The following is an 84,388-nucleotide window of genomic DNA, read 5'->3' on the forward strand; positions in this document are numbered from 1 at the left end:
GCATTGTGCGTTGCAACGCCGTTCGCTCTGGCGCAGTCGCATCCGAGCCCGGAGACGGATATGCGCGCGCCCCACAACAACCCGAAGCTGATGCCGAACGCGCCGCTCGGCAGCGAATATCCGTCGCACGGCAACGTGCAAGCAGGCGAGTTGAACCTCAACCCGGCGGACCCCCGCGCACAGATGGTCAACGGCCTGCCCAACAATGCGAACGACGGCGGCTATGGCGCGCCGCTCGCCGGCAACAAGGCAAACGTCCCGCCGCGCGACTGAGCGTATTCGGTAGCGGTTCTACGCAAACGCTTCGACGGCCTCATTCCCGGACCTGCTCAGCGCCTGGCGCGCCTGCGGCGCAGGCATCGGGCGTCCGGTGAGGAAGCCCTGTACTTCGTCGCACTCGTTGTCGGCGAGGAAGGCAAATTGTTCGATGGTCTCGACACCCTCGGCGACGACACGCATCCTCAACGTATGGGCCATCGCCAGCACGGCCTTGACGATGACCTCATCGATCGTCGACTTACCGATGCCCTGAACGAACGACCGGTCGAGCTTGATGCAGTCGGGCTTGAACTCCCGAATGTAATTGAGGCTCGAGAAGCCTGTGCCGAAGTCGTCGATCGCGATCGATACGCCCATTCGTCTGATCGCGTTGAGCGCGACAAGGGCGGCCGGCGTCATCAACACGCTCTCGGTCACTTCGAGTTCGATGTTGCGCGGACTGACGCCGACCTTCGCAAGCGTCCTCTCCACCGTGCTTGCGAAGTCGGAATGCAGAAACTGCATGGCCGACACGTTGATCGAAACGACGATGTCCGAATAATCCCGCGCCCAGTCTTTTGCCTGAAGACATGCCTGTTCGAACACCCACTCGCCTATCGGCACGATCAGCCCATTCTCCTCGGCGAGCGGTATGAAGACAGCGGGGCTAACGAGTCCGCGCTCACCATCGAACCATCGCAACAGCGCTTCGAATGCGACCGGTTGGCCACTCTCCAACGCGACACGCGGTTGAAAAACCAGCCGCAACGCATCGGTCTGAGCGGCACGGCTGAGATGCTTCGCGAGCTCGACACGCTCGGCGTCGGCGGTCGCAATCGACTCGTCGTAGACCACGAGCGCGCTCTGCCGGGAACGCTTCGCGTGATACATCGCCGCATCGGCGTAGCGAATCAGCGTGCTGGCGTCAATCGCGTGATCGGGGAAAATGGCTACTCCAGCGCTCGCGTTCGAAGCGACGCACTCACCGCCCACGCGCAGATTCGCGTTCACCGACGCATGCAGCGCCTTCGCCCTGCCGATCAGTTCGTCGATACCCGAGCGCCCGACAAGCAACGCGACGAACTCGTCGCCGGCAAAGCGCGCCACGACGTCGTACTCGCCGACGCTGCGCGATAGTCGCCGCGCGACCTCCTTGATGACCTCGTCGCCGCACACATGGCCCAGCGAATCGTTGATCTCCTTGAAGTTATCGAGGTCGATGAAGAGGATCGCTATCTGACAGGCTGACGTCGAGGCCGTGCAGAGCAGGTCTGACAACCGTGCATATAACGCAGACCGATTGAGCAACCCGGTCAACGGATCGAGGCTTGCCTGCAACTGCAATTGCTCCTGATCCCTGATCCGGTCCGTGATGTCGCTGAACACGGCGACCGTGTGTGTCGTTCGCCCATGCTCGTCGAGCACGGGCGATATCTGACGCTGCGCCCAGAATCGCGATCCGTCTCGACGGCGTCCCTCGACGACCGTCGCGGCTTTGAGACGATCCGCAGTCGATGACGTGGCATCGAGCAAAGCCGCGTCATTCATGCTTCCGGGCAGGACGTCGGCCGCTTCTTTGCCGAGAACGTCCGCGACAGGCAGCCCCGTGAGCCGCTGAAACGCAGGGTTCGCGTAGATCACCTGCACAGCGTCTTCGGTGGTGGTTTGCAGAAGGACGACGGCATTGTCCGACGCGTCCAGCGCTCGACTGCGAATCCTCAACTCCTGTCTTGCCAGTTCGTGCGCGCTGACGTCGGCTGCCGTGACGAAACACGCTTCATGGCCGGCATAGTTCAGAAGATGGTACGAGACATCGACATGAATGATGTGACCGTCCAGACGCGTATGCCTGCGCACGCCGCCCGACCCTGCCGGCGCGCTTGCCGCGATATACATCTCCAGGTCTTGCCGGAATTGCTGTCTATCCTCCGGCGGACGCAGGTCGTCGGCGGTAATCTGCATCAGCTCGCTGAGACTGCCTCCGTACTGACGCTGCGCCGCTGCGTTGGCGGTGAGCACGCGTCCCGTATGAATGTCGAAGATGAGCATTGCCAGCGGATGCTGCGCGAAGTACTCGATAAAGCGGTCATGTGCTTCCCTCGCAACGATCCTGGCCGCGCTGCTCGCGAGCGACGCGCGGTGCGCGATCACGAGCGCGTAAGCCAGCAAGATCAAACCCGTGGCGAGCGCGACGGCGAACGTGACCTTCTGCCGAACCAGTTGCGCTTCCGCCGTGAGTTGCATCGTTGCGAGCTTCGACCTCTGCGCCAGTTGCAGTTCGGAGAGCCCATGCATGATCGACTGAAGCGTCTTGTTGGCCTTCTCCAGTTGCGTCGAATCGACGCCTCGGCTCGCGCCAGGGCCGCGCGCGCTCGTCGCGGCCAGGTCGAGTTGCGATGCCCACAGGCTGGTGTCTCTGCGCAGCGTCGATAGCTGATAGAACGATGCCTCGTCGTCGTTCAGGAAGCGCTGAAGCAGATCGTACGAGCGCATGGCTTCGACGGCACGCGACACCGGCCAGGCGAGCGATCGAAACCGCGCGCTGCCGACGCCGGTGAGGAAGTCCGCGTTCGCGTCGATATGCAGATTGGCGATCAGTTCCAGTTGCGAACTGACCGTGAGCGCTTGTCGCAGCGCGTCTTCCTGTTGCGATCGCGATCTCGCCGCGAAATAGCACGTCAGCGCAGCGAACGACGCAACTGCAAACAGAAAGATGACCGCTCCGAAAAGCCGGCCTCTTTTGGAGCCTCGAAGGCCCCGCACGAACCGCCGCACGTCTTTTTTCATTGCCACTTGCCGAACGCCAAATCTTTTGTAGTAGTGCGCGATGCGATGCCTTGAATGCGAATGCCGCTTCGAATCGCACCTGGCTCGTCCGACTGCCGTAGACCACTTAAGGAACGGCCTATCTCCGAACACTCTTATCGGCTGCTTATCCGTTTAGTTAAGTCAGGAGTCGTCCGTTTCGCGAGGCCGCGAAACGCGAACGAGTAAATCGTGCCGGTCATGTGCGCGATCATCGGTAAAACAGGGTTTTCATCAATGCGCGGCGTCGTTCCTTCCGACGATACTCAGGCACCACTTCTCGTCGGAGCACACCATGTCGCAAACGTTTCTCTCGCATCAGGAAATCTTTGAACGAAGCATCGACCACCTTCTCACGCAAGGATCGGCTTCGCTGCTGCCGCGAGGCGGTGGTGCTTACCGCGGACGATGCGGTGGCTGTCCCGTCGGCGCGCTGGTGCGGCCGGGCGACTATCGCACTGCCATGGAAGGCGTGCCGGTGCGCTTCATTCTCGCGGACCCGACGCGCGTTCCGGCTTATATGGATGTGGGCGTCGCCGCGCTCAGAAAGGCGCTCTTGCGGGCAAGGATCAACGTGTTCTCACCAGAAACGGTCGAACTGTTGAGCTGCTTGCAGAACGTACACGACGTTTTCGGCATCTGGGAGTGGGAGGACCGCCTGCGTTCCATCGCGCGCCAATTTGGCCTCTCGGCCGAGCGCTTGCAGCGCGCCGCCTAGTGAATCAAAGGCAACGCATCATGAAAGACCTGACGGAAATCTTCGCGAAAGTGCGGTCGCATCTGCTTGCGCAGCAGGCCTTATCCGTGGATGACGACGGAACCTGCCGCCTGCGCGGGCAAGACGGCCGCCGATGCGCGATCGGCATCCTGATCGATGACGCGCACTACGGTCATCCGCTGGAAGGCCTCGGAATCAGCTATTACAAGGCGGGGCAAGACGGTCCGCTACTGCGCGCGCTGGCGATGTCCGGTGTCGACGTCTATCGCGCGGAAACGTTAGCGCTACTTCACGACCTGGAAGATCTGCATGATGCAGGGGACGTCGCAGACTGGCCGCTTCAGCTTTCTGCTGTGGCCAAGCGTCACGCCATAGCGCTGACCGAGGACGCGATGGTTTGACGGCGCAAGGCGCGGCGACAAGGGCCGCGCCTTCATGCCCGTGCCTCGGCATCGTCCTAATCGGCGATAAGCAGTCAGATCAACCCCCAGTTCTGGGAATTCGGCGATCAACAAGAACCCTATAATCGCACGATACTACGCACCGCTCTCGATCTGACTGCGCGGCAAGCGTCCCGCTCTATCGCCCGGGCCAGGCAAAGAACATCAAAATCGCGTCGAACGCATGCAAATCAAAAACTCCAGACGGTGGGCGCCGCGCGGAGCAAAGAGGTGGCTCATCGCCGGAGCAGCACTTTTTGCCGCCGGCATCATCAGAACGATGCTGCACCCGTTGCTCGGTCCCGTCATGCCCGGCGCGGCTTTCCTGATCGCTGCGGCGCTCGTTCAGTACTATTGCGGCCTCGCGCCCGCCTCGTTCGTGATGTTGGCCGGACTCGTGATCGCCGACTATCTGTTCGTGGCGCCGTACGGGCGCATCGACGTCATCGACGCTTCCGACTTCCGGCTGCTCATCTCCTATCCGCTCATCACGATCGTCGTCATCACGCTCATGAGCGCTTGCGACGCGCGCAGTATCGCGCCGAGCTGCTCGCGGCGGTCGCGCAGTCGCGCTATGAAATGCTGCTGCGTCACGACAACGAGCGGCTCATCGCGCGTCGCGCCACGGACGAAATGCATCGCATGCTGCATCACATCGCGCAATACAATCGCTCGCTCGTCGTCATCAAGGCGCTCGACCTGGCGAACGGCGTGTCGCCCGGCAGTGTCGTGGCCGCGGCGACTGCCACGCGCAACGGCGTCTTCGACGACACATCGTTCGGCTCAGGCATCGCGTACGGGACGAAGCATGCCGAGGCGCACGAGGAGGATCTTGCCCGCGTAAGCGTTCGCCTGACGCCGGGGCATCACCGCATCCGTTTCCGGTCCGGCGGACGCGAGGACTGGCAACCCGTCGAGTGCGTGTGCGAGCGCTTCGTCACGCCGTCGGGCGACTTCCTGATTCTGCGAGCAGAAGACTGACTATGAACGCGCCCGAGTTTTCGTCGGCACACGGCCACGATCACGCCGTTTTACTTCTGCACGGCCTCTCCAGTTCGCCGCTCGAACTGCGTTTCCTCGCGCGATTTCTCGCCGACGAAGGTTTCGCGACGCATACGCCGGAATTGCGCGGATACAGCGCGGGCACCGGACACGAAGCGATGGAAGGATGGATCGATGCGGCCATCAACGAGTTCGACGCGCTCGCCGCCCGCTATCGCCACGTTTCCGTATGCGGGCTTTCGATGGGCGCGACGCTCGCAGCCGCCGTCGCGCAACGACGCCCGGACGCGCGCGCGTTGTTGCTGCTGTCGGTCACGCTCGACTATGACGGCTGGGCGATACCGTGGTACCGCTTTCTGCTCGACTATCTCTACTACACGCCGTTGCGCTCGCGCTACCGTTATCGCGAAGAGGAGCCGTACGGCCTGCGCAACGAGGCGTTGCGCTCGAAGATCGCGCGCGCAATGCAGAAGAATGAAATCAGTGAGGTCGGTCCCGCGTCCATCGCCATGCCGGCGCTGCACGAAGCGAGCCGCCTCGCTCACGCGGTGCGCAAGGAGCTCAAGGGCATCACGACGGACTGCCTCATCATTCACGCCATCGACGACGAGACGTCGAGCCCGCATAACGCCCGCTTCGTCGGCAAGAACGTCGGGGCGTCGTTCCTCCGCACGATCTGGCTCGACGATTCATATCACATGATCACATCGGATAACGAGCGCGAAGTCGTCGCGCGGGAATGCGCGCTCTTCTTGCGCGAAAGCGCGGCAGCGTCGGAATCGAACCATGCGCCGACGCCGGTCGTGTCGCGCGCCCTCGCGCGCCGGTTGCGGCAACTGGCGACCGTTGCGAGGAAAGCATGAATCGCACGTGCGCGGTCGCGGCGGCACTCGCCCTCCTGCTAACGGCCACTGCGCACGCGGCGAACGCTGATGAGCCGCCGCCCGCCAGTGACTGGAAGGTGTCGATCGGGCCCGGCCTGTATGTCTTTCCGAAGTATCCCGGCTCGTCGAAATTGCAGGTCCTGCCGTTCCCGGTTCAGGACATATCGTGGAAGGAACGCATCTTCTCGCAAGGCCCGGACGTGCTCGGCGTGAATGCGTTGAAGGGCGAGAACTATCACGTCGGTGCGTCGCTGAGCTTCGATTTCCAATCGCAATCCGCCTCCGACGACTCCCGTCTGAAGGGCTTGCCTGATGTCCACTACGGCCCCAAGCTGCGGCTTTTTGCAGACTACACGTGGTGGGCGTTCACGGGCGCGGCTGCCGTATATCAGGATATAGCCGGAACGGGGCAAGGTCTCACCGCGATGACGGATCTCTATATGTCGGCTCCGTTGGGCAAGCTCTTGCTCTCCGTCGGACCGGGTCTGACGTGGGCGAACGCGGCTTATACGAGGACGTTTTTCGGCGTCAGCGCGCAGGAAAGCGCCGCGTCGGGCTTGCCTCAGTACGCGACGCGTTCCGGCTTGCGCGATATCCACCTCGGCCTGAACGCTACCTACACGATGAACGCGCACTGGTCCGCCGATGTCACGGCGCAAATCGGACGCCTCGAAAAATATGCCGGCGGCAGTCCGATCACCGAGCGCCGTCTCGATCTCAACGGCGTGGCGTCTGTTGCATATCACTTCTGATGCCGCGAGGCGAGCGATAGTCGCGCGAGACTAGGCGTTGGCCTGCGTTTCCAGATGGCGCAGCAGCTTGCCCACCATCCATACGACGGTCATTCCGACCAGCACGAAGAACGCGGCGAGCGGCGTCAGCACCTGCACCGAGACGAAGCCCGCGAGTCCCATCATCGCCGACGAAACAAGCAGCAGCGCGCAACCTAGAATCGCGCTCGTCAGCCCCGCGATGTGCGGGAACAGCGAATTGCCTTTCGCCATGAGCGTCGGATACATCGCGCCGGCGCAAAAGCCCATCACGAGCACGGGCAGCGCGAGCGTCCATACGCGAAGGCCGACGGTCAACGCGAGCAGCAGCATGACGGCCGACGCAGCCGCCATTGTCCATGAGCCGATGCGCAGCCGCGCTTCGGCGCTCGGCAGACGCGGACCATGCACGCGGTTCGACAAGCCGCCGAAGAAGTACATCATGCCGATGCCGAGCGCGAGATAACCGAAGTACGTCGGCGGCTTGTGCAGCGTGTTCTGGACCATGAACGGTCCGACGATATTGAACACCAGCAGAATGCTGTAGCAGAGGCCCTGCGCGAGAAAGCAGCTCTGAAACACCGGACTTGCGAGCACCTTGCCCGCGTTCGCCATCAGCGTGCGAGGCTCGAGCCGCACCGGCCGCCGCAACGTCTCGCGATAACGCCATACGAGCGCCCACATCACGATCGAATAAATGAGCAGGAAGACGAGGCACGCCTTCCAGCCGAACGCGGTCTGCAGATGCGCGCCGATCACAGGCGCGACAATCGGGGCGAGCCCCCACGCGATCGAGATATACGTGAACGCGTGCATCAACGCGTGGCCCGAGAACGAATCGGTGATGATGGCCTTCGCGAGCAGATTCGTCGCCGCAATGCCGAAGCCTTGCAGGCAGCGCGCGATAAGAAACGTTTCGAGGTTCGTCGCGGCGAGCGACAGCAGGCAGCCGAGCGTGAAGACGACAAGGCCGAACGCGAGCACGCGCTTGCGGCCGTATGCGTCCGCCACCGGTCCGAGCGTCAGTTGGCCGAGCGCGTAGGCCGCCATGTAGCCCGAGACGCTCGACTGGATCGCTTGCGGCGAGGTCGCGAAATAGCGCGCCATCGCGGGCAGCGCGGGCACGTAGATGTCGATGGCAAGCTGCCCTGCCGATGCGAACAGACACACGAGGAACAGCAGAAAGCGCGGCGAGTTCGCCGGGCGCGCGGCGACGAACGTGCCGTCCAGATGAGCAGGGTTCATGAAAGCGACGAAAGCGACGAAGGAGCGGATGCCGTGACGAGGCATCCGCCGGTTCAGATGGAATGAGGCTTGGAAGCGGCGTCAGCGCGTATTCTGCCTGTCATCGCGCGATGCCGCCGAAGGCGCCACGTCCGCTATGCGCCGCTGCGGTTAGCGGCGACGCGTTGCGCGTCGGCATCGCGGGTCGATCCTTTCGCCGGACGCCCCGCCCAGTGGCCCGCGAGCATGGAGCCCGACAGGTTGTGCCACACGGAAAAGAGCGCGCCGGGCAGCGCGGCAATCGGTGTGAAGTAGAGCTTGCCGAGCGTCGCGGCGAGACCCGAGTTCTGCATGCCCACTTCGATCGCCAGCGTGCGGCAAACGGCTTCGTCGAAACCGAGCAGACGCCCGCCCCAGTAGCCGCCGAGCAATCCGATGCCGTTGTGCAGCACCACGCCGAGCGCCACGACGACGCCGACCGACGCGATGCTCTTCTGCGTTCCGCCGACCACCGCCGCGATGATCAGCAGGATCGACACCATCGACACGAGCGGCAGCACCGGCTCGATCTTGCGCACCAGCTTGCCGAAGAAATGATTCACGATCAGCCCGACGATGATCGGCAGGGCGACGATCTGCAGAATGCTCATGAGCATGCCGTGGACGTCCACGGCGATGGACGCGTCGACATAAAGGCGCGTGAGCAGCGGCGTCGCGAACACGCCGACGAGCGTGGAGAGCGCGCTGATCGTCACCGAGAGCGCGACATCGCCGCGCGCCAGATAGATCATCACGTTCGACGCCGTGCCGCTCGCGACGCTGCCGACGAGCACCATGCCCGCGGTGAGATCGGGCGGCATGCGCAGCGCCTTGGCGATAACCCAGGCGGCGAGCGGCATCACGAGATAGTGCAGCACGATGCCGGCGACGACCGGCGCCGGACGCGTGAAGACGCGCCGGAAATCGTCGATGGAAAGCGTCACGCCCATCGACAGCATGATGATGGTGAGCAGCGTCGTCACGTGCGGCGCGATGCCGGTGACCGATGACGGCGAGAAGTACGCGGCAACCGAAGCAAGTACGGCCCAAAGCGGGAAAAGACGGGTAATGCGGGCAAGCATGTGGTGCGGTCCTCGAATGTCGTGGCGTGTATGTTCTGGGCGAACGTCGAGCGCAGCAGCCGGCGCGTGATGCCCGGAAGGCGTCACGGCGACACGTTTCGCTGCGTCGGATGGCAAAGCGCGGCGTGGGTTGCGGGCCGCGTGTGGGACGAAATGCTTGCCTTCGTGGGGCGAATGCCCGTTGACGATGCCGCGCCGCGCGGGTCACGCGCGACGCGGCCATTTGGCGGGCAAGGCCCGTATTTTACCGGCGCCCGCCCGAAGTCCGCGCACCGCCCTGACAGGCGATGCCGATTCAGCGCGTCGACTCGATGGCTGCGGGGCTCAGATCGGTCGGAAAGCAGTGGGGATGTTCGAATCCCATCGGCGAGGCGCCCGTCGAATAGATGATGTTGTCAGTGTTGTTCGGCCCCTGCCCGCGCGGCACGTTGCCGAGTCCCGCGAGCTTGCGCATGCGGTATGCGATCGCATGATCCGCGCAGGCGCTGTCGCCGCTCACGCCCAGACCGCCGATCACCTTTCCGCCCGCATAGAGCGCCACGCCGCCGCCGAAGGTGATTACGCCGCCGAGCGTGCGCCCGATGCCGCTGCCGTGTTCCAGAAAGCGCGCATCGAACGGATTCGAGTTGTTCAGACCGTAGAGCGAGCCGCCCGGCTGCGTGGCCGCGTAGAGATTCGCCGTGGAGAGCGCGAGCGCATCGTTGGAGAAGCCGTTCGCCGTGTACGCCTTCGCAATGGCGATGGCGCGACTGCCGGGCCACGCGTCGCCCGTCTTGATGACGGAGCACAAGTGTCCTTCGCGATCCACGACCGCGGCCCACATCCGGTTCGGCTTGAAAATGCCGCCGTTGCCGTCGCCCGCATTGACGACTTTGGCCAGTTGATTCTCGACCAGCGAGACGGTTCCTTGGGGAAGCATGCAACGTCCCTGCGGATAGTCGTCGTAGCCGTACGCGTGAGCGAGCGGCGACACGAGTGCAACGGACATTGCGGCGGCCAACGAGTAAGACGCGATCATGCGCATGGCGATTCTCCCGACGTATTCACGATTTAACTACACGAGTGAAGCACTAAACCGATCGCTGCCTAACAAGATAGGATGCCTTAGTGAATAGAACGAACGTTGTTTCTTCGTCGTAAACCCTGAACGAAGAAGCGCGCGCTGCCTACGCAAGGCTCGTAGAAAGCGCGCTGTAATCGGAAGAAAGTCAGCCCGACACGGACGCTTCCACCACGGCGAGATAGGCCGCCAGCGCCCGCTTGACCTCGCGTAGATAGCGCTTCGCGAGTTGCACGTCGCCCATCGCGGGACGCAGCTTGATGGCGAGCGCGCCGCTCGCGAGCGCGCGCAACATGTCGACGTAAAGCGCGCGCTCGGCGGGCTTCACGCTCGCCATGCGCACGTCGATCACCTTCCGGAGCGTGCCGGACTCGCGCTTGGTCTTGTCGTCGTGCGGCATGACGGACATGAGGATGAGGCAATCCGGGTGCTGCTCCAGATACGTGATGTAAGGCGTCATGATGCGGTCGATCACCGCCTCCGACGACAACGTGCGCCACGTCTCGGTGTCGATCTTATCGAGCGCGTCGTCGATCTCGCCCATCGCCGCTTTGTGCCGGTCCCAGAGCGCGCTCAAGAGACTCTCGCGGTCCGGAAAGAAGTGATACATCGAGCCGATCGGCGTCTGCGCGCTGCGGGCTACGCCATGCATGGTCACGCCGGCGAGACCTTTTTCCACAATCAGATCGGCCGTCGCGTCGAGCACCGACTCGATGCGCGCGCGCCCGCGCGCCTGCAATGGCGAACGCGCGCTGTTCGCGCGTTCAGGCGCATGCGGGTCGTGATCCTGTGACTTCGTCATCGGGTCTCCAATCGTCGAACGAAACTAGACGCATCCGTCTACAATCATGCATACTAGACGATGCCGTCTAGTTTGGCGAGCGTGCCGCAAATGTCGCGGCCGCGCCATCGGATGCAGGTTCATTACGGCCGCCTTGCAGCGCGGTCATATCGAGGTTGGAGAAATCATGGCAGTTACAGCACCTGCACAGGGCGGCGAATCGAACGAGTCGACCCAACGCAAATCGTCGCGGCGACGCGTGCTGTTGCTCATCGTCGGCATCATCGCCATTGTCGCGGGCCTGATCTGGGGACTGCGCTGGTGGACGGTCGGCCGCTTCATCGAGAGCACGGACGACGCGTATCTTCAGGCAGACAGCGTGACCATCGCGCCGAAGGTAGCCGGTTACGTGACCGACGTGCTCGTCGCCGACAATCAGGCGGTGGCGGCGGGCGCACCGCTCGCGCGGCTCGATACCCGCCAGTATCAGGCGTCGCTCGATCAGGCCAAGGCCACGCTCGATGCGCGCGCCGCCGACATCCAGCGAGCCGAGGCGGAACTCAAGCAGCAGCACGCGAATGCCGACCAGGCCAAAGCGCAAGCCGAGGTATCGCGCGTGAGCCTCGCGCATGCCGAAGACGACGTGCGCCGTTATCGGCCGCTCGTCGCCACCGGGGCGGAAACCGAGGAGCGGCTCGCGAGCCTCGTGAGCACGCGCGATCAGGCTCGCGCGACGCTTGCCGCGAATCTGGCTGCGGCACGCTCGGCGGCCACGCAAATCGGCGCGACCGAGGCGCAGATCGTGCAGGCCCGCGCGCAGATGGAAGCCGCAGAGGCGCAGATGAACCAGTCGAAGCTCGATCTCAACGACACCACGCTGTATAGCCCGCTCGCCGGGCGCGTCGGCGACCGCACCGTGCGCGTCGGCCAGTACGTGCAGCCGGGCACGCGTCTGATGACGGTGGTGCCGGTGCAGAGCGTGTATCTCGAAGCGAACTTCAAGGAAACGCAAGTGGGCCGCATGCGCGTCGGCCAGCCGGCGACGCTGCACGTCGATGCGCTGAAGGGCACCGAGCTGCACGGCGTCGTCGAGAGCTTCTCGCCCGGCACCGGCGCGCAGTTCGCGCTGTTGCCGCCGGAAAACGCCACCGGCAACTTCACGAAGATCGTGCAGCGCGTGCCGGTGCGCATTCGCATCGACACGGGGCCGCAAACGCGTCAGGTCCTGCTGCCGGGCCTGTCCGTGACCGTCGACGTGGACACGAAGTCGGCCACCGATGACAGCAAGCGCATCGCAGCCGAGAACCATCATGACTGAGGCAAGCGCGAACGCGCCGGCACGCGCCACCGCGACAGACTGGATCGCCGTGACCGCCGGCGCGCTCGGCGCGCTGATGGCCACGCTCGACATCTCCATCACGAACTCGGCGCTGCCGCAGATCCAGGGCGAAATCGGCGCGACCGGCACCGAAGGCACGTGGATCTCCACCGGCTATCTGATGTCGGAAATCGTGATGATCCCGCTCGCCGCGTGGCTCACGCGCGTCTTCGGTCTGCGCAATTTCCTGCTCGGCAACGCGGTGCTCTTTACGATGTTCTCCGCCATGTGCGGCCTTTCGCATTCACTGCCGATGATGGTGGCCGGCCGCATCGGCCAGGGCTTCACCGGCGGCGCGATGATTCCCACGGCGCAGACCATCATCCGCACGCGGCTGCCGCGCGAGCAGATGCCGGTGGGCATGACCATCTTCGGCCTGATCGTGCTGCTCGGCCCGCTCATGGGGCCGGTGGTCGGCGGCTGGCTCGCCGAAAACATCTCGTGGTCGTGGTGCTTCTTTCTGAACTTGCCGGTGGGCGTCGCGCTGGTGGCGCTGCTGCTTTCCGGCTTGCCGTCCGAGAAGTCTCAGTGGGACGCGTTCTTCAAGGCCGACTGGATCGGCATTGCGGGTCTCGCTATCGGGCTCAGTTCGCTCACGGTCGTGCTCGAAGAAGGCCAGCGCAATCAGTGGTTCGAGTCGAGCGAAATCGTGTTGCTCTCGTGCGTCGCCGCGTTCGGCATGGTGCTGATCGCCGTGTCACAGGTCATTGCGAAGCGCCCGATCGTGCGGCTCTCGCTGTTGCGCAATCCGCGCTACGCGAGCGTCATTCTGATCGTCTTCGCCGTCGGCGCCGGACTCTATTGCGTGTCGTTTCTGCTGCCGCAGTTCCTGAGCATCGTGGCAGGCTACAACGCGCTGCAGTCGGGCTCCATCATGCTGATTTCCGGCGTGCCCGCGTTTCTCATCATGCCGGTGCTGCCGCGCCTGCTCGGCAAGGTGGACTCACGCGTGCTCGTGATCGCGGGCCTTCTCTGCTTCGCCGGAAGCTGCCTGCTGGACATTTCGCTGACCGCGCAGAGCGTCGGCCACGACTTCTTCTGGTCGCAGATTCTGCGCGGCATCGGCCAGATGCTCGCGATGATGCCGCTCAATCAGGCGTCGATGGCCGCGGTGTCGCGCGAAGAATCGGGCGATGCGGCCGGGCTCTACAACATGGCGCGCAATCTCGGCGGCTCGGTCGGGCTCGCGATCCTCGGCACGGTGATCGACCGGCGCAACGACTTTCATAACGCGGCCATCCGCGAATCCGTGACGGCGAATTCGGTCATCGGGCAGGAGCGCATCGCCGGAAGCGCCGCGAGTTTCTTCGCGCAGACCGGCGACATGGCGCACGCGAAGTTGCAGGCGCTCGGGCAACTCTCGATGCAGATCGGCCAGCAAGCCGTCGTCATGACGTACTCCGAAACGTTTTACGTGCTCGCCATCGCGCTGCTCGCCTGCCTGCCGCTCGCGATGTTGCTGAAAACGCCGTCGTTCAAACCCGGCGAAGCGCCGTCCGCCGGACATTGAAGCAATGAATCTCCACACGATGTCCCGTTATCACTTTCGCTTCACTCGTCTGCTGCCGCTCGCGGCGCTCGCGCTCGCGGCCTGCACCGTCGGACCCGACTATCACGGCGCGCCGGATGTCGCCGCGCAATCGGTGCAAAGCGGCGCGTTCGTGCGCGCGCCGTCGCAGGGCGTGCTCGCCACGCACGCGCCGGCCGCATGGTGGCGCTCGCTGAACGACCCGCAACTCGACGCGCTGATCGACGCCGCGCTCGCCGGCAATCTCGACGTGAAGATGGCGCAGGCGCGTCTGCGCCAGGCGCGCTCGCAATTGCGCGGGGAACGCGCGAACGCATTGCCGAAGGCTTCGGCGTCCGCGGCGGCGTTGCGCATGCGCTCGCCTGACACGGCCATTCTCGGCGGATCGGAAGGCTCGGGCGGCCGTGGCCCGCTGGACTTCTACACCGTCGGCTTCGATGCATCGTGGGAGATCGACCTCTTCGGCGGCACGCGCCGCGCCATAGAAGCGGCATCGGGCGAAGCGGAAGCCGTGCAGGCCGATCTCGCCGATACGCAAGTGTCGCTGGCCGCCGAAGTCGCGTCCGCCTATATCGACTTGCGCGACGAGCAAGAGCGGCTCGCGCTTGCGCAGCGCACCGCCGACTATCAGCAGCAGATGCTCACGTTGACCGAGCAGCGCCGCGCACGCGGCACGGCGGCCGAAGTGGATGTCGAGCGCCTCAACACGCAGGTCAACACGACGCGCGCGACGCTCGTGCCGCTGCAAGTGCAGATCACCGATTCGCTGGATCAACTCGCGGTGCTGACGGGCCGCGCGCCCGGCGCGCTCGACGTCGAACTCGCGCAGCCCGCGCCGCTGCCGACGCTGCCCGCGTCGGTTCCGATCGGCGATCCCGCGACGATGTTGCAGCAGCGCCCGGATATTCGCGCGGCGGAGCGGCGTCTCGCATCGAGCAACGCGCAGATCGGCGAGCATATCGCGGATTATTTTCCGAAGGTCTCGCTGCTCGGCGATATCGGTTTCTCGGCGTCGGAGCCGGGGCATCTGATTCGCAAGGAGAACTTCTCGTGGCTGGGCGTGCCGTATCTGCAATGGAACGTGCTCGATTTCGGCCGCACGGCGGCGAGCGTCGATGCAGCGAAGGCATCGCGTGACGAAGCGGAAGCGCGTTACGGCAAAACGGTGCTCGCCGCGCTGAAGGACGCGAATTCGGCGCTTTCACGCTATGGCAATCAGCGCGAGCATGTCGTGCGGCTTCAGGAAGTGCAGGCGTCGTCGGAGCGGTCGGCTACGCTCGTGCGTCAACGGTACACGGCGGGCGTATCGACGCTCATCGACTTGCTCGACGCTCAGCGCACCGAGTTCGCCGCGCAACAGGACGTGGTCGCGGCGCGCGCCGAGTTGCTGAGAGATTTCGTGTCGCTGCAAAAGAGTCTCGGCCTCGGCTGGCAGCAAGCGTCGGACTCGACTTCCTGACGAGAACATTCGATTGCTCTGCGGAATGCATCTTGCGACAGCGTTCAGTCTTGAACCTGTGCTTCCGGCATCACGCGGAGAATCGAATGCATCAAGCGAAACACCCTGCCACACGCTTCACCACTCTTACACGCGCATTGCTGATCGCGGCGAGCGCCGCGGCGTTCTCAACCGCCACGCAAGCACAAAGCGAAATACAAGCCGCGTCCGCAGCCGTGGCGGCGAGCGCGCCCGCCTCGTCGCCGCTGCCGCCGTCCGAGCTCTACGGCGAGCTATATCGCGAGGTGCAACTCGCGCACGTCTATCCCGATAGCAAGACGTTCGCCGACATGACGCCGAACGTGTCGCCGCAGCAAGTCATGATCGACTATGCGAACCGGACGCAGCCGTTCGATCTCGCGCGCTTCGTCGGCTCGCACTTCACGCTGCCCCAACGGGCAACCAAGGGCTATGCGTCCGACCCGAACGAAAGCGTGACGCAGCATATCGACACGCTCTGGACCGTCCTGCGCCGCAATCCGGATGCGAACGCGAGCCCGTGGTCATCGCTGTTGCCGCTGCCGTATGCGTATGTCGTGCCGGGCGACCGTTTCGATGAGATCTACTACTGGGATTCCTACTTCATCATGCTCGGACTGCGGCAAAGCGGGCAGCGCGAGTTGATGAAAAACGAACTGGATAACTTCGCGACGCTCATCGACCGATACGGGCATATTCCGAACGGCAACCGCAGCTACTATCTGAGCCGCTCGCAGCCACCCTTCTTCGCGCAGATGGTTCAGCTCGCGACGGAAACCGACGGCGACAGCGCGTATCTGCGCTATCTGCCGGAACTCGCGCGCGAATACGCGTACTGGATGGACGGCGAGAACAAGGTCGCGCCCGGCGAGGCGTATCGGCATGTCGTGCGTCTTTCGGACGGCACGCTCCTGAACCGCTATTGGGACGACCGTGCCACGCCGCGCGACGAGTCGTATCGCGAAGACGTGGAGACGGCGAAACAGATGCCGCAACGCAATGCCGAAGACCTCTGGCGCAATCTGCGCGCGGGCGGCGAAACCGGCTGGGACTTCAGTTCGCGCTGGTTCTCGGACGGCAAGTCGCTCGCGACGATCGAAGTCACGTCGCTCGCGCCGGTCGATCTGAACGCGCTGCTCTACGATCTCGAACGCACGCTGGCGCGGGCGTATCGCGTGAAAGGCGATGCCGCGCAAGCCGAAGACTTCGAACAACGCGCGCACGCGCGGGCGCAGGCAATCCGCAGCCATCTCTGGGACCCGCAACTGCACGCGTTCGGCGATTACGATTTCGTCGCGCATGCGCTCACGCATCGCCTGAGCGCCGCGACGGTGTATCCGCTGTACGCGGGCATCGCGACGAAAGCGCAGGCGAGCGCGGTGGCATCGACGATTCGCGGGAAGCTCCTGCGCGCGGGCGGCCTCGCGACCACGACGGTGCGCTCCGGCCAGCAATGGGACGAGCCCAACGGCTGGGCGCCGCTGCAATATCTCGCGATCATGGGCCTGCGTCGCTATGGCGAGTCCGCGCTCGCGCGCCAAATCGCGGAGCGCTGGATTCAGACGAACGTCGCGTATTACCAGCATACCGGCAAGCTCGTCGAGAAATACGATGTCGACGCGAAAGCCGGATCGACCGCAGCGGGCGGCGGCGAGTATCCGTTGCAGGACGGCTTCGGCTGGACCAACGGCGTGCTGCGCACGTTGATGGTCATGTATCCGTCGGCGGCGGGCGCGACCACGCGTCCGGTCGATGTCCCTTCCGGCGCGGCCGGCGTCGCGGACGCGGCGGCTTCGGCGGCGAAGGCGTCGAAGAATACGCATCGGCTGGCACCGACGCCGAGCGGCGAATGAGCGGCGTAGGATCGTCGGAAATCGGGACCGTGCGCGGCGCTATACTCACGCGCTTTTTCGCCACGCACGGCCTGAAGGACAACCGATGAACGCAATTCCCCCTTGCCCGCACTGCCATTCCGAATTCACGTATGAAGACGGCGGCGCGTACGTCTGCCGGGAGTGCGCGCACGAATGGAGCGCAAAGGCGGACACCGCTGCCGAAGCATCCGCGAAGGTCTATCGCGATTCGGCGGGCAACGTGCTCAACGACGGCGACACCGTCACCGTCATCAAGGACCTGAAGCTGAAAGGCTCGGGCGGCGTCATCAAGATGGGCACGAAGGTCAAGAACATTCGCCTCGTGGATAGCGACCACGATATCGACTGCGAGATCGACGGCTTCGGCGCGATGAGCCTTAAATCGGAGTTCGTGCGCAAGGCTTGAGCGGTCGAACGGTGGCAAGCGCATTGTAAAGATGCGTTACGATGCGTGTTTTCCACGCTGCCCCCCGCCGTTTCGTCTTGATTGCGTCCGAATTCAAAGTCATCGCCCGCGCGATGCTCGCCCGTCTCGCGGCCCGGCTGCGTCCGCACGGCCGGCCGCGCACGCTTCTGCTGCTGCCGGCGCTCTTCGTCCTGTATGTGCTCGCGCTGATTCCGTTCACGCCCGGCATCAGCGATATCCGCAAGGCCAAGGTCGATCAGCCCGCGCAGATTCTTTCCGCCGATGGCAAGCTACTCGCCGAATTCAAGCCGACGCATCGCGAATGGGTCAGCGTGAAGCAGGTCTCGCCGTACGTCATCGACGCGCTCATCTCGACCGAAGACCGGCGGTTCTACTCGCATCACGGCATCGACTGGCGGCGCACGGCGTCGGCGGCGCTGCACACGTTCTCGGGCGATCGCCAGGGCGGCTCGACGCTCACTCAACAACTCGCGCGCAATCTGTATCCCGATGAAATCGGCCGCTCGCAGACACTCACGCGCAAGCTCAAGGAAGCGATTACCGCGTTCAAGATCGAAGCCGTTTATTCGAAGGACGAGATTCTCGAAACGTATCTGAACACGGTGCCGTTTCTGTACAACGCCTACGGCATCGAAATGGCCGCGCGCACGTACTTCGGCAAGTCGGCGGGCCAGCTCGACGTGCTCGAAAGCGCGACGCTCATCGGCATGCTGAAGGGCAACAGCTACTACAACCCCGTGATCAATCCCGAGCGCGCGCTCGACCGCCGCAACATCGTGCTCGGGCAGATGGTCCGCTTCGGGCATCTTCCTCCCGCGAAACTCGACGCGCTCGCGAAGCGGCCGCTGCGCATCGACTTCGAGCGGCAGACCGAAGAGCCGGGACGCGCGCCGCATTTCGCGCAGCAGTTGCGCAAGTGGCTGATCGCGTGGGCCGACGACAACGACTTCAATGTCTATTCGGACGGGCTCGTCGTGCGCACGACGATCGACTCGCGCCTTCAGTCGATGGCCACGCAGGCGCTCACGTGGCAGGGCAATCAGTTGCAGTCGATCGCCAATGCCGCTTGGAACGGACACGGCGGCTGCGCGAACGCGGACGCCGATCTGGCGCGCGCGTTCGTGCGCGAGACGAGCGAATACCGCGCCGCCCGCGATGCCGGCGCGACCGACGCGGACGCCCTCAAGCATCTCATGGCGGATCGCGCGTTCATGCGCAACGTCTGCGAGAACAAGACGCGCGTGCAGGCCGCGTTCCTCGCGCTCGACCCGCGCAACGGGCAGATCAAGGCGTGGGTCGGCAGCCGCGACTTCACGCAGGACCCGTTCGACCACGTGCAACAGGCGCGGCGTCAGCCGGGCTCGACGTTCAAGCCCTTCGTCTATGGCGCGGCGTTCGAGCGCGGCGCGCTGCCGACGGATACGTTCATCGATCGGGACGTGACCATTCCGGTGAAGGGCAACGAGACCTGGCATCCCACCGACGAAGCGCCGCCGAGCGGACGTCCGGTCAGCCTGCGCGACGGCATCGCGTTCTCGAAGAACCGCATCACCGCGCAACTGATGCAGTCGGTCGGCCCGGCGCGCGTCGCACGTCTCGCGCGGGACATGGGCGTGCGCGAGAGTCATCTCGATGTGGTGCCGTCGCTTGCGCTCGGCACGAGTCCGGTGACGCTGAAAGAGATGGTCTCGGCGTACGGCACCATCGCCGACAACGGCAATTACATGGAGCCGCTACTCGTCACGCGCATCGAGAACCGCAAGGGCGACGTGCTCGCGCAATTCGAGAGCACGCCGGAGCGGGCGCTGTCGATCGACGCGACGCACAAGCTCGTCGACGTGATGCGCGATGTCGTGAATCGCGGCACGGCCACGGCCATTCGCACGCGCTTCGGGATTCGCGGCGATGTCGCGGGCAAGACGGGCACGACGCAGGACAACGCGGACGGCTGGTTCATCCTGATGCATCCGCAACTGGTGGCGGGCGCGTGGGTCGGCTTCAACGACAGCCGCGTGACGCTGCGCAGCGACTACTGGGGACAAGGCGCGCATAGCGCGTTGCCGATGGTCGGCGACTTCGTGCAGCGCGCGTTGCGCTCGCGCCTGATCGACTCGCGCGCGCGCTTCGACACGCAGGCGCCGCCGAGCGCGTGGCAGACTTTCGTCACGCGGCTGCGCGGATGGATCGACGAGACGTTCGCGAAGAAACCCGCGCAGACGGCGGTGCACAAGCCAGTGCGCGTCAAGCGTGCGCCTGCGCAACCGGCGGCAGAAGTGACGGAAGAGCCGCCTCAGCCGCCTATCCTCCCTGCAGTACCACCGCTGCTTCCTGCTTCGACCGCTTCGCCTGCCGTGACCGCGAGCGAGGCGCCCGCGGCGGCATCGGCCACGGAGCCGTAAGCTCAGGCTTCCGAAAAGAACCCGGCGACGATATCGTCTTTGAGACGCGCGAGTCGCGCATCGGTGCGCGCGCGCGGACGCGGCACGTCGACATCGACGATGTCGGCGATGCGTCCCGGCCGCGCCTGCATCACCACCACGCGATCCGCGAGCAGCACCGCTTCCTCGACATCGTGCGTGACCAGCACCATCGTGATCCGCTCGGCGGCCCAGATGCGTTGAAGTTCGTCCTGCATGCGGGCACGCGTGAGCGCATCGAGCGCGCCGAACGGTTCATCGAGCAGCAACAGGCGCGGCCGATTGACGAGACCGCGCGCAATCGCCACGCGCTGCGCCATGCCGCCCGACAGCTGATGCGGATAGTGCCGCTCATACCCGCGCAGGCCGACGAGCGCGATATGCTCGGCCACTGCCTTCGCCTTGTCGCGCTTCGACAAGCGCGCGTTGCGCAGCGCCACCGCCACGTTCTGTTCCACATCGAGCCATGGAAACAGGCGGTGATCCTGAAACACGATGCCGCGCGATAGATCCGTCGACACCACGCGCGCGCCGTCGAAGTCGATTTCGCCTTCGAAAGCGTCATCCAGGCCCGCGACGAGCCGCAAGAGCGTCGACTTCCCGCATCCGCTCGCGCCTACGATGCTCACGAACTCGCCGCTCTGCACGTTCAGATCGATGCGTTCCAGCACGGGCGCGCTGTCGTCGCCCGCGAAACGCTTGCTCACGTGCCGCAAGGCGAGGCTGCCGTCCTTCGCTGCTATCGCTTCCATTCGTTCTTCTCCTCAAACATAGCGCGATGCATCGAACCATCGCCGCTGGATCGCGCGGGCGAGCGCATTGAGCGCCCAACCCGTTATGCCGACGACGACCACGCCGAACAGAACGAGGTCCATCCGGAACTGCTCGCTGCCGTCCACGAGCGTATTGCCGATGCCGCTGCCCGCCACCAGCAAATACTCCGCGCCGAGCGTGGCGAGCCACGAATAGATGAGCGCGAGGTAGATACCGGTGAAGACGGACGGCAATGCCGCGGGCAAGACCACATGCGCGAGCATTTGCAGCTTGCCGTAGCCGAACGTGCGCGCGACCTCGGTCCATTGCGGCGGCACGGCGCGAATGCCGTCGCTCGTATGCACGACGACCGGCACCAGCGCGGCGAGCGAGAGGAAGACGACCTTCGCGACATCGCCGAGTCCGAACCACACGGAGATGAGCGGAATCCACGCGAACAGCGACACCTGCTTGAACGTGTCGAAGCTCGGCGCAATGGCGCGATGCGCGAGCCGCGAGATGCCGAGCAGCGCGCCCAAGGCGAGGCCGAGCGTGGTGCCGATCAGAAAGCCCGTCAATTCCCGCGCGAGCGATGCCGACAACGCACGCGCGAGCCCGCCGCTTTTCGCCTGTTCCAGCGCGACATGAAGCACTTGCGCGGGCGAGACCATCACGCCGTGGCCGGGCTGCGCATGACGAGAGACGAGCCACCACAGCGCGAGCGCCGCGAGCGGCAGCACGACGCCGCGCCAGCGCTGCGGACCGGCTGTACGCTGCTTATCGGGCGTTCCGGCTTCGAGTTCGAGTGTGGACATGTCGGCTCCTTAACCCGCGTTCGCGCGATTCAGCCTGCGTTCCACCGCGCCGAGCGAGCGGTCCGCGATGAACCCGATCGCGCCCACGATCAGCACCGACGCCAGAACGAGATCGAGCTGGAAAAGCTGGCGGCCGTAGACGATCAGATACCCGAGCCCTTCCGACGACGCGACGAGTTCCACGACGACGAGCGTCAGCCACGCCTTCGTGAACGCGAGGCGCACGCCGGTGCCGATCATCGGAATGGCGGCGGGCAGCGTGACGTGAAGAATGGTCTGCCAGCGCGAGTAGCGATACACGGACGCCACTTCGCGCAGCGCGGGCGGCGTATTGCGAAAGCCCTGGAGCGTGCTCAGCGTGACCGGCACGAGCGCGGCATGGCCGATCAGCAGATACTTCAACGGCTCGCCGATGCCGACGACGATCATCAGAAACGGAAGCCATCCGAGCACGGGCACCTGCACGATCGCATTGAAGCTCGGCAGGACATACGCTTCGAGCGAGCGCGACAGACCGAGCGCCGCACCCAGCGCGACGCCGAGCGCCACGCCGCCGATAAAGCCGACCGCCACGCGCGAGAGGCTCGCGGCCAGATGCGTCCATAGCTCGCCGCTTCTCGCGAGCGCGCCGAGCGTTTCGAAGACGAGCGCGGGCGCCGGCAAGACCTGCGCGGAAATCCATCCGAAGCGCGCGCCGAGCACCCACAACACCGCGCACACAACGGGCAAGAGCCAGGGAAGCGCCGTCCATCCGGCCGCGCGCAGCGTCTGCGCGCCGAACACGCGAGAGCGGGCGCGCTCGGCCGTGGGCAACGCGCGGGACAGTGTGTTCGCCATGAGCCTGTTCTCCGTGAAGGTTGAGCGCGTCACGCCTGCGGCTTGCCGGACGCATCGAAGCGCGGCCAGTAGCCATCGAGCTTCAGCGACTTGATGGCTTCGTCGAGATACTTCGGCTCGAACCAGCCGTTGACGCTGACGGGCTGACGGATCAGGTTGAGGCGCAGCGCGTCGTCGGCGACGGCCTGATAGCGCGCGACCAGAAACGGATCGATGAGCGGCGACATGCGTTCCTTCATCGGCTGGTTCGCATACTCGGCCTGCCATGATTCGACCGGCACGCCGCTTTTCGCCCACAGCGCGAAGAGCGCGTTGCGGTTCGCTTCATCCGACGACCATTGCGCCGCCTGCACCACCGCCGTCACCACTTTCTGCACCGTATCGGGATGCGCGTGCTCGAAGTCTTCCAGCACGAGCAGATGCGCCTGGCGCGTCAGCTGCAAGCCGTCATTGCGCGACGCGTAGACGATCTTCGCCAGCCCCTGACGCTGCAACTTGAACAGCGAATAGTCGAGGAACACCGCATCCACGCCCTTCGACGCGAGCGCCGCCTGCGCCGCCGCCGTATCGAGGTTGATGACGCGCAAGTCGCGCTCGCTCAGTCCGTTCTCCTTGAGCACGTTGTCCGTCACGAGCTGTAGATTCGTACCCCGAAATATTCCGACGCGCTTGCCCTTCAGGTCCTTCACGCCCTTGATGTCGGAGTCCGGCGGCACCGCGAGATACACGCCGGTGCGCACGTTCGACGCGAGTAGCAAATGCGTCTTGAGTCCGTTGGCGCGTCCGAGCACCGAGGGCAGATCGCCCTGATACGCGAAGTCGACTTGCTTGTTCGCGAGCGCCTCGTTCACGGCAGGTCCCGCGCCTTTGAAGAAGAGCCATTGCACATTGATGTGCTCGGGCTTCAACGCATCTTCCACGCGATGCTGCAATTGCGCGGTCGCGGCAGGCGATCCGCCGAACGTCGGGGGATCGCCCATGCCTTGTTGCGCGACGCCGATGCGCACCACGTCGGGCTGCGCTGCATGCGCGGCGCATAACAGTGCCGCGCCGAACCACGCGGCCACACTGCGTGTGATGAGGACAGAGAGTCTGCTCGATTTCATCGCTTGATCGCTAGAGTGAAGGGCGTCGGCAAAGATCAGTGCGTGCGCGTCTCGCGCTTGACGATGCGGCTCGTGCGTCCGTCGATGCCCACGGGCACATCGCCATGCACGGTCGCGCGCCGCACCACGCGATGCGCGTCGCCGTAATCGTTCACCGCGTAGTGCTGCGTCGCGCGGTTGTCCCAGATCGCGACGTCGCCCTGCGTCCAGCGCCAGCGCACGGTGTTCTCCAGACGCGTGATGTGATCGTGAAAGATCGCGAGCAGCCGGTCGGAATCCCGCTGCGACAAGCCGATGAAACGCTGCACGAAGTGGCCGAGGACGAGCGTGCGCTCGCCCGTCTCCGGATGCACACGCACCACCGGATGCTCGGTCTCGTACAGCGTGGAGGTGAACTGCTGGCGGTACTCGCGGTCCGCTTCGGTGTCCGGCGTATTGCGCGCGGCGGCGTAGTCGTAGGCGTTTGTATGCAGCGCCCACAAGCTGTCGGCGAGTTCGCGCAACGCTTGCGGCAAGTGCTCGTATGCTGCGGCCGTGTTGGCCCAGACCGTGTCGCCGCCCGCAGGCGGAATCACCACGCCGCGAAGAATCGAAATCTTGGGGTACGCGTCGACGAAGGTGACATCGGTATGCCACGAGTTTGCGCGCGCGCCGTGCTTCGAGTCGAGTTCGAGCAGGCGGCTGCCGCTTGCAAGCGAAGGCACCGTCGGATGTGCGACCGTCTCGCCGAAGCGGGCGGCGAAGGCTTCCTGCGCGGCGTCGTCGAGATGCGACTGGCCGCGGAAGAACAGCACCTTATGACGAAGCAGCGCCGCGTTGATGACGCCGATGGCGGCATCGTCGAGATCCGCCGAGAGCGTCACGCCCCGCACTTCGGCACCGATGCGCCCGCCTATCGGGCGGACCTGAAGCGGCTCGTGTGACGTGGCGGGCTGGCGTGCGGTATCGCTGGAAGATTCGTTGGCGAGCGAAACGGTATCGGACATCGTGGGCTCCGTTGATCTTGGTGTCGGTTGGGAGAAAACATTGAAGCATCTCGCCACCGCCTGACCAACGAAGCGTTTCGACTTAGCTTTACAGCGTCGATCTCATGCGCAAAGCATGTGCGTATTGCTGAAGCTCGCCGATGCTCGCCTCCAGTTCGGCACTCAATTGCGCCATCAGTTCCGCAGCCGGCATCTCGCGCGCGAGCGCCGCCGCTTGCCCCGCCCACTGCGCGCCGTAGCCGAACTCGCCCTTCGCCTTCGCCGCCGCGTGTAAGGCCTTGCCGGCGTCGTAGGTGATCGGATAATCCGGATGCGAAGGCGCGCCCGCGCTGCGGCCCAACTCCGTGAACTTGTTGACGAGGCCACGCGCGACGCGTCCCGAGATCGCCGCCGTGAACGTCGTGCGAGTCGCGGCATCGCTCAGGATGGCACGGCGAAAACCCGCGTCGATCGACGTCTCTGTGCAAGGCACGAAGGCCGTGCCCATTTGCGCCGCCTGCGCGCCGAGCGCGAGCGCCGCCGCGATGCCCGCGCCATCCATGATGCCGCCCGCCGCGATCACGGGCACGTCGAACTTGCGTGCGATCAGGCGCGTGAGCGCGAACGTCCCGATACGGTCGTCGTCGGCTTCGGTGTCGAAGACGCCGCGATGCCCGCCCGCTTCGACGCCCTGCGCGATGATCGCATCCATGCCCGCGGCGGCTAGCTGGTCCGCTTCCCGCAGGTTGGTGGCGGCGGCCATCAGCGTAATGCCGGCCTTGCGCAACGCGTCTATCGCGTCTTTAGATGGCAGTCCGAAGTGAAAGCTCACGATGGCAGGCTTCTCTTCGACGAACACCTTCAGCATGGCATCGTCGACGACGAAGCTCGTATAGATTTCAGCGAGCTTTTGCGGCGGTTTGGCGTCGTACTGCGCGAAAAGCGGCGCGAGCCAGTCGATCCATGCCTTCTCGACGGCCTCGTTCGCCTGCGCCGGACGATGGCAGAACACGTTGATGTTGAACGGCTTGTCTGTCAGCGCGCGCGTTTCGCGGATCACGTTGCGCGCGCCTTCCGCGTTCATCGCGCCGACGCCGAGCGAGCCGAGCCCGCCCGCATTCGATACCGCCGCCGCGAGCGCGGGCGTGCTGACGCCTGCCATCGGCGCCTGAATGATCGGCTTCGTGATACCGAGCAAGGGCATCAAGGTGTTGTGTCTCGTCTGCTGAGTCATTCGAATGTCCTCTCACGCGGTCAACCGGCACGCACAAAGTACAACGCCCGCTGAACTCCGAGAAGTCAGCGGGCGTCAAGTTCATGCACTCATATATTACTTCGCGGTCGGCATCACGAATTCCGCGCCCTTCTCGGTGCTTTCGGGCCAACGCTGCATGATCGACTTCTGCTTCGTATAGAAGCGCACGCCTTCTTCGCCGTAGGCATGCGTGTCGCCGAAGAGCGAACGCTTCCAGCCGCCGAAACCGTGCCATGCCATCGGCACCGGAATCGGCACGTTGATGCCGACCATGCCCACTTCTATGCGTCGGCCGAATTCGCGAGCGATATGTCCATCGCGCGTGTAGCATGCGACGCCGTTGCCGAACTCGTGCGCGTTGACGAGATCCACTGCTTCGCTGAAGTCCTTCGCGCGCACGCACGCGAGCACCGGCCCGAAGATCTCTTCCTTGTAGATGCGCATCTCCGGCTTCACGTGGTCGAACAGCGTGCCGCCCGTGAAAAAGCCGTCTTCGTGACCCGGCACTTTCAGGCCGCGCCCGTCGACGACGAGTTGCGCGCCCTCGTCCACGCCCATCGCGATATAGCCCTCGATGCGTTCGAGCGCGGCGCGGGTGACGATCGGGCCCATTTCGGCGTCCGGCTCCATGCCGTTCTTCACGACGAGCTGGCGGGCGCGTTCGGCGAGGCGCGGCACGATCTTGTCGGCGACATCGCCGACCAGCACGGCGACCGAGATCGCCATGCAGCGTTCGCCCGCCGAGCCGTACGCCGCGCCGATCAGCGCATCGACGGCCTGGTCGATATCCGCATCCGGCATCACGACCATGTGATTCTTCGCGCCGCCGAGCGCCTGCACGCGCTTGCCATGCTTCGCGCCCGTTTCGTAGATGTAGTTCGCGATAGGCGTCGAGCCGACGAAGCTGATCGCGCGAACGTCCGGATGTTCGAGCAGCGCATCCACGACGACCTTGTCGCCCTGAACGACGTTGAAGATACCGTCGGGCAAGCCGGCTTTCTTCAGCAGATTCGCCATGAAGAGCGACGCGGACGGATCGCGCTCGCTCGGCTTCAGAATGAATGCGTTGCCCGTTGCAATCGCGACCGGGAACATCCAGCACGGCACCATGCACGGGAAATTGAACGGCGTGATGCCCGCGACGATGCCGAGCGGCTGGCGCAGCGTCCAGTTGTCCATGCCCGTGGAGACTTGTTCCGTGAAGTCGCCTTTCAGCAGTTGCGGAATGCCGCACGCGAATTCGATCACCTCGATGCCGCGCGTCACTTCGCCCTGGGCGTCGGAAAACACTTTGCCGTGCTCGGCCGTGATGATCGCGGCGAGTTCGTCGCGGTGCTGATTCATCAGTTCGAGAAAGCGCTGCATGATGCGCGCGCGGCGGATGGGCGGCGTGTCGCGCCATGCGGGAAAGGCCGCCTTCGCGCTTTGCACCGCCGCTTCGACGTCCGCCGCTTCGCCCAGCACGAGCTTGCGCGGACGCTCGCCGGTCGCGGGGTTGAAGATGGGCTGCGAGCGCGCGCCCGATCCGCTCACTCGCTCGCCGTGAATGTAGTGGACGACATCGGCGGTATCGTTGAAGGCTTGCATTTCGTCTCCTGTCTCGAACGTTTCGGCAATACGACAAGTGTAGGAAGCGAATCGAGCCGTGCAAAGGCGCTATGATTGAACTCGTTGTTCACTATGGCAAACAATCCGCGCATGGACGAGCAAAAGATCGAAGCGCTCTGGACGCATCTGCACTGGCTGACGGTGCTCGCCGAACAAGGCAGCTATACGGCGGCGGCGGCGCGGCTCGGCGTGAGCAAGGCGGCGATGAGCCAGCGCATCGCGGAACTGGAGCGCGCGGCCGGCGTGCCGCTCGTCACGCGCACGACGCGCAGCGTGCGCTTCACGGAAGCGGGCCGCCGGCTCGTCGACGACACGCGCGCGCAGTACGCGCAGATCGCGACGAGCTTTTCGAGCGTGCGCGAGATGGCGGGCGTGGCGCGCGGCCTGATTCGTATGACGGCGCCGGTGGCTTTCGCGCGGCAGCAAATCGTGCCGAAGCTCGCGGGCTTTCTACACGCGCATCCGGAAGTGCGCGTGCAACTGGAGGCGTCGGACCGGCTGACGTCGATTGCGACCGAAGGCTTCGATCTCGCCATTCGTCATAGCGCGCAGGCGCCGGAAACGCATGTGGCGTGGAAGCTGTGCGATACGCATTCGGTGATCGTCGCGACGCGCGCCTATTTGCGGCGGCGCGGGACGCCCGCCACGCCCGCCGATCTCGCCGTGCACGACTGCCTGTACTATCCGCGCACGCAAGCCGCGAGCATCTGGTCGTTCGTGCGCAAGGGCGCGCGTAAGACGACGGCGGGACCGTTCACGCTCGCGATCAACGGCGCGTTCTCCGCGAACAACAGCGAATTGCTGCGCGATGCGGCGCTCGACGATCTCGGCATCGCGCTATTGCCCGACTTCACGGCGCAAGCGGCGGTGCAGGCCGGCAAGCTCGTCGTGCTGCTGCCGGACTGGCGGCCCGTGGGCGCGTTCGCAGATCAGCTTTACGTGGTGCGGCCCTATGCGACGCATGTGCCGCGCGCCGTCGCGCTATTCATTGGCTATCTGCGCGAGGCTTTCGCGGGCGGCTTTCCGCTTTGACGCGGTCGCTGCGTCCTTCGGTGGATCACGTCACATAGAGCAGGCATCCCACGGAGGTGAGGCACGCGCACGCGCTCGCGTAGAAGAACCATGTCGAGCGCAGAACGCGAAAGCGGGCGCGCTCTTCGTCGAGCCGGTCGTCAGGGAGTTGCCAGAGGTCGAGATAGGTCGCGATCGTGCAGGAAAGCAGCGCAACCGCCGATAATGAGGAGACCAAAAAGAACAGGCCCCAGGCGAGATCGTTCATAGTGAGGGCGTCGGCTATGGTTCGGCACGCGGTGCCGTGACGAATGACGACCGCAAGCTGACGAAACGCGTTGCGTCTCGCTGCTCGTGTCCCATATGTTGAAGTATAGGGACCGAGCATACGCGCCACAACGACGGCAAACCCCAGTTAATAATCGGATGGATTGCGCACGGCGCCTGCCATGAAAAACGCGCCCACGAAGGGGCGCGTTTTCCGTGAAAGCAGTCAGTCGATGCTTAGACCTTCTCGACCGACGCCTCGTAGATTTCGTCGATAGACTTGGCGAGCGTCGCGTTGAACTCGCTGTCGCTCATCGACTTTTGAAGCTCGTTGATCAGCGCGCGCGAGAAGCTCGCGATCATGCCGTGGTTCTCCGCGAGGCGCTTGCATGCGTCGGTGCGCGAATAGCCGCCCGACAGCGCGACCACGCGCACGACGCGCGGATGCTCGATCAGCGGCCGATAAAAGTCCGCTTCGTCCGGAATGGTGAGCTTGATCATCACGTTGCTCGATTCCGGCAGTGCGTCCAGGCCTTTGAGCAGTTCGTCGCGCAGAATCTTTTCCGCGCCCTTCTTGTCCGGGCTCTTGATCGACACTTCCGGTTCGAGAATCGGCACGAGACCCTGCGCGATGATCTGCGCGCCCACTTCGAACTGCTGCTGCGCGACCGCCGCGATGCCCTTCTCGTTCGCCTGATGGATGACCGAGCGCATCTTCGTGCCGAACACGCCAAGCTTCGCGGCGCGCTGGAGCAACGCGTCGAGGCCGGGGATCGGCTTCATCACCTGAACGCCGTCGGCCTCGGCTTCGAGACCCTTGTCGACCTTCAGGAACGGCACGACGCCGCGGTCTTCCCACAGGAACGTGGGCACCGGCTTGCCTTCGGCTTCACCGTCCATCGTGCGTTCGAACAGAATCGCGCCGATCACCTTGTCGCCCGTGAAGGCGGGCGCGGTCATGATGCGCACGCGCATGTCGTGCATCAGCTTGAACATTTCGGCGTCGCCGTTGTAGGCGTCGTCCGGAATTCCGTATTGACGCAGCGCGCCGGGCGTCGAACCACCGCTTTGATCCAGAGCGGCGATGAAACCCTGCTTTTCCGCCATCTGCGCCAGCATCTTCTCGTTAGCCACGAGCATTCCTCCTCAAAGTTCAAACACCGGAGCGCGCAAGCACGGTCCGGGCTTTTGGGTCAACTCCTTCAAGTTTAATGGTTTTGAGGCGTGGCTTTCTCGTGCAAATCCGCCAAATCCCCGGCGTTGCGGCCATTCGCGGGGCGTTTTCGCGCCGAAAAGATCAGGAAGCGGCGGAATTGAGGTCGCCGGGCGCGACAGGGTCGGCCGTGCTCGCGCCCGCTCGCCGGAGCGCGCTGGCGGCGCGGCGCAAGAATGACGGCGTGGCGGATTGCGCCGGAGGCGATTCCGGCTGTTCCGGCGCCTGCGGTAGTTCCGGCGCTTCGGGAAAGAGCGCCTCGCGGGCATCGGCGCATCGCGCGTTCAGTTGGCGGCGCATGTCCGGATGGTCGATGAGCGCCTGCGCGGAAGCCATTCCGTGCTCGAATTGCAGCGCGTAGGCGATGTCGGCGAAATTCTCGTAGCGGCCGCTATCGGCCAGTTCCAGCGCCAGCGTGACGGTGCGCTGGCGGTTCCATGCGGCGAGATCGTCGTGGCCCGTGCTCACACATGCCTCTCTCGGCAATCAGGTGCGGACGATGTTAGCCCGAGCGCCGCCGGTTTTCCGTTGTCATGTCACAACATTCGCACAAAAAGTACGACGAGAAGCAGTCGCGCCGCGCGCCGCACGACCGTTCGGCCGAACGCGTTACCAGGCCGCCGCGAACGTCCGCACCGCGCGGTTGAACGCGCCGGGACTCGCGACGTTCATTCCGTGCGATGCCCCGGCAATCGTCTCGCGCTCGGCGAATTCGATCCACTCGTCGAGCTTTTCGACGTTGCTGCGGAACATGCGCGGACTCTTCTGCCCGTCGATCAGGAGCGTGCGGCACTTGATGTCGCGCGCCGCCTCGCGCGTGTAGGCGGGCAGCGGATCGCGAAACTGCTTCGGCAGCGTGAGCGCGTTATCGAGCGCCATGCGCCGGAAGCTCTCCGTGCTCTTGCGCCAGAAGCCGGGCATGCTGACCGAATCGACGAACATTTCGAGGCCCGCGTCGAACTCGCCGGCTTCGATCAGTTCCGCGACGCGCGTGCGCAATGCGTTCGTCGCCGGCGGCAGCGCGGCGGGCGCGGCGGACGTGGACTGAGCGGACGTTTGCAGCGGACCGCCCGGGTCGGCGAGCGTCAGCGTCTTTACGAGCCGCGGATACTCACGCGCGAGATGAAACGCGATGCAGCCGCCGCGCGAATGCCCGACGAGATGCACGGGCGCGAGGTCCAGCGCGGCAATGAAGTCCGCCATTTCCGCGACGTGCGCTTCCCAGCCGAAGTCGCCCTGCACGTACGCGTCGACGGCCGGCCAGTAGTGGCTCAGGCTCGGCGCGATGCAGCGAAAGTCTTCGCCGAGCGGCGCCAGTTGCGCGCTCCACCAGCGGAAATCGCACAGCGAACCGTGAATGAACAGCAACGGCTCGCCTTCGCCGCATTCGACGTAAGGCACGGAGATGCCCGACGCCACCGTCGCAAACGACGGTTCGGGCAGGGTTTGCACTGCGGCCAGCACGGCGGGATCGGTACGCGCGTTCATCGGTTCGCTCCTTTCCTGCACTATGCCGCGCCCCGATGCAAAAGAAAATCGCATAATATTGATAGAACCGTTCAGCTTTTCTGATGGCGCGCCCTCTTGACCAAGAACGTAAAAGCCCTCGACCTCGACGTTCTCTCGATGATCGTCGCCGTCGCCGACACCGGAAACATCAGCCGCGCGGCGGAGCTGGTGCATCGCTCGCAATCGGCCGTGAGTATGCAGATCAAGACGCTCGAAACCGCGCTCGGCAAGGCGCTGTTCGTGCGCAAGCCGCGCAGCGTGGTGCCCACGCAAGACGGCGAAGTGCTGCTCGCCTACGCGCGCCGCATGATGGCGCTGCGCGACGAAGCGTGGGCGGCGGTCGTGCGGCCCGACGTGACCGGGCGCGTGGTGATCGGCGTGCCGGACGACTACGCGTCGTCGCTCTTTCCGCCGATTCTCAAGAAATTCTCCGCGACGTATCCGAAGGTCGAGATTCAGGTGGTCGGCCTGCCGAGCGCCGCGCTCGCGCCCATGCTGAAAGACGGCGCCGTGGATCTCGTCTGCGCGACGCGCATCAAGGGCATCACGGGCGAATTCCTGCGACACGAGCCGATGGTCTGGGCCGCCGCGCCGAGCGCCAACGAAATCTGGCGCGAGCGGCCGCTGCCGATCGCGGTGTTCTTGCCGGGCAGCGTCGCGCGCGAGAACGCCATTCGCAGTCTGGAGCGGGCGCGCATCGGCTATCGCACGTCTTACGAGAGTCCTAGCCTGCTCGGCGTCTTGACGATGGTGGAAGCCGGTCTCGCCGTCGCGCCGCTCGCGAAATGCGCGGTGCCGTCGCGGTTCACGCTGCTCGGGCAGGCGCACGGGCTGCCGGAAATCGCGGCGCTGGAAGTGGTGCTCGCGCGCAGCGCGGCCTCGAAGCGTCCGCCGTGCGATTTCCTGGCGGAGCGCATCATCGCGGAGTTGCGGCGTTGAGTTCCGCTTCGATCGCGCCCATGCGGCGCGACGCCCATGCGCCCACCAATCCGTTCGATGTCACCAGCGGCAGCGACGCGGCCATGATGCGATAGACGTCGTTGCGGCGAACCTTCGAGACGCGCGCGGGGTCGAGCCACGCGTCGTTGCGCGCGAGCAGCACCAGCGTCTCCAGGCCGATCATGATCGGCCACAGGCACGCAAGCCGCAGCCGCACGGCGCTCGCGGGAATGGCGAAGGTGTAGTCGAGCGCGTCGCGATACAGCCCAAGTGTCGTGCGCAGCAGGTCCGCGAGCACGGGCCGCGCGCGCGCCGACGCGCCTGCGTCGAGCAAATCGGTCGGCGTCAGGCCATGACGCGCGAGCATGTCGCCGGGCAGATAGCATCGGCCGATGCGCAAATCGCGCGCGCAATCGCGCAGCACGTTCGTCATCTGCAACGCTTGGCCGAAGCGCACGCCTCGCGTGAGCATCGCGTCGGGCGCGGCCTTCAGCTTGGCCGGGCTGTGCGCGTAGGTCATCTTCGTCCAGAACTCGCCGACGCATCCCGCGACGAGATACGTATAGCGGTCGAGTTCGTCGAAGCGTTGCAGCGCGACGACTTGCCCGGACGTCTCGTCGGGGAACGTGCGCAGATCGAATTCCATGCCGGTGGTCAGCGTCGTGACGATGTCGCGCACGGCGGCGCGGTCGGCGGCGTTCGTCTCGCGCAGGATCGCGAGCGCCGCGCCGAGCGATTCGAGCAGCGTGCGTTCGTCGGGCTGGGCTTGCTGTCCGGCCACTTCGCTTTCGATGCGCGAGAGCGCGCCGTCGTCCGGCTCGCCGTTGACCTGCGCGCGCAGCGACAGCAGCAATGCGAGACGCCGCTCGGGCGCAACGAGCGACGTATCCGCGATGGTATCGGCAGCCCGCGCGAGCAGATACGCGAGTCCGATGGGATCGCGCATGCCGGGCGGCAGAATGCGCAGCGTCAGATAGAAAGACCGGGAAACGCGCTTCAGCAACGGGCCCAGCAGAAACGCGCGGGGTGATGGGTTCATGTGTCGGATCGGAGACTCGGCGAGGCGCGCGGCCGTGCGCGCCGCCGCATTGTATCCGTCCGTGCGGTTTCGCCAGCGCATTCGCTGCGCTCGTGCGCTAGTGCTTGTGCGCGGACGCGCGATGCCGGACATGCGAGATATGCAGCATCACCGGCTTGACGGCCGCTCTCGTGTGGCGATGCTGCCGGGTGTGAGCGGCGTGAGCCGAAGCTGCGTGCGTCGGCGCGAGGTCCAGCGCGACCGGCGTCACCGGTTCCAGCACCACGCGCGCGCGTCCGGCCTGTTGCAGACCGAGCACGCTCGCGGCGGCGAAGGACAGATCGATCACGCGCGTCTTCACGAACGGCCCGCGATCGTTGATTCGCACGACGACCGACTTCGTTCTCGACAGATTGCTGACGCGCACATACGTCCCGAGCGGCAGCCTGCGATGCGCCGCCGTAAGCGCATGCATGTCGTACCGCTCGCCGCTCGCCGTGCGACGGCCCTGAAACTTGGCAGCGTAATACGACGCCTCGCCGACTTGCCGGAACGCAGGCGACGCGTCGTCGAAGGCCGCTTCGGGCGATGACGACGGCTCAGGCGCCGCCGCCGATGCCTCATCGGGCGCCGACGCCATCACCGCATCCACCGCCGATGCCGCCGCGGGCGCGCTTTCCTCTTGCGGTTTTTTCTGCGGCGGCGGCGTTGCGACCGCGGGCCGATGCGCCGCGCAGCCGCTCAGCAGCATCCATGCGCCGACCGATGCGACACCGGCCACGCGCGAACGGCGAATCCATGCCTTTGCGACCATGAGCGAGCTTCTCCATGTAACGCCGGTTCACCCGGAACCGGCTCGCCCATAACGCAATGTCGTCGCGGCAGTTGACCCACGTCGCGCAGATATGACTCAAGTTGACAGATACGCCGCAAGGAGCCTCAGACGTATTCGAGCTTCGGATACCAGTCGGTGCCGCGTCCTTCCGGCGTCATGTCGAGCACGGTCCAAAGCGGCATCGGGTCCGGCGCGCCGCGCGGATCTTCGCCCGGGTCGGCCGTCGCGAAATCCATTTCGCCGCTCCAGAAATGGCTGATCACGCCGTCGCGCCGCGTGAATACGTTGAGCGCCGGCTCGTCGCCGCCGTCTTTCGAAACGGCGTGGTAATCGCGGCTGAAATTGCCGTTCATGTCGGAGTACAGCTTGAGATCGCGCCAGCCTCGTCCCCGCTTGAAGGCAAGAAGCCGTGGCAGCGGCGAGCGCGCGATCACCGCCAGCGCGACGCGCTGTTCGATATCGCGCGCTTCGCCTTCCCACGCCGAGAGCAGCGACGTGCACATCGGACACGGGCGCTCGCGTTGCGGTCCGAACATGTAGCTGTATGTCACGAGCGTTTGCTTGTCGCCGAAAAGACCGGCCATATCGACGACACCGTGCTCGCCTTCGAAGCGGTAGTCGCCTGTCACCTCGCCGCCGGGCGGCAGCGCGCGCCGCATCTGCGCGACGCGTTCGATGTGCCGCCGCAATTCGATTTCCTCCGCGAGCAACGCGGTGCGCGCCCGGCGGTATTCGGCGCTTTCGTTCGGAAACCGCATGCTGGCGCGGTTCGCCAACTCGGCGGCCGGAACACGTGTCGTCGTCGGTGATGTCATGCTGGCTCTCCTGAGTTGAATTCGGCTCAATCGCGATCCGGCGCGCCGAGCGGAAAGAGCGGCCGATACGGCCGCGCCTCGTCGACCGCCCGCGCGAACGACGGCCGCGCGAGCAGCCGCTTGCGATACGCGATCACGTTCGGATAAGCGTCGCCGATCCGATGCGTCCAGTCCGCGTAGAACAGGAACGGCGCGGCGGCGCAGTCGGCGAGGCTGAAGGCATCGCCCGCAGCCCATTCGCGATTCGCCATCACGCGATCCAGATACGCGTAGGACGTGTCGAGCATCGCGCGGGCGTCCGCGACGCCTCGGGCATCGCGTTCATTCTCGGCCCGCATGCAGTCGAACACGATCTTTTGCTGCGGCGTGGACACGTAATTGTCGAAGAAGCGGTCCATCCAGCGCACTTCGAGCGCCGCGCGCGGATCGTCCGGAATCAGGCGCACGGGGCCGGGATAGAACACGTCCAGATATTCGATGATGATCGTCGCTTCGATCACCGGCTTGCCGCCGTCGACCAGCACGGGGAATTTCCTGATGGGCCAGATCTCGGCAAGTTCGCGCATGGACTGCGGCGCGTCGGGCGTGAGCGGCCGCCAGGCAAACGGCGTCTCGTTCTCGTAGAGCGCAATCAGCGCTTTCTGACAGTACGACGAAAAAGGATGGGCATAGAGGATCAGACTCATCGGCAGACTCCGCAGGGAACTTCGCATAAAAATGAACGGCGCGCTGCATGGCCGGCTACATGGACGACGAGCGACCTGGCGGCGAATCGACAACATCGCGCACCCGAACGAGAAAATTTTGTTGTGCGATGCAGCGCCGGCACGCGCCGCATTGTCGCCGGACCGGGCCTTTGCTACCGTGCGGGGTTCCGCCGCGAAGCTGTCACGAGAACGGCTCGTCCGGACATGACGAAACAATCAATGGGTCGAGGCAAGAAATGTTACGCAATGACAAGATAAGGGTCGTTGTCGCAGACGAGCAACCGGTCATCGTGCTGGGACTGCAGACGTGGTTCGAGACGCGCGAGCGTTATCGCGTGGTCGCGAGCGCAACGTCCGAAGAGCAGTTGCTCTCGAAGCTGCGCGGCGCGGACGGCGAACTCGTGATCGTCGGCTGCGCGCTCGGTGCGCATGCGCGCCCGGCGGCCGACCGCTTCGGCATCCTGCGCAAACTCCGCGAATGCGTGCCGCACACGCCGCTCGTCGCATTGACTACCGACAGCGATTCGCTCGCGATTCGCGCGATGCAGCGCGCGGGTGCCGACGGCATAGCGAGTACGCGCGACGACCTGAAGGACCTCGGGCGCGTCTGTGAGCGCGTGCTGTCGGGCGTGAAAGCGGTGATCTCGCCGCGCATCGCTGCGTGCCTCGAAAGCGAGCGCGGCAACGCGCAAGCGTTCCAGCCGGACACGATCTATCGCGAAGTGCGCCTCAGCGCGACGACGCTCGCCGCCCGCATGTGACCTCGCTCGCGTGACTGCCGGCTCACGCGGACCGCGAAGCGTCGTTCGAGACTTCGCGTGCCTTTTTGTCCGGGTAGCTGACGTTCTTGCCGTCGTCGAATCCTTTCTCGTACGCGCGTTGATCCAGCGCCCGGAAGAGCGGCGCAAGTTCTGCGACTTGCGTGCGGATCAATTCCATCAACGGTTTCACGAGCGCGGGCGCGCACTCGCTCGCGCCGTCAGTATGGCCTTGCGCGCTGCTTACGACGTCGACCATCGCGCGGAGCGTCTGGGCGCGCTTCACGCAATAGTCCACTAGCGGCATCGCGTGCGTGATGACCGCATGGCCGTTTTCGTTGACCGACACCGTCACGTTCGACTCCACGAGCGTCTCCTTTCCGATTTGGGGGACCGAAACTCTAGAAGCCGCGCATCGGCGCGCGCCAGCGGACGATTCCTAAACGGCGCGCGCTGTTCCATCGCACGTTTCTATCGTCGATGAAAGCCGCGTCGCCATGACCGCGCCTCCGTCAGCAAGGATGCGTCAACTTCGCTACGATGCTCGCTTGACGCTTCCCCGAACCCTTCCCCGGCGCGTGACGCCGACCTTCGAACACACCATGCCCACGCCGCCAGACGCCATCGGTTTCACGCAAGATCCGCTTGACCGCATGTCCGAGAAGCGCGACGACGAAGCGTTTCTCGCGAGCCTCAACGACGACGCCGCGACGCGCTTTCTCCTCTTCGTGAACAACGTGCCGCTGTTCAAGCGCACGGACGGCCACGATCCGCTCTTTCTCGCTCATGAAGCCGCGCAGTTCGGCACGCCGCTGCAGACCGTGCTGCTCGGGCGCGACGCCGACCAACGCGCGCTCTTCGCCTGCACGATCGATACAACCGCCGAGGCCGCCGCCGATGCGCTCCCGGGCGCGAGCGTCGAAGCTATCGAACTGCGCCCGGTCGCCATGCAAGGGCTCGTCGCGCCGCCGCTCGTGAGCGCGCTCGGCGAGGCGCGGTCGATGCTGGACTGGCATCGGCGGCATCGCTTCTGCGCGAACTGCGGAACCCCGACGGACAGCGCGGGCGCCGGCTGGCGGCGCATTTGCGGCCACTGCGGCGCGCAGCACTTCCCGCGCGTCGACCCGGTGGTCATCATGCTCGTCACCGATGGCGAGCGCTGCCTGCTCGGCCGTCAGCCGCAATTCGCGACAGGTATGTACTCCGCGCTCGCCGGCTTCATCGAGCCGGGCGAGACGTTCGAGCATGCGGTGTATCGGGAAGTGCTGGAGGAAGCCGGCATTCGCTGCGCCGACGTGCGGTACTTCGCGTCGCAGCCGTGGCCGTTTCCGTCGTCGCTGATGATCGGCTGCTTCGCCCGCGCGACGGGCACGGAGATCACCGTCGACGAAAAAGAACTCGAAGACGCCCGCTGGTTCAGCCGCGACGAAGTCCGCGCGATGCTCGACGGCACGCATCCGCAAGGACTCAACGCGCCGAAGGCTTTTGCGATCGCGCATCACTTGCTGAAGGCGTTCGTCGAAGGCGACTGAAGCCTCAGAGCGTCTCGCGCTCGATGATCTCGAAGCCGACATCGACCGGCGCAACCGGCGCGGCACCGCCGAGCCGGTCGATCAGACAGCGCGCAGCGGTCGCGCCGATGCGCTTGCCATCGACGCGCACCGTGGTGAGCGCGGGCGTCGTGTCGGCGGCGAAGTCGAGGTCGCCGAAGCCGCACACGGCGAGCCGCGCGGGCACGTCGAGGCCGAGCCGCCGCGCCTCGGAGACCACGCCGAGCGCGAGCAGATCCGAACTGCAGAATATCGCGTCGACCTCGGGCGTCGACTCCTGAATGCGCCGCAGCGCGTCTTTCCCGAGCGCCACCGACGAAGGCGGCGGCATCAGCACATCGGCGACGTCGCGCATGCCGTGCGAAGCGAGCGTGTCGATGAAACCGCGCCGCCGCGCGAGCGCGCGCTGATCCGTCGCGCAGACGAGCGCCGGATGCGCCGCGCCCCGCGCGACGAAGCGCTGGGCCACCGCCGCGCCGATCCGATAGTGCGAAAACCCGACGAGCATGTCGATCGGGTCGTCGGTCATGTCCCACGTCTCGACAATCGGAATGCCGATCTTGCGCAGCCGTTCACGCAGTGTCGGCGTATGCGCCACGCCCGTCAGCAACACGCCTTCCGGACGGCGGCTCAGCACGGCGTCGAGCAGTCGATCTTCGTTTTCGTCGCTGTAGCCCGACAGGCCGAGCAGCACCTGATAGCCGGCGCGCGACATGGTATCGCTGAACACCTGCACCGTTTCCGAGAAGAGCGAATGCGCGACGGTCGGCACGATGGCCGCGATCAGCCGCGATTTCGCCGACGACAAGCCGCCCGCCAGCCGGTTCGGCACGTAGCCGAGCTCGCTCACCGCGCGGCGCACGCGGGCGAGCGTCTCGGGCGCGACCGTATCCGGCGCGTTGAACACGCGGGAGACGGTAATCGGAGAGACGCCCGCGGACGCCGCCACGTCCGTGATGCGCACGCCTTTCGATGTGCCGCGCGTGCGGCGCGGCGCGGGGCCCGCCTTTGCGGCGTCGTCAGAGATGTCGGCGAGCTTGGTCATGCATGGATTGGCGCGTCAGGGGCGGATCGGAGAAAGCGCGCCATTTTAGGCCTTCGCGGGCGCATCGACGGCGGCGTCGCCGCGCGTGTTCCCGCGCCGCATCAGCAGCATCGTCACGACGGCGAAAATCAGCAGGCACGCAGCCGGAATCAGCATCGGCGCCTTCACGCTGCCGCTCGTCTGCCGCACCCACGGCACGAGATTCTGCGCGATGAACCCGCCGACATTGCCGAGCGAATTGATCGCCGCGATGCCCGCCGCCGCGCGCGCGCCGGTCAGGAACTTCGGCGGAATCGTCCAGAAGCATGGCAGCAGCAAGTACATGCACGGCGCGCCGAGGCACAGCGCGATAAAGCGTAGCGTGTTGGTCGGCAGGAACACGCTCGCGAGGAAGAACACGACGCCGAGCAGCGCGGCCGTCAGCATCGCCACGGTGGTGCGGCGGTCGGAGCCGTTCGCCGCGCGCAGCTTCGCGGGCAGCCACGCCAGCACGACGGTCGCGGCGAGCCACGGCACGATGTTGAGCAGGCCGTTGGTCGTGTTCGACACGCCGAAGCCCTTCACCAGCGTCGGCAGCCAGTAGCTGACGCCATAGACGGACATCGACAGCATCATGTAGTAGAGCGCCATGCCGATCACGCGCGGCTCGGTCAGCACACGCATGACGTTCGCGTGGCTCGTCTCGGCTTTTTTCGCCTGCTGGCGTTCGGTTTCGAGCGTGGCGTCGAGCCAGCTTTTTTCGTCGTCGGAGAGAAAACGCGCTTTCTTCGGCGATGCCGTTAGCCACAAGAGCACGACCGCCGTGAGCAGCACCGACGGCACGCCCGTCACGATGAACACGAGTTGCCAGCCTTGCAGGCCGAACCACGCCTTGTCGAGCAGATAGCCGCAGATCGGCGCGCCGACCATGTTGCCGATGCTGCTGCCGAGCGTGAAGTACCCAAGCATCCGCACGCGATGCCGCTGCGGAAACCACAGCGTCAGGTAATAGATGACGCCGGGATACAGCCCCGCCTCCGACGCGCCGAGCAAGAACCGCAGGATGTAGAACATCGTCGCGTTCGTGGTGAAGGCGAGCAGGATCGTGACGACGCCCCACGTCAGCATGATCCGCGCGATCCAGCGCGGCGCGCCGTACTTGTGCAGCAGCACGTTGCTCGGAATCTCGAAGATCAGATAGCCGATGAAAAACAGCGACGCGCCGAGCCCGTACGCCACTTCGGAAATGCCCAGGCTGCCGAGCATCTGCAGCTTGGCGAAGCCGATGTTCGAGCGGTCGATATACGCGACGAGATAGAGCAGGCCGACGAGCGGCATCAACCGCCACGCGAGGCGGTTGATGAGACGCGGCTCGTCGACGGTCAGCGGCGCGTTGCGGGAAAGCGGCGATCGGGTGTTCACGGTGTCTCCAATGCGAGGCGGTCGAGCTTATCCGCGCTGCTTGCGCCATTCGGCATACGCCGCGAGCGTTTCCTCATTCGGCGGATACGTGCCGCGCAAGAGCGCGCCCGCTTCCACGCGCGTCGTCACGAACTCTTCGAGCAGTTCCTGCTCGGCGGCATCCTTCGCGACCTGCTCGGCCATGTGACGCGGCACGATCACGACGCCATCGACATCGCCGACGACGATATCGCCCGGATACACGGCCACGCCGCCGCACGCGATCGGCACGTTCATGTCCACCGCGTGATGCTTCGCCAGATTGAGCGGCGCGCTCGCGCCCGCGCAGAAAAGCGGCAGCCCGATTTCGCCGATGGTGCCGCTGTCGCGCACGCAGCCGTCCGACACCATGCCCGCGACGCCGCGCACCTTCAGGCGCGTCGTGAGGATGGAACCGGTCGATGCCACCGTGCGATCGCCGCGGCAATCCTGCACGAGCACGCTGCCCGGCGGCGCGCTCTCGACCGCCTTGCGCTGCGGATGGTCCGGGTCCTGAAACACGCCGACGTGATCGATATCTTCGCGCGCCGGGATGTTGCGCAGCGTGAAGGCCGGACCGACGAGATTCGGCGCGCCCTTCGCGGGCTTCACGAGCGGCGCGACGCCTTGCAAGAACACGTTGCGCAGGCCGCGCTTGAAGAGTTGCGTCGTGAGCGTCGCGGTGCTGACGTGGCGCAGCAAGTCGAGCGTTTCGTCGGAAATGGCGATGTCTTGTGTCGTCATGGTGTGGGTATCGTTATTAGTGGATTTCCGGCTCGCCGCCGTGCGCGGCCGTCTTCTCTTCGAGGAAATCGAAGTCGCAGCCCTTGTTCGCCTGCGTCACGTGCAGCTGATGCATGACGCCGAAGCCGCGTTCGAACGGGCGCTTCGGCGGCGTCCAGGCGGCTTTGCGCGCGGCGAGTTCTTCGTCGCTGACTTCGAGATGCAGGCGGCGCGCGGGCACGTCCAGTTCGACGATGTCGCCGTCCTTCACCAGCGCGAGCGGCCCGCCAACGAACGATTCCGGCGCGACGTGCAGCACGCACGCGCCGTAGCTCGTGCCGCTCATGCGCGCGTCCGAGATGCGCACCATGTCGCGCACGCCCTGCTTCAACAGCTTCTGCGGAATCGGCAACTGGCCCCACTCCGGCATGCCCGGCGCGCCGACCGGTCCCGCGTGCTGAAGGACGATCACCGAATCGGCGGTGATATCGAGGGCTTCGTCGTCGATGCGCGCGGCCATGTCGCCGTAGTCCTTGAACACGACCGCCGGCCCGCGATGCCTGAGCAGATGCGCTTCCATCGCCGCCGGCTTGATGACGGCGCCATCGGGCGCGAGGTTGCCGGTGAGCACGGCGAGGCCGTCGTTCGGCACGAGCGGATTGCTGAGCCGACGAATCACGTCGTCATTGAAAATTTCGGCGCCCGCGATGTTTTCGCCGAGCGTCGCGCCATTGACCGTTAGTTGCGAACCGTCGATCAAATCGCCGAGTTCGGCGAGCAGCGCGCGCAGGCCTCCGGCGTAGAAGAAGTCTTCCATCAAATACTTCCCGGCCGGCCGCACATTGCCGATCACCGGCGTCACGCGAGACAGTTCGTCGAAGCGCCCGGTCGTGAGCGGCACGCCCGCGCGCCGCGCGACCGCCACCAGATGCACGATGGCGTTGGTCGAGCCGGACATCGCGAGCACGGTGGTCACGGCGTTGTCGAACGACTTCGGCGTGAGAATATCGGACGGCTTCAGATCGGTCCACACCATCTCGACAATGCGCTGCCCGGTGAGCGACGCATACTGCGCATGCCGCGAGTCAACGGCGGGAATCGACGCGAAGCCGGGCAACGTGAGGCCGAGCGCTTCGGTGGCGCTCGTCATCGTCGACGCGGTGCCCATGGTCATGCAATGACCCGGCGAGCGCGCGATGCCGCTCTCGACGCCCTTCCACTCGTCCTCGGTGATCTTGCCCGCGCGCAGTTCCGCCCAGTACTTCCACGTGTCCGACCCGCTGCCGAGCGTGCGGCCGTTCCAGTCGCCGCGCAGCATCGGGCCAGCGGGAAGATAGATGGCGGGCAGGTCCATGCTGATGGCGCCCATCAACAGGCCGGGCGTGGTCTTGTCGCAGCCGCCCATCAGAACGCAGCCGTCGAACGGATACGAGCGCAGCAGTTCTTCCACTTCCATCGCGAGAAAGTTGCGATAGAGCATGGTCGTCGGCTTTTGGAACGGCTCCGCGAGCGTCATCACGGGCATTTCCACCGGAAAGCCGCCCGCCTGCCAGATGCCGCGCTTCACTTCTTCGACGCGCTGCTTGAAGTGCGTATGGCACGAGTTGATCTCGCTCCAAGTATTGACCACGGCGATGACCGGCTTGCCCATGTAATCGGACGAGTGATAGCCCATCTGCGCAGTGCGCGAGCGGTGCCCGAACGAGCGCAGGTCGTTCACGCCGTACCAGCGATGGCTGCGCAGTTCCTCGGGCGTCTTGCGTTTCGTGGGATCGTAGGTCAAGCGAAGTCTCCTTGATGGTAGCGTTACCATATCGATGCCCGCGATGGTAGCGTTATCATCGGCAAGCGTCGCTTGGGGTTTCCACGAGCAAGAGACGCTTATTTGACGATGGGATGAACCGACCCGAGCAGTTCGGAAAGCCCGAGCCAGAGAATCTGCACGCCGATGCAGAAGATGACGAACGCGAACAGCCGCATGGCGACCTGCGTGCCGACGGTGCCGAGCAACCGTTCCAGATAGCCGGCGAAGCGCACGCAGACGTAGATGCTCGCGCACAGCAGCAGAAGCCCGACCGTCACGCCGACGATATGAACCGGCTGCAAGCCGTGGCGCGGCGAGCCGGTCCCGAGCGCGATGGCCACCGCGATCGAGCCCGGTCCGACGGTGATCGGCAACGTCAGCGGATAAAACGCCTTCGCGCGCAGCGACGCGCCGCTGCGTGGAGTGGGCGTGGGCTCGGCGGAGGCGTCTTCGTCGGGAGCCTTAAGGAGGCTCCAGCCGGCCATCGAGACCACGATGCCGCCCGCCACGCGCAGCACCGGGATGGAGATGCCGAAGAAGTTGAGCACGTACGCGCCCACCGACAGCGACACCAGCAGAATGACGAAGCTGTTCAACGAGATGCGCCGGGCGAGCTCCTGGCGCTCGGCATCGCTGATATGCGGCAGCATGCTCAGCACGACGAGCGCGACCGCGGGCGGATTGATAATCGGAAAAAGCCCGGCGACGATCACGAGCACGGTCTTGACGAATTCGTTGAACATGCTCGATAGGTCGTGGATGTCGATTCGGTTATCCGTCCTCAGCCGGACACGAGCGGCGCAGTCAGAATCAGCGCGCACTCGGTCAGAAACGAGCCGAGTCCCACGCCGATCAGCACGCGCGCCACGTACGTCCACATGCGCCGGTCGACGTTGCCCGAGCAGCGCCACGCCGCCGTGCACCACGCGAGATAGAGCGCGCCGCATGCGGCGAACAGGCCCAGCGTGCCGGGCCAGAACCAGATGGTAATCAGCAGAAACGCTTCGGGAGCAACGCCGCTGCCCCAGAGGTACAGGTACACCGCCCACCATGCGAGATGGATAGGCAGGCCGAGTAGCCACCAGACTTTCCAGAAACGTTCTTCTCCGCGCCAGGCCTTGCGCAACATGCGTCGCCGTATAAAGGAAGGAGGCTGGCATTTTACTTCACCGGATGCCGCCGCACGGTGGCGGCCTCGGCCTCTGCAATGCGGTAACGACTAGGTTCTCGTGGCATTTCAGCATATTGCGTCGCGGCAAACGCCGTCCGCCGCTATGGGCGGCGCTCGGTCAGCATTTGACTGGCGAGGTCGCCGTGATACATGGCGAGCGCGCGCAGCGACGGCCACATGTGCATGTAGTGAACCATGAAACTGTCCGCGCGCTGAAGCTGATAGGGCGTGTTCAGCGTGATGCAGTCGACCAGTTCCGCATCGCCTGCCATGTCGTGACGCGTGAGCACCCTGATGAACGTGTCCTGATCGCCGCCGCTCGCGTACGTCGACGACTTGTCCGCCACGCCGCCGATCGCCTGCTCCACTTCGCCCAGCACGTCGAAGTTCGCCTGCGTGCGCCGAAAGCCCATGATGCCGGAGTTGAACTGCCAGCTCATGTCCATCGCGATCAGGCGGTCGCGGTTGTCGAGCAGCCGTTCCAGCGGCATCGACTGGTCGATCACGAGCACGTCCGCGTCGATCCAGAACACCCATTCGTGCTGAGGCAAATGGCGACGCAGCACCCACGGCTTCAGCCAGTTGCCGCTCGCGCCGTGCGGCGATTCGGCCGGGATATCGCGATAAAGATGCAACGCATACCCGTGGCGCGCGCAGTAGCGCCGCAGATTGCGCTCCGCGATCGCGCCATACGCGCGAATGTTCGGCGTGTAGAGCATAGCAAGCGCGATGCGCGCATCCGGACGCAGCGCCTCGTAGGCGTCCTCCGCGATATCTGAAGCAGGCAGCGTCAGATACGCCTCGCCCTTCGCCCCACACGCGTTCACGTGCGACGCGATCAGATCGCGCAGACCGGCGTGGAAGGGCTCGTTCGGCGGCGCGTCGGGAATATCGGCGAGCGCGATGGCGAAGACGCGCACCCGCGCCCACAGCGGATCGATATGCCACGCCGCCGGGACGACCGCATGCACGCCGTCGATCTGCGTCATGTAGCCGAGCGGCGCCGTCATGCGCAAGAGCGCCGACTCGCTCGCGAGCGCGCCGCCGAAGCGCGCGCCCGCGCACAGGCGTTCGGCAAGCGCGCGCGACGCAGGCGTACTGCGCCAAAGCTGGAACGCGCCAATCACGGTATCGCCTTCGGCGTCGCCCATCGAGACAATCAACGCGTCGCGTTCAGCGTTCGCTATCAGCGTTTCGCAGGCGATATCGCTCACGACGAGGCAGTCCTGCGTGAGCAGCAGCACGAAGTCGCCGTCGGCAGCGGCGCGCAGCGCGCGCAAGAGCGTCTGGAACTTCAGCAGCATGCGCAGATGCGTCCAGCCGATGCCGCTCGCATCCACGAACTCATGCGCGTAACCGCGATGCGCGCAATAGCGCCGATGGTTCTCGAACGACGCGTGCGCGTCCCGGCTCGTGAAGAAACTGATGACTCGGGTCGTCATGAAGGCTCGATGAAGGTGCAGGCAATCACCGATTCTGCGTTCGCATTCAGGGCGCGGGCAAGCGGCTGGACACTTTGTTTCACGCTGCATGAGCGATGCGGCTCCCGTTTCGCTTGCCATCGTCCGCGCGTGCAACAGGATTCAAGACGCCGCACGGGCGCGCCTCGACAATTGCACTTTCTGCCAACCGAACGGGGAAATCTATGACAAACGAGACGACAGAAACCAGCGCGCGAGCGCAACGCTGCGTGATCGTGGTGGACCGCGCGCTGCCAGCCGGTAAAGCCGCGAACGCCGCGGCGGTGCTCGCGTTGACCATCGGACAGCGGCACCCGGCGCTCGTCGGCGAACCGCTCGTCGATGCGTCCGGCGTGGCGCATCCGGGGCTGATTCCGGTTGGCATCGCGGTGCTCGCGGCCAGTCAGGACGAACTCGCGACGATTCGCGGCAAAGCGCTCGCGGCCGATTGCGATGTCGTCGCGTTCCCCGAGCAGGGCCAGCAGACCACGGACTACGCCGCCTTCCGCGACGCCGTCGCCACGGTCGCGACCGATGCGCTGCGTTATGTGGGCGTCGCGCTGATCGGCGACAAAAAGCCGGTGGCGAAGGCCGTCGCGAATCTCGGCCTATTGAAGTGATGCGCGTCAGCCGCGCGTCGCCGCCTTGTACGCGCCGGGCGTCACGCCGAGCATGCGGCGAAACGTGCGCGTCAGATGCGCCTGATCCGCAAAGCCGGTTTCAGCAGCGATATCGGAAAGCGCATTGCCGCGCCGGATGAGCGCCATCGCGCGGCGCACGCGCGCCTGCCGCTGGTATTCGTGCGGCGTCATGCCGGTTTCACGACTGAACGCGCGAAACAGGCGATACGGCGGCAAGTCGGCCGCCGCCGCAATCTCATGCAGACGCAGTGGCTCGGCGAAACGATCTTCGAGAAAGCGCCGCGCCGTGACAATGGCGCGCGGCTCGCTCGTTTCGCGCGGCGCCGTGCTCTGCTTCATGTGACGTTGCGCGAGCCGCGCCGCGAACGACAAATACCGCTCGTCCCGATACAGCGACGACCCGCGCACTTCCGACGACCGATGCACGTCCTGAAGCGCCATGCTCAACACCGGATCGCGGATGATCGGACCGATGAGCCCGCCCGCGCGCTTCTCGCCGGTCAACTCCAGCAGATGCGCGACGTCCACGTACAGCGTGCGCTGCGTCCAGCCGTCGCCGTCGACGGGCCAGCCGGCGTGCGGCTCGTCGGCGTCGATGGCGTACAGATCGCCGCGCCGCGCGACGAACTCGGTGCCGCGCATGCGGATGCGAATCGCGCCGCCCGTGAGCAGCGCGAAGCACGCGGTCTCGTGCGCGTGGACGTCGTAGGCGAAGTCCGCGAAGCGCCCGCGCAGCAGTTCCGCGCCGAGATCGGGCGCGTGCCAGATGTGCGTGTCGGACGTGGGACGGGCGTTCGTGGACATTCGCCGGCGCTCGGTTACCGCTCGATCGTCGACATGTCGATCACGAAGCGGTACTTCACGTCGCTCTTCAACATGCGCTCGTAGGCGGTGTTGATCTCGTCCATGCGGATCATCTCGATATCGGACGTGATGCCGTGCTTGCCGCAGAAATCGAGCATTTCCTGCGTCTCCGCGATGCCGCCGATGAGCGAGCCCGCCAGCGACCTGCGCTTGAAGATCATGTTGATCACCGACGGCGACGGATGCGGGTGCTCCGGCACGCCCACGAGCGTCATGGTGCCGTCGCGCTTGAGCAGCGTGATGAACTGGTCGAGATCGTGCGAAGCGGCCACCGTGTTCAGGATGAAATCGAAGCTGTTCGCGTGCTTGGCCATCTGGTCCGGGTCCTTCGACACGACCACATCATGCGCGCCCAGACGCTTCGCATCCTCGATCTTGCTCGGCGAGGTCGTGAAGAGCACGACATGCGCGCCCATCGCGGCGGCCAGCTTCACGCCCATGTGGCCGAGGCCGCCCAGACCGACGATGCCGACCTTATCGCCTTGCTTCACGCCCCAGTGACGCAGCGGCGAGTACGTGGTGATACCCGCGCACAAGAGCGGCGCGACCGCGGCCAGTTCGAGATTCTCGGGAACGCGCAGCGTGAAGGCTTCATCGACGACGATGGACGTCGAATAGCCGCCGTACGTCACGCCGCCCGACTTCTTGTCCGGCGAGTTGTAGGTCTGCACGAAACTTTCCGGGCTCTCGCAATACTGCTCCAGACCTTCCTTGCACGCCTCGCAGACGCGACACGAGTCCACCATGCAGCCGACGCCCGCCAGGTCGCCCGCCTTGAACTTCGTCACGTCGGAGCCGACTTCCGTCACGCGCCCGACTATCTCGTGCCCCGGCACGACCGGATAGTTGGTGCCGCCCCATTCGTTGCGCGCCATGTGCAGATCGGAGTGGCAGACGCCGCAGAAGAGGATGTCGATACGCACGTCGTTCGGGCCGACATCGCGGCGTTGAATCTCGAGCGGGCCGAGCGGCTTGTCGGCTGCGGACGCTGCATAGGAATAGGCTTTGAACATGGTCGCTTCCTCTTGATCTTGATGCGTGGACAGGGTGCCGGCGCCTTCACGCAGTGGGAAGGCGCGGCTAAAAAGACGTGTGCGCACGGGTCGCGCGGGCTTTTTATGTGTGGCAGCGAACGCTCGCCACCGCGCTCCCGGGCTGCTGCTCCGTTCTTGCCGATCCCGCCGATACTTCGGCGGCGGCGCGCAGCCTCGTTACTGTATGCCTATCGGAATATCTTTGCTGAGACGATGGAATCCGCGGTAGTCGGCGCGATTTCGCGGCGCGGGGGCGTCGCGTTTCGTCGTCGCGCGGGAGCCAATACGGCGCGTTGCGAGCGGCGCAAGACAGTGGCGCTCGTCATGTGCGTCCTACGATCGAGAGAGAGCCGGACGCCATGCAGCGGCCGGCGTAATACGCGCAACACACGCGACACGAGGGGGCCACGACGATGAAAGCGAATGCAATGACGGTGAGCATCGACTTGCCGACCGGCGCAGTCAGCGCCGAGTTCCACCCGGACACGGGACGGCTGCGGATTCTGGACCGCGACGTGTTGCGCGTCGAGCTCTTTCCGCCGCATTCGTGGTTCACGGTTGCGTCGGTCGCAGGCAATAGCCGATGGGGCACGCGACCGCGCGAGTCGGATCTCTACCTGGTGCTGCAAAGCTTCATCATGCAGCGGTTCGGCATGGCGGCGTTGGAAAAGGCGATGGCGGTGGCGCATTGAAAGAGCGGTGCCGACTGCGCCTGCATGCGAAATGGTGGATCGAGACGGCCGCACGTTGAGGCGGCGTCCGATGCAACTCGCGTTCTCCGCTTCGATGAGCTTCGTGCGCGAACCGGCGCGCCCACCACCGCAACACACGCTCCGTTGTGACGTGGCATCATGAAGACGCTGTCCGCCATCCACGCAACCGCTCGCCGGAGACGCCATGGAAGTGACCATCAGCGAATTGACAGGGCTGCTCGAAGAACTGGAACGTGAAGATCCCGTCGATTATGGCGACCTGCCGTTCGGCGAGCCGGAACTGCGCGGTCTCGTGTTGACTTCGCTTCTGGAGAGGCATCGCAGCCTGCAGGCAAGCGGGCTCAATCCCGGCGATGTGAACCTCACCTACATGCTCACCACGGCGCTGCTCATAATCGAGAACCTCGTTTTGCACGCGCGGCTGCTGTTGCTGCAAGGGCAGCGAATTGATGTGAGCGCGCTGTTGCGCAAGTATTCGGGCGGATAGATGTGCGCTCGGCGTGCGTCGGCGATCAGTCGCGCAGGCGGCTAGGCGGCCGGTAGCCGGGGATCTGCTGCAACGCCTCATGACAAGCCGCCGAGAGCGCGGCCAGCCGTTCGACGCTCGCGCGCAGTTGCGCATGCGTCTGGGCAATGTCCTCGCGAAGCATTTCGATTCGAGGCGTGATTTTGTCTTCGATCGCCTCGCCGATTGCGCCGCACGCGAGGAGCGCCTCGGCGTCATGACGTGCTTCGCGAAGTTCGATCACATGAAGCTTGTTCTGCGCGATCAACCGCGCGTGCGCTTCGGCGAGTTGGCCGAGCCCCATCGACCGCATGCGCTCGATGAAATGACGCATCGATCGTAATGTAGCTTCGCCGGCGTCATAGGCCATGAACTGAACATCGTCGATCGACAGCGACAGACGGCCTTCCGGGGTTTCGAATTCGAGCTTCGTGCGCATGACGGTGGCAACGGGTGATGTGAGTTGCCCAAATTCTAGGCACGCGGTGACGCTCGGCACTTAGGAGAAGGCCGAATTCGACGCGCGGGTTGGCGGTCGCTGCGTTTCCGTTTACGCGTCGAGGCGAGTGTCAGCGGGAATTGGCCACGGCGGGTTTGATGGACGTTGCGTCCTCCACAACGTCCAGCCCCCAATCACCGAACGTGTACCAGTCCTCGCCCAACAGTGCTGCCGGATGCTGCGTGCGGCTAGATCCGTTTCCGCAACGCGGCGCATCCGCTCCGCAGTAATGGTCACAGCCCCAGCAATTGCGTTCCGGGTGCCCGGGTTGAAGGGGAAATCGCTTTGCCATGCTCTCTTTGGTCCTTGGTCAGCTGCGGGTCGTCGCTCCAAGATGGCTACGACGCGCCCGACAGCCAGCCAATAGGACGATTTCGAACGTGCGCGGACGGCGGCTTGCTCATCTTCCTTATGAACGCCTGCCGTTCGCTAGTCAACAGGCAGCGACCGCCGCCTGCGTGCTGCCGGTGAGCAGCAGTTCGATCAGTTCCCGCACGCTGCGGATGGCCGCGCCGAACGGCAACTTCTCGCGTCCGCAGAAGAACAAGCCGTTGCCCACATCGCCGCGCAGCGCCGCCGCGAGTCGCGTGTCGATGCAAAAGTGCCCGAACTTCTCGATGCCGTCGCGCAGTCCGCACGCGCTCAGGCATTCGAGCGCCGTCGGGCACGTCTGTTTGCGTGCGCCGATCTTCGCGCGAATGCGCTCTTCGTTGCGCAAGTAGCGCATGAGCCACGGCGTCTTCACGGCTCTCGCGGGCAGGCCGGTCACGCTGACGAACTCGACGATATCGTCCGGCGTCGCCTGCGCGAGCACGCGCTTGAATTCGGGATGCGCGTCGCCTTCCTCCGTCACCGCGAACGGCGTGCCGACCTGGACACCGTTCGCGCCGGCCGCGAGCCACGTACGCACGGCTTCGTGGCTGTTGATGCCGCCCGCGACGATCACCGGCACGTCCGCACGCGCCAGTCCGAGCGACGCGAATACCGTCTCCAGTTCCGCGAGCACGCGCGCGAACCCGAAACGCTCGTTGTCCATGTCGGAAACGTCGTTCACGCCGAGGTGTCCGCCGGCATGCGCCGGATGTTCGATCACGATGGCATCCGGCAGGCGTCCCTTCTTCATCCACTTCTTCAGCACGAGCGCGACGCCGCGGCTGTCGGAGAGAATCGGGATCAGCGCGATATCGCAGCCTTGCGTGAGGTCGGGCAAGTCGAGCGGCAAGCCTGCGCCCATCACGATGGCATCGGCGCGCTCCTCGCACGCCACGCGCACGTAGTCGGCGTGGGCGCTGACCGCTTTCATCACGTTCACGGCGATCATGCCGCGACCTTCCGACAGTTCACGCGCGCCGCGAATCTCGCGTCGGAGCGCGGACAGATTCGCTCGCTCCAGCGTCTCGCGCGACGGATCGGCGCGGCACATGTCGAGCAGATCCGCATGATGATGGCGCAGGTCGATACTCGCGATGGTGCCCACCGCGCCTTCTCGCGCCACGCTGCCCGCGAGCCGGTGCGCCGAAATGCCCACTCCCATGCCGCCCTGCACGATCGGCAGCACGCTGCGCCCGCGAATGACGAGCGGCGCGAATGCGTTCTTTCCCGCGCTCGGAGTTTCGATTCCAGCTTGATTTCGATTCATGATGTGACTGCCTGATGTGATCGGCAAGAGCCGTCGATACGTCGCTAAGTTCTCGCGGCGTTTCATGATGTTTCGTAGGAGATCGGCGCGGTGGCCGCGTCCGATCGGTCGGCGTCGTGTCCCGCGGCATAGAGCGCGACGTGGACGCGACTCGTGAAGTTGAGCTTGCGCAAGATGTTTCGCACGTGAATCTTCACAGTGCTCTCGGCCGGCGAGCGGGTGGGCGCATTCCCCTCGTTGCTCGCCCTGCGCGAGAGTTCGCGAATGATGTCCTGCTTGCGCGACGTAAACGGATCGGACGCCGCCGCCTCGGCTTTGATGCGCCTCAGCAGATAGCCGCAATCGCCTTCGCGCAGCGCGACTGTCGACTCGTTGACGTCATTCGATACCGCAAGCGTCACGACAGCGGCGCACCGCGAATCTGCCCATGTCCTCAAGATCGTAGCCCTGACCATTAGCGTCGACAACCCGTCTGAATTCGCTTTCATTGACGATCGTCACAGGAAGAGCAGTTCTCCATTTGCCGTCTTCACAGCACGGAAGAACAGAAAGCCATCGGCGCATTGCGTCGCGCGTAGCACCATGCTTTGACCTCAGCACGCACCGCATACAAAACGATGAGGCACTGCAATCTTGCATCAGCCGTTATGATGCGATTCCTTTGCCACAACGTAGCGCCCGTCGCGATAGGCAAGCGTCAAGCTCTTTCGCTTCGGCGCGCCGTTCCTGTTCACACACACGCCTTTGGCGATACGCGACGTGCTATGCACCGTCTTCTCGGCGATGTGCAACGACGCATAGCCTTCCGCGCCGGGCGCGCCCATCGAAAGCGTCCGCGTCACCGAGTCGTACCAGCCGTCGCAATGCGTGTCCCATTCGCCGCTCGCCTGCGCGGTCATCAGTCGGTCGAGCACCGGGCGCAGCGTCTCGCCGTCGAATGCATACAGACTCAGCGATGTCTCGCCATGTGGCTTAGCCCCCGACGATGCGTCGAGACTCATGCGCACGCCGAACGCGCGCTGCGTCGGCGCGAATTGATACGGCGCGGTGTCGAGCGCGATATCGGCCGACGCGCCCGCGTCTCGTCGTATCGCCCCCGGTTGATACACGTGCGCGACGATCGCGCCGGTCGCGGTGTCGGCGACAAGCACCTCGAGGTTGTCAGCGTTCTCTTTTGCTTGCGTCTCGTCGCCGGAGAACGCAAGCGCCGCCAGCGTCAACGCCGGGCTAGCGGGCCACGTCTCGCAGACGCTGAGCGCGCTATCGAGCGTCTTCTCGGGGTGCAGCGTGTTCGCCCACGTCTGCATCATGTCCTCGCAACCGGCGTGCGCGAGCACCGGCGCGAGCAGACTGGCGGCAAGGAGGATAAGTTTCTTGTTCATGTTGTGATATCGGCTCATGGGCGTATTCGCGCCTGCGATTCGAGCCTCGCATTTTGACGGCTTACGTTCTCGCTCATGCCATGCGTAACACCATTTGACAAGAAAAGTCCTTCGCCATGCAAAACTTTGATGCATTCGACATGGCAAGCTCACAACGCTCGCATGTGTTGCTCGGCGCGGGCACAATGTCGAGTTCCGCTGTTGCAAAGCCCTGCTAAGAGACGCTCCGAGCGTCGCTTTTTTCGAAGCGCGCAGCTCGCGCGACACAGCGTCGCAACGCCGCGTTTTACGACCAAATTCCATAAATTCGCAACATCGCGATAAATGTCGCGTGGCATGATCGCGTCGCGGCGCAACGCCGTGAAACGGCGTTCTTCCCAGGACGCTTCGATCCAAAAAACCAGCGAATGCAATGAATGAAAATACTCACCGTTTAGCAGCGCCATTGTTATCGGGTTTGTTGGCCAGTGTCTGTTTATCGGGATGCAATCTCGAGGTGCTCGATTCGAAAGGTGTCATCGGCGCGGCGGAAAGCTCGCTCATCGCCACCGCGACTTTCGCGATGCTCCTCGTCGTCGTTCCAGTGATTCTGCTCACCCTGATCTTCGCCTGGCGCTATCGCGCATCCAACACGAACGCCACGTACGCGCCGAAATGGACGCACTCCACGGCCATCGAGGTCGTCGTATGGGCGATTCCCGCGGCCATCATCCTTTTTCTCGGCACCCTGACGTGGAAGACCACCCACGAGCTCGACCCGTACAAGCCGCTTCAGTCGGAAGTCAAGCCGATCAACGTGGAAGTCGTCGCGCTCGACTGGAAATGGCTCTTCGTCTATCCGGATCTCGGCATCGCTTCCGTCAATCAGGTCGCTTTCCCGGTCGGCACGCCGGTCAACTTCCGCATTACGTCGGACTCCGTGATGAACTCGTTTTTCATCCCGCAGCTCGGCAGCCAGATCTACGCGATGGCGGGCATGCAGACGCGTCTTAACCTGCTAGCCGATCACGCGGGCGACTACGCGGGCATCTCGGCGAACTACAGCGGCGCGGGCTTCTCCGACATGAAGTTCCGCGCACTCGCGCTGTCGCAGGCCGACTTCGATTCGTGGGTCAAGAAGGTCAAGACCGCGCCCGAGGCACTCAGCATGGATGTCTATGCGGGCGTCGCGCGCCCGAGCCAAAAGGCCGCGGTCCGCTACTTCTCGACCGTCGATCCGAAGCTCTTCAACAACATCGTCGGCAAGTACAACAACGGGAATGTCACCGTTGGCACGAATTGCGTAACCAAGGGGTAAGCCATGTTCGGCAAATTAACGCTTGAGGCGATCCCGTACCACGAGCCGATCATCATGGGGGCGACCGTCCTCATGGCGGTCCTGGCGCTGGGTGCGGCCGCCCTTCTCACCAAGTTCGGAAAATGGGGCTGGCTCTGGCGCGAGTACCTGACTTCGACTGATCACAAGCGCATCGGCATCATGTATCTGGTCGTCGCCGGACTTATGCTCGTGCGCGGCTTCGTCGACGCGGTCATGATGCGCGCGCAGCAGGCCATCGCGCTCGACGCGCCCGGCTTCCTGCCGCCGCATCACTACGACCAGATCTTCTCGGCGCACGGCACCATCATGATTTTCTTCATGGCGATGGCCCTGCTCGTGGCGTTCTTCAACCTCGTGGTGCCGCTGCAGATCGGCGCGCGCGACGTGGCGTTTCCGTTCATCAACTCGCTGTCGTTCTGGATGACGGCGATGGCCGCGGTGCTGATCAATCTGTCGCTTTTCATCGGCGAGTTCTCGGCGACCGGCTGGCTCGCGTATCCGCCGCTGTCGGAAACGCAGTTCAGCCCGGGCGTCGGCGTTGACTACTACATCTGGGCGCTGCAGTTGTCCGGGGTCGGCACGCTGCTCACCGGCGTGAACTTCTTCGTGACCATCGTGAAGATGCGCGCGCCCGGCATGACGTGGATGAAGCTGCCGGTGTTCACGTGGACGGCTTTCTGCTCGAACGTGCTCATCATGGCGACGTTCCCGATTCTGACCGTCGCGCTCGCGCTGCTCGGACTCGACCGTTATCTCGGCATGCACTTCTTCACGAACGATGCCGGCGGCAACCCGATGGTGTATCTGAACCTGATCTGGGCCTGGGGCCACCCCGAGGTCTACATCCTGGTTCTGCCGGCGTTCGGCATTTACTCGGAAGTCGTTTCCACGTTCTCGAAGAAGCCGCTGTTCGGCTACAAGACGATGGTCTGGGCGACGTGCTGCATCATGGTGCTGTCGTTCCTCGTGTGGCTGCACCACTTCTTCACCATGGGCTCGGGCGCGAACGTCAATGCCTTCTTCGGCATCATGACGATGATCATCTCGATCCCGACGGGCGTGAAGATCTTCAACTGGCTCTTCACGATGTATCGCGACCGCGTGCAGTTCACCACGCCGGTTCTCTGGACCATCGGCTTCATCATCACCTTCACGCTCGGCGGCATGACGGGCGTGATGCTCGCGATCCCGGGCGCGGACTTCGTGCTGCATAACAGCCTGTTCCTGATCGCTCACTTCCATAACGCCATCATCGGCGGCGTGGTGTTCGGGTACTTCGCGGGCGTGCAGTTCTGGTGGCCGAAGGTGTTCGGCTTCAAGCTCGATGAAAAGCTCGGTCGCAACGCGTTCGTTTGCTGGTTCGTCGGCTTCTTCGTCGCGTTCGTGCCGATCTACATTCTCGGCTTCATGGGCATGACGCGCCGCCTGAACCATTACGACAATCCCGCATGGCAGCCGTATCTGGTGGTCGCGGCGTGCGGCGTCGGCATCATCGCGCTGGGCGTGGCGTTCCAGGTTGCGCAGATCGTCGTGAGCGTGATTCGCCGCAATCAGCCGGCTTATCGCGATGTCACGGGCGATCCGTGGGGCGGCCGCACGCTCGAATGGTCGATCAGCTCGCCGCCGCCGGTCTACAACTTCGCGCATGTGCCGGCTGTCCGTGAACTCGACGACTTCGCCCACGCGAAGGAAACGAACCGCGTCGAAACGCGTCCGTTCCGCGACATCCATATGCCGTCGAACACGAGCGCCGGTTTCTTCGTTGGCGTGTTCGCGCTGGCGTTCGGCTTCGCGGCGATCTGGCATATCTGGTGGCTGGCTATCGTCGGCCTGATCGGCGTCGCTGCGGTCGTGATCGGCTACAGCTTCGGCGAGAACGCCGGCTACATCATCCCCGCCGCCACGGTGAAGGCGACCGAAGAGCGGAACCGTCCGCCGAAGTCGCCCGCCAAGACCGGCGCGGGGCGCGAAATGGAACTGGAGGTGCTGTAAATGTCGCAATCGACGATTTCCGCGCATGACGCGCACGAGCACGAACACCAGCCGTCTCACTCGGTGTTCGGCTTCTGGTCCTACCTGATGACCGACTGCGTGCTGTTCGCGTCCCTCTTCGCGACCTTCGCGATGATGGCGAACCAGTTCGCGGGCGGCCCCACGGCCAGGGATCTCTTCAACCTGCGCGATGTCGCGATCGAAACCGGCCTGCTCCTCACGAGCAGCCTGACGTTCGGCTTCGCGATGATCTCGGCGCATCGCAAGCAGACGGGCGGCGTGCTCGCGTGGCTCTTCGTCACGTTCGTGCTGGGCGCGGGCTTCCTGTGGCTGGAAGTGCACGAGTTCGCGCATCTCATCGCTGAGGGCGCGGGTCCGCAGCGCAGCGCGTTCTGGTCGTCGTTCTTCACGCTCGTCGGCACGCACGGTCTGCACGTCACGCTCGGCCTCGTGTGGCTCGTCGTGCTGGCGCTGCAAATCATGCAGAAGCCGGAGCTGAACGAACGCCAGATCCGCCGGCTCGCCTGCCTCAGCCTTTTCTGGCACTTCCTCGACATCGTCTGGATTTGCGTGTTCTCCTTCGTCTACCTTGCGAGCGTCGTCTAATGGCTCATACGCATACAACGCATAGCGATATTCCGCACGTCACCGTAGGCGGATATCTCGTCGGCTTCGTGCTGGCCGTGGTACTCACGGTGGCTTCGTTCTGGCTCGTGACCGCGGGCAAGGTGTCGGGCGAACAAGGCATCGTGTGGCTGGCGGTGCTGGCCGCCGTTCAGATGGTGGTCCATGTGGTGTTCTTCCTGCACGTGAACACGTCGAAGGGACAACGCTGGCACGCCCTGTCGTTTGCCTACACGATCCTGATGTCGCTCGTGATCGTCGTCGGTACGGTGTGGGTCATGCATAACGTCCACATGCTGATGATGGCGCGATAACGCTGAACGCATCGGTGAAAGAAGCGGGTCCGGTTTCCGGGCCCGCTTTTTTTCGTCCGTCGATTTCTGCGGCCGCTGACAAATCTTGACAATTCCTCAAAGCGGCGCGACCATTTGTCCATAATTTGATTTTACGATCCACATTATGGACACAGGAGACGCGATGCCCGCGCCAAAACCGTCGGCGGACGCAATGACGCCGTACCAATTCCCCAATCCCAAAGAAGCGCAGAAGGAAATCGTGATCGGTCATGCGATACCGACCGACGAGCGCGAATGGGTTCCGCAAGCCGAGAACGTCTGGTTCCGCCCGCTTTGTCTGAACGTGTCCACCGGCTATTGGATGAACCTGCTGCGCGTGCGCAAGTCCGGCGTGCTCTCGCGGCATCGTCATCCGCAGGCCGTTCACGGCATGGTGCTCAAGGGCCGCTGGCGCTATCTGGAGCACGACTGGGTCGCCACCGAAGGCAGCTATGTCTTCGAGCCGCCCGGCGAAACGCATACGCTCTACGTGCCGGAAGACGTCGAAGAGATGATCACCTACTTTCAGGTGAACGGCGTGATGTTCTATTGCGATCCGTACGGCAACTACACCGGCTACGAAGACGTGTTCACCAAGGTCGACATGTGCCGCAAGCACTATGAAGCGGTCGGGCTGGGCGCGGATTTCGTCGATCAGTTCATCCGCTAATTCATCCTCTAGTTCGTCCATCGCATAACCAAACCATCATAAGCAGCCGAAGCGTCAACGAAACGCATTCGGGGAGACACCATGCAGAGCAAATCGCCACGCATCAAGCGCATTCAATGGATCGCGCTCACTTTCCTCACGCTCGCGGGGATCGTGAATTATCTGGACCGCAGCACGCTGTCCATCGCCAATCATTCGGTCACGCAGGAACTCGGGCTCTCCGCATCGCAGATGGGCCTGCTGCTCTCCGCGTTCTCGTTCGCGTATGCGTTCTCGCAATTGCCCATCGGCGTGATGCTCGACCGCTTCGGCGCGCGCATCATGCTCGGTCTCGGCATGTTCGTCTGGTCCGTCGCGCAGTTGTTCGGCGGCCTCGTCACGAACCTGCATCAGTTCCTCGCGGCGCGCATCGCGCTCGGCATCGGCGAGGCGCCGCAGTTTCCGGCCGGCGCGAAGGTCGTCTCCGAGTGGTTCGCGCAACACGAACGCGGCAAGCCGACCGGCATCTTCGTCACGTCGTCGACCATTGGCCCCGCGCTCGCGCCGCCGATTCTGACCGTGCTGCTGTTGAGTTTCGGCTGGCGCAACATGTTCGTCATCATGGGCGTGCTGGGCATTGCGGTGGCGATCGGCTGGTACATCGTGTATCGCAACCGGCGAGACATTGCGCTCGAGCCGCAGGAGATCGCGCACTTGACCGAAGGCGAGCCCGCGCAGCGCACGGAGCGCAGCATGAGCTTCGCGGAATGGCGCGGCCTCTTCAGCAAGGCGACCACGTGGGGCATGATTTTCGGCTTCATGGGCGTGATCTACATGGTGTGGCTGTATCTGACGTGGCTGCCCGCGTATCTCGAACACGAGCGCCATCTGACCATCGCGAAAACCGGCTGGATCGTGTCGATTCCGTATCTGGCGGGCACGCTCGGCATGCTGTCGTCGGGTTTCATCGCCGATGGACTGATGGCGCGCGGCGTCGCACCGATCCGCAGCCGCAAGTGGCCGATCTGCACCGGTCTCATCGGCGCGGCGCTGTTCACGGTCCCGGCCGCGTTCACGCCGAACCTCGCGCTCGCGATCACGTATCTCTCGGCGGCAATGTTCTTCGTCAACATGGCGAGCGGCGCAGCGTGGGCGCTCGTCTCGGTGGCGGCACCGCGTCACATGGTGGCGTCGCTCGGCAGCATTCAGAACTTCGGCGGCTATTTCGGCGGCTCGTTTGCGCCGTTCATCACCGGCCTCGTCGTCGACAAGACGCATTCGTTCGTCAACGCGTTCCTGATCAGCGCGGGCGTCGCGTTCGCGGCGGCGCTCGTTTATATGTTCGTCGTCCGCGTGCCGATTCAGGATTCCGAGCAGCCGGCGTCTGCCGTGCCGGTCGTTTGAGGTGACTGACATGACCTTCCAGTCTGATCTCTACAGAAGCAAGACCGTCGTCGTCACCGGCGGCACGCAGGGCATCGGCGCGGGCATCGCGCAGCAGTTCGCCGCGCTCGGCGCGCACGTGATCGCGGCGGGCATCGCGCCGACGGATGCGCAACGCGACGCGCTCGGCGACGGCATAGAAGTCGCGGCGCTCGATGTCGCGGACGCCGCGAGCACCGCCGATCTCATGAACCGCCTCGACGCGCTCGACGTGCTCGTGAACTGCGCGGGCATGATCAAGCGCGGCGACGAGCACGACATCGAGACGTTCGAACGCGTGATCGCCGTCAACCTGAACGGCACCATGCGCATGTGCGCCGCCGCGCGGCCGTTGCTCGCGAAAAGCGGCGGGAGTATCGTCAATACCGCGTCGATGCTGACGTTCTTCGGCGGCGGCCTCGTGCCCGCATACAGCGCGAGCAAGGGCGGCGTCGCACAATTGACGAAGTCGCTCGCCATCGCGTATGCGGCAGACGGCATTCGCGTGAACGCCGTCGCGCCCGGCTGGATCGCCACGCCGCTCACGCAGGCGCTTCAGGACGACGGCGGCCGCTCGCAAGCCATTCTCGACCGCACGCCGATGAAACGCTGGGGCTTGCCGGAGGACGTGGCGCGCGTCGTGGCGTTTCTGGCGTCGCCGGCGGCGGCGTTCATGACCGGCGCGATCGTGCCGGTGGACGGCGGCTATCTCGTGGCGTAAGCGAGCGTCGATATAATCGCCGCGCCGCCGCTCCCATATCAGATCATGTCTGCTGATCCCGCCTCTCTCGACGCCGCAAAGGCAACCGGCACCGCCGCGTTCTCCAAGTTCATGGCGGTGCTGCAACTGATCGCCGACGCCGCCGAGCCGCCGACCATCGCGCGTCTCACGACGGAAAGCGGCTATCCGCGCCCGACGGTGTATCGCATCGTCGGCGCGTTGATGGCCGAAGGGCTGGTCGTCGAAAGCGCGCGCGGCGGCTGTTATACGCTGGGTCCGCGCCTGATGTCGCTCGCGAGCCGGAGCTGGGAGCGGTCCGACTTGCGCATCGCCGCCGCCGACGCGTTGCAGGCGCTGCGTGATGCTACGCAGGAAACCGTGCATCTGGCGGTGAGAAGCGGCGCGGAAATGGTGTACGTCGAGAAGCTGGAAAGCCCGCACGCGGTGCGCATGGCGTCGCGCATCGGCACGCGCGTCACGCTGTATTCGAGCTCGGTCGGCAAGGCGTATCTGTCGACGCTTTCGCCCGCCGACCGCGACGCGCTCTTGCGCGGCATCCCGTTTCAGCGATTCACGCCGAACACCATCGTCGACCGAAGCGCGCTCGATGCCGAACTGGACGCATGCCGGACGCGCGGCTACGCCGAAGACCGCGAGGAGAACGAAGCGCAGATTTTCTGCTACGGCAGCGCGATCGTCGGCGCGAATGGCGCGCCGCTCGGCTGCGTCAGCGTGAGCATTCCACTCTTCCGAAAGAGCGATACGCCGATGGAAACCTACGTCGCGCCGCTGAAAGCTGCGTGCCGCGCGATCGCCGAGCGCATGAGTCCCGGCACGCGCTAAAGCGTCAGAACGCGTTGCCTTGCGACGCGCCCGCGCGCTTGGCAATCAAAGTCGGCAGGCGCGGCAGCAATTGCGGCCAGTGCGTCGCTTCCTGCGCCAGATGCGCGAGCAAGCCATGACAGCCGAACTGGTCCGCCGCGAGCCGCGCGATCACGCGTCGCGCGATCTTCCACACATCGACATCCGGCGCGACCGTATGCGCCATGCGCTCGATCGTCTCCATCGAACGTGACAGCAGCACCGCCCGCGACGCAATGCGCCCGTGCGCCGCGCTGAACATGTGCTCGGCGGGCGCCTTGCCGATCGCATCGAACAAATGCGAGACGTGCGCGCCCTGCCGCGCATCCGTCGACGAAAACCGCTCCGCTTCCCGGCGATACGTCGATTCGACGCGCACTTCGTGATGCGCCGCGTGTTCCTCTGGCCGGCCGTGTTCGAGATGCGTGCGCGCCGCCGCCTTGTGATCGCCTTCGAGCAGCGAGTTCGATACCCCGACGATGAAATCGCGCTCGTGCGCCGCGAAGAACGAAATGGCGTTGTCGGCTTCGAGCACGATCTTGCCGCGCGTGCCGGGATCGATGCTGACGCGCGCGCCCGCCGCGTCCAGCCCCGCGTGATACACGCCCTGCCCGAGCGCCATTTCGAAGAACGCTTCGATCAGCGTCGCGATGAGATCCGCCTGTTTGAGCCCGTGCGATGCGAGCGCGTGGCCGTCCGATAGCGGCACGGTGTCGATCGCGCGCGTCGTCAAAACGGCGTCGTTGCAAAAGTCCCAGAGCACTTCGGGCACGGCGAGCCGGTCGTCGTCGCGCAGGCGGTAGCGCAGATAGCTCTGATCGGCGGCGCGCTGGCGCAGGTCGATCATCGAATGCACGCTCTCGCGCACGCGGCTCAACCACTGCACCGCCTGCAGCTCGCGGGCCGTCGCCGAACGCCGCTCGGCGAAGCGCGCGGCGGCAAGCGCGAGATCGAGATCGTCGGCGAGTTCCTGGCGTGCGTCCGCGCGAAGCAGCGTGATGCGGACCGGCACGCCGTCGATACGTGCCGCATGCGTCTGCTCCGCGATACCCGAGCGCAGCGGCGCCGCGCTGATCTCGGTGATTTCGGCGCGCGGCGCGGCTGCGAGCGCGAGGGCGCATGCGCTGCGAAAGCTCGCGGCATCGTAGGGCGTGAACAGACCTTCCATCTCCGACAGCGCCACGCGCACCGCCGCTTCCGCGAGCGCGGGATGCCGCGTGAGCGCGTCGGATGCCAGCGAGAACACGCGCGGCAAGTGGCTCAGCGCCGGCACGCCGCCCGCGAGCGGCGCGGCGCGCGCGCCATGCATGGCGAAGAAGCGCGCGATGCGTTGCATCGACGCGCCGTCGCTATCTGATTGGCTTTCGCGGACGAACGCCCGGCCAAGACGCCAGAGCGTTGCGAGTCGTCGGACGGGCAAATGAAGTCCTTTTGGCTTGAGTGTGCCGTGGCATTCGGCTTGCTCGATTTGCATTTTGTAGCACTTACAGCACGATTCGAACCCGCGCGTTTTCTGCGCTCTGCCTCGAACCACCACCATGCACATGAAAACGGAAGACGCTCCGGCGCGCGGGTCCGTCGACGAACAAAGCCCGAGCGCCCTGCGCGATGCGCTGCAAAGCGAGGACAGCGGCGTGCGAAGCTTCGTCGTCGTGCGGGACGGCCGCATCGAATTCGAACATTACCGCAGCGACGCCGCGCCCGATACGCTCGAAAACGTCAATTCGGTCACGAAGAGCGTCGTGGGGCTGGCCGTGGGCATCGCGCTGACCGAGCGGCTGCTCGCGGACCTCGACACGCCGATCGGCGAGATCATCGAGAAGGCGCGCGATCCCGCGCTGGACGAGCGCGTGCGACGCATCACGCTGCGCCATTTGCTCACGATGACCTCGGGCTTCGACTGCGAACCGGGCGCAGTGGACAAGTGTCTGCTCGGCGCGTGCGAGCGGCTCGCCGGCGAGGACGACCGCCTGAATTTCGTGCTCTCGCGACCGATGGCCGACGCGCCGGGCACGCGTTTTCGCTATGACTCGCATGCGGTGCAGTTGCTCTCGCTCGCCGTCGAAGCGGTGACGGGCGCGACCGTCGAAGCGTATGTGCGCGACAAGCTCTTCGCGCCGCTCGGCATCGAAACGAGCGAATGGATCGCCGATGAGGACGGCCATACGTTCGCGGGGCGCGGACTCATGCTACGCGCCCGCGACATGACGAAGCTCGGCACGCTGATGCTGGATCGCGGCAGATGGCAAGGCGCGCAACTCGTGGATGCGTCGTTCATCGACGACGCCATGTCGGTGCACAGCGAGGGCGGCCCGCCGATGCAGGACGCGCAGTACGGCTACCTGTGGTGGGTCGCGCCGCGCTACGCGTTCGCGGCGGGCTTCGGCGAGCAGTTCATCTTCGTTGCGCGCGAGGCGGGAATCGTCGCAGCCGCGACATGCGACAACACCGCCGCGAACAAAAACGTCCGCGCGCTCTTCGAGCAACACGTGCTCGGCCTCGACGCACGCTGATCCTCGCCGGCGTTGTTTCGGATTGCTCGCGGCTTCGTTTCCGAACTCAGCGCAGATCAAAGCCTCACGCGCAGGTAATCTCGCTTTGCGTCCGTTGCCACGGCGGACATTCGAGGCAAGCGAGGTATCGCATGAAGTCCTTCGACATTACGGTGGATGCGCAGGGGCGCGTCGTCGTTTCGCACGCCGAGCCCATTGGCGAGCTTTGCAAAAGCCGCGCGCGACTGCTTGCGTCGCTGGTCGGCATGATCGCCGCGCCCGGCGCGTTCGAGCACTTCTGCGCGTTTCCCGAGCCGATGAAGCGCGACATCCTGCATCTCATGCATTCGCTGGCGGAAGAAAGCCTTCCGTTGCTCGCCGCGCTGGAACAACACACCGCGCAAGCCTTCTACGACAAGGGCGTCCACGCCGCAACCGAGCAGCGGCGTCAGGAACTCGCGGCCAACGCGCCGCCCGAGCCGATCGACTACACGCAGCGGTGATGCGTGACCGGCGGCAGCAAAAAGCGCCCTTCGTCAATGTAGATTTTTGTCGATATGCGATCCCGATTATTTTCGATACGGTATCGTAATGGGCTCACGCTATAACGTATCAATATCGCGATGCCGGAATCCGTGTCGCAACGGCTTCCTGCTGCACGTGAGGCAATCGAGAGCGCCATGAAACAACCATCAGAAAAAGGACGCGCCATGCAGCCGCCAGCCGGTGAGCGTATCGAACGAAGCATGTACATCCTCGGGCGGATCGGCGCGGTCGTGTGTCACGAGCGCGGGCCGCGCCCGAACACCGCGATTCTCACGACCATGGCTTCGCATCCGGCCGAAGGTCTGTGGCTGGCCATCACGCGCATGAACGAACTGTGCCCGGCCGTGCGCGGCCCGCGCCGCACGCTGCTGCAGTGGAAGCGCAGGGAGATCGCGCGGCTCGCTCGCATGCTGCCGCATCCGCTGCCGGCCGATGCCTGCGCGCAAACGCAAGTCCCGTTCTGGGCCGGCTACTGCCAATATTGGGAAGACGTGCTGAAGCAGCATGTCGATCGTCAGATGGACGCGCCCGCGGTCGCGGTCGACGAAGTTCCGGCACGGCGCGTCAACGCCTGAAACGCTGCATCCACGCGCCACGGCAGTTGCCGCCCGTGATCGACTCGGGCACACTTCGCGCGGCCGCGCGCAGCCGTTCGTCCGGATGCACAGGAATGCTTTCTCGCGAAGGAGCGGGCGCGTTGCGCCGTGTACCGAGCAACGAGGAAGAGCAGATGGACCAAGTCAAGATCACGATCAACCCTGAAGGGCATCCTGTCATCGCGCATCCGGTGGCGATCGAAAAGCGCAGCAACGATGTCGCGCGTGCGGTCGCCGCGCTGTCGGATGTGCTGGCGAGCGGGTACGGCGCGGGCGTCGGTCAGCCTGTGTTGATCGATCTGCTGCGCACCCTCGCGCACGAGCAACGCGCGCTGACCGAGGCGCTGTCCGACTACACCGGCGAAGTGTCGACAGAAGAAGCGTACCGCCGAACCTACCGCCGCGCGTTCAGAAAGGGCTTCAGCGCCGGATTGCAACGCACGCTGCCCGCGCGGCCGGTCGACCGGAACGACAGCGCGTTGCTGAGCCCGCCTGCCGCGGCCGGCACCTCGCGCAACGACGCGCTGCGCCGTCTCAAGCAAGTCTAGTCACCGCTCCGGCCAGCCTTCAGCACTCGCGCTCGCGCCGCGGTTCGTGCGTCGAGTAATAGGCGCGCATCACGTCGATCATGCGTTCCAGCGGACTCGGCTTCACAAAATAGCCGTTGAACCCGGTGCGACGCGCCCGCGCGCAATCGTCGGGACACGTGCGGCTGGTGTGCGCGAGCAGCATCATCGACGTATCGAGCGCGCGAATCGCCTCGGCCGCTTCCCAGCCGTCGCCGAGGGGCATCATCAAATCGAGCAGCACCACGCCGGGGCGCCACTTGCGCGTGAGCGCCACGGCGTCGAGCCCGGTATGCACGGCGCGCACCGTGAAGTCGGCGTCCTCGAACGCCAGACAGATGGCGCGCGTGGCGTCGAGGTCGTCGTCGGCGATGAGCACGCGCGGTTCGTCGTGATGCGCGGCGCGAATGGGGATATGCCAGATCGATTCTTCGGGTACGCGAGCTTGTCGTTGCGTAGATTGCATTTTTTGGCCTCGGATTGACCGACTGTTTCAGCAACGCGCGTTCCGCGACGCAGCATGCGGGGGTTTGCCCGAATAACGAGGCTCGCGCTAACGTTGCACCCCGGGAATACCCGGACAGCGCGCGGGCCGGACGCTTGCACCACGCAGAATCAAGTTCACCTGCGAGCGACACGCTCGCTCCCTACGGAGGCACACGATGTTCGTCGTCTACTGGCTCGAAGGCGAAGCGGAAGCCGAAAGCCACGCGCGTCACCGGCACTTCGACGCCGCCGCGCTCGCCGAGGCGCTGCGCTTCGCCGAAGCATTGCGCAAGCGCCAGGCGCAAGGCGAACCGGTCGGCTTCGTCACGCTGTGCAGCGAGAATCCGCAATCGGTCGGCAAACCCGGCGTCGCCGATCCGCCCGCCGACTACGACTGGAAGAAGCGCCGCCGCTAGCCGTTGCCTGCATCGGCGTTCTTGCTGCCGCTGTCTTGCGCATCGTCCTGCCACCCGCCGCCGAGCGACTTGTACACGGCGATCAGATCCGTCGTCACGTTCACCGTCGACTGCGCGAGCTGCTCGCGCGTTTGCGCAAGCTGGCGCTCGGCATCGAGCACCGTGACGAACGCCGTCAGTCCCTTGCGATAGCTGTCCGTCGCGAGTTGCAGGCTCACGCGATTCGCCTCCACGGTACGCACCAGAGCCGCGCGCCGGTCCTGCTCCGTGCGATACGCGACGAGCGCGTTGTCCACATCCTGAAGCGCCGTGAGCACCGTCTGCCGATACTGCAACGCGGCCTGCGCGGCCTGCGCCTTCGCCACGCGAACGTTCGAGTGCAGCGCGCCGCCTTCAAATATCGGCAGCGAAATGCTCGGCCCGACCGACCAGAAAAGACTCGACCAGCGCGCGAGGTATTTCGCTTTGGTCGCTCGGGTGCCGACCTGGCCCGTCAGCGAGATGTCCGGATACAACTGCGCGACGGCCACGCCCACTTCGGCGGTGGCCGCGTGCAATTGCGCTTCGGCGCGGCGGATGTCGGGACGGCGGCGCGCGAGCGTCGACGGCACGCCGACCGGCACCGTCGGCGGCACGGGCGGCACCGCGCGCGCATCGGACAGTTCCGCGTCCAGCGTGCCGGGCGCGCTGCCCGTCAGCACCGCGAGCCCGTTCATCGCCTGCGCGATCTGCGCCTCCAGCGACGGCACCTGCGCCTGCAACGCGCCGACTTGCGCGCTCGCGCTCTGCACGTCCTGCTGGCTCGTCAGGCCGACGCGCGCCTGCTCGCGCGTGAGGTCGAGAATCTGCTGTTCGGCGTCGATCTCGGCAAGCGTGATTTCACGGATGGACTGCGCGCCGCGCAACTGCGCGTACGTGCGCGCGACTTCGGCTTCCAGCGAGACCAGCGCGTCGTTGCGGCTTTCGATTTCCGCCTGCGTCTCTGCATTCGCCGATTCCACCGAGCGCCGCACGCGCCCGAAAAGATCGAGTTCCCACGACGCATCGAAGCCGTCCTGAAACAGCGTGACGGGCCCTGTCGCGGAGTCGAGGCCCTGACGGATCGGCGCGCCGTTCGCGCCCAGCGCGTCGATGCGGCTGTACAGGCCTTGCGACTGGAGCAAGCCCTTCAGCCCGAGTTGCTCACGCATGACGCTCGCGTTCGCGCTGATCTGCGGCAAGCCTTGCGCCGCCGCCGACACGCTCTGCTCGCGCGCTTGTGCGATGCGCAGCACCGCGCTTTGCAGATCGAGATTGCCGGCCACCGCGCGGTCGATCAGCGAATCGAGCGTCGGATCGTCGAACTGCTTCCACCAGCGCGGGTCGGGATCGGCCGATGTGCTCGCCACGGAAGGCGCGTCGGCATGCGGCGCGCGCGCATCCGGCGTTGCGTTCTGCGCGCGCTGCATGTCGTTCCACTTGCCGGGCGTGTCGGCGACAGGCGGCCTGAAGTCGGGGCCAACCGTGCAAGCGCTCATCGCGAGCGCGAGCGCGAGCACCGGAATCGAAAGTCGGGCGGAAAGTCGCTGCGTCATGTCAATGTCCTCCCGCCTGACCGGACGCCTTCACCGGCGAGAAGAAGAACGTGATCGGAATGAACAGGAACGAGAAGATCGCGCACGCGGCGAACACGTCGAGGTACGCGAGAATCGTCGCCTGCGAGACGAGCGTTTTGTACATCTGGCCGGTCGCCGCGCCCATCGCCTGCGACATGGTCTGGCCCGTGTCCATCAGCGTGCGCGCGATGCGCTGCACCGTGTCGTTGTACGGCTGATTCAGCGGCGTCAGATGCTCGACCATATGCGCCATGTTCGCCTGCGTGCGCTCGCGGATCATCGCGGTGGCGAGCGAAATGCCGATGGACCCCGCCACGTTCCGGAACATGGTGAACAGCGCGGAGGCGTCGTTGTTCATCGACTTGGGCAGCGAGAGATACGCGAGCGTCGTCACCGGCACGAACAGAAAACCGATGGCCGCGGACTGCGCGCTGCGCATCATCGTGAGCGTGCGATAGTCGACGTTCGGCACGAGGTGATGCGAATAGATCAACGCGCAGCCCATCAGAAAGAAGCCGAACGCAACGAGATAGCGCGTCTGCACCCATAGCATCAGCTTGCTGACCACGGGAATCAAAAACACGATGAGTAGCGCGCCCGGCGAAAGCACGAGGCCCGCGAGCGTCGCGGTATAGCCGAGTTGCTGCTGCGCGAGCTGCGGAATGAGCACCGCGCTGCCGTAGAGCACCGAAGCGAAGCCGACAATCGAGAGCGAGCCGAGCGCGAAGTTGCGGTCCTTCATGACGCGCAGATCGACCACGGGCTTTTTCGCGTACACGAGCCAGAACGCCGCGCCGACGATGCCGATCGCCGCGAGCACCGCGAAGGTCACGATGAAGTTGGACGCGAACCAGTCGTCGTCCTCGCCGCGATCCAGAAACACTTGCAGGCAACCGAGCCCGAGCGCGATCAGGCCGATGCCGACCACGTCGATGCCCACGTCCTTGTGACTCTGCCGCTTTTCCCACGGCGGATCTTCGACGAACTGCATCACCGCGATGGTCGTCAGCACGCCGACCGGCACGTTCAGCAGAAACACCCAGCGCCACGTGAAGTTGTCGGTGATCCAGCCGCCGAGCGTCGGGCCGAGCACCGGCGCCACGACGATCGCGACCGCCGAGATCGAGAACGCGCGGCCGCGCTGCTCGGGCGGAAACGTGTCGAGAATGATCGACTGCTGGCTCGGCTGCAAGCCGCCGCCGAAGAAGCCTTGCAGAATGCGAAAGACGATGAGTTGTCCGAGATTCGTCGCGATGCCGCAGAGAAATGAGCACACGGTGAACGCCGCGATGCAGATCAGGAAGTAGCGCTTGCGCCCGAGGATCTTCGAGAAATACGCGGACAGCGGCAGCACGATGCCGTTCGCGACGAGATAGGACGTGAGCGTCCAGGTCGCCTCGTCGTAGCTCGCGGACATGGTGCCGGAGATGTGCGGCAGCGCCACGTTCACGATGGTCGTGTCGAGCACTTCCATGAACGCCGCGAGCGTGACGACCACGGCGATGAGCCACGGATTCGCGCTCGGCTTCCAGCCGCTGTGGTCCTGTTCGGTGGGTTCGCTCATGGCTCAGTGGCGCAGCATGACGGTGGGCACCACGGACAGTCCCAGCGGCAGCGACGTGTCCGGCTTCATGCCGCTATCGATAACGATCTTCACCGGCACGCGCTGCACGATCTTCACGAAGTTGCCGGTCGCGTTTTCCGCGGGGAACGCGGAGAAGCGCGAGCCGCTGCCGAGCTGGATGCTGTCGACATGGCCATGCAGCGAGAGGCCGGGATATGCGTCGACGTCGATATCCACTTTGTCGCCCGGATGCATGCGCGAAAGCTGCGACTCCTTGAAGTTCGCCGTGACCCACATGCGCGTCGTGACGAGCGTCAGGATCGAGGTGCCTGCCTGCAGGAACGTGCCGAACTGCACGTTGCGTTTGGTGACCCAGCCGTCGGAGGGCGCGCGCAGTTCGGTGTACGACAGATTCAGCTGCGCAGTTTCCACTTGCGCCTGCGCCTGCCGCACTTGCTGGCGCCGCTCTTCGACTGTCGCGACGACCTGCGCGATCTGCTGCGGCACGAGGCTCGCGGTGCGCACCTGCGCCCTCGCCTCCGCGACGTTCGCTTGCGCGCTCTTCTGCTGCGCGGTCGCGGCGTCGATGTTCTGCTGCGAGGTCGCGCGAACGTCGACGGACTGCTGGCGTTGGTAGGCCGCGCTCGCCTGCGCGAGATTGGCGCGCGCGCTTGCTTCCTGCGCCTGCGCCTGCGCGAGTTGCGCCGGATACTGAACGCGCGCGACCTGCAGTTGCACTTCGGCGGCATGAAGCTGGGCCTGCGCGAGACCGAGCTGCGCGCTCGCCTGATCGAGCTGCGCCTGATAGTCGCGCGGATCGATGCGGATCAGCAGATCGCCCTTATGCACGAAGCGGTTGTCGTCGATGTTCATCGTGACGACATAGCCCGATACCTTCGGCGCGATGGTGACGGCGTCGCCATCGGTATAGGCGTCGTCGGTGCTTTCCTGATTGCGCGTCATGAACCACCAGACGAGCGCGCCTATCGCGAGCACCACCACGACGATGCCGAGAATGATCAACGGCTTTTTGCCGGACCCCTTGCGCTCTTCCTTGCCGTTGCCGTTCTTCTTGTCGCCGTTCTTGGCTTTATCGTCATCGTTCTTCTCCGATGACTCGCGCTTGCCGTCGTCCTTCGCGGCGCCGGGGCGTGCATCGTCCTGGGTTTCGTCTCGATCTGACATCAGCGTTCGCTTTGCGGTTGGAGTCCGGAGTTCGACTCGGGGTGAAGTCCCGGCGCGGCGGGTGGACCTCGTGCGGATACTGCGTGACGAGTGTGACCGGTGTGCGACTGTCGGTCGGGGCATTCGAGCGGAAGGTTTTAGCAAGACGCATTCCCAAATGGCTGCGAATCCGCCGAACCGAACGCCCGTGCGCACTGGCACGAAACCGCGCGTTTTCGACGCGCCGGCAGCGCGGCGCCGTTTTCCAATGAGCTGGCAAAAGCTGCATGCGCGAAGGCGCCTGCGGCTACCGCGCGATCGCTTAAAGCGCCTGGCGCAGCTTTGCGGCGAGTTGCACGATGCCCATCGAAATCTGCTTCTCGCGCTTTGCGTCGAGCCGTCCGACCGGCACGCTCGTCGATACCGCGACGCGCTTGCCCGCAGGCGTCACGCCGACATACGCCGCGAAGCACGCGAGTCCTTCGGCCACTTCCTCGCGTTCGACCGCGAGCCCGCTCGTGCGTATCGCGGCCAGTTCGCGCAACAGCGCCGCGCGGCGGGTGATGGTGCGCGGCGTGACCGCTTCGAGGCGCTCGGGCAGCCGCTCGATGACCGCTTCGTCGGCCAGTCCGGCGAGCAGCGCCTTACCGAGCGCGCAGCAGTGCGCGGGCAGCCGCGAGCCGAGATCGGACACGAGCCGGACCGGCCGGTGCGCGTCCTCGCGCGCGACATACACCACCTGCACGCCGTCCAGCACGGCAAGCTGCACGACTTCGTTGTGCGTGTTGATGAACGCGCCCGCGCCCTCGCGAAACGCCGCCTGCAGCGCATCGTGCCGCACGTAGGCATTGCCCAACTCGAAGAGGCCGACGCCGATCACATAGCCGTCGTCGCGCTTCTCGATCCACTGCATGCGCGCGAGCGTTTCCAGCATCAGATAAAGCGTGCTGCGCGACAGGCCGGTGCGCTCCCCGAGCGCGGCGGCGCGCACGGGCTTGGCAGCGTCGGCGAGCGCTTCGAGGATATCGTTCGCGCGGCGCAGCGCCGGAACGTCGTAGGTCTTTTCCATGTGAGTCGTCGCAGCGGGGATGTTCGCATCGTCCAGTATGTTGGACAAACATGCAACCTAATGGACAGTGACGGGGCGGCAAGCTACGATCATTTTCCCTTTTTCGATGCCCTGTGACCCTGCCATGCCGCCCGTTTCCGTCTCCTCCTGCCTGCCCGAAGACCTCGCCGACGCCGTGTTGATCGGCCGTGTATGGCGTCCCGCGCCGGTCGATGGTCCCGCTGTCGTCGCGGTGCGAAACGGCGAAGTGTTCGACATCACGCGCGCCGCCCCGACCACCGCCGATCTCTTCGACCGCCCCGACGCGCTCGACATCGCGAAGAACGCGCAGGGCGAACGCCTCGGCACCGCGCAGGAACTGCTGCAAGCGACGCTCGACGCGGCGCCCGGCGGCTTGCGCCTGCTCGCCCCGTGCGACGTGCAGGCCGTGAAAGCGTGCGGCGTGACGTTTGCGGTCAGCCTGCTCGAGCGCGTGATCGAAGAGCAGGCCGGCGGCGACGCCAGCAAGGCTCAGGAAGTGCGCGACACCATCAACAAGCTGATCGGCGCGGATCTTTCCAAGATCAAGCCGGGCTCGGAGAGCGCGCAGAAGCTGAAGGAAGAACTCGAGCGGCGCGGCGCGTGGTCGCAATACATGGAAGTCGGCATCGGGCCGGACGCGGAAGTGTTCTCGAAGTCGCAGCCGATGTCGTCGGTCGGTTTCGGCGCGGACGTGGGACTCTATCCGACCTCGCAATGGAACAATCCGGAGCCGGAAATCGTGCTGGCGGTGAACGGACGTGGCGAGATCGTCGGCGCGACGCTCGGCAACGATGTGAATCTGCGCGACATCGAAGGCCGCAGCGCGCTTCTGCTCGGCAAGGCGAAGGACAACAACGCGTCGTGCGCGATCGGCCCGTTCGTGCGGCTCTTCGACGGCCGCTTCACGCTGGACACGGTGCGCGGCACGAGCGTGTCGCTGCGCATCGAAGGCGCGGACGACGGCTTCGTGCTCGAAGGCGTGAGCCACATGACCGAGATCAGCCGCGATCCCGCCGATCTCGTCGCGCAGACGCACGGCGCGCATCACCAGTACCCGGACGGCTTCATGCTGTTTCTCGGCACCATGTTCTCGCCGATCAAGGACCGCGACACGCAAGGCGGCGGCTTCACGCATCATCTGGGCGATGTCGTCACCATCTCGACGCCGGAACTCGGCGCGCTCGTCAATACCGTGCGGCTTTCGACGGAAATCGAACCGTGGACCTTCGGCGTGCGCGCGCTGTATCGCAGCCTGGCGGCGCGCGGCCTGCTCGCGGCAAACGCTTAAGCGCGCGGGGCCCGCGTCTTCTCGCGCGTCACCACCTGCACCGGCGTCTCCATGTACGGCGACAAGTCGCGCTGACGGCGCCGTTCGACGAGCGCCTTCACCGCGACATCCACGCCGAACACGGCCTGCCGCGCACCGAACTGCTCGACGGTCGCGAGCATGCTGCCGTTGTCGAGAAGCGGCTGCACCGCGCTGATGTTGTTGTAGCCGGTCACGAGCACGCGGCCCTTCTTCCCCGCGATGCGAATGGCGTCGATCGCCCCCATCGCGATGTTGTCGTTCGCGCAGAGCAAACCGCGCAGCGCCGGATGCGCATACAGCATTTGCAGCGCGATGGACTTGCCGCTCGGCGCGGTCCAGTCGCCGGTGTCGACGGCGCTCACGCGCAGTTGCGCGGCGCTCATGGCTTCCTTGTAGCCGATGGTGCGCTGCTGCGCGTTGCGGTCGTTCGGCGGCCCTTCGATGATGCCGACTTCATCGCCCGCCTTCAGCTTCGACGCGAGATACGCGCCGACGAGCCGCGCGCCGCGCCGGCTGTCCGGCCCGACGAACGGAATGGTGACGTTCGCGGCTTCCTGCGCGTCGTCGTCGAACGGATTGTCGATGGCGATCACGATGACGCCCGCCGCGACCGCTTTCGCGGCCACCGGCACGAGCGCTTTGGAATCGGTCGGCGCGATCACGATGGCGTCCACTTTCGCCGCGACGAGCGATTCGATGATGCGCCTCTGCCCGGTCACGTCGTTGTCCGTGAGCGTGCCGTAGGTCGTGAGGTCGAGTTGCGACGCGTAGTGCCGCTGGTAATTCTTCGCGCCGTCGATCATGGACTGGACGAAGGGATCGCCGAGCGACTTCATCACGAGCGCGACGCTCGCCTTGCCGCCGGGCTGCGCGGCGGCCGGGCGCACGGACGCGAGCCCGCTCGCGGCGAGGGCGCACGTGGTGAGCAGACGGCGGCGGGCAAGGCTGATCATGAAGGCGGGTCGGGAATCGACGGTCGCCTCATTGTAGACAAACGGCAGCGATCACGACTCACGCTTGCGGACGCTCTTCCCACGCCAGCGCAATGAACGCGGCGCATAGCGCTTCCATGCCGCGCGCGTCTTCCTCGTCGAAGCGGCCGGGCACGGGGCTGTCGACGTCCCACACGCCGATCAGCGTGCCGTCGCTCCCGACGAGCGGCACGACGATTTCAGAGCGCGACGCCGAATCGCACGCGATATGGCCGGGAAACGCCTCGACATCGGGGACGACCTGCGTTTTGCGTTCGCGGGCCGCCGTGCCGCACACGCCGCGTCCGAGCGCGATGCGTACGCACGCGGGCTTGCCCTGGAAAGGCCCGACGACGAGTTCGTCGCCATCGAACAGATAGAAGCCGGCCCAGTTGATATCCGGCAGCGTGTGATAGACGAGCGACGAGAAGTTCGCCGCGTTGGCGATGAAGTCGGCTTCGTCGCCGATCAGCGAACGGGCCTGTTGCAGCAGGTCGTCGTACTGCGTGGACTTGCTGGCGTGGGAAGGCGTGGAAGGCGTGGAAGGCGTGGAAAGCGTGAACATGACGGCGGCTCGAAGTGAGATCGAGGTGTAGCTTAGCGTCTATGCGCTGATCGCCGCACGCCGGATGCCAAACCGGCTTCGGGATTTCCCTGCTTTACACCCTGTCGGCCCCGGTATTAAATAAATCAACTTGATTTAATTAATCGTCACACAGATGACGGTTGCCAGCATAACCGGAGACAGCCAGTGAAATTGCCGAGCGGCAGAGGAAGCAATTCCGCGTCCGTGCGCCGATACAACGAGCGCTTGCTGTTGCAGGCGCTGCGCCGCACCGAACCGGCGTCGAAGGCCGATCTTGCGCGTCACGCGAATCTGACGAGCACGGCGGTCGGCAGTATCGTCGAGTCGCTGGAACGCGCCGGGCTGATCGAATACAGCGGACGGCGGCTCGAAGGTCAGCGCGGCCAGCCCGCGTCGCTCATCCGGCTCGATCCGCGCGGCGCGTTCGGCATCGGCGTGCGGCTCGACCGCACGAGCATCGAGACGGTGCTCGTCAATTTCGCGGGCGACGTGCTCGCCCGAAGCGCGCTGGATCGCGTGCTGCCGCATCCGTCGGCTGTGCTGGAGATCGTTCAGCGCGATATCGAAGGCATGCTCGCCCTCTTGAGCGAGGCGGAGCGCGAGCGTCTGACCGGAATCGGCGTCGCGCAGCCGTATAACCTCGGCAGCTGGCTGCGCGAACTGGGCGTGAGCGCCGATACGACGAGCGCCGACATCTTCCGCGCATGGGACCAGACCGACTTTCCCGCCGCGCTGTCCCGCGCGCTCGCCCTGCCCGTCTTCGGCGAAAACGACGGCAACGCCGCCGCGACCGCCGAACTGTTCTACGGCCACGGCCGCCACTGCGACGACTTCGTGTATCTCTTTCTCGGCTCGGCCATCGGCGGCGGCGTCGCCATCGACGGCGACTGTTTGCGCGGCGCGACCGGCAATGCGGGCGACATCGGCGTGATGCCGGTGCGGCCGAGCCGCCTGCCGTCCGCGCCGCAGCCGCCCGGCCAGTGGGACATCCTGCTCTCGCGCGCATCGCTAAATGCGCTCGTGCGGCATCTGCACTTCTCCGGCGCGCCGGCGGCGAGCCGCATGGACGTAGAAGCGTGCATCGAGCGGCGTCTGCCCGCGGTCGAAGAATGGATCGACGACTGCATCGAAGCGCTCGCTCCCGCGTTGCGCGCGATGCTCTGCGTGCTCGACGTGCCGATGGTCGTGATCGATTCCGATATCGACGGCGGCCTGCTCGACCGCTTGATCGACCGTCTCGCCGCCACGATGGCCGCGAACGCGCCCGAAGCGCGCGGCACGCCGGAGATCGTGCGCGGAAACTTCGGCCCGGACGCGGGCGCAATCGGCGCGGCCACGCTGCCGATGTTCTTCAACTTCTCGCCACGCGTGGGGCTGCATCGCGGCGCGGGTGTCAAATCGCAGGAGGTGAACCATGCCGCATGACTCTGCCCTTTCGCCGGAGGCACGCACGCCGCTGCTCGAAATGCGCGGCATCAGCAAGACGTTTCCCGGCGTGCGCGCGTTGAACGACGTGCGCCTGTCCGTGTATCCCGGCGAAGTGCATTCGCTGATGGGCGAAAACGGCGCGGGCAAGTCCACGCTGATGAAGATTCTCTCCGGCGCCTATCAGGCGGACCCCGGCGGCCAGATTCTGATCGACGGCAAGCCGGTCGTGATCGACGGGCCGCTTGCCGCGCGCTCGCTCGGCGTCGCCGTGATCTATCAGGAACTGAGTCTCGCGCCGAATCTCTCGGTGGCAGAGAACATCTACGCCGGGCGCGAGCTGCGTCGCGGCAAAGGCGCGTGGTCGCTCGTCGACCGGCCCGGCATGGAGCGCGGCTGCGAAGACGTGCTCAAGCGCCTGGGCGCGGCGTTCAAACCGCACACGCTCGTCGGTGACTTGTCGATCGCGGAACGGCAACTGGTCGAAATTGCGCGAGCCGTGCACGCGCACGCCCGCATCCTCGTGATGGACGAGCCGACCACGCCGCTCTCGTCGCGCGAAACGGACCGCCTGTTCGACCTCGTGCGTCAACTGCGCGAGGAAGGCATCGCGATCATCTATATCAGTCACCGGATGGCGGAAATCTACGAGTTGTCGGACCGCGTCTCGGTGCTGCGCGACGGCAGCTACGTCGGCACGCTGATGCGCGACGAACTCTCCGCCGAAAGCCTCGTGCGCATGATGGTCGGCCGCGACATTTCCGGCTTCTACAAGAAAGAGCACGCGCCTTACGATCCCGGCCACGTCGTGCTCTCCGTGCGCGACATGGCCGACGACAACCGCGTGCGCGGATGCAGCCTCGATCTGCACGCGGGCGAAGTGCTGGGCATTGCGGGACTGGTCGGCGCGGGCCGCACCGAGCTTGCGCGGCTCATCTTCGGCGCGGAGGAACGCACGCGCGGCGAAGTGCAGATGCACGGCAAGCCGCTCGCGTTGCGCACGCCGCGCGACGCGATCGACGCGGGCCTCGTCTATCTCACCGAAGACCGCAAGGGCCAGGGTCTTTTTCTCGACATGAGCGTGCGCGACAACATCAACATCGCGGTGGCCGGGCGCGACGCGAAAGCCGGCGTGATGGACATCGCGCGCGGGAACACGCGGGCGCGCGACGCTATCGCGGCGCTTTCCATTCGCGTGCCGAATGCGCGCGTGAACGCGGGCGCGCTGTCGGGCGGCAATCAGCAGAAAGTGCTGCTGTCGCGGCTGCTCGAAACGAAGCCCGAAGTGCTGATCCTCGACGAACCGACGCGCGGCGTCGACATCGGCGCGAAGTCGGAGATTTACCGGATCATCAACGACCTGGCGCGATCGGGCGTCGGCGTGATCGTGATATCGAGCGAACTGCCGGAAGTGATCGGCGTGGCGGACCGCGTGCTGGTGATGCGCGAAGGCGTGATCGCGGGCGAACTCGGCGGCCATTCGGGCACGCCGATCTCGCAGGAAGGAATCATTGAACTGGCGACGGGCTCGCGGGCCGCGCTCGGTCAGGCGGCTTGACGTTATCGGGAGACAGACATGGCTAACACGACGAAACACCACGACACGGGCGCAGCCCCTGTTTCAAGCGCCACGAGCGCCGAAAGCGCGACGCAGCGGCAGCGCCGCATCGAGCATCGCGAGCGCATGCAAGTGCTGATGCGCACGGCGGGCATGTTGCCCGTGCTGATTCTGCTGTGCATCGGCTTCGGCGTGGTCACCGACGGCTTCTTCAGCTTGCAGAACATCTCGATCGTCACGCAGCAGGCGTCGATCAACATCGTGCTCGCGGCGGGCATGACCTTCGTGATTCTGACGGGCGGCATCGACCTGTCGGTCGGCTCAGTGCTGTCGGCGGCGGCGGTCACGGCGCTGCTCGCGTCGAATCTGCAAGGCATGGGCTGGCTCGGCGTGCCCGCGGCGCTCGGCGTCGGGCTCGGCTTCGGCGTCATCAACGGCGCGCTGATCGCGCTGCTCAAGCTGCCGCCTTTCATCGTGACGCTCGGCTCGTTGACCGCCGTGCGCGGCATCGCGCGGTTGATCGGTCACGACACGACCATCTTCAATCCGCAACTGCCGTTCGCGTTCATCGGCAACGATTCTATCCTCGGCGTGCCCTGGCTCGTCGTGATCGCGCTCGCGGTGGTGATCGTCTCGTGGTTCATCCTGCGGCGCACGGTGCTCGGCCTGCGCATCTATTCGGTCGGCGGCAATCCGGAGGCGGCGCGGCTTTCGGGCATCAAGGTGTGGGGCATCCAGATGTTCGTCTACGCGATGTCGGGCCTGCTCGCCGGACTCGGCGCGGTCATGTCCGCCGCGCGGCTCTATGCGGCGAACGGCCTGCAACTCGGCCAGTCGTATGAACTCGACGCCATCGCCGCGGTCATTCTGGGCGGCACGAGCTTCGTGGGCGGCGTCGGCTCGATCGTCGGCACGCTGGTCGGTGCGCTCATCATCGCGGTGTTGTCCAACGGCCTCGTGCTGCTCGGCGTGTCGGACATCTGGCAGTACATCATCAAGGGCCTCGTCATTATCGGCGCGGTGGCGCTCGACCGTTATCGGCAGCGCGGATCGGCGCGTACGTAACGAGATCTTGTCGGTTCACGCCGCTCAGAATCGCTTAGAGTCGCAACCATCGACATTTAATATCAACATCAACGAAACAACCGGAGACAACCCTATGCGCAAGCATAACAAGCTGTTCGCGAGCATGGCCCTCGCGCTCGGATGCACGATGACGCTCGCCGCCCACGCCGCCGACAAGCAACTGAAGGCCATCGGCATCACGGTCGGCTCGCTCGGCAATCCGTACTTCGTGACCATTTCGAAGGGCGCGGAAGCCAAGGCGAAGGCCATCAATCCGAACGTGAAGGTCACGGCCGTCTCGTCCGATTACGACATGAACAAGCAGTTCACGCAGATCGACAACTTCATCTCGGCGCACGTCGACATGATCTTGTTGAACGCCGTCGATCCGAAGGCCATCGAGCCGGCGGTAAAGAAGGCGAAGGCGGCGGGCATCGTCGTGGTCGCGGTGGACGTCGCGGCGGCGGGCGCGGACGCGACCGTGCAGACCAACAACGTGCAGGCCGGCCAGATTGCGTGCGACTTCCTCGCGAAGAAGCTCAACGGCAAGGGCAATGTCGTGATCGAGAACGGGCCGCAAGTGTCGGCGGTGATCGACCGCGTGAACGGCTGCAAGTCCGTGCTCGCGAAGAACCCGGGCATCAAGGTGCTCTCCGACGATCAGGACGCGAAGGGTTCGCGCGAAGGCGGCATGAACGCGATGCAGGGCTATCTCACGCGCTTCCCGAAGCTCGACGGCCTGTTCGCGATCAACGATCCGCAAGCTATCGGCAGCGACCTCGCGGCGAAGCAGCTGCATCGCTCGAATCTGGTGATCACGTCGGTCGACGGCGCGCCGGATATCGAGAACGCGCTGAAGACCGATACGCTGATTCAGGCGTCCGCGAGCCAGGACCCGTGGTCGATGGCGCAGCAGGCGGTGAGCGTCGGCTATGACCTGATGAACGGCAAGAAGCCGAGCAGCACGATGATCCTGATGCCGTCGACGCTCGTCACGCGCGAGAATGTCGCGAACTACAAGGGTTGGTCGTCGCCGCATTAAATTTGCACTGAGCTCGTATTCGCCGCTCGCCTTGTTCGGCGAGCGGCGCGTCGTAGATCGACTCTCCTGCATGCGTCGCCGCCCCGCATCCACTTTGGCCGCTATCTGAACGGCGCGCCGCCTGCTCATCATCCCACTCTGCCTTTCAACCTGTCGATGCCGCCGACCGCACCTTGCGCGGCGACGCCCGGCACGGACGCGCACGCACGCCGCGGACACGGCGTATCCTGTGGCTTCGACGCGGCCGTGCTTCGGTGAACGGTGACGCGCGTCCTCAATCGATCAAGCAGCGCAGACAGGAGAAACTGAATGGCCAGGGTTGAAGTCAAGGTTCCGCAGCTTTCCGAATCCGTCACCGAAGCGACGATGCTGCCGTGGAAAAAGAAAGCGGGCGACCCCGTGACGCAAGACGAGATTCTCGTCGAGCTCGAAACCGACAAGGTGGTGCTCGAAGTGCCCGCGCCTGCATCGGGCGTGCTGGCCGCAGTGCTCAAACAGCAAGGCGATATCGTCCACGCAGACGAACTGCTCGCCGCCATCGACACCGAGGCGAAAGCCGCCGCGCCGTCTGCGGCCGCGCCCGCGCCGGCACCCGCTCCCGCGCCTGCCACAGCATCTGAAAAGCCCGCCGCTGCTCCGGCGCAACAGGCAAACGCGGCAGACTCTGCGGATGACAAAGCCGACTTCGACGTGATCGTGATCGGCGCCGGCCCCGGCGGATACATCGCCGCGATCCGCGCCGCGCAGCTCGGCATGTCGGTCGCGTGCGTCGAAGAATGGATCAACCCGGCCGGCAAGCCGAAGCTCGGCGGCACGTGTCTGAACGTCGGCTGCATTCCGTCGAAGGCGCTGCTGGCGTCGTCCGAAGCGTTCGAAAAAGCGAAGCTGCATTTCGGCGATCATGGCATCTCGATGGATAACCTGAACGTCGACATCAAGAAGATGGTCGGACGCAAGGAAGCCATCGTCGAGAAGATCACGGGCGGTGTCGAATTCCTGTTTCGCAAGAACAAGATCACGTGGCTCAAGGGTCACGGCAAGCTCGCGGGCAAGGCGGGCGGCGCGTTTCGCATCGAAGTGAGCGGCGGCGAGCAAGGCGGGACGCATACCGCGAAGCACGTAATCATCGCGACGGGTTCGAAAGCGCGGCATCTGCCGAACGTGCCCGTGGACAACCACATCGTGTCCGACAACGAAGGCGCGCTCGCCTTCGACTCAGCGCCGAAGAAGCTCGCCGTGATCGGCGCGGGCGTGATCGGCCTGGAACTCGGTTCGGTGTGGCGCAGGCTCGGCGCGGAAGTGACGATTCTCGAAGCGCTGCCCGAATTCCTCGCCTCGACCGACACGGCGATCCAGAAAGAAGCCGCCAAGCTCTTCAAGAAGCAAGGGCTCACCATTCACCTCGGCGTGAAGATCGAGAACGTGACGTCGTCGGATGCGGGCGTGTCCGTCTCCTACACCGACAAGGACGGCGCCGCGCAGACGCTCGACGCGGACCGACTGATCGTGTCCATCGGCCGCGTGCCGAACACCGACAATCTCGGGCTCGATTCCATCGGCCTCGCGACGGATCAGCGCGGCTTCATTCCCGTCGACGGCCATTGCGCGACGACGGTCCCGAATGTCTACGCGATCGGCGATGTCGTGCGCGGCCCGATGCTCGCGCACAAGGCCGAGGACGAAGGCGTGATGGTGGCCGAGATCATCGACGGACAGAAGCCGCATATCGACTACAACTGCATTCCGTGGGTGATCTACACGCACCCGGAAATCGCGTGGGTCGGGCAGACGGAACAGGCGCTCAAGGCGGAAGGCCGCGAGTACCGCACCGGTCAGTTCCCGATGATGGCGAACGGCCGCGCGCTCGGCATCGGCGAGACGGACGGCTTCATCAAGATGATCGCCGACGCGAAGACCGACGAGATTCTCGGCGTGCACATCGTGTCGGCGAACGCGTCGGATCTGATCGCCGAAGCGGTCGTGGCGATGGAGTTCAAGGCGGCGTCGGAGGATATCGGCATCATTTCGCATCCGCATCCATCGCTCTCGGAAGTGATGCGCGAGGCGGCGCTCGCAGTGAACAAGCGCGCGCTCAATATCTGAGTGGGCGGCGAAGCTGCGCTCGCGTTTCCGGGTTCGCGTTGCACGTTCGCTGAACGGTCGCGCGAACCGCCATACAATCATCGCGCGGCAGCCGTGTCGATCAGGCAGGCCGCGCATCGTCCGATGTTCCATGCAATCCAAACCTGGAGAGGATATGAACGTAACGCTTGCCAAGAAGCTTGCTGTCTCGACGATCGTGGCTGCCTTCGGCGTGTCCGTCGCGGCCGTGTCGTATGCGCAGGACAACAGCAGCACGACCGATGCCGCGCCTTCGACCAAAGCCCAGCGCAAGGCCGCGCGCAAGGAAGCGCGCGCGAAAAAGAACGCCGAGCTGAAGAAGCTCGAAAGCGCGGGATACAACCCGGCGCAGCGCGACGACGCGTCGTATCCGCAGGACATTCAGAAGGCCCAGAAGAAGGCCGGCATCGGTCAGTGATGTCGTAGCTGAAGGTGCGCCGCGTTTGGACGCGGCGTGCTCAGTCGTTCCGTTGCATCTTCTGTCTTCGCTCCGTTTTGCGGCGCTCGCCGCAGCAATGCATGCCAAGTTAAACTCTGCTCCTCTTTCGGACTATGCAAATTGCTTAGAGGTCCAAATTGAAGATGGACGCGACTGCGTTGCGGACGTGTAGATGCCATCGCTCGCCTTCGCGCCGATAGTCGAAGCGTTGACGGATAAGCCGCTCGGACCACCAATCCGATGCAGCGCCGGCTCGACTAGGAACGCGTGCTGCCTGCTCAACGAGATGCGTTGGTCGGTCGCACATAGCAGCATTCTTCAATGCGGGCGAAGACTCGAATGCCCACGTCTTCTCGCTGGAAGTGCTCGACATGCTCACGTTGACGAGGCGTGCGCACGCTCGTCGTCGCTGGCGCGGTCACGAGCGGCTGCGTCCGCGCGAGCGTCGTGGACGCGATGCAATACGGCATCAAGTTCGTGGCGTTCCCGGTTTGCGCGGTGGACCGCGCCCTACTCCGCATGATGCGAGCTCTTCGACATGACGCCGAGCTGCTCACGCATGCGCGCTTAAGCCCGTGCAGCCTCAGTCGCTTGCCGCCTGCGTCGGCTGCGCGACGCAGGTGAACGTCACCGTGGAGGTCTGTTCTTCGAGAGATCGCACGCCGCTCGTCGACTCTGACCTGACGAGGACGCGCTGTGAACGCTGCTTGCAATAGTCGTCGGCGGCGTCCATTGCACGGTTACGCGCCGTGACCCAGGACATGCGCGTGCCGGTGGCCTTGCCCGTCACGGTGAAGACGTTGGGTTGCGGGCCCGCGGTCACTGCGGTAGTCGTGCCGCACGCGGCGAGCGCGAGCAGCAAGCCTGCGCTGAGCGCGGCAGCCGCGCGCCCGACGAACGAATGGTGGGATGAATGAGGCATACGCGTCGTGTCGTGATCTCGATGAGGCACGCATGGTAACGCCGTACGCCGAATCCTTCACGGATCAGACAATTCAAGCGATGAGGCGGCGCAGCAGCCGCCCTTCTTCATCGCTCAAGACTCGCTGATGCGATCCAGCAGCCGTTGCAGCCGCGCATGCTGGCACGGCGCGAGACCCGGCGTCGACAGCGCCTGATCGACGCGCGAACGCCAATACGTCTTTGAGAACAGCGAATTCGCGCCGTCCAGATTCAGCACCTGTTCGAGATGCGCGATAGCCGCGTCGAGATGATTCACGTGGTAGGGACGTGGGCCCAGGCGGATGTCTTCCATTGGCGAGATCCGGCCGCGCGTCGCGGGGACGCCCGGCGTTCGGTTTGGATAAACGAGGCGCACGCGAAGCGCCTGCTTCGCGTCGCCGTAGACGATGAACGCGGTATGCGTTGTCGCGCGAAGGCGATCAATGCATGTGCTGGCCGCCGTTGATCGCGATGTTTGCGCCAGTCACGAAGCCCGCATCGTCCGAACACAGGAACGCGACGAGCGCCGCGACTTCCTCGGGCTTGCCGAGACGGCCTGCTGGAATCTGCGGCAGAATTTTGGACTCCAGAATGTCCTGTGGAATGGCGGTCACCATCTTGGTCGCGAGATAGCCCGGCGAAATGGTGTTGACGGTCACGCCCTTCTTCGCCACTTCCAGCGCGAGTGACTTCGTGAAGCCGTGCATGCCCGCTTTCGCCGCCGCGTAGTTGGTCTGCCCGATCTGCCCTTTCGAGCCATTCACCGACGAGATATTGATGATGCGGCCCCAGCCGCGCGTGACCATATCCTCGCACACGGGCTTCGTCATGTTGAACACGGAATCGAGGTTCGTGCGCAGGACGGCGTCCCAGTTCACCTTCGTCATCTTCTTGAAGGTGGTGTCCTGCGTGATGCCCGCGTTGTTCACGAGAATGCTGATGGGTCCGACTTCGCGCTGAATCTTCGCGATGCAGTGCTGGCTTGCTTCGTAGTCGGCGACATCGACGGGATACGCGCGGAAGTTGCGCCCCTGCCGGTCCATGCTGGCGAGCCAGTCGGAGACGATCGTGTTGCCCGGTGAATGCGTGACGACGACGGCATAGCCCGCGTCGTTCAGCTTTATGCTGATAGCTTCACCGAGGCCGCCCATGCCGCCCGTTACCACTGCAATACGTTTAGTCATGCTAATAGTCCTCTCAGGTTCTATAGTGCTCGAATGCCTCCCGACGGCGCTTGTAGTGTAGGTGTGGTGCGCGAAGCCGGGATGGGTTGCCCGTCGATGCCCGTCGATGCCAACTCTGCGGGCGATGTACGTCTACAGCCGCTCGACCGCCAGCGCGACGCCCATGCCGCCGCCGATGCACAGCGACGCCAGGCCCTTCTTCGCGTCGCGCTTCTGCATTTCGTGCAGCAGCGTGACCAGAATGCGGCAGCCCGATGCGCCGATCGGATGCCCGATCGCGATCGC

The 84,388-nt window shown here is 65.0% G+C and carries 85 protein-coding genes and 4 pseudogenes (1 of these 89 running past the window's edge); 41 read left to right on the forward strand and 48 right to left on the reverse strand.

Features of this window, described 5'->3' with window-relative positions:
• A protein-coding gene (locus NCR34_RS20655) for a hypothetical protein (protein ID WP_206470620.1) crosses the window boundary here: on the forward strand, window positions 1-273 show its 3' portion. The gene continues 27 nt to the left of window position 1, outside the view; the window shows 273 of its 300 coding nt (coding positions 28-300); the start codon falls outside the window, past its left edge; it ends in the stop codon at window positions 271-273.
• A gap of 18 nt (window positions 274-291) precedes the next feature.
• Here the strand turns inward: NCR34_RS20655 and NCR34_RS20660 are convergent, their stop codons facing one another.
• Window positions 292-3,045, reverse strand: a complete 2,754-nt coding sequence (locus tag NCR34_RS20660; RefSeq protein WP_250501028.1) for a putative bifunctional diguanylate cyclase/phosphodiesterase — start codon at window positions 3,043-3,045, stop codon at window positions 292-294.
• Window positions 3,046-3,358: 313 nt separating this feature from the next.
• Here NCR34_RS20660 and NCR34_RS20665 point away from each other — a divergent pair, with 313 nt between their 5' ends.
• The 5 genes and pseudogenes from NCR34_RS20665 to NCR34_RS20685 all read left to right on the forward strand — a co-directional run bounded on the left by NCR34_RS20665 (window position 3,359) and on the right by NCR34_RS20685 (window position 6,859).
• The gene (locus NCR34_RS20665; protein ID WP_248324443.1) at window positions 3,359-3,781 is read left to right on the forward strand and encodes a hypothetical protein; all 423 of its coding nucleotides are present in this window, start codon (window positions 3,359-3,361) and stop codon (window positions 3,779-3,781) included.
• A 20-nt stretch (window positions 3,782-3,801) separates the two neighbouring features.
• The gene (locus NCR34_RS20670) at window positions 3,802-4,182 is read left to right on the forward strand and encodes a hypothetical protein (protein ID WP_248324444.1); all 381 of its coding nucleotides are present in this window, start codon (window positions 3,802-3,804) and stop codon (window positions 4,180-4,182) included.
• A 223-nt stretch (window positions 4,183-4,405) separates the two neighbouring features.
• Window positions 4,406-5,202 (forward strand): annotated as a pseudogene (locus NCR34_RS20675) (DUF4118 domain-containing protein).
• 2 nt (window positions 5,203-5,204) lie between these two features.
• Window positions 5,205-6,086 carry an alpha/beta hydrolase gene (locus tag NCR34_RS20680; protein WP_250501029.1) on the forward strand — a complete coding sequence of 294 codons (882 nt, stop codon included), beginning with the start codon at window positions 5,205-5,207 and terminating at the stop codon, window positions 6,084-6,086.
• Entirely contained in the window at window positions 6,083-6,859 is a 777-nt protein-coding gene (locus tag NCR34_RS20685; protein ID WP_248324446.1) for a MipA/OmpV family protein, read from the forward strand. The genes NCR34_RS20680 and NCR34_RS20685 overlap by 4 nt, the downstream gene beginning before the upstream one ends.
• A 30-nt stretch (window positions 6,860-6,889) precedes the next feature.
• Here NCR34_RS20685 and NCR34_RS20690 read toward each other — a convergent pair whose 3' ends face one another.
• The 4 genes from NCR34_RS20690 to NCR34_RS20705 all read right to left on the reverse strand — a co-directional run bounded on the left by NCR34_RS20690 (window position 6,890) and on the right by NCR34_RS20705 (window position 11,084).
• Window positions 6,890-8,122, reverse strand: coding sequence for a multidrug effflux MFS transporter (locus NCR34_RS20690; RefSeq protein WP_248324447.1), 1,233 nt, complete (start codon window positions 8,120-8,122; stop codon window positions 6,890-6,892).
• 134 nt (window positions 8,123-8,256) lie between these two features.
• Entirely contained in the window at window positions 8,257-9,222 is a 966-nt protein-coding gene (gene panS / locus NCR34_RS20695) for a ketopantoate/pantoate/pantothenate transporter PanS (protein WP_175945907.1), read from the reverse strand.
• 295 nt (window positions 9,223-9,517) lie between these two features.
• Complete coding sequence (locus tag NCR34_RS20700) at window positions 9,518-10,210, reverse strand: GlcG/HbpS family heme-binding protein (RefSeq protein WP_241270105.1); 693 nt, start codon at window positions 10,208-10,210, stop codon at window positions 9,518-9,520.
• Window positions 10,211-10,430: 220 nt separating this feature from the next.
• Window positions 10,431-11,084 (reverse strand): TetR/AcrR family transcriptional regulator, encoded by a 654-nt coding sequence (locus NCR34_RS20705; RefSeq protein WP_248324448.1) that lies wholly within the window; start codon window positions 11,082-11,084, stop codon window positions 10,431-10,433.
• Between the two features lie 166 nt (window positions 11,085-11,250).
• Between NCR34_RS20705 and NCR34_RS20710 the strand changes: the two genes are divergently transcribed.
• The 6 genes from NCR34_RS20710 (at window position 11,251) to NCR34_RS20735 (ending at window position 20,146) form a co-directional block, all read left to right on the forward strand.
• The gene (locus tag NCR34_RS20710; RefSeq protein ID WP_248324449.1) at window positions 11,251-12,381 is read left to right on the forward strand and encodes an HlyD family secretion protein; all 1,131 of its coding nucleotides are present in this window, start codon (window positions 11,251-11,253) and stop codon (window positions 12,379-12,381) included.
• Window positions 12,374-13,951, forward strand: coding sequence for an MDR family MFS transporter (locus NCR34_RS20715; RefSeq protein WP_248324450.1), 1,578 nt, complete (start codon window positions 12,374-12,376; stop codon window positions 13,949-13,951). Before NCR34_RS20710 ends, NCR34_RS20715 begins: the two co-directional genes overlap by 8 nt.
• A gap of 4 nt (window positions 13,952-13,955) precedes the next feature.
• The gene (locus NCR34_RS20720; protein ID WP_248324451.1) at window positions 13,956-15,428 is read left to right on the forward strand and encodes an efflux transporter outer membrane subunit; all 1,473 of its coding nucleotides are present in this window, start codon (window positions 13,956-13,958) and stop codon (window positions 15,426-15,428) included.
• An 86-nt stretch (window positions 15,429-15,514) separates the two neighbouring features.
• Window positions 15,515-17,299 (forward strand): alpha,alpha-trehalase TreF, encoded by a 1,785-nt coding sequence (gene treF, locus NCR34_RS20725; protein WP_248324452.1) that lies wholly within the window; start codon window positions 15,515-15,517, stop codon window positions 17,297-17,299.
• An 85-nt stretch (window positions 17,300-17,384) separates the two neighbouring features.
• Window positions 17,385-17,726, forward strand: coding sequence for a zinc ribbon domain-containing protein YjdM (locus tag NCR34_RS20730; protein ID WP_248324453.1), 342 nt, complete (start codon window positions 17,385-17,387; stop codon window positions 17,724-17,726).
• Between the two features lie 41 nt (window positions 17,727-17,767).
• Window positions 17,768-20,146, forward strand: coding sequence for a penicillin-binding protein 1A (locus NCR34_RS20735; RefSeq protein ID WP_371747504.1), 2,379 nt, complete (start codon window positions 17,768-17,770; stop codon window positions 20,144-20,146).
• Window positions 20,147-20,148: 2 nt separating this feature from the next.
• Here the strand turns inward: NCR34_RS20735 and NCR34_RS20740 are convergent, their stop codons facing one another.
• The 7 genes from NCR34_RS20740 to NCR34_RS20770 form a co-directional block, all read right to left on the reverse strand.
• Complete coding sequence (locus NCR34_RS20740) at window positions 20,149-20,916, reverse strand: ABC transporter ATP-binding protein (protein ID WP_248324454.1); 768 nt, start codon at window positions 20,914-20,916, stop codon at window positions 20,149-20,151.
• Between the two features lie 12 nt (window positions 20,917-20,928).
• A complete protein-coding gene (locus tag NCR34_RS20745) occupies window positions 20,929-21,732 on the reverse strand; it encodes an ABC transporter permease (protein ID WP_248324455.1) in 804 nt (267 codons plus the stop codon).
• A 9-nt stretch (window positions 21,733-21,741) separates the two neighbouring features.
• The gene (locus NCR34_RS20750) at window positions 21,742-22,569 is read right to left on the reverse strand and encodes an ABC transporter permease (protein ID WP_248324456.1); all 828 of its coding nucleotides are present in this window, start codon (window positions 22,567-22,569) and stop codon (window positions 21,742-21,744) included.
• A gap of 29 nt (window positions 22,570-22,598) precedes the next feature.
• On the reverse strand, window positions 22,599-23,675 hold the full coding sequence (locus NCR34_RS20755; protein WP_248324457.1) for an ABC transporter substrate-binding protein: 1,077 nt from the start codon (window positions 23,673-23,675) through the stop codon (window positions 22,599-22,601).
• A 35-nt stretch (window positions 23,676-23,710) separates the two neighbouring features.
• Entirely contained in the window at window positions 23,711-24,661 is a 951-nt protein-coding gene (locus NCR34_RS20760) for a TauD/TfdA dioxygenase family protein (protein WP_248324458.1), read from the reverse strand.
• Between the two features lie 88 nt (window positions 24,662-24,749).
• Complete coding sequence (locus NCR34_RS20765; protein ID WP_248324459.1) at window positions 24,750-25,874, reverse strand: NAD(P)H-dependent flavin oxidoreductase; 1,125 nt, start codon at window positions 25,872-25,874, stop codon at window positions 24,750-24,752.
• A 96-nt stretch (window positions 25,875-25,970) separates the two neighbouring features.
• A complete protein-coding gene (locus NCR34_RS20770; RefSeq protein ID WP_248324460.1) occupies window positions 25,971-27,482 on the reverse strand; it encodes a CoA-acylating methylmalonate-semialdehyde dehydrogenase in 1,512 nt (503 codons plus the stop codon).
• Window positions 27,483-27,593: 111 nt separating this feature from the next.
• Here NCR34_RS20770 and NCR34_RS20775 point away from each other — a divergent pair, with 111 nt between their 5' ends.
• Entirely contained in the window at window positions 27,594-28,535 is a 942-nt protein-coding gene (locus NCR34_RS20775) for a LysR family transcriptional regulator (RefSeq protein WP_175946215.1), read from the forward strand.
• 25 nt (window positions 28,536-28,560) lie between these two features.
• Here the strand turns inward: NCR34_RS20775 and NCR34_RS20780 are convergent, their stop codons facing one another.
• The 4 genes from NCR34_RS20780 to NCR34_RS20795 form a co-directional block, all read right to left on the reverse strand.
• A complete protein-coding gene (locus tag NCR34_RS20780; RefSeq protein ID WP_248324461.1) occupies window positions 28,561-28,782 on the reverse strand; it encodes a hypothetical protein in 222 nt (73 codons plus the stop codon).
• Window positions 28,783-29,018: 236 nt separating this feature from the next.
• Entirely contained in the window at window positions 29,019-29,915 is an 897-nt protein-coding gene (locus tag NCR34_RS20785; protein WP_248324462.1) for a fructose bisphosphate aldolase, read from the reverse strand.
• 163 nt (window positions 29,916-30,078) lie between these two features.
• Window positions 30,079-30,462, reverse strand: a complete 384-nt coding sequence (locus NCR34_RS20790) for a hypothetical protein (RefSeq protein WP_248324463.1) — start codon at window positions 30,460-30,462, stop codon at window positions 30,079-30,081.
• A 141-nt stretch (window positions 30,463-30,603) separates the two neighbouring features.
• Window positions 30,604-31,482 carry an alpha/beta fold hydrolase gene (locus NCR34_RS20795; RefSeq protein ID WP_248324464.1) on the reverse strand — a complete coding sequence of 293 codons (879 nt, stop codon included), beginning with the start codon at window positions 31,480-31,482 and terminating at the stop codon, window positions 30,604-30,606.
• A 138-nt stretch (window positions 31,483-31,620) separates the two neighbouring features.
• On the opposite strand from NCR34_RS20795, the gene NCR34_RS20800 reads away from it, so the two are divergent.
• Entirely contained in the window at window positions 31,621-32,442 is an 822-nt protein-coding gene (locus NCR34_RS20800; RefSeq protein WP_248324817.1) for a LysR substrate-binding domain-containing protein, read from the forward strand.
• On the opposite strand, the gene NCR34_RS20805 is transcribed toward NCR34_RS20800, so the two are convergent.
• The 4 genes from NCR34_RS20805 to NCR34_RS20820 all read right to left on the reverse strand — a co-directional run bounded on the left by NCR34_RS20805 (window position 32,420) and on the right by NCR34_RS20820 (window position 35,796).
• Window positions 32,420-33,481: a phytoene/squalene synthase family protein gene (locus tag NCR34_RS20805; protein ID WP_248324465.1), complete on the reverse strand. Its 1,062-nt coding sequence runs from the start codon at window positions 33,479-33,481 to the stop codon at window positions 32,420-32,422. The genes NCR34_RS20800 and NCR34_RS20805 overlap by 23 nt on opposite strands.
• Before the next feature lie 97 nt (window positions 33,482-33,578).
• Window positions 33,579-34,274: a septal ring lytic transglycosylase RlpA family protein gene (locus NCR34_RS20810; RefSeq protein WP_248324466.1), complete on the reverse strand. Its 696-nt coding sequence runs from the start codon at window positions 34,272-34,274 to the stop codon at window positions 33,579-33,581.
• Between the two features lie 125 nt (window positions 34,275-34,399).
• Window positions 34,400-35,110, reverse strand: a complete 711-nt coding sequence (locus tag NCR34_RS20815) for a DUF899 family protein (protein ID WP_248324467.1) — start codon at window positions 35,108-35,110, stop codon at window positions 34,400-34,402.
• A gap of 26 nt (window positions 35,111-35,136) precedes the next feature.
• A complete protein-coding gene (locus tag NCR34_RS20820) occupies window positions 35,137-35,796 on the reverse strand; it encodes a glutathione S-transferase family protein (RefSeq protein WP_248324468.1) in 660 nt (219 codons plus the stop codon).
• Window positions 35,797-36,053: 257 nt separating this feature from the next.
• On the opposite strand from NCR34_RS20820, the gene NCR34_RS20825 reads away from it, so the two are divergent.
• Window positions 36,054-36,578 carry a response regulator gene (locus tag NCR34_RS20825; RefSeq protein ID WP_248324469.1) on the forward strand — a complete coding sequence of 175 codons (525 nt, stop codon included), beginning with the start codon at window positions 36,054-36,056 and terminating at the stop codon, window positions 36,576-36,578.
• A 22-nt stretch (window positions 36,579-36,600) separates the two neighbouring features.
• Here NCR34_RS20825 and NCR34_RS20830 read toward each other — a convergent pair whose 3' ends face one another.
• Entirely contained in the window at window positions 36,601-36,942 is a 342-nt protein-coding gene (locus NCR34_RS20830) for a hypothetical protein (RefSeq protein ID WP_248324470.1), read from the reverse strand.
• A 235-nt stretch (window positions 36,943-37,177) separates the two neighbouring features.
• Here NCR34_RS20830 and nudC point away from each other — a divergent pair, with 235 nt between their 5' ends.
• A complete protein-coding gene (gene nudC, locus NCR34_RS20835) occupies window positions 37,178-38,107 on the forward strand; it encodes an NAD(+) diphosphatase (protein ID WP_248324471.1) in 930 nt (309 codons plus the stop codon).
• A 4-nt stretch (window positions 38,108-38,111) separates the two neighbouring features.
• Here the strand turns inward: nudC and NCR34_RS20840 are convergent, their stop codons facing one another.
• The 7 genes from NCR34_RS20840 to NCR34_RS20870 all read right to left on the reverse strand — a co-directional run bounded on the left by NCR34_RS20840 (window position 38,112) and on the right by NCR34_RS20870 (window position 45,729).
• Window positions 38,112-39,170: a LacI family DNA-binding transcriptional regulator gene (locus NCR34_RS20840; RefSeq protein WP_248324472.1), complete on the reverse strand. Its 1,059-nt coding sequence runs from the start codon at window positions 39,168-39,170 to the stop codon at window positions 38,112-38,114.
• A gap of 45 nt (window positions 39,171-39,215) precedes the next feature.
• Entirely contained in the window at window positions 39,216-40,487 is a 1,272-nt protein-coding gene (locus NCR34_RS20845; RefSeq protein WP_248324819.1) for an MFS transporter, read from the reverse strand.
• A 111-nt stretch (window positions 40,488-40,598) separates the two neighbouring features.
• On the reverse strand, window positions 40,599-41,333 hold the full coding sequence (locus tag NCR34_RS20850) for a ribonuclease activity regulator RraA (protein WP_248324473.1): 735 nt from the start codon (window positions 41,331-41,333) through the stop codon (window positions 40,599-40,601).
• Window positions 41,334-41,349: 16 nt separating this feature from the next.
• Entirely contained in the window at window positions 41,350-43,095 is a 1,746-nt protein-coding gene (gene araD, locus NCR34_RS20855) for an L-arabinonate dehydratase (RefSeq protein WP_248324474.1), read from the reverse strand.
• Between the two features lie 98 nt (window positions 43,096-43,193).
• Window positions 43,194-43,859, reverse strand: a complete 666-nt coding sequence (locus tag NCR34_RS20860) for a MarC family protein (RefSeq protein WP_248324475.1) — start codon at window positions 43,857-43,859, stop codon at window positions 43,194-43,196.
• Between the two features lie 38 nt (window positions 43,860-43,897).
• Window positions 43,898-44,245: a hypothetical protein gene (locus NCR34_RS20865; protein WP_206470655.1), complete on the reverse strand. Its 348-nt coding sequence runs from the start codon at window positions 44,243-44,245 to the stop codon at window positions 43,898-43,900.
• 143 nt (window positions 44,246-44,388) lie between these two features.
• A complete protein-coding gene (locus NCR34_RS20870; protein ID WP_248324476.1) occupies window positions 44,389-45,729 on the reverse strand; it encodes a glycosyltransferase family protein in 1,341 nt (446 codons plus the stop codon).
• Window positions 45,730-45,932: 203 nt separating this feature from the next.
• Here NCR34_RS20870 and NCR34_RS20875 point away from each other — a divergent pair, with 203 nt between their 5' ends.
• A complete protein-coding gene (locus tag NCR34_RS20875) occupies window positions 45,933-46,367 on the forward strand; it encodes a DUF2000 domain-containing protein (RefSeq protein ID WP_248324477.1) in 435 nt (144 codons plus the stop codon).
• A gap of 6 nt (window positions 46,368-46,373) precedes the next feature.
• Here the strand turns inward: NCR34_RS20875 and NCR34_RS20880 are convergent, their stop codons facing one another.
• Together NCR34_RS20880 and NCR34_RS20885 are read right to left on the reverse strand one after the other, a co-directional pair.
• Window positions 46,374-47,192, reverse strand: a complete 819-nt coding sequence (locus tag NCR34_RS20880) for a helix-turn-helix transcriptional regulator (protein ID WP_248324478.1) — start codon at window positions 47,190-47,192, stop codon at window positions 46,374-46,376.
• Window positions 47,193-47,206: 14 nt separating this feature from the next.
• Entirely contained in the window at window positions 47,207-48,265 is a 1,059-nt protein-coding gene (locus NCR34_RS20885) for an NAD(P)-dependent alcohol dehydrogenase (RefSeq protein WP_175945842.1), read from the reverse strand.
• Between the two features lie 434 nt (window positions 48,266-48,699).
• Here NCR34_RS20885 and NCR34_RS20890 point away from each other — a divergent pair, with 434 nt between their 5' ends.
• Window positions 48,700-48,978 (forward strand): hypothetical protein, encoded by a 279-nt coding sequence (locus tag NCR34_RS20890; RefSeq protein ID WP_248324479.1) that lies wholly within the window; start codon window positions 48,700-48,702, stop codon window positions 48,976-48,978.
• 205 nt (window positions 48,979-49,183) lie between these two features.
• On the forward strand, window positions 49,184-49,486 hold the full coding sequence (locus NCR34_RS20895; RefSeq protein ID WP_248324480.1) for a hypothetical protein: 303 nt from the start codon (window positions 49,184-49,186) through the stop codon (window positions 49,484-49,486).
• A gap of 25 nt (window positions 49,487-49,511) precedes the next feature.
• On the opposite strand, the gene NCR34_RS20900 is transcribed toward NCR34_RS20895, so the two are convergent.
• From NCR34_RS20900 to NCR34_RS20925, 6 genes are all read right to left on the reverse strand, one after another.
• Window positions 49,512-49,943 carry a hypothetical protein gene (locus NCR34_RS20900; RefSeq protein WP_248324481.1) on the reverse strand — a complete coding sequence of 144 codons (432 nt, stop codon included), beginning with the start codon at window positions 49,941-49,943 and terminating at the stop codon, window positions 49,512-49,514.
• Between the two features lie 130 nt (window positions 49,944-50,073).
• A complete protein-coding gene (locus NCR34_RS20905) occupies window positions 50,074-50,295 on the reverse strand; it encodes a DUF3079 domain-containing protein (protein ID WP_250501030.1) in 222 nt (73 codons plus the stop codon).
• 141 nt (window positions 50,296-50,436) lie between these two features.
• On the reverse strand, window positions 50,437-51,642 hold the full coding sequence (locus NCR34_RS20910; protein WP_250501031.1) for an NAD(P)H-dependent flavin oxidoreductase: 1,206 nt from the start codon (window positions 51,640-51,642) through the stop codon (window positions 50,437-50,439).
• A 62-nt stretch (window positions 51,643-51,704) separates the two neighbouring features.
• Window positions 51,705-52,043 (reverse strand): LuxR C-terminal-related transcriptional regulator, encoded by a 339-nt coding sequence (locus NCR34_RS20915; protein ID WP_248324484.1) that lies wholly within the window; start codon window positions 52,041-52,043, stop codon window positions 51,705-51,707.
• A 237-nt stretch (window positions 52,044-52,280) separates the two neighbouring features.
• On the reverse strand, window positions 52,281-53,024 hold the full coding sequence (locus NCR34_RS20920; RefSeq protein WP_248324485.1) for a PA3715 family protein: 744 nt from the start codon (window positions 53,022-53,024) through the stop codon (window positions 52,281-52,283).
• Window positions 53,025-53,173: 149 nt separating this feature from the next.
• Entirely contained in the window at window positions 53,174-53,470 is a 297-nt protein-coding gene (locus NCR34_RS20925; RefSeq protein ID WP_250501038.1) for a hypothetical protein, read from the reverse strand.
• Between NCR34_RS20925 and cyoA the strand changes: the two genes are divergently transcribed.
• From cyoA to NCR34_RS20965, 8 genes are all read left to right on the forward strand, one after another.
• On the forward strand, window positions 53,437-54,321 hold the full coding sequence (gene cyoA, locus NCR34_RS20930; protein WP_248324486.1) for a ubiquinol oxidase subunit II: 885 nt from the start codon (window positions 53,437-53,439) through the stop codon (window positions 54,319-54,321). The two genes, NCR34_RS20925 and cyoA, sit on opposite strands and share 34 nt — an antisense overlap.
• 3 nt (window positions 54,322-54,324) lie before the next feature.
• Window positions 54,325-56,334 (forward strand): cytochrome o ubiquinol oxidase subunit I, encoded by a 2,010-nt coding sequence (cyoB, locus tag NCR34_RS20935; RefSeq protein ID WP_248324487.1) that lies wholly within the window; start codon window positions 54,325-54,327, stop codon window positions 56,332-56,334.
• Window positions 56,335-56,940 carry a cytochrome o ubiquinol oxidase subunit III gene (gene cyoC / locus NCR34_RS20940; RefSeq protein WP_248324488.1) on the forward strand — a complete coding sequence of 202 codons (606 nt, stop codon included), beginning with the start codon at window positions 56,335-56,337 and terminating at the stop codon, window positions 56,938-56,940.
• Window positions 56,940-57,272 (forward strand): cytochrome o ubiquinol oxidase subunit IV, encoded by a 333-nt coding sequence (cyoD, locus tag NCR34_RS20945; protein WP_248324489.1) that lies wholly within the window; start codon window positions 56,940-56,942, stop codon window positions 57,270-57,272. The genes cyoC and cyoD overlap by 1 nt, the downstream gene beginning before the upstream one ends.
• Before the next feature lie 163 nt (window positions 57,273-57,435).
• On the forward strand, window positions 57,436-57,963 hold the full coding sequence (locus NCR34_RS20950; RefSeq protein WP_175945816.1) for a 2,4'-dihydroxyacetophenone dioxygenase family protein: 528 nt from the start codon (window positions 57,436-57,438) through the stop codon (window positions 57,961-57,963).
• Between the two features lie 81 nt (window positions 57,964-58,044).
• Complete coding sequence (locus NCR34_RS20955) at window positions 58,045-59,346, forward strand: MFS transporter (protein WP_175945814.1); 1,302 nt, start codon at window positions 58,045-58,047, stop codon at window positions 59,344-59,346.
• 10 nt (window positions 59,347-59,356) lie between these two features.
• The gene (locus NCR34_RS20960; RefSeq protein ID WP_248324490.1) at window positions 59,357-60,085 is read left to right on the forward strand and encodes an SDR family NAD(P)-dependent oxidoreductase; all 729 of its coding nucleotides are present in this window, start codon (window positions 59,357-59,359) and stop codon (window positions 60,083-60,085) included.
• Between the two features lie 45 nt (window positions 60,086-60,130).
• Window positions 60,131-60,928 (forward strand): IclR family transcriptional regulator, encoded by a 798-nt coding sequence (locus NCR34_RS20965; protein WP_248324491.1) that lies wholly within the window; start codon window positions 60,131-60,133, stop codon window positions 60,926-60,928.
• A 4-nt stretch (window positions 60,929-60,932) separates the two neighbouring features.
• Here NCR34_RS20965 and NCR34_RS20970 read toward each other — a convergent pair whose 3' ends face one another.
• Window positions 60,933-62,282, reverse strand: coding sequence for an AarF/UbiB family protein (locus tag NCR34_RS20970; RefSeq protein ID WP_248324492.1), 1,350 nt, complete (start codon window positions 62,280-62,282; stop codon window positions 60,933-60,935).
• A gap of 202 nt (window positions 62,283-62,484) precedes the next feature.
• On the opposite strand from NCR34_RS20970, the gene NCR34_RS20975 reads away from it, so the two are divergent.
• The 4 genes from NCR34_RS20975 (at window position 62,485) to NCR34_RS20990 (ending at window position 65,128) form a co-directional block, all read left to right on the forward strand.
• Complete coding sequence (locus tag NCR34_RS20975) at window positions 62,485-63,459, forward strand: serine hydrolase domain-containing protein (protein WP_250501032.1); 975 nt, start codon at window positions 62,485-62,487, stop codon at window positions 63,457-63,459.
• 131 nt (window positions 63,460-63,590) lie between these two features.
• The gene (locus tag NCR34_RS20980; RefSeq protein WP_248324494.1) at window positions 63,591-63,941 is read left to right on the forward strand and encodes a hypothetical protein; all 351 of its coding nucleotides are present in this window, start codon (window positions 63,591-63,593) and stop codon (window positions 63,939-63,941) included.
• 177 nt (window positions 63,942-64,118) lie between these two features.
• Window positions 64,119-64,559 (forward strand): hypothetical protein, encoded by a 441-nt coding sequence (locus NCR34_RS20985; RefSeq protein ID WP_248324495.1) that lies wholly within the window; start codon window positions 64,119-64,121, stop codon window positions 64,557-64,559.
• A gap of 155 nt (window positions 64,560-64,714) precedes the next feature.
• Window positions 64,715-65,128, forward strand: a complete 414-nt coding sequence (locus NCR34_RS20990) for a hypothetical protein (RefSeq protein WP_248324496.1) — start codon at window positions 64,715-64,717, stop codon at window positions 65,126-65,128.
• Between the two features lie 19 nt (window positions 65,129-65,147).
• On the opposite strand, the gene NCR34_RS20995 is transcribed toward NCR34_RS20990, so the two are convergent.
• Complete coding sequence (locus NCR34_RS20995) at window positions 65,148-65,612, reverse strand: response regulator (protein ID WP_248324497.1); 465 nt, start codon at window positions 65,610-65,612, stop codon at window positions 65,148-65,150.
• A 196-nt stretch (window positions 65,613-65,808) separates the two neighbouring features.
• Here NCR34_RS20995 and NCR34_RS21000 point away from each other — a divergent pair, with 196 nt between their 5' ends.
• Window positions 65,809-66,048 (forward strand): hypothetical protein, encoded by a 240-nt coding sequence (locus NCR34_RS21000; protein WP_250501033.1) that lies wholly within the window; start codon window positions 65,809-65,811, stop codon window positions 66,046-66,048.
• Here the strand turns inward: NCR34_RS21000 and NCR34_RS21005 are convergent.
• The 4 genes from NCR34_RS21005 to NCR34_RS21020 form a co-directional block, all read right to left on the reverse strand.
• Window positions 66,045-67,622: an efflux transporter outer membrane subunit gene (locus NCR34_RS21005; RefSeq protein WP_248324498.1), complete on the reverse strand. Its 1,578-nt coding sequence runs from the start codon at window positions 67,620-67,622 to the stop codon at window positions 66,045-66,047. The two genes, NCR34_RS21000 and NCR34_RS21005, sit on opposite strands and share 4 nt — an antisense overlap.
• 1 nt (window position 67,623) lies before the next feature.
• Window positions 67,624-69,207, reverse strand: coding sequence for a DHA2 family efflux MFS transporter permease subunit (locus NCR34_RS21010; RefSeq protein WP_175945797.1), 1,584 nt, complete (start codon window positions 69,205-69,207; stop codon window positions 67,624-67,626).
• Between the two features lie 3 nt (window positions 69,208-69,210).
• Window positions 69,211-70,392, reverse strand: coding sequence for an HlyD family secretion protein (locus tag NCR34_RS21015; RefSeq protein ID WP_248324499.1), 1,182 nt, complete (start codon window positions 70,390-70,392; stop codon window positions 69,211-69,213).
• A gap of 301 nt (window positions 70,393-70,693) precedes the next feature.
• A complete protein-coding gene (locus tag NCR34_RS21020) occupies window positions 70,694-71,440 on the reverse strand; it encodes an IclR family transcriptional regulator (protein WP_248324500.1) in 747 nt (248 codons plus the stop codon).
• Between the two features lie 124 nt (window positions 71,441-71,564).
• On the opposite strand from NCR34_RS21020, the gene NCR34_RS21025 reads away from it, so the two are divergent.
• Window positions 71,565-72,749 carry a fumarylacetoacetate hydrolase family protein gene (locus NCR34_RS21025; protein WP_248324501.1) on the forward strand — a complete coding sequence of 395 codons (1,185 nt, stop codon included), beginning with the start codon at window positions 71,565-71,567 and terminating at the stop codon, window positions 72,747-72,749.
• Here the strand turns inward: NCR34_RS21025 and NCR34_RS21030 are convergent.
• Both NCR34_RS21030 and msrC read right to left on the reverse strand, forming a co-directional pair.
• Complete coding sequence (locus NCR34_RS21030) at window positions 72,746-73,723, reverse strand: substrate-binding domain-containing protein (RefSeq protein ID WP_248324502.1); 978 nt, start codon at window positions 73,721-73,723, stop codon at window positions 72,746-72,748. The genes NCR34_RS21025 and NCR34_RS21030 overlap by 4 nt on opposite strands.
• A gap of 58 nt (window positions 73,724-73,781) precedes the next feature.
• Window positions 73,782-74,306, reverse strand: a complete 525-nt coding sequence (gene msrC, locus NCR34_RS21035; protein WP_248324503.1) for a free L-methionine (R)-S-oxide reductase MsrC — start codon at window positions 74,304-74,306, stop codon at window positions 73,782-73,784.
• A gap of 186 nt (window positions 74,307-74,492) precedes the next feature.
• Between msrC and NCR34_RS21040 the strand changes: the two genes are divergently transcribed.
• The 8 genes and pseudogenes from NCR34_RS21040 to NCR34_RS21075 all read left to right on the forward strand — a co-directional run.
• Window positions 74,493-75,752, forward strand: coding sequence for an ROK family transcriptional regulator (locus NCR34_RS21040; protein ID WP_248324504.1), 1,260 nt, complete (start codon window positions 74,493-74,495; stop codon window positions 75,750-75,752).
• Window positions 75,742-77,310 (forward strand): sugar ABC transporter ATP-binding protein, encoded by a 1,569-nt coding sequence (locus tag NCR34_RS21045; protein WP_248324505.1) that lies wholly within the window; start codon window positions 75,742-75,744, stop codon window positions 77,308-77,310. The genes NCR34_RS21040 and NCR34_RS21045 overlap by 11 nt, the downstream gene beginning before the upstream one ends.
• 18 nt (window positions 77,311-77,328) lie before the next feature.
• Entirely contained in the window at window positions 77,329-78,375 is a 1,047-nt protein-coding gene (locus NCR34_RS21050) for an ABC transporter permease subunit (protein WP_248324506.1), read from the forward strand.
• A gap of 124 nt (window positions 78,376-78,499) precedes the next feature.
• Window positions 78,500-79,417, forward strand: a complete 918-nt coding sequence (locus NCR34_RS21055; protein ID WP_248324821.1) for an ABC transporter substrate-binding protein — start codon at window positions 78,500-78,502, stop codon at window positions 79,415-79,417.
• 309 nt (window positions 79,418-79,726) lie between these two features.
• Window positions 79,727-79,945, forward strand: a pseudogene (locus NCR34_RS28055) (biotin/lipoyl-containing protein); the annotation flags it as partial.
• 162 nt (window positions 79,946-80,107) lie between these two features.
• On the forward strand, window positions 80,108-81,520 hold the full coding sequence (lpdA, locus tag NCR34_RS21065) for a dihydrolipoyl dehydrogenase (protein ID WP_248324823.1): 1,413 nt from the start codon (window positions 80,108-80,110) through the stop codon (window positions 81,518-81,520).
• A 154-nt stretch (window positions 81,521-81,674) separates the two neighbouring features.
• Window positions 81,675-81,956 (forward strand): DUF4148 domain-containing protein, encoded by a 282-nt coding sequence (locus NCR34_RS21070; protein WP_248324507.1) that lies wholly within the window; start codon window positions 81,675-81,677, stop codon window positions 81,954-81,956.
• A gap of 405 nt (window positions 81,957-82,361) precedes the next feature.
• Window positions 82,362-82,490: pseudogene (locus NCR34_RS21075) on the forward strand (N-carbamoylsarcosine amidase); the annotation flags it as partial.
• A gap of 70 nt (window positions 82,491-82,560) precedes the next feature.
• Here NCR34_RS21075 and NCR34_RS21080 read toward each other — a convergent pair.
• From NCR34_RS21080 to NCR34_RS21095, 4 genes and pseudogenes are all read right to left on the reverse strand, one after another.
• Window positions 82,561-82,899, reverse strand: coding sequence for a hypothetical protein (locus NCR34_RS21080; RefSeq protein WP_248324508.1), 339 nt, complete (start codon window positions 82,897-82,899; stop codon window positions 82,561-82,563).
• A gap of 114 nt (window positions 82,900-83,013) precedes the next feature.
• Window positions 83,014-83,232, reverse strand: a complete 219-nt coding sequence (locus NCR34_RS21085) for a hypothetical protein (RefSeq protein WP_248324509.1) — start codon at window positions 83,230-83,232, stop codon at window positions 83,014-83,016.
• A gap of 127 nt (window positions 83,233-83,359) precedes the next feature.
• Window positions 83,360-84,103: an acetoacetyl-CoA reductase gene (gene phbB / locus NCR34_RS21090; protein WP_248324510.1), complete on the reverse strand. Its 744-nt coding sequence runs from the start codon at window positions 84,101-84,103 to the stop codon at window positions 83,360-83,362.
• Window positions 84,104-84,235: 132 nt separating this feature from the next.
• Window positions 84,236-84,388: pseudogene (locus tag NCR34_RS21095) on the reverse strand (acetyl-CoA C-acetyltransferase); the annotation flags it as partial.

It is taken from the genome of Caballeronia sp. GAWG1-5s-s, assembly GCF_023631445.1.
GTDB lineage: Bacteria > Pseudomonadota > Gammaproteobacteria > Burkholderiales > Burkholderiaceae > Caballeronia.

Coding starts and splice junctions, on each gene's coding strand:
- NCR34_RS20660 (WP_250501028.1), bottom strand. CDS start 3,045: ATGAAAAAAGACGTGCGGCGGTTCGTGCGGGGCCTTCGAGGCTCCAAA.
- NCR34_RS20665 (WP_248324443.1), top strand. CDS start 3,359: ATGTCGCAAACGTTTCTCTCGCATCAGGAAATCTTTGAACGAAGCATC.
- NCR34_RS20670 (WP_248324444.1), top strand. CDS start 3,802: ATGAAAGACCTGACGGAAATCTTCGCGAAAGTGCGGTCGCATCTGCTT.
- NCR34_RS20680 (WP_250501029.1), top strand. CDS start 5,205: ATGAACGCGCCCGAGTTTTCGTCGGCACACGGCCACGATCACGCCGTT.
- NCR34_RS20685 (WP_248324446.1), top strand. CDS start 6,083: ATGAATCGCACGTGCGCGGTCGCGGCGGCACTCGCCCTCCTGCTAACG.
- NCR34_RS20690 (WP_248324447.1), bottom strand. CDS start 8,122: ATGAACCCTGCTCATCTGGACGGCACGTTCGTCGCCGCGCGCCCGGCG.
- panS (WP_175945907.1), bottom strand. CDS start 9,222: ATGCTTGCCCGCATTACCCGTCTTTTCCCGCTTTGGGCCGTACTTGCT.
- NCR34_RS20700 (WP_241270105.1), bottom strand. CDS start 10,210: ATGTCCGTTGCACTCGTGTCGCCGCTCGCTCACGCGTACGGCTACGAC.
- NCR34_RS20705 (WP_248324448.1), bottom strand. CDS start 11,084: ATGACGAAGTCACAGGATCACGACCCGCATGCGCCTGAACGCGCGAAC.
- NCR34_RS20710 (WP_248324449.1), top strand. CDS start 11,251: ATGGCAGTTACAGCACCTGCACAGGGCGGCGAATCGAACGAGTCGACC.
- NCR34_RS20715 (WP_248324450.1), top strand. CDS start 12,374: ATGACTGAGGCAAGCGCGAACGCGCCGGCACGCGCCACCGCGACAGAC.
- NCR34_RS20720 (WP_248324451.1), top strand. CDS start 13,956: ATGAATCTCCACACGATGTCCCGTTATCACTTTCGCTTCACTCGTCTG.
- treF (WP_248324452.1), top strand. CDS start 15,515: ATGCATCAAGCGAAACACCCTGCCACACGCTTCACCACTCTTACACGC.
- NCR34_RS20730 (WP_248324453.1), top strand. CDS start 17,385: ATGAACGCAATTCCCCCTTGCCCGCACTGCCATTCCGAATTCACGTAT.
- NCR34_RS20735 (WP_371747504.1), top strand. CDS start 17,768: ATGCGTGTTTTCCACGCTGCCCCCCGCCGTTTCGTCTTGATTGCGTCC.
- NCR34_RS20740 (WP_248324454.1), bottom strand. CDS start 20,916: ATGGAAGCGATAGCAGCGAAGGACGGCAGCCTCGCCTTGCGGCACGTG.
- NCR34_RS20745 (WP_248324455.1), bottom strand. CDS start 21,732: ATGTCCACACTCGAACTCGAAGCCGGAACGCCCGATAAGCAGCGTACA.
- NCR34_RS20750 (WP_248324456.1), bottom strand. CDS start 22,569: ATGGCGAACACACTGTCCCGCGCGTTGCCCACGGCCGAGCGCGCCCGC.
- NCR34_RS20755 (WP_248324457.1), bottom strand. CDS start 23,675: ATGAAATCGAGCAGACTCTCTGTCCTCATCACACGCAGTGTGGCCGCG.
- NCR34_RS20760 (WP_248324458.1), bottom strand. CDS start 24,661: ATGTCCGATACCGTTTCGCTCGCCAACGAATCTTCCAGCGATACCGCA.
- NCR34_RS20765 (WP_248324459.1), bottom strand. CDS start 25,874: ATGACTCAGCAGACGAGACACAACACCTTGATGCCCTTGCTCGGTATC.
- NCR34_RS20770 (WP_248324460.1), bottom strand. CDS start 27,482: ATGCAAGCCTTCAACGATACCGCCGATGTCGTCCACTACATTCACGGC.
- NCR34_RS20775 (WP_175946215.1), top strand. CDS start 27,594: ATGGACGAGCAAAAGATCGAAGCGCTCTGGACGCATCTGCACTGGCTG.
- NCR34_RS20780 (WP_248324461.1), bottom strand. CDS start 28,782: ATGAACGATCTCGCCTGGGGCCTGTTCTTTTTGGTCTCCTCATTATCG.
- NCR34_RS20795 (WP_248324464.1), bottom strand. CDS start 31,482: ATGAACGCGCGTACCGATCCCGCCGTGCTGGCCGCAGTGCAAACCCTG.
- NCR34_RS20800 (WP_248324817.1), top strand. CDS start 31,621: ATGATCGTCGCCGTCGCCGACACCGGAAACATCAGCCGCGCGGCGGAG.
- NCR34_RS20805 (WP_248324465.1), bottom strand. CDS start 33,481: ATGAACCCATCACCCCGCGCGTTTCTGCTGGGCCCGTTGCTGAAGCGC.
- NCR34_RS20810 (WP_248324466.1), bottom strand. CDS start 34,274: ATGGTCGCAAAGGCATGGATTCGCCGTTCGCGCGTGGCCGGTGTCGCA.
- NCR34_RS20815 (WP_248324467.1), bottom strand. CDS start 35,110: ATGACATCACCGACGACGACACGTGTTCCGGCCGCCGAGTTGGCGAAC.
- NCR34_RS20820 (WP_248324468.1), bottom strand. CDS start 35,796: ATGAGTCTGATCCTCTATGCCCATCCTTTTTCGTCGTACTGTCAGAAA.
- NCR34_RS20825 (WP_248324469.1), top strand. CDS start 36,054: ATGTTACGCAATGACAAGATAAGGGTCGTTGTCGCAGACGAGCAACCG.
- nudC (WP_248324471.1), top strand. CDS start 37,178: ATGCCCACGCCGCCAGACGCCATCGGTTTCACGCAAGATCCGCTTGAC.
- NCR34_RS20840 (WP_248324472.1), bottom strand. CDS start 39,170: ATGACCAAGCTCGCCGACATCTCTGACGACGCCGCAAAGGCGGGCCCC.
- NCR34_RS20845 (WP_248324819.1), bottom strand. CDS start 40,487: ATGCCGCTCGTCGGCCTGCTCTATCTCGTCGCGTATATCGACCGCTCG.
- NCR34_RS20850 (WP_248324473.1), bottom strand. CDS start 41,333: ATGACGACACAAGACATCGCCATTTCCGACGAAACGCTCGACTTGCTG.
- NCR34_RS20860 (WP_248324475.1), bottom strand. CDS start 43,859: ATGTTCAACGAATTCGTCAAGACCGTGCTCGTGATCGTCGCCGGGCTT.
- NCR34_RS20865 (WP_206470655.1), bottom strand. CDS start 44,245: ATGTTGCGCAAGGCCTGGCGCGGAGAAGAACGTTTCTGGAAAGTCTGG.
- NCR34_RS20870 (WP_248324476.1), bottom strand. CDS start 45,729: ATGACGACCCGAGTCATCAGTTTCTTCACGAGCCGGGACGCGCACGCG.
- NCR34_RS20875 (WP_248324477.1), top strand. CDS start 45,933: ATGACAAACGAGACGACAGAAACCAGCGCGCGAGCGCAACGCTGCGTG.
- NCR34_RS20880 (WP_248324478.1), bottom strand. CDS start 47,192: ATGTCCACGAACGCCCGTCCCACGTCCGACACGCACATCTGGCACGCG.
- NCR34_RS20885 (WP_175945842.1), bottom strand. CDS start 48,265: ATGTTCAAAGCCTATTCCTATGCAGCGTCCGCAGCCGACAAGCCGCTC.
- NCR34_RS20890 (WP_248324479.1), top strand. CDS start 48,700: ATGAAAGCGAATGCAATGACGGTGAGCATCGACTTGCCGACCGGCGCA.
- NCR34_RS20895 (WP_248324480.1), top strand. CDS start 49,184: ATGGAAGTGACCATCAGCGAATTGACAGGGCTGCTCGAAGAACTGGAA.
- NCR34_RS20900 (WP_248324481.1), bottom strand. CDS start 49,943: ATGCGCACGAAGCTCGAATTCGAAACCCCGGAAGGCCGTCTGTCGCTG.
- NCR34_RS20905 (WP_250501030.1), bottom strand. CDS start 50,295: ATGGCAAAGCGATTTCCCCTTCAACCCGGGCACCCGGAACGCAATTGC.
- NCR34_RS20910 (WP_250501031.1), bottom strand. CDS start 51,642: ATGAATCGAAATCAAGCTGGAATCGAAACTCCGAGCGCGGGAAAGAAC.
- NCR34_RS20920 (WP_248324485.1), bottom strand. CDS start 53,024: ATGAACAAGAAACTTATCCTCCTTGCCGCCAGTCTGCTCGCGCCGGTG.
- cyoA (WP_248324486.1), top strand. CDS start 53,437: ATGAATGAAAATACTCACCGTTTAGCAGCGCCATTGTTATCGGGTTTG.
- NCR34_RS20925 (WP_250501038.1), bottom strand. CDS start 53,470: ATGGCGCTGCTAAACGGTGAGTATTTTCATTCATTGCATTCGCTGGTT.
- cyoB (WP_248324487.1), top strand. CDS start 54,325: ATGTTCGGCAAATTAACGCTTGAGGCGATCCCGTACCACGAGCCGATC.
- cyoC (WP_248324488.1), top strand. CDS start 56,335: ATGTCGCAATCGACGATTTCCGCGCATGACGCGCACGAGCACGAACAC.
- cyoD (WP_248324489.1), top strand. CDS start 56,940: ATGGCTCATACGCATACAACGCATAGCGATATTCCGCACGTCACCGTA.
- NCR34_RS20950 (WP_175945816.1), top strand. CDS start 57,436: ATGCCCGCGCCAAAACCGTCGGCGGACGCAATGACGCCGTACCAATTC.
- NCR34_RS20955 (WP_175945814.1), top strand. CDS start 58,045: ATGCAGAGCAAATCGCCACGCATCAAGCGCATTCAATGGATCGCGCTC.
- NCR34_RS20960 (WP_248324490.1), top strand. CDS start 59,357: ATGACCTTCCAGTCTGATCTCTACAGAAGCAAGACCGTCGTCGTCACC.
- NCR34_RS20965 (WP_248324491.1), top strand. CDS start 60,131: ATGTCTGCTGATCCCGCCTCTCTCGACGCCGCAAAGGCAACCGGCACC.
- NCR34_RS20970 (WP_248324492.1), bottom strand. CDS start 62,282: ATGCAACGCATCGCGCGCTTCTTCGCCATGCATGGCGCGCGCGCCGCG.
- NCR34_RS20975 (WP_250501032.1), top strand. CDS start 62,485: ATGCACATGAAAACGGAAGACGCTCCGGCGCGCGGGTCCGTCGACGAA.
- NCR34_RS20980 (WP_248324494.1), top strand. CDS start 63,591: ATGAAGTCCTTCGACATTACGGTGGATGCGCAGGGGCGCGTCGTCGTT.
- NCR34_RS20985 (WP_248324495.1), top strand. CDS start 64,119: ATGAAACAACCATCAGAAAAAGGACGCGCCATGCAGCCGCCAGCCGGT.
- NCR34_RS20990 (WP_248324496.1), top strand. CDS start 64,715: ATGGACCAAGTCAAGATCACGATCAACCCTGAAGGGCATCCTGTCATC.
- NCR34_RS20995 (WP_248324497.1), bottom strand. CDS start 65,612: ATGCAATCTACGCAACGACAAGCTCGCGTACCCGAAGAATCGATCTGG.
- NCR34_RS21000 (WP_250501033.1), top strand. CDS start 65,809: ATGTTCGTCGTCTACTGGCTCGAAGGCGAAGCGGAAGCCGAAAGCCAC.
- NCR34_RS21005 (WP_248324498.1), bottom strand. CDS start 67,622: ATGACGCAGCGACTTTCCGCCCGACTTTCGATTCCGGTGCTCGCGCTC.
- NCR34_RS21010 (WP_175945797.1), bottom strand. CDS start 69,207: ATGAGCGAACCCACCGAACAGGACCACAGCGGCTGGAAGCCGAGCGCG.
- NCR34_RS21015 (WP_248324499.1), bottom strand. CDS start 70,392: ATGTCAGATCGAGACGAAACCCAGGACGATGCACGCCCCGGCGCCGCG.
- NCR34_RS21020 (WP_248324500.1), bottom strand. CDS start 71,440: ATGGAAAAGACCTACGACGTTCCGGCGCTGCGCCGCGCGAACGATATC.
- NCR34_RS21025 (WP_248324501.1), top strand. CDS start 71,565: ATGCCGCCCGTTTCCGTCTCCTCCTGCCTGCCCGAAGACCTCGCCGAC.
- NCR34_RS21030 (WP_248324502.1), bottom strand. CDS start 73,723: ATGATCAGCCTTGCCCGCCGCCGTCTGCTCACCACGTGCGCCCTCGCC.
- msrC (WP_248324503.1), bottom strand. CDS start 74,306: ATGTTCACGCTTTCCACGCCTTCCACGCCTTCCACGCCTTCCCACGCC.
- NCR34_RS21045 (WP_248324505.1), top strand. CDS start 75,742: ATGCCGCATGACTCTGCCCTTTCGCCGGAGGCACGCACGCCGCTGCTC.
- NCR34_RS21050 (WP_248324506.1), top strand. CDS start 77,329: ATGGCTAACACGACGAAACACCACGACACGGGCGCAGCCCCTGTTTCA.
- NCR34_RS21055 (WP_248324821.1), top strand. CDS start 78,500: ATGGCCCTCGCGCTCGGATGCACGATGACGCTCGCCGCCCACGCCGCC.
- NCR34_RS21070 (WP_248324507.1), top strand. CDS start 81,675: ATGAACGTAACGCTTGCCAAGAAGCTTGCTGTCTCGACGATCGTGGCT.
- NCR34_RS21080 (WP_248324508.1), bottom strand. CDS start 82,899: ATGCCTCATTCATCCCACCATTCGTTCGTCGGGCGCGCGGCTGCCGCG.
- NCR34_RS21085 (WP_248324509.1), bottom strand. CDS start 83,232: ATGGAAGACATCCGCCTGGGCCCACGTCCCTACCACGTGAATCATCTC.
- phbB (WP_248324510.1), bottom strand. CDS start 84,103: ATGACTAAACGTATTGCAGTGGTAACGGGCGGCATGGGCGGCCTCGGT.